Source organism: Streptomyces sp. NPDC001393 (assembly GCF_053597455.1).
The window spans coordinates 169,620-269,473 of sequence record NZ_JBSFIH010000005.1; the positions used below are offsets into that span (position 1 = coordinate 169,620).

At 71.0% G+C, this 99,854-nt stretch carries 93 protein-coding genes, 12 tRNA genes, 1 other RNA gene, 3 pseudogenes and 1 riboswitch (1 of these 110 only partly in view); of the genes and pseudogenes, 51 read left to right on the plus strand and 58 right to left on the minus strand.

What is annotated here, in order from left to right; genetic code table 11:
- Together ACWC2T_RS09010 and ACWC2T_RS09015 are read right to left on the minus strand one after the other, a co-directional pair.
- Positions 1-1,155 carry the 5' end (the start) of an MFS transporter gene (locus tag ACWC2T_RS09010; RefSeq protein ID WP_450669734.1) on the minus strand. Its footprint begins 1,386 nt before the window's first position, so only the first 1,155 of its 2,541 coding nucleotides appear in the window; its start codon is at positions 1,153-1,155; its stop codon lies beyond the left edge, outside the window.
- 13 nt (positions 1,156-1,168) lie between these two features.
- Positions 1,169-1,674: pseudogene (locus ACWC2T_RS09015) on the minus strand (MarR family winged helix-turn-helix transcriptional regulator).
- 206 nt (positions 1,675-1,880) lie between these two features.
- On the opposite strand from ACWC2T_RS09015, the gene ACWC2T_RS09020 reads away from it, so the two are divergent.
- On the plus strand, positions 1,881-2,078 hold the full coding sequence (locus tag ACWC2T_RS09020; RefSeq protein ID WP_450669735.1) for a hypothetical protein: 198 nt from the start codon (positions 1,881-1,883) through the stop codon (positions 2,076-2,078).
- 16 nt (positions 2,079-2,094) lie between these two features.
- Here the strand turns inward: ACWC2T_RS09020 and ACWC2T_RS09025 are convergent, their stop codons facing one another.
- The 9 genes from ACWC2T_RS09025 to ACWC2T_RS09065 all read right to left on the minus strand — a co-directional run bounded on the left by ACWC2T_RS09025 (position 2,095) and on the right by ACWC2T_RS09065 (position 7,540).
- Positions 2,095-2,862: a hypothetical protein gene (locus ACWC2T_RS09025; RefSeq protein ID WP_450669736.1), complete on the minus strand. Its 768-nt coding sequence runs from the start codon at positions 2,860-2,862 to the stop codon at positions 2,095-2,097.
- Positions 2,863-2,900: 38 nt separating this feature from the next.
- Positions 2,901-3,857, minus strand: a complete 957-nt coding sequence (locus ACWC2T_RS09030) for an RNA polymerase sigma factor SigF (RefSeq protein WP_450669737.1) — start codon at positions 3,855-3,857, stop codon at positions 2,901-2,903.
- Positions 3,858-4,183: 326 nt separating this feature from the next.
- Complete coding sequence (locus tag ACWC2T_RS09035) at positions 4,184-5,038, minus strand: RNA polymerase sigma factor SigF (RefSeq protein ID WP_450669803.1); 855 nt, start codon at positions 5,036-5,038, stop codon at positions 4,184-4,186.
- A gap of 174 nt (positions 5,039-5,212) precedes the next feature.
- Entirely contained in the window at positions 5,213-5,506 is a 294-nt protein-coding gene (locus ACWC2T_RS09040) for a Dabb family protein (RefSeq protein ID WP_450669738.1), read from the minus strand.
- Between the two features lie 10 nt (positions 5,507-5,516).
- A complete protein-coding gene (locus ACWC2T_RS09045) occupies positions 5,517-5,696 on the minus strand; it encodes a hypothetical protein (RefSeq protein ID WP_450669739.1) in 180 nt (59 codons plus the stop codon).
- Between the two features lie 187 nt (positions 5,697-5,883).
- Positions 5,884-5,968: transfer RNA gene (locus ACWC2T_RS09050), tRNA-Ser, on the minus strand.
- A 44-nt stretch (positions 5,969-6,012) separates the two neighbouring features.
- The gene (tadA, locus tag ACWC2T_RS09055; RefSeq protein ID WP_450669804.1) at positions 6,013-6,444 is read right to left on the minus strand and encodes a tRNA adenosine(34) deaminase TadA; all 432 of its coding nucleotides are present in this window, start codon (positions 6,442-6,444) and stop codon (positions 6,013-6,015) included.
- Between the two features lie 56 nt (positions 6,445-6,500).
- Entirely contained in the window at positions 6,501-7,037 is a 537-nt protein-coding gene (locus tag ACWC2T_RS09060) for a tRNA adenosine deaminase-associated protein (protein ID WP_450669805.1), read from the minus strand.
- A 290-nt stretch (positions 7,038-7,327) separates the two neighbouring features.
- Positions 7,328-7,540, minus strand: a complete 213-nt coding sequence (locus ACWC2T_RS09065; RefSeq protein WP_450669740.1) for a hypothetical protein — start codon at positions 7,538-7,540, stop codon at positions 7,328-7,330.
- A gap of 88 nt (positions 7,541-7,628) precedes the next feature.
- Between ACWC2T_RS09065 and upp the strand changes: the two genes are divergently transcribed.
- A complete protein-coding gene (gene upp / locus ACWC2T_RS09070; RefSeq protein WP_450669741.1) occupies positions 7,629-8,264 on the plus strand; it encodes a uracil phosphoribosyltransferase in 636 nt (211 codons plus the stop codon).
- 29 nt (positions 8,265-8,293) lie between these two features.
- On the opposite strand, the gene ACWC2T_RS09075 is transcribed toward upp, so the two are convergent.
- From ACWC2T_RS09075 to ACWC2T_RS09100, 6 genes are all read right to left on the minus strand, one after another.
- Positions 8,294-8,932: a LytR C-terminal domain-containing protein gene (locus tag ACWC2T_RS09075; protein ID WP_450669742.1), complete on the minus strand. Its 639-nt coding sequence runs from the start codon at positions 8,930-8,932 to the stop codon at positions 8,294-8,296.
- A 105-nt stretch (positions 8,933-9,037) separates the two neighbouring features.
- Entirely contained in the window at positions 9,038-9,334 is a 297-nt protein-coding gene (locus tag ACWC2T_RS09080; RefSeq protein WP_003999914.1) for a type II toxin-antitoxin system VapB family antitoxin, read from the minus strand.
- A 346-nt stretch (positions 9,335-9,680) separates the two neighbouring features.
- On the minus strand, positions 9,681-9,809 hold the full coding sequence (locus tag ACWC2T_RS09085; RefSeq protein WP_450669743.1) for a hypothetical protein: 129 nt from the start codon (positions 9,807-9,809) through the stop codon (positions 9,681-9,683).
- Positions 9,810-9,884: 75 nt separating this feature from the next.
- Positions 9,885-10,172, minus strand: a complete 288-nt coding sequence (locus ACWC2T_RS09090) for a hypothetical protein (protein ID WP_450669744.1) — start codon at positions 10,170-10,172, stop codon at positions 9,885-9,887.
- A gap of 232 nt (positions 10,173-10,404) precedes the next feature.
- Positions 10,405-11,073, minus strand: coding sequence for an HdeD family acid-resistance protein (locus tag ACWC2T_RS09095; protein ID WP_450669745.1), 669 nt, complete (start codon positions 11,071-11,073; stop codon positions 10,405-10,407).
- 113 nt (positions 11,074-11,186) lie between these two features.
- On the minus strand, positions 11,187-11,789 hold the full coding sequence (locus ACWC2T_RS09100) for an HhH-GPD-type base excision DNA repair protein (RefSeq protein WP_450669746.1): 603 nt from the start codon (positions 11,787-11,789) through the stop codon (positions 11,187-11,189).
- Positions 11,790-11,935: 146 nt separating this feature from the next.
- Between ACWC2T_RS09100 and ACWC2T_RS09105 the strand changes: the two are divergent.
- From ACWC2T_RS09105 to ACWC2T_RS09125, 5 genes and pseudogenes are all read left to right on the plus strand, one after another.
- Positions 11,936-12,709 (plus strand): annotated as a pseudogene (locus ACWC2T_RS09105) (RNA-guided endonuclease InsQ/TnpB family protein); the annotation flags it as partial.
- Positions 12,710-12,750: 41 nt separating this feature from the next.
- Positions 12,751-12,948: pseudogene (locus ACWC2T_RS09110) on the plus strand (GNAT family N-acetyltransferase); the annotation flags it as partial.
- A gap of 2 nt (positions 12,949-12,950) precedes the next feature.
- The gene (locus tag ACWC2T_RS09115) at positions 12,951-13,424 is read left to right on the plus strand and encodes a cupin domain-containing protein (RefSeq protein WP_450669806.1); all 474 of its coding nucleotides are present in this window, start codon (positions 12,951-12,953) and stop codon (positions 13,422-13,424) included.
- Positions 13,421-14,197 carry an SDR family NAD(P)-dependent oxidoreductase gene (locus ACWC2T_RS09120; RefSeq protein WP_450669747.1) on the plus strand — a complete coding sequence of 259 codons (777 nt, stop codon included), beginning with the start codon at positions 13,421-13,423 and terminating at the stop codon, positions 14,195-14,197. The genes ACWC2T_RS09115 and ACWC2T_RS09120 overlap by 4 nt, the downstream gene beginning before the upstream one ends.
- Positions 14,198-14,374: 177 nt before the next feature.
- Entirely contained in the window at positions 14,375-16,162 is a 1,788-nt protein-coding gene (locus tag ACWC2T_RS09125) for a copper resistance CopC/CopD family protein (protein ID WP_450669748.1), read from the plus strand.
- Positions 16,163-16,189: 27 nt separating this feature from the next.
- Here the strand turns inward: ACWC2T_RS09125 and ACWC2T_RS09130 are convergent, their stop codons facing one another.
- On the minus strand, positions 16,190-16,393 hold the full coding sequence (locus ACWC2T_RS09130) for a hypothetical protein (RefSeq protein ID WP_450669749.1): 204 nt from the start codon (positions 16,391-16,393) through the stop codon (positions 16,190-16,192).
- A 199-nt stretch (positions 16,394-16,592) separates the two neighbouring features.
- A tRNA-Ser gene (locus tag ACWC2T_RS09135) sits at positions 16,593-16,677 on the minus strand.
- 98 nt (positions 16,678-16,775) lie between these two features.
- Here ACWC2T_RS09135 and ffs point away from each other — a divergent pair.
- From ffs to ACWC2T_RS09165, 6 genes are all read left to right on the plus strand, one after another.
- Positions 16,776-16,870, plus strand: an RNA gene (gene ffs, locus ACWC2T_RS09140) — signal recognition particle sRNA small type.
- An 82-nt stretch (positions 16,871-16,952) separates the two neighbouring features.
- Positions 16,953-19,304: a DNA polymerase III subunit gamma and tau gene (locus ACWC2T_RS09145; RefSeq protein WP_450669750.1), complete on the plus strand. Its 2,352-nt coding sequence runs from the start codon at positions 16,953-16,955 to the stop codon at positions 19,302-19,304.
- Between the two features lie 121 nt (positions 19,305-19,425).
- A complete protein-coding gene (purD, locus tag ACWC2T_RS09150) occupies positions 19,426-20,688 on the plus strand; it encodes a phosphoribosylamine--glycine ligase (RefSeq protein ID WP_450669751.1) in 1,263 nt (420 codons plus the stop codon).
- 265 nt (positions 20,689-20,953) lie between these two features.
- Positions 20,954-22,873, plus strand: coding sequence for a hypothetical protein (locus ACWC2T_RS09155; protein WP_450669752.1), 1,920 nt, complete (start codon positions 20,954-20,956; stop codon positions 22,871-22,873).
- A 252-nt stretch (positions 22,874-23,125) separates the two neighbouring features.
- Positions 23,126-24,607 carry a N,N-dimethylformamidase beta subunit family domain-containing protein gene (locus tag ACWC2T_RS09160; RefSeq protein ID WP_450669753.1) on the plus strand — a complete coding sequence of 494 codons (1,482 nt, stop codon included), beginning with the start codon at positions 23,126-23,128 and terminating at the stop codon, positions 24,605-24,607.
- Positions 24,608-24,695: 88 nt separating this feature from the next.
- The gene (locus ACWC2T_RS09165; RefSeq protein WP_450669754.1) at positions 24,696-25,595 is read left to right on the plus strand and encodes a phosphoribosylaminoimidazolesuccinocarboxamide synthase; all 900 of its coding nucleotides are present in this window, start codon (positions 24,696-24,698) and stop codon (positions 25,593-25,595) included.
- Between the two features lie 113 nt (positions 25,596-25,708).
- Here the strand turns inward: ACWC2T_RS09165 and ACWC2T_RS09170 are convergent.
- The 8 genes from ACWC2T_RS09170 to ACWC2T_RS09205 all read right to left on the minus strand — a co-directional run bounded on the left by ACWC2T_RS09170 (position 25,709) and on the right by ACWC2T_RS09205 (position 30,437).
- Positions 25,709-25,781, minus strand: a tRNA-Gly gene (locus ACWC2T_RS09170).
- Positions 25,782-25,804: 23 nt separating this feature from the next.
- Entirely contained in the window at positions 25,805-26,419 is a 615-nt protein-coding gene (locus tag ACWC2T_RS09175) for a response regulator (protein ID WP_450669755.1), read from the minus strand.
- Positions 26,416-27,663 carry a sensor histidine kinase gene (locus ACWC2T_RS09180; RefSeq protein WP_450669756.1) on the minus strand — a complete coding sequence of 416 codons (1,248 nt, stop codon included), beginning with the start codon at positions 27,661-27,663 and terminating at the stop codon, positions 26,416-26,418. The genes ACWC2T_RS09175 and ACWC2T_RS09180 overlap by 4 nt, the downstream gene beginning before the upstream one ends.
- Positions 27,664-27,681: 18 nt before the next feature.
- Positions 27,682-28,605, minus strand: coding sequence for an ABC transporter permease (locus ACWC2T_RS09185; protein ID WP_450669757.1), 924 nt, complete (start codon positions 28,603-28,605; stop codon positions 27,682-27,684).
- Positions 28,602-29,549, minus strand: a complete 948-nt coding sequence (locus ACWC2T_RS09190) for an ABC transporter ATP-binding protein (protein WP_450669758.1) — start codon at positions 29,547-29,549, stop codon at positions 28,602-28,604. The genes ACWC2T_RS09185 and ACWC2T_RS09190 overlap by 4 nt, the downstream gene beginning before the upstream one ends.
- Positions 29,550-29,676: 127 nt before the next feature.
- A tRNA-Gly gene (locus ACWC2T_RS09195) sits at positions 29,677-29,749 on the minus strand.
- 82 nt (positions 29,750-29,831) lie between these two features.
- Positions 29,832-29,903, minus strand: a tRNA-Gly gene (locus tag ACWC2T_RS09200).
- Positions 29,904-30,119: 216 nt separating this feature from the next.
- Complete coding sequence (locus ACWC2T_RS09205) at positions 30,120-30,437, minus strand: histone-like nucleoid-structuring protein Lsr2 (protein WP_061921893.1); 318 nt, start codon at positions 30,435-30,437, stop codon at positions 30,120-30,122.
- A 322-nt stretch (positions 30,438-30,759) separates the two neighbouring features.
- Here ACWC2T_RS09205 and purS point away from each other — a divergent pair, with 322 nt between their 5' ends.
- The 3 genes from purS to purL are packed head-to-tail and all read left to right on the plus strand — an operon-like array spanning position 30,760 to position 33,955.
- The gene (gene purS / locus ACWC2T_RS09210; protein WP_279551917.1) at positions 30,760-31,023 is read left to right on the plus strand and encodes a phosphoribosylformylglycinamidine synthase subunit PurS; all 264 of its coding nucleotides are present in this window, start codon (positions 30,760-30,762) and stop codon (positions 31,021-31,023) included.
- Positions 31,020-31,700 carry a phosphoribosylformylglycinamidine synthase subunit PurQ gene (purQ, locus tag ACWC2T_RS09215; RefSeq protein ID WP_356301111.1) on the plus strand — a complete coding sequence of 227 codons (681 nt, stop codon included), beginning with the start codon at positions 31,020-31,022 and terminating at the stop codon, positions 31,698-31,700. The genes purS and purQ overlap by 4 nt, the downstream gene beginning before the upstream one ends.
- Positions 31,697-33,955, plus strand: coding sequence for a phosphoribosylformylglycinamidine synthase subunit PurL (gene purL / locus ACWC2T_RS09220; RefSeq protein WP_450669759.1), 2,259 nt, complete (start codon positions 31,697-31,699; stop codon positions 33,953-33,955). Before purQ ends, purL begins: the two co-directional genes overlap by 4 nt.
- Positions 33,956-34,015: 60 nt before the next feature.
- Here purL and ACWC2T_RS09225 read toward each other — a convergent pair whose 3' ends face one another.
- The gene (locus ACWC2T_RS09225) at positions 34,016-34,180 is read right to left on the minus strand and encodes a hypothetical protein (protein WP_450669760.1); all 165 of its coding nucleotides are present in this window, start codon (positions 34,178-34,180) and stop codon (positions 34,016-34,018) included.
- A gap of 204 nt (positions 34,181-34,384) precedes the next feature.
- Here ACWC2T_RS09225 and ACWC2T_RS09230 point away from each other — a divergent pair, with 204 nt between their 5' ends.
- The 4 genes from ACWC2T_RS09230 to purM all read left to right on the plus strand — a co-directional run bounded on the left by ACWC2T_RS09230 (position 34,385) and on the right by purM (position 38,548).
- A complete protein-coding gene (locus ACWC2T_RS09230) occupies positions 34,385-35,182 on the plus strand; it encodes a sterol carrier family protein (RefSeq protein ID WP_450669761.1) in 798 nt (265 codons plus the stop codon).
- 53 nt (positions 35,183-35,235) lie between these two features.
- The gene (locus tag ACWC2T_RS09235) at positions 35,236-35,706 is read left to right on the plus strand and encodes an META domain-containing protein (RefSeq protein ID WP_450669762.1); all 471 of its coding nucleotides are present in this window, start codon (positions 35,236-35,238) and stop codon (positions 35,704-35,706) included.
- A gap of 201 nt (positions 35,707-35,907) precedes the next feature.
- On the plus strand, positions 35,908-37,437 hold the full coding sequence (gene purF / locus ACWC2T_RS09240) for an amidophosphoribosyltransferase (RefSeq protein WP_450669763.1): 1,530 nt from the start codon (positions 35,908-35,910) through the stop codon (positions 37,435-37,437).
- A gap of 43 nt (positions 37,438-37,480) precedes the next feature.
- Positions 37,481-38,548, plus strand: a complete 1,068-nt coding sequence (gene purM, locus ACWC2T_RS09245; protein WP_450669764.1) for a phosphoribosylformylglycinamidine cyclo-ligase — start codon at positions 37,481-37,483, stop codon at positions 38,546-38,548.
- A gap of 93 nt (positions 38,549-38,641) precedes the next feature.
- Here purM and ACWC2T_RS09250 read toward each other — a convergent pair whose 3' ends face one another.
- Both ACWC2T_RS09250 and ACWC2T_RS09255 read right to left on the minus strand, forming a co-directional pair.
- Positions 38,642-38,890, minus strand: a complete 249-nt coding sequence (locus tag ACWC2T_RS09250; protein ID WP_055707141.1) for a DUF3073 domain-containing protein — start codon at positions 38,888-38,890, stop codon at positions 38,642-38,644.
- 290 nt (positions 38,891-39,180) lie between these two features.
- Entirely contained in the window at positions 39,181-40,287 is a 1,107-nt protein-coding gene (locus tag ACWC2T_RS09255; RefSeq protein WP_450669765.1) for a Leu/Phe/Val dehydrogenase, read from the minus strand.
- Positions 40,288-40,486: 199 nt separating this feature from the next.
- Between ACWC2T_RS09255 and ACWC2T_RS09260 the strand changes: the two genes are divergently transcribed.
- The gene (locus ACWC2T_RS09260) at positions 40,487-41,329 is read left to right on the plus strand and encodes a hypothetical protein (protein WP_450669766.1); all 843 of its coding nucleotides are present in this window, start codon (positions 40,487-40,489) and stop codon (positions 41,327-41,329) included.
- A gap of 547 nt (positions 41,330-41,876) precedes the next feature.
- The gene (bldC, locus tag ACWC2T_RS09265) at positions 41,877-42,083 is read left to right on the plus strand and encodes a developmental transcriptional regulator BldC (RefSeq protein ID WP_003949541.1); all 207 of its coding nucleotides are present in this window, start codon (positions 41,877-41,879) and stop codon (positions 42,081-42,083) included.
- Positions 42,084-42,543: 460 nt separating this feature from the next.
- Here bldC and ACWC2T_RS09270 read toward each other — a convergent pair whose 3' ends face one another.
- The 4 genes from ACWC2T_RS09270 to ACWC2T_RS09285 form a co-directional block, all read right to left on the minus strand.
- Positions 42,544-42,735: a DUF6274 family protein gene (locus ACWC2T_RS09270; RefSeq protein ID WP_450669767.1), complete on the minus strand. Its 192-nt coding sequence runs from the start codon at positions 42,733-42,735 to the stop codon at positions 42,544-42,546.
- Positions 42,736-43,055: 320 nt separating this feature from the next.
- Positions 43,056-43,130 (minus strand) — tRNA-Asp (locus ACWC2T_RS09275).
- A 96-nt stretch (positions 43,131-43,226) separates the two neighbouring features.
- Positions 43,227-47,207: an ATP-dependent RNA helicase HrpA gene (hrpA, locus tag ACWC2T_RS09280; RefSeq protein ID WP_450669768.1), complete on the minus strand. Its 3,981-nt coding sequence runs from the start codon at positions 47,205-47,207 to the stop codon at positions 43,227-43,229.
- Positions 47,208-47,322: 115 nt separating this feature from the next.
- Positions 47,323-47,520: a DivIVA domain-containing protein gene (locus tag ACWC2T_RS09285; RefSeq protein WP_450669769.1), complete on the minus strand. Its 198-nt coding sequence runs from the start codon at positions 47,518-47,520 to the stop codon at positions 47,323-47,325.
- A 144-nt stretch (positions 47,521-47,664) separates the two neighbouring features.
- Between ACWC2T_RS09285 and ACWC2T_RS09290 the strand changes: the two genes are divergently transcribed.
- Both ACWC2T_RS09290 and ACWC2T_RS09295 read left to right on the plus strand, forming a co-directional pair.
- Complete coding sequence (locus ACWC2T_RS09290) at positions 47,665-47,946, plus strand: PadR family transcriptional regulator (RefSeq protein ID WP_450669770.1); 282 nt, start codon at positions 47,665-47,667, stop codon at positions 47,944-47,946.
- Positions 47,943-48,737, plus strand: a complete 795-nt coding sequence (locus ACWC2T_RS09295; protein WP_450669771.1) for a hypothetical protein — start codon at positions 47,943-47,945, stop codon at positions 48,735-48,737. Before ACWC2T_RS09290 ends, ACWC2T_RS09295 begins: the two co-directional genes overlap by 4 nt.
- 89 nt (positions 48,738-48,826) lie before the next feature.
- Here the strand turns inward: ACWC2T_RS09295 and ACWC2T_RS09300 are convergent.
- From ACWC2T_RS09300 to ACWC2T_RS09315, 4 genes are all read right to left on the minus strand, one after another.
- A tRNA-Phe gene (locus ACWC2T_RS09300) sits at positions 48,827-48,900 on the minus strand.
- A 24-nt stretch (positions 48,901-48,924) separates the two neighbouring features.
- Positions 48,925-48,999 (minus strand) — tRNA-Asp (locus ACWC2T_RS09305).
- Between the two features lie 36 nt (positions 49,000-49,035).
- A tRNA-Glu gene (locus ACWC2T_RS09310) sits at positions 49,036-49,108 on the minus strand.
- Between the two features lie 80 nt (positions 49,109-49,188).
- Positions 49,189-50,721, minus strand: a complete 1,533-nt coding sequence (locus tag ACWC2T_RS09315) for a metallophosphoesterase family protein (protein ID WP_450669772.1) — start codon at positions 50,719-50,721, stop codon at positions 49,189-49,191.
- 115 nt (positions 50,722-50,836) lie between these two features.
- Here ACWC2T_RS09315 and ACWC2T_RS09320 point away from each other — a divergent pair, with 115 nt between their 5' ends.
- From ACWC2T_RS09320 to ACWC2T_RS09355, 8 genes are all read left to right on the plus strand, one after another.
- A complete protein-coding gene (locus ACWC2T_RS09320) occupies positions 50,837-51,187 on the plus strand; it encodes a metallopeptidase family protein (protein ID WP_450669773.1) in 351 nt (116 codons plus the stop codon).
- Between the two features lie 254 nt (positions 51,188-51,441).
- The gene (locus ACWC2T_RS09325) at positions 51,442-51,975 is read left to right on the plus strand and encodes a hypothetical protein (protein WP_450669774.1); all 534 of its coding nucleotides are present in this window, start codon (positions 51,442-51,444) and stop codon (positions 51,973-51,975) included.
- A gap of 341 nt (positions 51,976-52,316) precedes the next feature.
- Positions 52,317-54,506, plus strand: coding sequence for a DEAD/DEAH box helicase (locus ACWC2T_RS09330; protein WP_450669775.1), 2,190 nt, complete (start codon positions 52,317-52,319; stop codon positions 54,504-54,506).
- Positions 54,507-54,621: 115 nt separating this feature from the next.
- Positions 54,622-56,136, plus strand: a complete 1,515-nt coding sequence (locus ACWC2T_RS09335; RefSeq protein WP_450669776.1) for an amino acid permease — start codon at positions 54,622-54,624, stop codon at positions 56,134-56,136.
- An 88-nt stretch (positions 56,137-56,224) separates the two neighbouring features.
- Positions 56,225-56,297, plus strand: a tRNA-Lys gene (locus ACWC2T_RS09340).
- 491 nt (positions 56,298-56,788) lie between these two features.
- Positions 56,789-57,730 (plus strand): STAS domain-containing protein, encoded by a 942-nt coding sequence (locus ACWC2T_RS09345; RefSeq protein WP_376287794.1) that lies wholly within the window; start codon positions 56,789-56,791, stop codon positions 57,728-57,730.
- Between the two features lie 103 nt (positions 57,731-57,833).
- Complete coding sequence (locus ACWC2T_RS09350; protein WP_388765830.1) at positions 57,834-58,334, plus strand: DUF5994 family protein; 501 nt, start codon at positions 57,834-57,836, stop codon at positions 58,332-58,334.
- A 78-nt stretch (positions 58,335-58,412) separates the two neighbouring features.
- Positions 58,413-59,606: a PP2C family protein-serine/threonine phosphatase gene (locus ACWC2T_RS09355; RefSeq protein WP_388765832.1), complete on the plus strand. Its 1,194-nt coding sequence runs from the start codon at positions 58,413-58,415 to the stop codon at positions 59,604-59,606.
- 24 nt (positions 59,607-59,630) lie between these two features.
- Here ACWC2T_RS09355 and ACWC2T_RS09360 read toward each other — a convergent pair whose 3' ends face one another.
- Positions 59,631-60,113, minus strand: a complete 483-nt coding sequence (locus ACWC2T_RS09360; protein WP_388765834.1) for a DUF5994 family protein — start codon at positions 60,111-60,113, stop codon at positions 59,631-59,633.
- Positions 60,114-60,357: 244 nt separating this feature from the next.
- Between ACWC2T_RS09360 and ACWC2T_RS09365 the strand changes: the two genes are divergently transcribed.
- Positions 60,358-60,642: a hypothetical protein gene (locus ACWC2T_RS09365; protein WP_158922448.1), complete on the plus strand. Its 285-nt coding sequence runs from the start codon at positions 60,358-60,360 to the stop codon at positions 60,640-60,642.
- Positions 60,643-60,682: 40 nt separating this feature from the next.
- On the opposite strand, the gene ACWC2T_RS09370 is transcribed toward ACWC2T_RS09365, so the two are convergent.
- Together ACWC2T_RS09370 and ACWC2T_RS09375 are read right to left on the minus strand one after the other, a co-directional pair.
- The gene (locus ACWC2T_RS09370) at positions 60,683-62,266 is read right to left on the minus strand and encodes a site-specific integrase (RefSeq protein WP_450669777.1); all 1,584 of its coding nucleotides are present in this window, start codon (positions 62,264-62,266) and stop codon (positions 60,683-60,685) included.
- Positions 62,263-62,949, minus strand: a complete 687-nt coding sequence (locus ACWC2T_RS09375; protein WP_450669778.1) for a helix-turn-helix domain-containing protein — start codon at positions 62,947-62,949, stop codon at positions 62,263-62,265. The genes ACWC2T_RS09370 and ACWC2T_RS09375 overlap by 4 nt, the downstream gene beginning before the upstream one ends.
- A gap of 96 nt (positions 62,950-63,045) precedes the next feature.
- On the opposite strand from ACWC2T_RS09375, the gene ACWC2T_RS09380 reads away from it, so the two are divergent.
- From ACWC2T_RS09380 to ACWC2T_RS09400, 5 genes are all read left to right on the plus strand, one after another.
- Positions 63,046-63,285: a hypothetical protein gene (locus ACWC2T_RS09380; protein ID WP_388576004.1), complete on the plus strand. Its 240-nt coding sequence runs from the start codon at positions 63,046-63,048 to the stop codon at positions 63,283-63,285.
- Positions 63,286-63,548: 263 nt separating this feature from the next.
- Entirely contained in the window at positions 63,549-64,811 is a 1,263-nt protein-coding gene (locus tag ACWC2T_RS09385) for a DUF3631 domain-containing protein (protein ID WP_450669779.1), read from the plus strand.
- 489 nt (positions 64,812-65,300) lie between these two features.
- On the plus strand, positions 65,301-66,098 hold the full coding sequence (locus tag ACWC2T_RS09390) for a DUF2637 domain-containing protein (protein WP_388576008.1): 798 nt from the start codon (positions 65,301-65,303) through the stop codon (positions 66,096-66,098).
- Positions 66,099-66,444: 346 nt separating this feature from the next.
- Positions 66,445-67,005, plus strand: a complete 561-nt coding sequence (locus ACWC2T_RS09395) for a MobC family plasmid mobilization relaxosome protein (protein ID WP_388576010.1) — start codon at positions 66,445-66,447, stop codon at positions 67,003-67,005.
- A complete protein-coding gene (locus ACWC2T_RS09400; RefSeq protein ID WP_450669780.1) occupies positions 67,002-68,726 on the plus strand; it encodes a relaxase/mobilization nuclease domain-containing protein in 1,725 nt (574 codons plus the stop codon). The genes ACWC2T_RS09395 and ACWC2T_RS09400 overlap by 4 nt, the downstream gene beginning before the upstream one ends.
- 61 nt (positions 68,727-68,787) lie before the next feature.
- On the opposite strand, the gene ACWC2T_RS09405 is transcribed toward ACWC2T_RS09400, so the two are convergent.
- From ACWC2T_RS09405 to ACWC2T_RS09430, 6 genes are all read right to left on the minus strand, one after another.
- Complete coding sequence (locus ACWC2T_RS09405) at positions 68,788-69,153, minus strand: DNA glycosylase family protein (RefSeq protein ID WP_388576014.1); 366 nt, start codon at positions 69,151-69,153, stop codon at positions 68,788-68,790.
- A gap of 894 nt (positions 69,154-70,047) precedes the next feature.
- The gene (locus tag ACWC2T_RS09410; RefSeq protein ID WP_125499778.1) at positions 70,048-70,635 is read right to left on the minus strand and encodes a class IV adenylate cyclase; all 588 of its coding nucleotides are present in this window, start codon (positions 70,633-70,635) and stop codon (positions 70,048-70,050) included.
- 11 nt (positions 70,636-70,646) lie between these two features.
- Complete coding sequence (locus ACWC2T_RS09415) at positions 70,647-71,309, minus strand: methyltransferase domain-containing protein (protein WP_168132383.1); 663 nt, start codon at positions 71,307-71,309, stop codon at positions 70,647-70,649.
- Positions 71,227-71,799 (minus strand): hypothetical protein, encoded by a 573-nt coding sequence (locus ACWC2T_RS09420; RefSeq protein WP_125499776.1) that lies wholly within the window; start codon positions 71,797-71,799, stop codon positions 71,227-71,229. The genes ACWC2T_RS09415 and ACWC2T_RS09420 overlap by 83 nt, the downstream gene beginning before the upstream one ends.
- Before the next feature lie 61 nt (positions 71,800-71,860).
- Positions 71,861-72,763: a radical SAM protein gene (locus ACWC2T_RS09425; RefSeq protein ID WP_388576019.1), complete on the minus strand. Its 903-nt coding sequence runs from the start codon at positions 72,761-72,763 to the stop codon at positions 71,861-71,863.
- A gap of 105 nt (positions 72,764-72,868) precedes the next feature.
- Positions 72,869-73,561, minus strand: a complete 693-nt coding sequence (locus ACWC2T_RS09430) for an HAD family hydrolase (protein ID WP_125499774.1) — start codon at positions 73,559-73,561, stop codon at positions 72,869-72,871.
- 97 nt (positions 73,562-73,658) lie between these two features.
- On the opposite strand from ACWC2T_RS09430, the gene ACWC2T_RS09435 reads away from it, so the two are divergent.
- Both ACWC2T_RS09435 and ACWC2T_RS09440 read left to right on the plus strand, forming a co-directional pair.
- Positions 73,659-74,432, plus strand: a complete 774-nt coding sequence (locus ACWC2T_RS09435; RefSeq protein ID WP_185867937.1) for a helix-turn-helix domain-containing protein — start codon at positions 73,659-73,661, stop codon at positions 74,430-74,432.
- Positions 74,419-74,886: an NUDIX hydrolase gene (locus ACWC2T_RS09440; protein WP_125499773.1), complete on the plus strand. Its 468-nt coding sequence runs from the start codon at positions 74,419-74,421 to the stop codon at positions 74,884-74,886. The genes ACWC2T_RS09435 and ACWC2T_RS09440 overlap by 14 nt, the downstream gene beginning before the upstream one ends.
- Here ACWC2T_RS09440 and ACWC2T_RS09445 read toward each other — a convergent pair.
- On the minus strand, positions 74,874-75,437 hold the full coding sequence (locus ACWC2T_RS09445; RefSeq protein ID WP_450669781.1) for an HD domain-containing protein: 564 nt from the start codon (positions 75,435-75,437) through the stop codon (positions 74,874-74,876). The genes ACWC2T_RS09440 and ACWC2T_RS09445 overlap by 13 nt on opposite strands.
- A gap of 113 nt (positions 75,438-75,550) precedes the next feature.
- Here ACWC2T_RS09445 and ACWC2T_RS09450 point away from each other — a divergent pair, with 113 nt between their 5' ends.
- The 4 genes from ACWC2T_RS09450 to ACWC2T_RS09465 all read left to right on the plus strand — a co-directional run bounded on the left by ACWC2T_RS09450 (position 75,551) and on the right by ACWC2T_RS09465 (position 77,582).
- Positions 75,551-76,573, plus strand: coding sequence for a hypothetical protein (locus tag ACWC2T_RS09450; RefSeq protein WP_382077161.1), 1,023 nt, complete (start codon positions 75,551-75,553; stop codon positions 76,571-76,573).
- A 150-nt stretch (positions 76,574-76,723) separates the two neighbouring features.
- Positions 76,724-76,797: transfer RNA gene (locus tag ACWC2T_RS09455), tRNA-Lys, on the plus strand.
- A gap of 392 nt (positions 76,798-77,189) precedes the next feature.
- Positions 77,190-77,318 carry a hypothetical protein gene (locus ACWC2T_RS09460; protein WP_450669782.1) on the plus strand — a complete coding sequence of 43 codons (129 nt, stop codon included), beginning with the start codon at positions 77,190-77,192 and terminating at the stop codon, positions 77,316-77,318.
- A gap of 3 nt (positions 77,319-77,321) precedes the next feature.
- Positions 77,322-77,582, plus strand: a complete 261-nt coding sequence (locus ACWC2T_RS09465; RefSeq protein WP_450669783.1) for a hypothetical protein — start codon at positions 77,322-77,324, stop codon at positions 77,580-77,582.
- Positions 77,583-77,626: 44 nt separating this feature from the next.
- On the opposite strand, the gene ACWC2T_RS09470 is transcribed toward ACWC2T_RS09465, so the two are convergent.
- Both ACWC2T_RS09470 and ACWC2T_RS09475 read right to left on the minus strand, forming a co-directional pair.
- Complete coding sequence (locus ACWC2T_RS09470; protein WP_450669784.1) at positions 77,627-78,259, minus strand: GTP cyclohydrolase II; 633 nt, start codon at positions 78,257-78,259, stop codon at positions 77,627-77,629.
- 120 nt (positions 78,260-78,379) lie between these two features.
- Positions 78,380-78,889 carry a MarR family winged helix-turn-helix transcriptional regulator gene (locus tag ACWC2T_RS09475; protein ID WP_450669785.1) on the minus strand — a complete coding sequence of 170 codons (510 nt, stop codon included), beginning with the start codon at positions 78,887-78,889 and terminating at the stop codon, positions 78,380-78,382.
- A 61-nt stretch (positions 78,890-78,950) separates the two neighbouring features.
- Here ACWC2T_RS09475 and ACWC2T_RS09480 point away from each other — a divergent pair, with 61 nt between their 5' ends.
- Positions 78,951-80,084 carry a dihydrofolate reductase family protein gene (locus ACWC2T_RS09480; protein ID WP_450669786.1) on the plus strand — a complete coding sequence of 378 codons (1,134 nt, stop codon included), beginning with the start codon at positions 78,951-78,953 and terminating at the stop codon, positions 80,082-80,084.
- A 71-nt stretch (positions 80,085-80,155) separates the two neighbouring features.
- Here ACWC2T_RS09480 and ACWC2T_RS09485 read toward each other — a convergent pair.
- Positions 80,156-80,229: transfer RNA gene (locus ACWC2T_RS09485), tRNA-Met, on the minus strand.
- Positions 80,230-80,528: 299 nt separating this feature from the next.
- A riboswitch (cyclic di-AMP (ydaO/yuaA leader) is annotated at positions 80,529-80,675 on the plus strand.
- A 9-nt stretch (positions 80,676-80,684) separates the two neighbouring features.
- Here ACWC2T_RS09485 and ACWC2T_RS09490 point away from each other — a divergent pair.
- Positions 80,685-81,713 carry a M23 family metallopeptidase gene (locus ACWC2T_RS09490; protein WP_450669787.1) on the plus strand — a complete coding sequence of 343 codons (1,029 nt, stop codon included), beginning with the start codon at positions 80,685-80,687 and terminating at the stop codon, positions 81,711-81,713.
- Between the two features lie 76 nt (positions 81,714-81,789).
- A complete protein-coding gene (locus ACWC2T_RS09495) occupies positions 81,790-82,734 on the plus strand; it encodes an aldo/keto reductase (RefSeq protein ID WP_450669788.1) in 945 nt (314 codons plus the stop codon).
- Between the two features lie 73 nt (positions 82,735-82,807).
- Here the strand turns inward: ACWC2T_RS09495 and ACWC2T_RS09500 are convergent, their stop codons facing one another.
- The 4 genes from ACWC2T_RS09500 to ACWC2T_RS09515 all read right to left on the minus strand — a co-directional run bounded on the left by ACWC2T_RS09500 (position 82,808) and on the right by ACWC2T_RS09515 (position 87,817).
- Positions 82,808-84,175, minus strand: a complete 1,368-nt coding sequence (locus ACWC2T_RS09500) for a PrsW family intramembrane metalloprotease (RefSeq protein WP_450669789.1) — start codon at positions 84,173-84,175, stop codon at positions 82,808-82,810.
- A gap of 42 nt (positions 84,176-84,217) precedes the next feature.
- Positions 84,218-85,084 carry a tRNA (guanosine(46)-N7)-methyltransferase TrmB gene (trmB, locus tag ACWC2T_RS09505; RefSeq protein ID WP_450669790.1) on the minus strand — a complete coding sequence of 289 codons (867 nt, stop codon included), beginning with the start codon at positions 85,082-85,084 and terminating at the stop codon, positions 84,218-84,220.
- Positions 85,085-85,107: 23 nt separating this feature from the next.
- Entirely contained in the window at positions 85,108-86,331 is a 1,224-nt protein-coding gene (lhgO, locus tag ACWC2T_RS09510; protein WP_450669791.1) for an L-2-hydroxyglutarate oxidase, read from the minus strand.
- A gap of 61 nt (positions 86,332-86,392) precedes the next feature.
- Positions 86,393-87,817, minus strand: coding sequence for an MFS transporter (locus ACWC2T_RS09515; protein ID WP_351208724.1), 1,425 nt, complete (start codon positions 87,815-87,817; stop codon positions 86,393-86,395).
- A 668-nt stretch (positions 87,818-88,485) separates the two neighbouring features.
- Between ACWC2T_RS09515 and ACWC2T_RS09520 the strand changes: the two genes are divergently transcribed.
- A complete protein-coding gene (locus ACWC2T_RS09520; RefSeq protein ID WP_450669792.1) occupies positions 88,486-90,561 on the plus strand; it encodes an asparagine synthase-related protein in 2,076 nt (691 codons plus the stop codon).
- A gap of 85 nt (positions 90,562-90,646) precedes the next feature.
- Here the strand turns inward: ACWC2T_RS09520 and ACWC2T_RS09525 are convergent, their stop codons facing one another.
- Together ACWC2T_RS09525 and ACWC2T_RS09530 are read right to left on the minus strand one after the other, a co-directional pair.
- Positions 90,647-92,542 (minus strand): sigma-70 family RNA polymerase sigma factor, encoded by a 1,896-nt coding sequence (locus tag ACWC2T_RS09525; RefSeq protein WP_450669793.1) that lies wholly within the window; start codon positions 92,540-92,542, stop codon positions 90,647-90,649.
- 289 nt (positions 92,543-92,831) lie between these two features.
- The gene (locus ACWC2T_RS09530) at positions 92,832-93,602 is read right to left on the minus strand and encodes a TetR/AcrR family transcriptional regulator (RefSeq protein ID WP_450669794.1); all 771 of its coding nucleotides are present in this window, start codon (positions 93,600-93,602) and stop codon (positions 92,832-92,834) included.
- 375 nt (positions 93,603-93,977) lie between these two features.
- Between ACWC2T_RS09530 and ACWC2T_RS09535 the strand changes: the two genes are divergently transcribed.
- Positions 93,978-95,357: an NAD(P)/FAD-dependent oxidoreductase gene (locus ACWC2T_RS09535; protein ID WP_450669795.1), complete on the plus strand. Its 1,380-nt coding sequence runs from the start codon at positions 93,978-93,980 to the stop codon at positions 95,355-95,357.
- A gap of 133 nt (positions 95,358-95,490) precedes the next feature.
- Complete coding sequence (locus ACWC2T_RS09540) at positions 95,491-97,137, plus strand: ATP-binding SpoIIE family protein phosphatase (RefSeq protein ID WP_450669796.1); 1,647 nt, start codon at positions 95,491-95,493, stop codon at positions 97,135-97,137.
- A gap of 112 nt (positions 97,138-97,249) precedes the next feature.
- Here ACWC2T_RS09540 and ACWC2T_RS09545 read toward each other — a convergent pair whose 3' ends face one another.
- Complete coding sequence (locus ACWC2T_RS09545) at positions 97,250-98,539, minus strand: MFS transporter (RefSeq protein WP_450669797.1); 1,290 nt, start codon at positions 98,537-98,539, stop codon at positions 97,250-97,252.
- A 110-nt stretch (positions 98,540-98,649) separates the two neighbouring features.
- Between ACWC2T_RS09545 and ACWC2T_RS09550 the strand changes: the two genes are divergently transcribed.
- The gene (locus tag ACWC2T_RS09550) at positions 98,650-99,201 is read left to right on the plus strand and encodes a MarR family winged helix-turn-helix transcriptional regulator (RefSeq protein WP_351208732.1); all 552 of its coding nucleotides are present in this window, start codon (positions 98,650-98,652) and stop codon (positions 99,199-99,201) included.
- The last annotated feature ends 653 nt before the right edge of the window (positions 99,202-99,854 follow it).

Sequence of the window (99,854 nt, forward strand, 5' to 3'; positions counted from 1 at the left end):
CGCCATCTTCCAGTACGCGGTGTCGTACCGGATGGAGCCGAGCAGGCACAGGCCGGCCGTCACCAGGACGCCACCGCTGACCAGCCACGCCTTCCAGCGGCCGGTGCGGGTGATGAACTGACCGGAGACGGTGGAGGAGACGAACAGGCCACCGATCATGGGGATGGTCATGACGCCGGACATGGTCGGGGACTTGTCCCGGGCCAGCTGGAAGTACTGGCTGAAGAACACCGTGCCGGTGAACATCGCGATACCGACGAACAGGGAGGCGAGGGACGCCAGGGTGATGGTGCGGTTCCGGAACAGGCGCAGCGGGATGATCGGCTCACTCGCCTTGGACTCCACGAGCACGAACAGCGCGCCGAGGACGATCGAACCGCCGACCATCGCGTACGTCTGCCAGGAGATCCAGTCGTACTTGTCACCGGCGAAGGTGACCCAGATCAGCAGCAGCGAGACGGCGGCCGAGATGAAGAACGCGCCGCCCCAGTCGACCTTGACCTCCCGCTTGACCACGGGCAGGTGCAGGGTCTTCTGCAGCACGATCAGGGCGATGAAGGCGAACGGGACACCGACGTAGAAGCACCAGCGCCAGCCCAGCCAGGAGGTGTCGGTGATGACACCGCCGAGCAGCGGGCCGCCGACGGTGGCGACGGCGAAGGTGGCGCCGAGGTAGCCGGAGTAACGGCCGCGCTCGCGCGGGGAGATCATCGCGGCCATGACGATCTGGGCCAGGGCCGACAGACCGCCGACGCCGATGCCCTGGACGACACGGCAGGCGATCAGCATGCCGGCGTTCTGCGACAGACCGGCGGCCATCGAGCCGAGGACGTAGATGACCAGGGCTATCTGGACGAGCGCCTTCTTGCTGTACAGGTCGGCGAGCTTGCCCCACAGGGGAGTGGCCGCGGTCATCGACAGCAGGGCGGCGGTGACCACCCAGGTGTAGGCGGACTGACCGCCGCCGAGGTCACCGATGATGTGCGGCAGGGCGTTGGAGACGATCGTGGACGACAGGATCGCCACGAACATGCCGAGGAGCAGCCCGGACAGGGCCTCCATGATCTGCCGGTGCGTCATCGGGGCGTGGCCCGCCGAGGAGCCTCCCCCGTGCTTGGCGTGAGCCCGCACACCGGCTGGTGTGGTCGTTGCCATGGGCTTCCTTCTCTTACGTGCTTGCGGGTGTACGGGTGGTCTCTGCGACTACGGGGCGGCTGCGGCGGCCGGGAGCCGGACCGGGGCGGACCGGCAGTCGCCGAAGGACGCGCGCAGGCGGGTCATCAGCTGGATCAGCTGGGCCACCTCGTCGTCGGTCCAGTCGGCGAGCCGCTCGGCGAGCAGCTGCGTGGTCCGCCGGGACAGCTCCTCCAGTTCTTCCAGGCCCGTGGGGGTCAGGCGCAGGATGCGCGAGCGCTTGTCCGCCGGGTCCGGGTGCCGCTCGATCCAGCCGCGCGCGGCGACGTGCGCGACATGCCGGCTGGTGACCGACATGTCCACGGCGAGCAGCTCCGCGAGCTTGCTCATGCGCATGTCTCCGTGGCGGCCGAGCAGGGTCAGCACGGCCGCCGAGCCGGCCGGGCAGCCGGGCGGCAGGATCCGGCCCATGTCCCGTTTCACGGCTCCGACGGCGCTGAGCTGACGTGCCAGCTCTTCGAACTGCGCCTGCTCGGCCATCACACCTCCCGTATTCGTTGCTTGAGGCAACCTTAGCCCTGATTGGTTGCTGCAGGCAAATAAACAGGGGATCCAGCCGCGTAAAAACGTGGCAAAGGCAAGTATTGCAACCGTAAATGTGCAGGTCGGTGCGGGTGGGGTGCCCCCGTCTGTCCCGGTGGCCCCGCACTTGGGTCGGTCACGCGGATTCGCTAGTGTCTCGGGCCATGGCTAACACCCAGGGCCCCCAGGGCAATTACGACCCCGCCGGTAGCACTCAGATGTTCCGCGCGTTCGTCGACGAGGCCCCGCAGGGCCGCCAGCAGCAGGCCGCGGCCTCCTCCGGGCCCCGCGTCGGCGTGATCATCGGTGTCATCGTGGCTCTCGCCGTGGTGGCCGGCGTCGCCTGGCTGGCGCTGAAGTAGCACCCGCTCCCGGCGATCACTTCCACCGGACGGACACGTCCCGCGTCTCGATGTGCATGCCGAGCGGCACGCGCCAGGCGTCGACGCACACCGTCCAGGTGTGGTCCTCGTGCGCGCCCGGCCCGATCGGCACCGGGAGGTCCACCGCGGAGTCGACCGTCCCCCAGTCGATACCGAGCGCGCCGATGATGTGCGTCCCGAAGGTCACGGTGCCCGAACGCACCGCCGTGCCCCCGGAGTTGCTGAAGCCCACGGTCACCTTCTGGCACCAGCGCTGATCCGTCGGCCCGGTCGCCGGGGTGCCCCAGGAGAGCGCGGCGGGGGTGGGGGCCGTGCTGCCGCTGGGGGCCCGGGCCGGCGGGGCGGCGGGCGGTGTCGTACGACCGACCGGGCCGCCGCTTGCTCCTTCGCCGGCCGGGCTCGGGGTGCCGGGGGAGGCGTCGCCGCCGGGGTCGGTGGTGGTCTGCCCCGGGGTGCCCGAGGGGCCGGCGCTCTCCGGCTGCGCGGCCTTGCCGGGTGAGCCGGCGCCGCCGCTTCCGCTCTGCGCTCCCTGGAGCGGCACCAGCGTCACCGACCCTGTGGGCGCGGCGGCCGTCGGACCGTGCTGTCCCGAACCTACGGCCACATAGCCGCCGCCGGGGCCGTTCGCCGCGGCGCATGCGGCCAGGACCCCGCCCAGGACGACGACGGCCGCCGACGCTGCCGTAACGGCGCCTCGGCGGCCACATGTCCATGTCGTACGTGTCGATCCGACCGTCCCGCTCGCCCCTGTTGCCCGCAACATCGGGACAGTGTGACTGACGGCTCGTCAGAACTGAACCCTCAGTCCGAGATCAGCCCCTCCCGTAGCTGGGCCAGCGTCCGGGTCAGCAGCCGGGAGACGTGCATCTGGGAGATGCCGACCTCCTCGCCGATCTGGGACTGGGTCATGTTGGCGAAGAAGCGGAGCATGATGATCCGGCGCTCCCGGGGCGGGAGTTTGGCCAGCAGGGGCTTGAGGGACTCGCGGTACTCCACGCCCTCCAGGGCCGTGTCCTCGTAGCCGAGCCGGTCGGCGAGCGAGCCCTCGCCGCCGTCGTCCTCGGGGGCCGGGGAGTCCAGCGAGGAGGCGGTGTAGGCGTTGCCGACCGCGAGGCCGTCGACCACGTCCTCCTCGGAGACGCCGAGCACGGCGGCCAGCTCGGTCACCGTCGGGGAGCGGTCCAGCTTCTGGGACAGCTCGTCGCTGGCCTTGGTGAGGGCCAGACGGAGCTCCTGGAGGCGGCGCGGGACGCGCACCGACCAGGACGTGTCCCGGAAGAACCGCTTGATCTCGCCGACCACCGTCGGCATCGCGAACGTCGGGAACTCCACGCCCCGTTCGCAGTCGAAGCGGTCGATCGCCTTGATCAGGCCGATGGTGCCGACCTGGACGATGTCCTCCATCGGCTCGTTGCGGGAGCGGAAGCGCGCGGCCGCGTAGCGGACCAGCGGCAGGTTCAGCTCGATCAGGGTGTCCCGGACATAGGCCCGCTCGGGACTGTCCTCGTCGAGTGCGGCGAGCCGCAGGAAGAGGGAGCGGGACAGGGTGCGGGTGTCGATGTCCCCCGAGGCCGGCGGGGCCGGGAGATCGGCGGGCGCCGGGAGGTCGGCGGCCGCCGGGGCGGGCGGGGCCGGCACGGCGTCGAGGGCCGTGACGCCCTCGATGCCGTCGAGGACGTCGAGAGCGTCGAGCTCCTTGGGCGCTGCCTCGCTCGTCGCGGGCGCCAGCACCTTCGAGCTGCCCTGTTCTGCGGACATGCCACCCCCTTTGGGTCGCGGGACGGTCGTGGCGGCGCGGCCTTTCGGCCAACGCAGCCTTCACCTGAATACCGGCGCCGAAGGCCCGGCAAACGCGTCTCCCGCAGAATGTCACATGTCGGCAACACGCTGTAGTGACATGTCGACATGCGAGATGCGAATCGGCCCTGGAAAGAAGGGGTCTGACGCTTTTTCGGGTCCCAACTGTCGGCATCTGCGCTGGTGAGCGATTCGCCCGCCGTGGTGATGCATCGATCGGGTTTGCGATGCAGGCGGTGATCCCGGGCGTGCTTCCGTGCGCCCGCTGTGCTCCGCCTCGAGCGCTTCTAGGCGTCGATTCGATTCGCCGAGCGCAGCCGCTGGAAGCTGCGGGCGAGGAGCCGGGAGACGTGCATCTGGGAGACGCCGAGTTCCGCGCTGATCTGTGACTGGGTGAGATTGCTGTAGTAGCGCAGCAGAAGGATTCTCTGTTCGCGCTCGGGGAGTTGGACGAGCAGATGCCGGATCAGGTCGCGGTGTTCCACGCCGTCCAGGGCCGGGTCGTCGTAGCCGATCCGGTCCAGCAGGCCGGGCAGTCCGTCGCCCTCCTGCGCGGCCTCCAGCGAGGTGGCGTGGTACGAGCGTCCCGCCTCGATGCAGCTCAGTACCTCCTCCTCGGTGATCCTGAGCCGCTCGGCGATCTCGGCGGTGGAGGGGGAGCGGCCGTGGAGCGTGGTGAGGTCCTCGGTGGCGCTGTTGACCTGCACCCACAGCTCGTGCAGCCGGCGCGGCACGTGGACCGTGCGGACGTTGTCCCGGAAGTACCGCTTGATCTCGCCGACCACGGTCGGCATGGCGAAGGTCGGGAACTGCACGCCCCGGTCCGGGTCGAACCGGTCGATGGCGTTGATCAGGCCGATGGTGCCGACCTGGACCACGTCCTCCATCGGCTCGTTGCGGGAGCGGAAGCGGGCGGCCGCGTAGCGCACGAGCGGCAGGTTCGCCTCGATCAGCGCCCCGCGCACCCGGTGGTGCTCCGGCGTGCCGGGGGTGAGCTGCTTCAGCTCGGCGAAGAGCACCTGGGTGAGGGCTCGGGTGTCGGCACCGCGCCGCTTCTCGGGGGTCACGGGAGCGGGGGCGGGGGCGGGGGCGGGGGCGTCCGCCTCCTCCTGGGGCGGCGCAGTACTGGCCGACACGGTCAACGCCACCTCTTCGTCTCTCAATGATCGGTCAAAAGCGGTCATAGCATCACAAGACATGTGCACCGTGTGCAAGCACCCGATAACCCCGTGTTGTGTTCAAACATCGACAAGTTGGGGCTTGAGACGCAGGAAAGCCCCCCGCCGTTGCGGCGGGGGGCTTCCGGGCGGAAGTGGTCAGAATTCGTAGTCGGCGATCACCCACGTGGCGAACTCGCGCCACAGCGCGACGCCCGCCTGATGGGCCGGGTGCTCGAGATAGCGCCCCAGGGCGTCGGCGTCCTCGACCGCCGAGTTGATCGCGAAGTCGTAGGCGATCGGCCGGTCGCTGATGTTCCAGCCGCACTCCCAGAAGCGCAGCTCCTCGATCTGGCCGCCGAGGGCCTCGAAGGCCTGCACGCCCGCCACGACCCGCGGATCGTCGCGCTCGACGCCCTCGTTGAGCTTGAAGAGGACCAGGTGGCGGATCATGGGGTGTACCTCAGTTCTTTCCGCCGTTGGCGACCCACGTCATGAAGTTGCCCACGGCCTTGGCCGCGTCCGATATGCCCTCGAAGACTATCTGGACGTAGTGGGCCGCCTTGGGCGGGTCCGTGATGATCACGTACAGCGCGAAGACCACGAGCACGTATACGGCGATCTTCTTGGCGTTCACCGCCACCGCGGCCTCCCCTGTCCGTGCGCCCCTGCTGCCGGCCGCGAGTGTAACCTTCAGGCCCTTTTTGGGGACCAACGGCCCGCCGCCGGGGGTCATTTGCCCCGCCCTGTGGTCAAGGGTCCGTTACGGCATGCACAGGGGTCGCTTGCGACGAAAAGGGCCCCGTCTTTCGACGGGGCCCTTCTTCGAGCGGTAGCGGAGGGATTTGAACCCTCGGTGACTTGCGCCACACTCGCTTTCGAGGCGAGCTCCTTCGGCCGCTCGGACACGCTACCGAGGGAGACCTTACAGCAAGGTGGGTCGTGCTCTGAAATCGGTATTAGCGGTCCCGGAAAAACTCGGTGAGGAGGCGGGCGCACTCCGCCGCGAGAACGCCCTCGACGACCTCCGGACGGTGATTGAGGCGCCGGTCGCGGATCACGTCCCACAGCGAGCCCGCCGCGCCCGCCTTCTCGTCCCGGGCGCCGTAGACGACCCGGTCCAGGCGGGACTGGACGATCGCGCCCGCGCACATCGTGCACGGCTCCAGGGTGACCACGAGCGTGCAGCCGGCCAGCCGCCACTCCCCGAGCAGGGCGGCGGCCCGCCGGATCGCGAGGACCTCCGCGTGGGCCGTGGGATCGCCTGTGGCCTCGCGCTCGTTGTGCCCGACGGCGAGCACCGTCGTACCGTCCGGGGACAGCACGACGGCGCCGACGGGAACGTCCCCGCCCTGGACGGCCCGTTCGGCCTCGGCCAGGGCGAGTCGCATCGACGGCCGCCAGCGGTCGCGTACCGGGTCCGGTGCGGCGGCCGGCCTCTGCACGGTCAGCGGACGGTCTCCAGCACCTCCGAGGCGCCCAGGGCCTCGGCGATCGTGCCCAGCGCGTCCTCGGCGTCCAGCGAGCGCAGCTCCTTCTCGCTGATGCCCAGGTCGTCGAGGATCTGGCTGTCACCCACGGGGCTGTGCGGAACGGCGTCGGCGGCGATGACCTCCTCGTCGTCCTCGTCGGACTCGGACTCGCCGTCCTCCGTGCCGTCGAGGTCGAGGGAGTCCAGGTCGGGGCCGTCGTCGGCACCCGGCTCCCGGCCGAGCAGCTCGTCGGTGAGCAGCAGCTCGCCGTACGCGCTGCGCTGGGCGGCGGCCGCGTCCGAGACGTAGATGCGAGGGTCGTCCTCACCGTCCACGCGGACCACGCCGAACCACGCGTCCTCCTGCTCGATCAGCACGAGCACCGTGTCCTCTTCGGGAGAGGCTTCCCGGGCCAGGTCGGCAAGATCCGACAGGGTCTCCACATCGTCGAGCTCTGTGTCGCTCGCTTCCCACCCGTCTTCGGTGCGCGCGAGCAGTGCGGCGAAGTACACCGTGACTCTCCCACTGGTCATAGGCGTGCCGGTTGGGGGTCCCCCCGGCGGAGGTACTTGGGCGGAGGCGGCTTGGGCTCCGAGCCCCGCCCACTCGGAATCGTGGCAGAAACATGGCTGTCAGGGGACGTCTTCGGCTCCCTGTGTCTTGCGCGTTCGTTGCCGCCACCTGCGGATCGTACGCGGCTTTTCCGGGGACTCACGCACGCCCACCGCGCAAATTCGGGTCCGCGCGTGGATCTTCTTTACCCAGAACTTCCCTACAGTGCCGAGCTCATGGGGGTTCCTCCCTACCAGCGGAACGTCCGCATGCGCATCGCGTGGCGCAGTCGCGCGGCCTTGGCGCGTCGCGGCTGGACCCGGGCGCGCAGGGCGCGGGCCTCGGCGAGGTCGCGCAGGAACCGGGCGCGGCGGCGCCGCCGCTCGGCGTCCGTCTCCGGTGCCCCGGGTCCGGCATTCTCGGGACCGCCCGCGCCCGCGGGCAGGTCGGACAGGTCAGGCACGTCACACACCACCCCGGTCCCACTTTCCCTCGGACGGGCGGTTTGACGCCAGAGCGGGGCGGTACGGGGCGCAGGTACCGTTAGGGGCATGCGTCTCCACGTCGTCGACCACCCCCTGGTCGCTCACAAGCTCACCACGCTGCGCGACCAGCGCACCGACTCCGCGACCTTCCGCCGGCTCGCCGACGAGCTGGTCACCCTGCTGGCCTACGAGGCCACGCGGGACGTGCGCACCGAGGCCGTCGACATCCGGACGCCGGTCGCGCCGACGACCGGCGTCAAGCTGGCCCGGCCGCGGCCGCTGGTCGTGCCGATCCTGCGCGCCGGCCTCGGCATGCTGGACGGCATGGTGCGGCTGCTGCCGACCGCCGAGGTGGGCTTCCTGGGCATGATCCGCAACGAGGAGACGCTGCAGGCCTCCACGTACGCCTCGCGCATGCCGGAGGACCTCTCGGGCCGCCAGGTGTACGTCCTGGACCCGATGCTGGCCACGGGGGGCACGCTGGTCGCGGCGATCCAGGAGCTGATCAAGCGCGGCGCCGACGACGTGACCGCCGTCGTGCTGCTCGCCGCTCCCGAGGGCGTCGAGCTGATGGAGCGGGAGCTGGCGGGGACGCCGGTGACGGTGGTCACGGCGGCCGTGGACGACCACCTCAACGAGCACGGGTACATCGTGCCGGGGCTCGGTGACGCGGGGGACCGGCTCTACGGGGCGGCCGAGTAGGCGGGAGCGCTTCTCAGCAGCTCTTCTTCTCAGCAGCTCTTCTTCGTGGATGCCGTCGGTGCGGGTGCGGGTGCGGTCAGCTTGGTCAGCGCCTGCTCCGCGGCCGCCGGCTGCTCCAGGCCCTTGAAGGCGTCGCCGAGGACGAGGTCGACGTCGGTGCCTTTGCGGGCGTCGGCGCGCTCTTCGGCGCCGGTGAGCTGCGCCCCCAGTACGGCCAGTGAGGTGTTCTGGGCGGAGGGCGGTCCGAGGAGTATCCCGGCGCTCTTCACCTTCTTGTCGTACTCCCCGGGCGCGTTGCCCACGGAGCCGATGCGGAAGCCCCGCTTCTTCAGCTCGTCGGCGGTGGACTTGGCCAGCCCGGTGCGCGCGGTGGCGTTGTAGACGTTCACGGTGATCTGGCCCGGCTTCGGCAGGGACTTCACCTGTGCGGCCGTATCGGCCTTGGTGTGGCAGCCGGTCTTCGGGCCGGCCGTCGTGCTCTTCTTGGTGCCGCCGGTGAAGACGTCGATGAGCTGCAGGGTGCCCCAGCCGATCAGGCCGAGCACGGCGACGGATGCCACCACGGCGGCCACGAGCCTGGCGCGTCGGCGCGGCGGACGCATCCGGGGGTATTTGTCCCCCGTGATCCGGTACTGGCCGCCCATGCCAGGGGGAGTGAGCATGCTCATGGGCGCAGCGTAGTGCGCCCGAGCGGCGCTGCCTATTAGATGATCAGTCGATGCCGCTCAGCGGAACCCGAAAGGGTCAAGGGTCAACGGCCGTGTCGCGCCGGGTCAGTCGAGCTCGAGCACGCGCGCGTGCAGCACCTGGCGCTGCTGGAGGGCGGCGCGGACCGCGCGGTGCAGCCCGTCCTCCAGGTAGAGGTCGCCCTGCCACTTCACGACGTGCGCGAAGAGGTCGCCGTAGAACGTCGAGTCCTCGGCCAGGAGGGTCTCCAGGTCGAGCTGCCCCTTGGTCGTCACGAGCTGATCGAGGCGGACCGGGCGCGGCGCGACGTCCGCCCACTGCCGGGTGCTTTCCCGGCCGTGGTCGGGGTACGGCCGGCCGTTTCCGATGCGCTTGAAGATCACACGGAAAGCCTACCGGTCAAGACCTTCCGGGCGCAGCCATGGCGGCCGAGTGCGACCCCTGAAAAGATCCGGCAAATGGGTCACAAGTAGTGCTATCGGGTACGCCGCGCCACCGGCGCCGACCGGACCGGGACCCTCCGGTCGAACGACACGACGGATTTCCTCCGTACGGCCGAGGGCGGGACCTCCCGAGTCCCGTCCGGCACGCACGACACGCCCGGAACGCACTACGCGGCACCTACGGCACGGTCCGGAGCGCCCGGCATGCCACGCGGCCCGGCGCCTGGCACGGCACGCACGGCGCAGCCCGGCGGAGGCGGTGGCGCCCGCCTCCGCCGGTGCCGGTTCAGCGGTCGTCCCGGGCCTCGGGCGGCCGCTGCGGTTCTTCCTTCTTCCGTTCCGGCTGGGGTGCCGTCGCCCGCCGGGCCTCCGCGCGCAGCAGGGCGCGCAGGACGGCGTAGGGATCCATGGGCATGGCTGTGCTGCTCCTTGTGTCCGAGTGTCCGAGCTGTCTGACCTGTGACCGGCGTTTCGCGGGGGCGCGGGTCCGTCAGCAGCGCAGGACCACCGTGCGGAGCAGCAGGGGCAGGGCGTACGGCACCCCCGGCGTGCCGGGGCGGGGCCGTACCGCAGGCCGGGCGGGTGCGGGGTCGGGGAGGGGTGCGGGGCGCTCGGGCAGGTCGGCCCGGTGGACGGCGTGGGCGGGCGGGCGTAGGAGCGCGTCGAAGACATCGGTGCCGTCGTGCCCGAAGGCCTCGGCGGACGCGCTCAGCGCGGGAGCCGCCTGGGCCTGTGCATGGGCGCCGGGCACCCAGAAGGCGAGCAGCAGCACGAGCACCCGCAGCCAGGTACGGCTCCGGGGGACGACACGGGCTCGGGCGGTGGCACCCCCGTCGCGGCGGACGCGAGGCCCGCCGCGAAGGCCTCGGCGGACGGCGGTGGTTCGGCGACAGGGCCGAGCGGTCCTGCTCACGTCGGATCCGTCCCCGGGGCGTGCGGGGAGTGCAGCATGCCGGGCCGGAGATCCGCCCGCACGGCGTACGGGCGCCGGGCGCGGCCCACGCCGCCGCTCACACCGTGTGGGGGACGGCCTTGGCGCGGCCCCGGATGCCGAACGCGGTGACGATCTCCCCGATGCCCACCGCGACCAGCCAGATGCCGGCCACGAGGGTCAGCACGGCGACCGACCGGAACGGCGAGTCGATGAGCACGATCCCGGCGATGAAGGTGACGACCCCGAGGAAGATCTGCCAGCCCCGGGCGGGCATCCGGGGGTCGTGCAGGGCGGCCAGGGTCTGGGTGATCCCGCGGATCAGCCACCCGATGCCGATCCACAGGGCGAGCAGCAGGATCGACTGCATCGGCCCGCGGAAGCAGAACAGGCCCAGCACGATGGACAGGGCGCCGCTGATGAAGGCCAGCACGCGCAGCGAGGTCGCCCGGTGCGTGCCGAACGCGGCGACCAGCTGGAAGATGCCGCTGATCACCAGGTAGATCCCGAACAGGACACCGGCGGCGAGCAGGGAGGCGCCGGGCCAGACGAGCACCAGGACGCCGAGGACCAGCGAGGCGATCCCGGTGACCAGCACCACCTGCCAGGCGGCCCGGGACAGCGCGTGCAGGGGACCCTCGAACGGCGGCTCGGGTTCACGCCGGTCGCCGGGCGGCGCGCTCGCGTGCACGTTCCGGTCGTCGTACTCCCGGCCCCACTCCGGACCGCTGTTCGGTGCCTCGGTCATGGTCCATGCTGTGAACGACGGGGGCGGGCGGGCCATCGGGGAGGGCCGGTCGGGTGAAGCCCCCTACTTCCCGCCCCCTTACTTCCCGTTACTTCCCGCCCCCTTGCTTCCCGTTACTTCCCGCCCCCCTTCGCGGCCTTCGCCGCCGCCTTCATCTCCTGCTTGTGCGCCCGCACCTTCGCCAGCGACTCCGGCCCGGTGATGTCGGCGACCGACCGGAAGGACTCGCGCTCGCCGTACGCCCCCGCGGCCTCCCGCCAGCCCGTCGGCGTGACGCCGAGCCGCTTGCCGAGCAGCGCGAGGAAGATCTGGGCCTTCTGCTTGCCGAACCCGGGCAGGTCCTCGAGCCGTTTCAGCAGCTCGGAACCGGTCGGCACGCCCCGCCAGACCGCCTCCGCGTCCCCGTCGTAGTGCTCGACGAGGTACTGGCACAGCTGCTGGATGCGCTTGGCCATCGAGCCCGGGTAACGGTGCACGGCCGGCTTCTCGGCGAGCAGCGCGGCGAAGGCCTCGGGGTCCATCGCGGCGATGTCGTGCGCGTCGAGGTCTCCGGCGGCCGGGACGCCGAGCCGGTCGGCGATGGTCCGGGGCCCCTTGAACGCCCACTCCATCGGGACCTGCTGGTCGAGCAGCATGCCGGTGAGCGCGGCGAGCGCGGACCGCCCGAGCAGCGCGTCGGCGTCGGGGTCCTGGGCGAGGTGCAGGGTGACGTCCATGCGTCGATGGTCGCCCGGCGGCGCGCGCGGCGCAGCCGGGGTGGTCCGCAGCCCCTTCCCCGCCTCGCGTACGATCACGTTCCGAGAGAGTTAGGCGAGGCTAACCTAAAGAGAGTTGCCGGGTGACCACCGAGACCTACCGCGCCCTCGACACCGCGCCCGAGCCGCACACCGGCCCCGAGGTCGGCATCGACGCCGGAGTCAACATCCCGCTCACTCTGTCCGACGGCAACCGCCAGGACCACGGTCGCCCCGCCCGTCTCCCGGACGGCACGGCCGACCGGGACAAGTGGCTGAACCCCGACGAGAAGGCCGAGCTGCTCCGCCTGGAGCAGCGGGCCGCGCACCGCAAGAGCTTCCGCAAGCCGGGCCAGAAAACCTCCAACCGGCTGAAGCGGACCTACGACCAGATCGCAAGCCTCCGCGCGACAGCCAAGCGCAGGGCGAGTGACTGGCAGCACCAGATCACCACCCACCTCGCCCGCACGTACGGCGTGATCGTGGTGGAAAAACTGGACATTCCGAACATGGTCAAGAGTGCCAGAGGCACCGTCGAGAACCCGGTGAAGAACGTCGCCCAGAAGTTCGGCCTCAACCGCTCCATCAGCCAAGAGGCGTGGGGGCGCACTGTGACGATGCTGACGTACAAGACCGCCCGCCACGGCGGCACCCTGCACAAGGTTCCCGCCCCCGGCACCTCCCAACGCTGCTCGATGTGCGGCTTCACCACGCCGGGCAGCCGGGAGTCCCAGGCTGTGTTCGTGTGCAAGAACGAAGGCTGCGGCTGGTCCGACAACGCCGACCACAACGCCGCACGGAACGTCTTGCACCTGTACCGGATGGGCCACGCGCTCGTCCCGGCTGCCGGAAGGGCAGTCGTCAGGCGCCCCCGCAGCGTCAAGCCCGCCACCGCAAGGTAGGAGGGAATCTGCCGGCTTCAGCCGGGAGAGCACTTCAAGCGCTGCGCGTCCTGGACCGGCGCCGGCTCGTGGTCGACCCGGACGTCCGCAACACCAGGGCGATCGCCCGCTTCGAACGCCAGGGCTTCGTACCCGGCCCGGCGGTCGTCCTGCCCGAGGTGGACCTCCCCGACGTGTACCTGCCGGAGAAGCACGCCCAACTCGCCTTCCTGGAGCGGGAGGTAGCCTTCCGCAGGTGACGATGACGCCGGACGATCTGATCGCGCACTACGGCCTCGAACCCATCCCCCGCGAGGGGGGACTGTTCCGGCAGACCTGGGCGGGGCCGGAGCGGCCCGACGGCCGCCCGGAGGGCTCCGCCATCGTCGCCCTGCTCACCGCGGACGACTTCTGCGCCCTGCACCGCCTGCCCACCGACGAGATCTGGCACTTCTACCTCGGCGACCCGCTCGACCTCCTGCTGCTCTCCCCCGACGGCACCACCCGCACCGCCGTGCTCGGCCCCGCCCCGCTGTCCGGCCAGCATGTCCAGCTCACCGTGCCCGCCCGCACCTGGATGGGCGCGCGCGTGGCGCCGGGCGGCGCGTGGACGTTCTTCGGCTGCACGATGGCGCCCGGATTCACCTACGCGGACTACGAACACGGGAACGCGGCCGACCTGACGGCGCGTTATCCGACCGAGGCCGCCCGGATCGCGGAACTGTGCCGCCCATGAACCGCAGTTCGCTGAACCTGCTCGCCGGACAGACCGCCCTGGTGACCGGCGCGGGTGGCGGCATCGGCCGCGCCATCGCGCTGCGCTTCGCCGAGGAGGGCGCGGCGGTGGCCGTCCACTGCCGTACGGCGGTGGAGGCGGCCGGCGAAGTGGCGGCCAGGATCAGGGAGTCGGGCGGCGAGGCCGTCGTACTGCGGGCGGATCTGACCGACGAGGACGCCTGCCACCGTCTGGTCCGGGAGGCGACGGACTGGTCCGGCGGACGGCTCACCGCCCTCGTCAACAACGCGGCCGTCCAGCCAGTCCAGCCCCTGCCCGGCATGACGGCCGCCGAGTGGCGGACAGTCGTCGACACCGACGTCACCAGCGTCTTCGCCTGCACCCAGGCCGCCGCCGCCCATATGCGCGCCCACGGCGGCGGCACCATCACCCACATCGCCTCCATCGAGGCCGGCCACCCCGCGCCCGGCCACGCCCACTACAGCGCGGCCAAGGCGGCGGTGGTCATGCACGCCCGCGCGGCGGCCCTGGAGTACGGGCCCGACGGCATCCGGGTCAACAGCGTCTCGCCCGGCCTCATCCACCGGGAGGGCCTGGCGGAGGCCTGGCCGGACGGCGTACGCCGCTGGCTGGCCGCCGTCCCCACCGGCCGGCTGGGCCGCCCGGAGGACGTGGCCGACGCCTGCGTGTTCCTGGCCTCGCCCCTGGCGAGCTGGATCACCGGCCACGACCTGACCGTCGACGGCGGGATCTCGGCGCGGCCGACCTGGTGAGCGTCGGTGGTGGTTTGGCTCGGCCGGTCCGGTGACCGCGGACGGCGCTTCGGTTCGGCCGGCTTGGTGAGCACTCCGGCCGGTCTCCGCGTACTCATAGGGAGGGCGTGCGGCGAGGCGTGCCCGGCGTAGTCGTACGAGGGCACGCGGCGACGGAGCGGACGAGGTGGGGACGAGGTGCTGCTGCGCGAAGGACATCGGAGACGGCCACGACGGCTGACCCTGCTGTGCGCGGGGCTCCTGCTCCTCCTGCTCGGCACGGCGGCCCCCGCGTCGGCCCACGCGGCCCTGCGCACGACCGACCCCGCCGACGGAACCCTCCTGCGCACGGCCCCCCGGTACGTCACCCTGACCTTCACCGAATCGGTCGGCCTGCTCACCGACTCCTTCCGCGTCTACGACCCCACCAACCACCGGCTTCTCACGGGCCCCGCCGAGCACGCCCCGGGCCACTCCGACACGGCCCGTGTCCCGCTGCCGGCCAAGCTCACCGCCGGCACCTACACGGTCGCCTGGCGAGTGGTGTCCGCGGACAGCCACCCGGTGTCCGGAGCGCTCACCTTCTCGGTGGGCACCCGCACGGCGACGGCCGCGAGCCCGGCGCCCGACGACACGGAGAACCCCGTCACGGCGGGCCTGTACAACATCGCCCGCTACCTCGCCTACCTCTGTCTGGCCGTCCTCCTCGGCACAGCGGCGTTCGTGGCGTACTGCCGCCCGCCGACGGCGGCCCCGCTGCGCACCCCGGTACTGGCCGCCGCCTGGACCCTGCTCGCCGCCACGACGGCCCTCTACCTCCTCCGGGCGCCCTACGAGGAGGGCACCTCGCCCGCGCTCTCCGTGAGTTCCCTTGCCCACACGGCCACCACCCGCCCCGGCGCCCTCCTGCTCACCCGCCTGACGCTGCTGCTCCTGGCCGCCGCCGGCATGGCGTTCCTGCGGGCCCGCCGCCGAAGGCTCCCGCGCCGTACGACGCTCACCGTGGCCGCGGTCCTCTCCGTGCCGCTCGCCCTGACCTGGACGGCGGCCGAACACGCCTCCGCGGGCATCCAGGTCCCGCTGGCCATCACCGCCGCCACGCTCCACCTGCTCGCGATGGGAGCCTGGCTGGGTGGCCTGGCGGCCGTCCTGCGCACCCTGCGGCGCACCTGCATCGCCACCCTGGCCCGCTTCTCCCGCCTGGCCTTCGCCTCGGTGACGGTCCTGGTGGTGACCGGCGTCTACCAGTCCTGGCGCGGCCTCGGCTCCTGGCAGGCGCTCACGGACACGACGTACGGCCGCACCCTGCTGGCCAAACTCGCGGCGGTCACCGCGCTGCTCCTGGCGGCGGCCTGCTCCCGCGCCTGGACGACCCGCCTGACCCGGGAACCCCGTTCAGCAGCCGCCCCCCACCCCGAACCGGTCACGGTCCCCCCGCGCCCACAGCCTCCACCGCCCCCGCAGCCCCCGGAGCGCCCCATCCCGCCCTCACCCCCGCCCTTCCACACCCTGCGTCGCTCGGTGCTGGCGGAGGCGGCCGTCGGGGTGGTGGTGCTGGCCCTGACGACCCTGCTGACGAGCACGGTCCCCGGCCGCGCGGCCGCCGAGGCGGCGCGGACCGGAACACCGACGACCGGCATCCCGACGGCGTCCGTCACCACGATCCCCTTCGACGTCGGCACCCCCGGCGGCCACGGCAAGGTCCAGATCACCCTGGACCCCGGCCGCGTCGGCCGCACCTCCGTCCAGGCGGTGGTCTACGGCCCCGACGGCGGCCTGTCCACGGTCCCCGAACTCCGCGTCACCCTCACCCTGCCCGCCCAGCACCTCGGCCCCCTCGACACCCGCGTCACCGACCGCGGCGGCTACTGGTCCAGCGACACCTTCGACGTCCCCCTGCCGGGCACCTGGACGATGAAGGCGACGGTCCGCGTGTCCGCACTGGACCAGGTGACGGTGTCGGCACCGGTGCGGGTGACGCGGTAGGCCGGGCGGACGCGTCGGTGCGGCCCGTCAGGCCCACGGGGCAGCGGCGAAGCGGGGCCAGGTCAGCAGGCCGATTGGGCAGATGGCGTAGCCGATGCGGGTCGCCGGGGGCAGCACGATCGCCAGGATCAGACCAAGTGTCAGTCGGCCGACACCGGCCACGGCGCTCGACGGCGGGCGGATCAGGAGCGAGAGGCCCACACCCACGGCGCTCAGCGCGATGGGCGCCATCGCGACCGGTCGCCGTGCGGGACCAGTTCGCCCACTGCATCAACGGTCGTGCGACAGCGCCCGGCGCGAGAGTGTGCGGTGTGTCACGAAGACCCTCGGCGGCGCCCCGTGACACCTGTTGCCGTCCGCTCGCGGGACAACGACAAGGGCCCCGACCAGAATCTGATCGGGGCCCTCGCTTCGCCTCTTCAGGCGGCTGCGGAGGATACGAGATTCGAACTCGTGAGGGGTTGCCCCCAACACGCTTTCCAAGCGTGCGCCCTAGGCCTCTAGGCGAATCCTCCGCCGGAAACATTACATGACCGAGGGGAGTGCTCGCGAACCCGTTCCCGCAGGCCTCCGTCGGGTACAGCCCGCGGGCCGCGATCGGGTACTGTGGGGCGCAGCCCCTCACGCGGCGCTATCTGACTGAACTCCCCCAGGGCCGGAAGGCAGCAAGGGTAGGTCGGCTCTGGCGGGTGCGTGGGGGGCCCTTGCGTTCCGGGGCCGGCGTCCGAGGTCCGCGGTCCGGGTTCTGCGGCGGGACCGGTTGTCAGTGGGCGCCATTAACCTCGTATGCGTGTCGTCTCTCGCGCTGTACCGCCGCTATCGCCCGGAGACCTTTGCCGAGGTCATCGGGCAGGAGCATGTCACCGACCCGCTGCAGCAGGCGCTGCGGAACAACCGGGTCAATCACGCGTACCTGTTCAGCGGTCCGCGCGGCTGCGGCAAGACGACCAGCGCGCGGATCCTCGCCCGCTGTCTGAACTGTGAGCAAGGTCCCACTCCGACGCCGTGCGGCGAGTGCCAGTCGTGCCGGGACCTCGCCAGGAACGGCCCGGGTTCGATCGACGTCATCGAGATCGACGCGGCCTCTCACGGTGGTGTGGACGACGCCCGTGAGCTGCGCGAGAAGGCGTTCTTCGGCCCCGCGAGCAGCCGGTACAAGATCTACATCATCGACGAGGCCCACATGGTCACGTCGGCCGGCTTCAACGCGCTGCTGAAGGTCGTCGAGGAGCCGCCGGAGCATCTGAAGTTCATCTTCGCGACCACCGAGCCCGAGAAGGTCATCGGCACCATCCGGTCGCGCACCCATCACTACCCCTTCCGGCTCGTGCCGCCCGGCACCCTGCGGGACTACCTCGCCGAGGTGTGCCAGAAGGAGAAGATCCCGGTCGAGGACGGCGTGCTGCCCCTCGTCGTGCGCGCGGGCGCGGGCTCCGTGCGTGACTCCATGTCCGTCATGGACCAGCTCCTCGCCGGTGCCGGAGCGGACGGTGTGACGTATGCCATGGCCACCTCCCTCCTCGGCTACACCGACGGCTCTCTTCTCGACTCCGTCGTCGAGGCCTTCGTCACCGGAGACGGGTCCGCTGCCTTCGAGGTCGTCGACCGTGTCATCGAGGGCGGCAACGACCCCCGCCGCTTCGTCGCCGACCTGCTGGAGCGGCTCCGCGACCTGGTGATCCTCGCCGCCGTGCCGGACGCCGTGGAGAAGGGGCTGCTCGACGCCCCGGCCGACGTCCTGGAGCGTATGCAGGCCCAGGCCTCCTCCTTCGGCGCCGCCGAGCTGAGCCGCGCCGCCGACCTCGTCAACACGGGCCTGACGGAGATGCGCGGCGCCACCTCGCCCCGCCTCCAGCTGGAGCTGATCTGCGCCCGCGTGCTGCTCCCCGCCGCCTACGGCGACGAGCGGTCCGTGATGGCCCGCCTCGACCGTCTCGAGCGCGGCGTCCACTTCTCGGGCGGCGCCGGCGCGCCCGCCATGGGCTACGTCCCCGGGCCGGAGGCCCACGGCGGCGCACCCATGCCGCCTGCCGCCGCCTCCGTACCGCCCGGCAGCGGCCCGGCGGCGGCCCGCGCGGCCGTACGGGCCTCCAACGGTCCCGGTGCCGGTGGTCCTGCCGCCGGTGGCCCGGGTGCCGGTGGTCCCGGCGTCGGAGGTCCTGCCGCCCCCGCGCCCACGGCACCTGCCGCGCCCATGGCACCCGCGCCGACAGCCTCCGCACCGGCTCCGGCGGCCGCCGCCCCGGCCCCTCCGGCCACCCCCGCGCCCGCCGCCGCCCAGGCCCAGGTGCCGCCTTCCGGCGCCCCTGCCGCCACCGCCCCCGCCGGTCCTTCCCACCCGTCCCCCGGCGCCGCTCCCGGCGCCTGGCCCACCGCCGCTGCCGCCGGTAGCGGCCGACGCCCCGGTGGCTGGCCCACGACGGCGGCACCGGCGGGTGGCGCGCCCCAGGGGCAGGCCCCCGGTCGCGCCCCGGCCCAGCAGCAGCCGCCCGCATCCCCCGCGGCCGTGGCACCGCCCGCGGCCGCCCCCGCCGGTGGTCTCGATCCCCGCATGCTGTGGCCGAACATCCTGGAGGCCGTCAAGAACCGCCGCCGCTTCACCTGGATCCTGCTCAGCCAGAACGCGCAGGTCGCAGGCTTCGACGGCACCACCCTCCAGCTCGGCTTCGTCAACGCCGGCGCCCGTGACAACTTCGCCGGCAGCGGCAGCGAGGACGTGCTGCGGGCGGCGCTGGCCGAGCAGTTCAACGTGCAGTGGAAGATCGAGGCGGTCGTCGACCCGTCCGGCGGCGGTTCCGCGCCCTCGCCCGCCGGGGGCTCGGGCTTCGGCGGCGGAGGTGGTTACGGCGGCGCTCCCGCCGGAGGCGGCGGAGGGTACGGCGCCCCGGCCGCGCCCCGCCCCGCTGCTCCGCAACCCGCCCCGCAGGCGCCCGCACCCCCGCAGTCCGGTCCCGGCGCAGGGCCCGCCGCGCCCACCTCCGCGCCCCAGCCCGCCGCCGCGCCCGAGCCGCCCCCGGTCGCCCCTGAGGACGACATCCCCGAGGACGACGACCCCGACCTGGACGAGTCGGCCCTGTCCGGCCACGAACTGATCGTGCGGGAGCTGGGGGCGACGGTGGTGGAGGAGTTCTCGAACGAGTAGGGCGCCACAGCCACCAGGCGCCCCTGACTCCATGCCGGGCGCGCCCAGGAGCCCCCTTTGGAGGAAACCCCAACAAACCCGCCCCCCGGTCTTCGGCAACCTTGCCATTAGGCTGACCCCCGTGAAGGTCCTCGTCATCGGCAGCGGCGCCCGCGAACACGCCCTGTGCCGCTCCCTGTCCCTCGACCCCGACGTCACCGCGCTGCACTGCGCCCCCGGCAACGCCGGCATCGCCGAGGCCGCCGAGCTGCACCCGGTCGACGCGCTCGACGGCAAGGCGGTCGCCGAGCTGGCCGTCGGCCTCGGTGCCGACCTGGTCGTCGTCGGCCCGGAGGCCCCGCTGGTCGCCGGTGTGGCCGACGCCGTCCGCGCGGCGGGCATCCCGGTGTTCGGCCCGTCCAAGGAGGCCGCGCAGCTGGAGGGCTCCAAGGCCTTCGCCAAGGACGTCATGGCGGCGGCCGGGGTGCCGACCGCCCGCTCCTACGTGTGCACGACGGCCGAGGAGGTCGCCGAGGCCCTGGACGCCTTCGGCGCCCCCTACGTCGTCAAGGACGACGGCCTCGCCGCCGGCAAGGGCGTCGTCGTCACCGGCGACCTGGAGACCGCCAAGGCCCACGCCGCCGCGTGCGACCGCGTGGTCATCGAGGAGTTCCTCGACGGCCCCGAGGTGTCCCTCTTCGCGATCACCGACGGAGAGACCGTCGTACCGCTCCAGCCCGCCCAGGACTTCAAGCGCGCCCTGGACGGCGACGAGGGCCCGAACACCGGCGGCATGGGTGCGTACTCGCCGCTGCCGTGGGCCGAGCCGAAGCTGGTCGACGAGGTACTGCAGACGGTTCTCCAGCCGACCGTGGACGAGCTGCGCCGTCGCGGCACCCCCTTCTCCGGTCTGCTCTACGCCGGCCTGGCGATCACCAGCCGCGGCGTCCGGGTGATCGAGTTCAACGCCCGCTTCGGCGACCCCGAGACCCAGGTCGTGCTGGCCCGGCTGAAGACCCCGCTGGCCGGCCTCCTGATGGCCGCCGCCACCGGCAACCTCGCCGATCTGCCGCCCGCGCGCTGGAGCGAGGACGCGGCCGTCACGGTCGTCGTCGCCTCGCACAACTACCCCGCCACCCCCCGCACCGGCGACCCGATCACCGGTCTGGACGAGGTGGCCGCCGAGGACGCCCCGCACGCGTACGTGCTGCACGCCGGGACCAGGCGGGAGGGCGACGCCGTCGTCAGCGCCGGCGGCCGCGTGCTGTCCGTCACCGCCACCGGAAAGGACCTGACCGAGGCGCGCGAGCGGGCGTACCGGGCGGTGGGCCGGATCCGCCTGGACGGCTCCCAGCACCGCACCGACATCGCAGCGAAGGCGGCGGCCGAGGCGGCGCACGCCTGACCCGCCCACCTGCTGGCACAGGCCTCGGATCCCCTGATCCGGGGCCTGATCTTTGCTGTCTGTCACCCACCTCTGACCAAAGCCATTCCATCGAGTGAGCAATCGGCCATACGGCTGACGGGGGCCGGGGCCCCAACTAGGGTGCCGCGCAAGCGTTCCGGCACTTGGCCCACCGGCATTGCGATGTCAGTGGCGGGTGCCACAGTGGGGGAGTGAGCACCACCAGGACAGCACGGCATCGGCAGCGAGGGGGTGAGGGCGGGACGTGACCGGAATCGGTGCGGAGATGGGCGCGCAGGCCGCGCGCTCCCGGGCCCTGGCCGTACTGCGGGTCCGGGGCCGGGCGCTGGCCGTGGCCCTGCTCCCCGCGGCCGCCGAGGTGATCCTGCTGACCGGCGGCTCCACCGGCCACTTCGTCGGCCGGGGCTGGGACGTGACCCGCTGGGTCGTGGGCGTGCTCGCCGTGCTGGTGCTGCTGGCCGCCGCCGGCATCGCCCTGGTCGTGGCCCGGGCCCGCCCCGCCGTCAGCCCGACGGTGCCGGTCCCGGAGGAGTCCGCCCCGGACCTGTACCGGATGGTGCGCGACCTCGCCGACCGGCTGGACGTGCCGGCTCCCTCGGCCATAGCGCTCACCCCGGACTGCGACAGCTGGCTGGAGGACCGTACGCACTCGGCGCACGGCCCGCCCCCGCGCCCCGCCCCCGGAGAGGACGAGCTGGCGGGCCCGGGCCGCCGCCGCGCGCCCGCCGCGCCGGTGCTCGTCATCGGCTCCCCGTTCCTGTGGTGGATGCGGGTCGGCGAGCTGCGCGCGGTCCTCGCCCCGGTCATCGCCGGTACGGGCCCTTCGGCGCACCCGGACATAGCGGCCGCCCGGCGCTTTGTGCGCGGCCTGGACGCGGCGGTCGCGGTCGCCTCGACACCGGGCCGCTGCCCGCTCACCCGTGGCGTGTGCGCCGCCCTCGGCTGGGTGGCCCGGCTGCTGCTGCGCGGCTGCCGGGAGCACGCGACGCAGATGGAGCGCGGGGTCGCGGCTGCGGCGGCCGAGCGGGCGCAGGCCGTCGACTACGGCCTGCGGATCGTCGCCCAGGAGCAGGTGGGCCTCGCCTACGCGGGCTGGGACCGGCTGCTGACCAGGGTCGCGCTGCCCGCCTGGCGCATGGGCCGCTGGCCCTCGCGGCTGGACGCGGGCGTGGTGGCGGCGCTCACCGAGCTGTCCCGACGGGACCGCCTGGCCGAGGGCTTCACCTCCCGGCTCGGCGAGCGGCCCGCATGCGACCTGCTGGAGGAGCCGGGCGCCGTGGACGAGGCCGCGTCCCTCCTCGCCGCCCGCCTCTTCCACGGCGGCCCCGCGGAGTCCGGCCCGGACTGGGCGCCGGTGGACTGGCAGGCGTATCCGGAGGAGGTCGTGGACCGCACCTGGCGCGCCTCAGCCGCCCGCCTGCACAGAGTCCTGGACTCCCTGGGCGTCCGCCCCTCCCTCGACCCCACGACCCCCGACCCCGGCGGCCCCACCCTGGCCCGCGTCCTGGACCACCTCACCGAGCCAGGCACCCGAGCAGCGATACCGAGATCCCCCGCCTCCGCCCCAGCGTCCGACCCGCAGGCCGCCGACGGCGAGAACGCCCCACAGGGGCCACCCGCACCCGACGACGAAAGGGTCACGGGTGGTGCGGGTGGGAACGAAATCCCTGCCGAAGGCGAGGCCGAGGCGGACGCTTCCCGCGCCGAAGCGCCGCAGGCGACCCGCGAGGCCGAGGCGGAACCGGCCGACGACCCAGCCGGCACCGAGCGCAGCGCCACCCTCGCCGCCGGCCTGACCGCCGCCCTCGCCCGTGAGGAGGCCGACGCCCCGAGAACCGGCGCGACCGCCACCGGCGGCACCCCCGACCACGCGCTGTGGGACGACGGCGGCCTGCCCCTCTTCCCGCTGCAACCCCCACGCACCGCCCGCGACCTGCTCACCGATCACGTCACGGCGATGGTGTGCTGCGCGGCCGTCGACACCGCCGGCGCGGTCCCCGCCCTGGACTGGCTGGACGGCCCCTCCCTGCTCCTCGGCGGCGAGCGGGCCACCGACCTCGCGCCCAAGGTCCTCAGCCTGATCGAGGAGGGAGACCCGGGCCCCTTGCGCGACTGGCTGGCCGCGTCCGGAATACGGCCCGAGAAGCCCGTACGGCTCGTCTGAGGACCACCGGGAACGGGAGCTCTGTCTTCCACTTCAGGTCAATTCGCAACGACTAGTGACCGAGCCCGTGCGTTATGTGATGTGCTGGGAGCGACCACGCACCTGGCAAGGGCGTGCGACATACGACAGCACGGCCGAGGACGCCGAGGACCGCGCGCACCACGGAGCACGGCGAGCACGACCGAGTACCACCGAGCACGGCGAGCACCACCGAGTCAGGACCACACGGGGGCATGAGGGAGGGGAGCGACCATGGCCTCGGACCACATCCGCCGCTGGGAGTCCGGAGCGCTCGCGCACGCCGTCACGGACCCCTTCGGCCAGGGCCCGGTGCCCTGGCTGCGCGGCAGTGAGACCTACTTCGACGACACCGGTCATGTCGTGCCCTGGTACGTCGACCCGAGCCCGCAGCCGCTCAAGGGCGTCGGTTCCGCCCCGCGCGTGCCCGGACCCCGCTCGGCCGACGACGTGCACCGCCAGATCAAGGGCTTCACCGCGACCGGCGCGGTCAGGCCCGGCGAGGCGATCGACTTCCACATCACGGTCGACCCGCCCCAGGAGTTCAGCGTCGACATCTACCGGATCGGCCACTACGGCGGCGACGGCGCCGCGAAGATCACCACCAGCCCGCGCCTGTCCGGCATCGTCCAGCCCCCGCCGCTGGCCGCCGACCGCACCGTCTCCTGTCACCACTGGTGGCTCTCCTGGCGCCTCCAGGTGCCCGCCCAGTGGCCCATCGGCGCCTATGTGGCCGTCCTCACCACCGCCGACGGCCACCGCTCCCACGTGCCCTTCACGGTCCGCGACGACCACCCCGCCGACCTGCTCCTGCTGCTGCCGGACATCACCTGGCAGGCGTACAACCTCTACCCGGAGGACGGCCGCACCGGCGCCAGCCTCTACCACGCGTGGGACGACAAGGGCCGGCTGCTCGGCGAGGCCGACGCGGCGACCACGGTCTCCTTCGACCGGCCGTACGCCGGGGCGGGCCTGCCCCTGCACGTCGGTCACGCCTACGACTTCATCCGCTGGGCCGAGCGCTACGGCTACGACCTCGCCTACGCCGACGCCCGCGATCTGCACGCCGGCCGCGTCGACCCCGGGCGCTACCGGGGCCTGGTCTTCCCCGGGCACGACGAGTACTGGTCGGTGCCGATGCGCCGGGCCGTGGAGGACGCCCGCGACCGGGGCACCTCGCTGGTCTTCCTCTCCGCCAACACCATGTACTGGCAGGTGGAGCTGGGCCCGTCCCCGTCCGGCGTGCCGGACCGGCTGCTGACCTGCCGCAAACGCAAGGGGCCGGGGAAGCCGGTGCTGTGGCGGGAGATCGACCGGCCCGAGCAGCAGCTGGTCGGCATCCAGTACGCGGGCCGGGTGCCCGAGCCGCACCCGCTGGTCGTCCGCAACGCCGGGCACTGGCTGTGGGAGGCGACCGGCGCGCGCGAGGGCGACGAGATCGAGGGCCTGGTCGCCGGCGAGGCCGACCGGTACTTCCCGCGCACCCCGCTGCCCGCGCACGAGGAGCGCATCCTGCTCGCCCACTCCCCGTACACCGACAACGACGGCGTCCTGCGCCACCAGGAGACGTCTCTGTACCGCGCCCCCTCCGGCGCCTGGGTCTTCGCCTCCGGCACCTTCGCCTGGTCCCCGGCCCTGGACCGCCCCGGCCATGTGGACCCCCGCATCCAGCGCGCCACGGCGAACCTCCTGGACCGCATCTGCAAACGGCTCTGATCACCAGGAGCGACACGACCCCCTGGCCGAAACCCATCACCCCCATAAGGGAGAATCGAGGCATTGGACAGAACCACGGGGAGGAACCGTGTCCGGATTCGTAGAAAAGCCCGAGCCGATCCAGGTTCCGGGCCTGGTGCACCTGCACACCGGCAAGGTGCGCGAGCTGTACCAGAACGAGGCGGGCGACCTCGTGATGGTCGCCAGTGACCGCATGTCCGCCTACGACTGGGTGCTGCCCACCGAGATCCCCGACAAGGGCCGCGTCCTCACCCAGCTCTCCCTGTGGTGGTTCGACCAGCTGCGCGACCTGGCCCCCCACCATGTGATCAGCACCGAGCTGCCCGAGGGCGCCCCCGCCGACTGGGCGGGCCGCACCCTGGTCTGCAAGTCCCTGAAGATGGTCCCGGTCGAGTGCGTGGCCCGCGGCTACCTCACCGGCTCGGGCCTGCTCGAGTACGACGACTCCCGTACGGTCTGCGGCCTCGCCCTCCCCGAAGGCCTCGTCGACGGCTCGGAACTCCCCGCCCCGATCTTCACCCCGGCCACCAAGGCCGAGGTCGGCGAGCACGACGAGAACGTCTCCTACGAGGAGGTCGCCCGCCAGGTCGGTGCCGACACCGCCGCCCAGCTGCGCCAGGCCACCCTCGCCGTGTACTCCAGGGCCCGGGACATCGCCCGTGACCGGGGGATCATCCTGGCGGACACCAAGTTCGAGTTCGGCTTCGACGGCGACACGCTGGTCCTCGCCGACGAGGTCCTCACCCCCGACTCCTCCCGCTTCTGGCCGGCCGACCAGTGGCAGCCGGGCCGCGCCCAGCCGTCGTACGACAAGCAGTTCGTGCGGGACTGGCTGACCTCCGCCGAGTCCGGCTGGGACCGCAAGAGCGAGCAGCCCCCGCCGCCGCTGCCCCAGAAGGTGGTGGAGGCGACCCGGCAGAAGTACGTGGAGGCGTACGAGCGACTGACGGGCCTGCGCTGGGAGTAGGCACGAAGCAGCCCCGGCCCACCGGGCCGGGGTACGCCGGGTGCCAGGGGTACGCCGGGGGCGCCAAGGGGTACGAAAAGACCCCGGTCCAGTGGACCGGGGTCTTTCTCCCGAGCGGACGACGAGGCTCGAACTCGCGACCTCAACCTTGGCAAGGTTGCGCTCTACCAACTGAGCTACGTCCGCGTTGCGCCGTGGCGCGAGAGCAACTATACCCAACCTCGCCCGCGTGCGAGACGCACTGCCGCATGACGGTTTTCGGCACCGAGCTTCGTGACGGCCGAGGAGAGGTAGTTGCGCACGGTCCCCGGGGACAGCCCGGCCCGCTCGGCGATCTCCGCGACCGGCGCGCCGTCGGCGGCCAGCTCCAGCACCTCGGCCTCCCGCGCGGTCAGCGGGGAGTCCCCGGCGGCGATCGCGTCGGCGGCCAACTCCGGGTCCACATAACGGTTTCCGGCGTGCACGGTCCGAATGATCTCGGCGAGCCGCTGGGCGCTGACCGTCTTCGGGACGAACCCGCGCACACCGGCCGCGAGCGCCCGTTTCAGGTGGCCGGGCCGCCCGTGCCCGGTGACGATCAGTACCCGGCAGCCGGGTAGTTCGGTGCGCAGGGATGTGGCGACCTTCACACCGTCGGCGCCCGGCATCTGGAGATCCAGCACGGCGACATCGGGCGCGTGGGCCCGTGCCATCGCCAGCGCCTCGGGTCCGCTGGCCGCCTCCGCGACGACGAGGAGATCGTCCTCCAGCGACAGCAGCGCGGCCAGAGCGCCCCGGATCAGATGCTCGTCGTCCGCGAGCAACAGCCGTACCGGTGTGCTCATGACGTGACTTCACTCACTTCCTTGTTCAGCGGCACCTCTGCCACCACCCGGAACCGGCCCCCGTCGACCGCGCCGGCCTCCAGGGTGCCGCCGACGACCGCGAGCCGTTCCCGCAGCCCGGCGAGCCCGGAGCCCCCACCCCCGTCGGGGGTTCCGGCCAGCCCGTCGTTCTCCACCGTCAGCACCACGCACCCCTCCGACACCTCCAGGCACAGGGTGCAGCGTCCGGCGTCCCCGTGCCGGAGCACGTTGGTGGTCGCCTCGCGCACCACCCAGCCGAGCGCGGACTGGACGTCGCCGGGCAGCCCCGCCGGCTCCGCGCGGACCTCGCAGTCGATCCCGGCGGCCGTCAACACGCCCTGTGCGCCGGAGAGTTCAACCCCGAGGTCGGCCTTCCGGTAGCCGCGTACGACGGCTCGTACCTCCCGCTGGGAGTCCTGCGCGATGCGCTGCACCTCGATCATCTGTTCCACGGCCTCCGGCCGCCCCCGCCGGGCCAGTTGGACGGCCAGCTCGCTCTTGAGCGAGATCACCGACAGGTTCCGCCCCAGCACGTCGTGCAGATCCCGCCCGAACCGCAGCCGCTCCTCGGCGACGGCGAGCCGGGCCTCCGCCTCGCGGGCGCGCTCCGCCTCCCACAGGACGGCCAGCGTCCAGGCGCCGCACCGGCCGGCGAGCAGCGCGAAGATCGCCTGGAAGGCGGTGATCGCGGCGGTCGCCACCAGGCCGACGCCGTCGTGATCGGCGAGCCCGACGGCGGCCGTGAGCAGGACCGTGAACACCGCCGACCGGCGCAGGAACACCCCGACCGGGACTGTGAGTCCGTACAGCAGCCCGTACGGCAGCACGAAGCCGCCGATCGCGAACCGGACCGTCATCGCTTCGGCCGCGTCCAGTCCGGCGAGCGCCACGAGCAGGGCGCAGGCCAGCGCCAGCAGGACGGCCGGCGCGCGGTGCGTGCCGGCCGGCAGCTCGGTGCGGCCCAGGTAGTGGTCGAGCGCGGGCCTGGTGAGCCGGTTCGACAGCGCGCACTGCAGCACCGCCAGGAGGGCGAGCAGGGCGCCGAGGGCGAGCGCCGCGGGCCGGTGGGCGAGACCGCCGCCGATCAGCGGCAGCAGCACCCAGCAGCCCATGATGAACCAGACCGTGCAGTACCAGGTCACGACGCTGTACAGCTCGACCCGCTCGGCCTTGCTGCGCTCGCCCCAGTGCCGCTGCTGCCAGCGCCGTATGCGTCCCACCATCCGCGCGTCCCCCGTTCCTCAGCGCCGTGGTTCCCAGCGGAACCACCGTCGTACAGCAAACACCGCGAGGATCGTCCAGGCGAGCGCGGTCGCCAGGGCGCCGAGCGTGTCGTGCACGCTCAACTGCCCGGTCCAGCCGCCCCGTACGAGCCGGATCGCCGGGGACAGCGGCAGCAGTTCGCAGGCGGAGGCGAGCTGCCGGGGCATGACCTCGGTCGGGAACATGATCCCGGAACCGATCATCGACACGAACACCAGCGGCAGCGCGGTGACCTGGCCGCTCTCCACGGTCCGGGTGAAGGACGCGGTGAGCGCGGCGAGCCCGGCACTGACCAGGTAGCCGGCCACCAGCCCGGGCAGGATCAGATACGGCGCCCTGGGCGCGCCGGTGTGCAGCAGGACCGCGCACCCGGCGCACAGCACCAGTGCCTGGGCGAGGCCGATGCCGAGTACGGGCAGAGCGGTGCCGGTGAGGATCTCGGCGTCGGAGAGTTCACCGGTGCGCAGCCGTTTGAGGACGAGTTCCTCGCGACGGGCGACGTAGGTGTTGACCAGGGAGGTGTACACGGCGAACAGGAAGGAGAAGCCGATCGCGGCCGTCAGCAGGGTGGTGCCGAGGGTCAGCCCCTGCTTCTTCAGGTCCAGCTGGTCGATGGCCGGCCGAACACTGAACGGCAGCAGCAGCGGTACGGCCAGCGCGGTGAACACGACCCCCCGGTTACGCCCGAGCAGCGCGAGCTCCGCCCGCCCCAACGCCCTCAGCCGCCGCCCGACCACCACCCGGCCACTGTTTCCCCGGTCGCGCCCGCGCGTTTCCGTCTGGGCCTCGTGCGTGCCGCGCCCCCGTGTTCCCGTCTGGGCCTCGTGCGTGCCGCGCCCCCGCGTTCTCGTCTGGGCCTCGTGCGTGCCGCGCCCCCGCGCACCCGCTGTGAATCCGTTCATGCCGCCGCCTCCTGCTCCCGTGCGATTCCCAGAAACGCCTCCTCCAGCGAGGCCGAGCGCATGTCCAGGGCGCGCAGTTCGACCCCGGCGCGGTCGGCCCAGGTCAGTACGGCGGTCGCGGTCCGCTGGAGTTGGGTGGTGCGCAGCCGTACGACCCTGCCGTCGCTCTCGTGCCCGCAGACGCCGAGGTCGGCCAGCGGTGGCAGGTCCCCGAGGAAGTAGCCGTCGGGAAGCTCGAAGGAGAGGCGGGAGGGGCGGCCCGCGGTGACCTCGGCCGGGGTTCCGGCGGCGGCGATCCGGCCCGCGTGGAGGATGGCGAGCCGGTCGGCGAGCCCTTCGGCCTCCTCCAGGTAGTGCGTGGTGAGCAGCACGGTCGTGCCGGCGTCGCGCAGGGCCCGCACCAACTCCCAGGTGTCCCGGCGGCCTTCCGCGTCGAGCCCGGTCGTCGGCTCGTCGAGGAAGAGCACCTCGGGGTCGCCGAGCAGGGCGAGCGCCAGATCGAGCCGGCGCCGCTCCCCACCGGAGAGCTGCTTGACCCGGACGCCGGTCCGCCCGCTCAGCCCCACCAGGTCCAGCACCTCCGCCGTCCTGTGGCCCGGCCCGGCCCCGCTCGTGCACCCGGCCCACATCCGGGCGGTCTCGGCGACGGTCAGCTCGGCCGGGAAGCCGCCCTCCTGGAGCATCACGCCGGTGCGCGGCCGTACGGCGGCCCGCTCGCGGTAGGGGTCGTGGCCGAGGATCCGGATCCGGCCCCCGGCGGGCGCGGCGAGCCCTTCGAGCAGTTCGACCGTCGATGTCTTGCCCGCGCCATTGGTGCCGAGCAGGGCGAAGATCTCCCCGCGTGCCACGGAGAAGGTGATTCCGCGTACGGCCTCGAACCCGCCCCCGTAGACACGCCTGAGGTCGGTGACCTCAATCACGTGTTCGTGTTCGTCGTAGTGCATGAGGCCAGCGTCCCGGCGGCCGGGCCGGGTCGGCAGTGCGCGGTGTCATCGCTCGGCATGACAAATGTCAGAGCGGATCACGGGCAACGAAAAGACCCCGGTCCACTGGACCGGGGTCTTTCTCCCGAGCGGACGACGAGGCTCGAACTCGCGACCTCAACCTTGGCAAGGTTGCGCTCTACCAACTGAGCTACGTCCGCACTGCTCCCGACCGGCTCCCACCGATCGGTGCGAGCACCAGCCTACCTGATCCACAAGAGTGGTCGTGACAACCGGTGCCGGAGCGGGTGACAGGAATCGCACACTGCGCCTTCCCCCTGGAAGGGGGATGTTCTGCTACTGAACTACACCCGCACGCTCCTCGGGGTTTCGCCCTTTCGGCCTCGCCCCTCGGCGTGTCCCAGACATTAGCTGATCAACAGGGGGGTCGCGCAAGTCGGCTTCGCCCGGTGCCCGGTATGCCCAAGTGCACGGCCCTCAGGGTCCGCTGACGGACCCTGAGGGCTCGCCCCTTCGCGGGCTCCTGCGGGGCCGGGTCGCCCGGACGGGCTCCAGGGCTCCCGGCACGCCTCACTGCGCGGCGCTGAACGCCTCGTAGACCTTCTTGGGGATGCGTCCGCGGGCGGGGACGTCCATCTTGTTGGCCTGGGCCCAGGCGCGGACGGCCGCCGGGTCGGGGGCGACCTCCGTCTGCTTGTACGCCTTGCCGGACCGCGACCGCTTGCGGCCGGCCTCGACGTAGGGCGCGAGCGCCTTGCGCAGTTTCCTGGCGTTGGTTTCGTTCAGGTCGATCTCGTACGACTTGCCGTCGAGTCCGAAGGCGATCGTTTCCGCCGCTTCCGAGCCGTCGATGTCGTCAAAGAGCGTGACCACGACTTTTTGCGCCACGAATATCGGTCCCTTCGTGCGGCACGTCGATACAGCTCACCGGCGATGACGTGCCGAGTATCGGCTATTGCCAATTCATTTGTACAGTGCTCGGCAATGCAAAGTGAAGCCCGACTAAATCCGTCCGCGTGTCCGAAGACAATAGGCGAACGGGGCGGACTGTGGAACTTTCCCAGAACTTTTCACGGCGGTACGGCTTCGACACCCGATCGTGATGCGCCTCACGTAGTTTCCTACAACTCTACTCGCGTAGAAATTTTGTGCGGGTAGTCTGAAGACACACTGCAGGAACCTGCTCAGCACCACACCACCGGGAGTGCCAGTGGCACGCGTCGTAGTCGACGTCATGCTCAAGCCGGAGATCCTCGACCCCCAGGGCCAGGCGGTCCAGCGTGCGCTGCCGCGCCTGGGTTTCGAGGGGATCTCGGACGTCCGTCAGGGAAAGCGTTTCGAACTGGAAGTTGACGGGCCGGTCGACGAGGCCGCGCTCGCCCGCATCCACGAGCTTGCGGAATCCTTCCTCGCCAACACCGTGATCGAGGACTTCACCGTCAAGGTCGAAGAAGTGGCGGAGGCGGCCAAGTGACCGCTCGTATCGGCGTCGTCACTTTCCCGGGCAGCCTCGACGATCAGGATGCCCAGCGCGCGATCCGCCTCGCGGGCGCCGAACCGGTCGCCCTGTGGCACAAGGACAAGGACCTCAAGCAGGTCGACGCCGTGGTCCTGCCCGGCGGTTTCTCCTACGGCGACTATCTGCGCGCCGGTGCCATCTCCCGGTTCTCGCCGGTGATGGAGTCCGTGATCGAGCAGGCGAAGGCCGGCCTTCCGGTCCTCGGCATCTGCAACGGCTTCCAGATCCTCACCGAGGCCCACCTCCTCCCGGGCGGGATGCTCGGCAACGACCACCTCCACTTCATCTGCCGCGACCAGAAGCTGCGGGTGGAGAACGCGGAGACGGCCTGGACCAGCGACTACCGCGCCGGCCAGGAGATCCACATCCCGCTGAAGAACATGGACGGCCGGTACGTCGCCGACCGCTACACGCTGGACAAGCTGGAGGCCGAGGGCCGCGTGGCCTTCCGGTACCTCGACTTCAACCCGAACGGCTCGCTCAACGACATCGCCGGCATCACCAACGAGGCCGGCAATGTCGTAGGCCTCATGCCGCACCCCGAGCACGCCGTGGAGCCGCTGGTCGGTACGGGCCGTACCGACGGGCTCCCGTTCTTCACCTCGATCCTCAAGAAGCTGGTCAACGCATGAGCCGGACGCCTCTGGACACGGTCGAGCACGCGGCCGCGACCCCCGACGTCGAGCTGCCCTGGGCCGAACTCGGCCTGAAGAAGGACGAGTACGAGCGGGTGGTGGAGATCCTCGGCCGCCGCCCGACCGGCGCCGAGCTCGCCATGTACTCGGTCATGTGGTCCGAGCACTGCTCGTACAAGTCCTCCAAGGTCCACCTGCGCCAGTTCGGCGAGAAGGCGCCCCAGTCGGACGCCCTGCTCGTCGGCATCGGCGAGAACGCGGGCGTGGTGGACGTCGGCCAGGGTTACGCCGTGACCTTCAAGGTCGAGTCGCACAACCACCCCTCCTACGTCGAGCCCTACCAGGGCGCGGCCACGGGCGTCGGCGGCATCGTCCGCGACATCATCGCCATGGGCGCCCGCCCGGTCGCCGTGGTCGACCCCCTGCGCTTCGGCGCGGCGGACCACCCCGACACCAAGCGCGTCCTGCCGGGCGTGGTCGCGGGCATCGGCGGCTACGGCAACTGCCTGGGCCTGCCCAACATCGGCGGCGAGGTCGTCTTCGACTCCTGCTACCAGGGCAACCCGCTGGTCAACGCCGGTGCCATCGGTGTGATGCGGCACGAGGACATCCACCTCGCCAAGGCCTCCGGCGCGGGCAACAAGGTCATCCTGTACGGGGCTCGTACGGGTGGTGACGGCATCGGCGGTGCCTCGATCCTCGCCTCGGAGACCTTCGACGACGCCAAGCCGTCGAAGCGCCCGGCCGTCCAGGTCGGCGACCCCTTCCAGGAGAAGCTCCTCATCGAGTGCACCCTGGAGGCCTTCAAGGAGAAGCTGGTCGTCGGCATCCAGGACCTGGGCGCCGCCGGCCTCTCCTGCGCGACCAGCGAGCTGGCGTCGAACGGCTCCGGCGGCATGCGCGTGACCCTGGACGACGTCCCCCTGCGCGACTCGACCCTCTCTCCCGAGGAAATCCTCATGAGTGAGTCGCAGGAACGCATGTGCGCGGTCGTGGAGCCCGAGAAGGTCGAGCGGTTCCTGGAGATCTGCGAGAAGTGGGACGTCATCGCCACCGTCATCGGTGAGGTGACCGACGGCGACCGGCTGGAGATCTTCTGGCACGGCGAGAAGATCGTGGACGTCGACCCGCGCACGGTGGCCCACGAGGGCCCGACCTACGAGCGCCCGTACGCCCGCCCTGACTGGCAGGACGCCCTGCAGGCCGACGACGCGAACAAGCTCCCGCGCCCGGCGACCTCGCAGGAGCTGAAGGACCAGGTCCTGAAGCTGGTCGGCTCCCCCAACCAGGCCTCCAAGAGGTGGATCACCCAGCAGTACGACCACCTCGTGCAGGGCAACACCGTCCTCGCCCAGCCGGAGGACTCCGGCATGATCCGCGTGGACGAGGAGACCGGCCTCGGCGTCGCCATCGCGACGGACGGCAACGGCCGTTACGCCAAGCTCGACCCGTACACGGGCGCGCAGCTGGCCCTGGCGGAGGCGTACCGCAACGTCGCCACCACCGGTGCCAAGCCCCTCGCGGTCTCCGACTGCCTGAACTTCGGTTCGCCCGAGGACCCGGCCGTGATGTGGCAGTTCGCGGAGGCCGTGCGCGGCCTGGCGGACGCCTGTCAGCAGCTGGGCACCCCGGTGACCGGCGGCAATGTCTCGCTCTACAACCAGACGGGCGAGGCGGCGATCCACCCGACCCCGGTGGTCGCGGTCCTGGGCGTGATCGACGATGTCGCCCGCCGCACGCCGGTCGCCTTCCAGGAGGAGGGCCAGCTGATCTACCTCCTTGGCGACACCCGCGAGGAGTTCGGCGGCTCGGCCTGGTCCCAGGTGGTCCACGACCACCTCGGCGGCCTGCCCCCGAAGGTCGACCTGGAGCGTGAGCGCCTGCTGGCCGAGATCCTGATCTCCGCCTCCCGCGACGGGATGATCGACTCCGCGCACGACCTGTCCGACGGCGGCCTGATCCAGGCCGTGGTCGAGTCCGCGCTGCTCGGCGGCAAGGGCGCGCGGCTGGTCGTACCCGACGGCCTCGACGCCTTCACCTTCCTCCTCTCCGAGTCGGCCGGCCGCGCGATCGTCGCGGTGCCGCGCTCGGAGGAGGTCCGCTTCAACGACATGTGCGGTGCGCGGGGCCTGCCGGCGGTTCGCATCGGTGTCGTGGACGGTGACTCGGTGGAGATCCAGGGCGAGTTCGAGCTGTCCCTGGAGGAGCTGCGCAAGGCGCACGAGGAGACCATTCCGGCGCTGCTGGCGTAAGCGCATCCGCTGAGGGCCCCGTCCGGGATTCCGGGCGGGGCCCTCTGGGCTGGGGGCGGCTCAGCGGACGTAGTTCTTGAGGATCTCCGTGTCCAGTTCGATGTTCATCGGGTTGGGGACGGAGACCCTCTCACCGAAGTTCGCGGTGTGCATGTCGCGGTAGCCACCGATCTGCCGGTCCGCCCACTCCCCGTGGCCCGCGAAGTGGGCTTCGGGTGCGAGCACCGCGTCCGGTTCCGCCCTGCCCTCCCGATATGACCCCCTCGATCTGCTGTAGATGACGTACGGCCATGGGCCACCTGACCCGATCCACCTGAAGGGCGGCGGCGGTGGCGGTAAGGAACCGTACTCGGTGGGACCGAAGAGCGCGGCGCGGCCTGGTGGAAAACGGCCTGAAGGGTTACGCCGTGAAGGCATAGGCTCACCGCCATGCCACCGGCCAAGAAGCGCGCCCGCAGCTACGACCCCGCCAAGACCCGTGCCGCGGTCCTGGCCCAGTTCGGAAACGTCCGGGAGGCCGTGCGCGGCCTCAGCCAGGAGCAGCTCGCGCTGCCCACCCGGCTCGGCGAGTGGACCGTACGCGAGCTGGTCGTGCACATCGGCATGACGCTCACCGCGATCCACCGATCGCTCGCCCTGCCCGAGCCGCCGAAGGCGGACGCCGTGCTGCTCGACTGGCCCTTCGCCACCTCGGCCAACGCCGCCGCCATCGACGAGTTCACCCGGAACCTGTCCGCCGAGCACCCCGATCCCGGCGCCTACCTCACGGACATCGAGCGGTCCCTGCGCGCCCTGCTCGCGGAGCACTCCGGCGCCCGGATCCTGCAGACGAGCGCCGGTGCCATGCCCCTGGACGACTACCTGGTCACCCGCACCGCCGAACTCGTCGTCCACACCGACGACCTGAACGCGGCCGTACCGGGTCTGGACATCCCGTACGACCGCCAGGCCCTGGCCGCCGCCACCCGGCTGCTCGCCGACGCCCTCGCCGTGAAGGCGCCCGGCGGCTCCACCGAGGTGCGGGTGCCGCCGTACGCCGTGGTGCAGTGCGTCGAGGGGCCCCGGCACACCCGTGGCACCCCGCCCAACGTGGTGGAGACCGACCCGCTGACCTGGATCCGGCTCGCCACCGGCCGCTTGAGCTGGAAGGACGCCCTGGAGGAGGCCAAAGTGAGCGCGAGTGGGGAGCGGGCGGACATCGGGGAGCTGCTGCCGCTGATGTCGTAGCGGAACCTGACGTCGTAGCGGAACCGATGGGACCGGTCTGCCGTCGAATCGCCATGAACCGGTACAAGAAGCGCATGATCCTCGCGCCGGTGGCCGCCTCGCTCGCCGCGCTCATGGTGGCGTGCGGCAGCGGGCGGGCGGACAGTGGTGCGGTGACCGTCCAGCAACCGGGCCGGCAGCCCGTGACCGGCGTCGACTGGCGGGTCGACAGCCTCACCGTCGGCGGCACGACCCGGCACGCGCCCGCCTCCGCCCGCCTGCGCATCGACGCGGACGGCAAGGCGGCCGGCAACCTCGGCTGCAACCAGTTCAGCGCCCAGGTCACCGTGCACGGCGACCACCTCACCTTCGGCAACCTGCGCACGACCCGGATGGCCTGCGCCCCGGACCGGATGGACTTCGAGCGCGCGCTCGCCCGCGCGCTCACCACCGGCACGCTCGTCGCCAAGACGCAACACGCGAAACTGACGCTCACGGACGGCGACGGCGACCGCATCCTCCTCAGCCGCAACGCGCCCGGATGATGTGCGACACCTCACTCACGCCCCCCGCGAACCGGCCCGCGACCGACGCCCGCAGTGCCGCCGCCGACTCTCAGATCCTCGGGCGAACCTCATTGACCTGCGTAAACGCGGAAACCGACAAGGTGATCGGAAAGTCCTTGCGTGTTAACGGCACGTATCCCCAATTCGGACCAGTGGTCGACCTCGCCTACACTCGGTGGCGTGCCACGTGGTGACGGTCGACTCAATCACGATCTGCTTCCCGGCGAGAAGGGCCCCCAGGACGCTTGCGGCGTCTTCGGTGTCTGGGCTCCGGGTGAAGAGGTCGCAAAGCTCACGTACTTCGGGCTCTACGCCCTCCAGCACCGGGGTCAGGAATCCGCGGGAATCGCGGTCAGCAACGGCTCCCAGATCCTCGTCTTCAAGGACATGGGCCTGGTCTCCCAGGTCTTCGACGAGACCTCGCTCGGCTCGCTCCAGGGTCATATCGCGGTCGGACACGCCCGCTACTCGACCACCGGCGCCTCCGTGTGGGAGAACGCCCAGCCGACGTTCCGTGCCACCGCGCACGGCTCGATCGCGCTCGGCCACAACGGCAACCTGGTCAACACGGCGCAGCTCGCCGAGATGGTCGCCGAGCTGCCGAACGACAACAACAGCCGCTCCACCCGGGTCGCGGCCACCAACGACACCGACCTGCTGACGGCCCTGCTGGCCGCCCAGGTCGACGAGGACGGCAAGCCGCTGACCATCGAGGAGGCGGCCCACCAGGTCCTCCCGAAGGTGCGGGGCGCCTTCTCTCTCGTCTTCATGGACGAGGGCACCCTCTACGCCGCCCGTGACCCGCAGGGCATCCGCCCGCTGGTCCTCGGCCGGCTGGAGCGCGGCTGGGTGGTCGCCTCCGAGACCGCCGCCCTGGACATCTGCGGCGCGAGCTTCGTCCGCGAGATCGAGCCGGGCGAGTTCGTCGCCGTCGACGAGAACGGCCTGCGCTCCTCCCGATTCGCGGAAGCGAAGCCCAAGGGCTGTGTCTTCGAGTACGTGTACCTGGCCCGCCCGGACACCGACATCGCCGGCCGGAACGTGTACCTCTCCCGCGTGGAGATGGGCCGCCGGCTGGCCAAGGAAGCCCCCGTCGAGGCGGACCTGGTCATAGCGACCCCGGAGTCCGGCACCCCGGCCGCCATCGGCTACGCGGAGGCCTCCGGCATCCCCTTCGGCGCGGGTCTGGTGAAGAACGCGTACGTGGGCCGTACGTTCATCCAGCCCTCGCAGACCATCCGGCAGCTCGGCATCCGCCTGAAGCTGAATCCGCTGAAGGAAGTCATCAAGGGCAAGCGCCTGGTCGTCGTCGACGACTCGATCGTGCGCGGCAACACCCAGCGGGCCCTGGTCCGCATGCTCCGCGAGGCGGGCGCGGCCGAGGTCCACATCCGGATCTCCTCGCCGCCCGTGAAGTGGCCCTGCTTCTTCGGCATCGACTTCGCCACGCGCGCGGAGCTGATCGCCAACGGCATGACCATCGAGGAGATCGGCACCTCGCTCGGCGCCGACTCGCTCGCCTACATCTCCATCGGCGGCATGATCGAGGCGACCACCATCGCCAAGCCGAACCTGTGCCGTGCCTGCTTCGACGGCGAGTACCCGATGGAGCTGCCGGACCCCGAGCTGCTCGGCAAGCAGCTCCTGGAGACCGAGCTGGCCGCCGGCCCGGCCGCGACGGCCGCCGCCGACGCGATCCGCCGCCCGTAACACCCTGCACACCCCGCAGGACGACACGAAAGCTCTCACAGTCATGTCTGAGACAACTGGTGCCAGCTACGCAGCGGCGGGCGTCGACATCGAGGCGGGCGACCGCGCGGTCGAGCTGATGAAGGAGTGGGTGAAGAAGACGCAGCGCCCCGAGGTCCTCGGCGGCCTCGGCGGCTTCGCCGGCCTCTTCGACGCCTCCGCCCTCAAGCGCTACGAGCGTCCCCTGCTCGCCTCCGCCACGGACGGCGTCGGTACGAAGGTGGACGTCGCACGCCGCATGGGCGTCTACGACACCATCGGTCACGACCTGGTCGCCATGGTCATGGACGACATCGTGGTGTGCGGTGCCGAGCCGCTGTTCATGACCGACTACATCTGCGTCGGCAAGGTCCACCCCGAGCGCGTCGCGGCCATCGTGAAGGGCATCGCGGAGGGCTGTGTGCTCGCCGGATGCGCCCTGGTGGGCGGCGAGACGGCCGAACACCCGGGCCTGCTGGGCGCGGACGACTTCGACGTCGCCGGGGCCGGCACGGGCGTGGTGGAGGCCGACCGGCTGCTCGGCGCGGATCGCATCCGTACGGGTGACGCGGTGATCGCCATGGCGTCCTCCGGCCTTCACTCGAACGGGTACTCCCTGGTTCGCCACGTTCTGCTGAACACGGCCGGCCTGGCCCTGGAGTCGGAGGTCGCCGAGCTCGGCCGCACCCTCGGCGAGGAGCTGCTGGAGCCCACCAAGATCTACTCGCTGGACTGTCTGGCGCTGATGCGCACCACGGATGTGCACGCGTTCTCGCACATCACCGGCGGCGGACTCGCGGCCAACCTGGCCCGCGTGATCCCCGACGAGCTGCACGCGGTCGTCGACCGCTCCACCTGGACCCCGGGCGCGATCTTCGACCTGGTCGGGAAGACCGGGAACGTCGAGCGCCTGGAGCTGGAGAAGACCCTCAACATGGGCGTCGGCATGATGGCGATCGTCCCCGCGGAGTCCACCGAGGTGGCCCTCGCCACCCTGGCCGACCGCGGCGTCGACGCCTGGGTGGCCGGCGAGATCACCGACCGCGGCGACAAGGAGTCGGGCGCGGAGCTGGTGGGGGACTACGCCCGCTGAGCGGCGGCGGGTGACCGCACCCGCCCGGCCTGCGGGTAGCACAGAAGCCGGTCGGTGGCTGTGCCACCGACCGGACTGTTACTCAGTGCAAGGTCAAGCGCCGCGACGGTGTTGTGAGGGACCCTCGTCCTCGTCCTCGTCGTCCTCATAGAGGTCGGCGTAACGGGAGTACAGGTCGTCCTCGTCATGCTCATCGTCCTCGAACGGCTCGCCGTTCGGCGGCTGGCTCGAAGTCGATGCGCCCAGTTCACTGGCCAGACGTGACAGGTCAGTCCCACCGCTGTTGTACTTCAGCTGGCGGGCGACCTTTGTCTGCTTGGCCTTGGCCCGGCCGCGCCCCATGGCTCGACCCCCTCGGTGACGGGGCTCAACGGCCCCAGAGTCTGACACGCGTTCATGATCCGGAACGGACCCTCCGCAGAGAGGCCGGTCCGTAGGGCTTCCACGGTACCTGAGCCCGCGCCCATACGGTACGTCGCCCGCAGCACGCGCGTGTGCCCAAGACCTTTGAGGCGCCCCGTCCTCGCTGGTCAGTGGCGATTTTAACCACTTATCGGGGAACGACCCGCCGATGGAAGTGAGAGTTCTCTCGAAGTACCCACCGGCGGGTACCGCTCACCCGGGCGGCCGGGTCAGTGCGCGGCGTGTCCCGCGCGGGCCTCGGCCATCCGCTGCTCGGCGATCCGGTCGGCCGCTGCGGCCGGCGGAATCCCGTCTTCCTTCGCACGTGCGAATATGGCCAGCGTGGTGTCGAAGATCTTCGACGCCTTCGCCTTGCACCGGTCGAAGTCGAACCCGTGCAGCTCGTCGGCCACCTGGATGACCCCGCCCGCGTTCACCACGTAGTCCGGCGCGTAGAGGATGCCGCGGTCGGCGAGGTCCTTCTCCACACCCGGGTGGGCGAGCTGGTTGTTGGCGGCGCCGCACACCACCCTGGCGGTGAGCACCGGCACGCTGTCGTCGTTCAGGGCGCCGCCGAGCGCGCAGGGGGCGTAGATGTCGAGCCCCTCGACCCGGATCAGCGCCTCGGTGTCCGCGACCGCCGTCACGCCGGCCGGGTACTGCTCGAGGATCCGCTGGACGGCGTCCGTGCGCACGTCCGTGACGACGACCTCGGCACCCTCGTCCCGCAGGTGCTTCACCAGGTGGTGGCCGACCTTGCCGACCCCGGCGATGCCGACCTTGCGGCCGCGTAGCGAGGGGTCGCCCCACAGGTGCTGGGCGGAGGCGCGCATGCCCTGGTAGACGCCGAAGGCGGTGAGCACGGAGGAGTCACCGGCGCCGCCGTTCTCGGGGGAGCGGCCGGTGGTCCAGCGGCACTCCCGGGCCACGACGTCCATGTCGGCGACGTAGGTGCCGACGTCGCACGCGGTGACGTAGCGCCCGCCGAGCGAGGCGACCATGCGGCCGTAGGCGAGGAGCAGCTCCTCGGTCTTGTCGCGCTCCGGGTCGCCGATGATCACGGCCTTGCCGCCGCCGTGGTCGAGGCCGGCCATGGCGTTCTTGTACGACATTCCGCGCGCGAGGTTGAGGGCGTCGGCGACGGCCTCGGCCTCGTTCGCGTACGGGTAGAAGCGCGTACCGCCGAGGGCCGGACCCAGGGCGGTGGAGTGGATGGCGATCACGGCCTTGAGGCCGCTGGCGCGGTCCTGGCAGAGCACGACCTGCTCATGGCCCCCCTGGTCCGAGTGGAACAGGGTGTGCAGGACATCAGCAGGTGCGCCAATTACGTCGGTCACTGTGGTGACTCCTGTGTAAAGAGCGGCGAGTGGGGTGGAACCCCGTACGGGTGGCGGGGTGCCGTGGCATGAGCGTAGAGCCTTGGCACCACCACCATCCGTGCAGTGTTCAGGATCACCCTCGCGGGGCGTTCGCGCACGCATGACCGTGGCACGATTTGCAGTGTTTCGAGCGGGGTCCGCTGGGGAGGGAGCAGGCGTGCCGAAGGTGTCCTCCGTGGTCGTCCCCTATGCCGCGTACCTGCGCGTGTACGAGCCGCTGGGCGCCTTCCCGGAGCCGGAGCGCAGCCACTGGGCGCGCTACGCCCGCCGCCCCGACCGCCCCTCCTACCAGGATGAACTGCGCCGCTCCCTGGCCGACTTGCTGCCCACCCCGCCGGTCGTGGTGCCGGTGCACGAGAGCAGCGACGCCTTCGTGCTGGAGGTCGACGGCGTGGTCTGCGTGTGCCCCTGGCGGACCCGGCTGCGCGGCTGGCAGGCGCTCGGCGAGCTGGCCGAGGAGCTGCCCGCGCCGGTGCTGGACGCGGTGCTGCCGCCGGTCGTACGGCGCCAGGCCGCCCAGGACTACGAGCGCTGGCTGGCCCGCAACCCCGACGCCCGCCCATGGATCCGCACCTCGACCTGGCAGGTGCCGCTGAACTGGTTCGTGCTGGTCTCGGACGAGGAGCGGCGCTACGAGAAGGGCACCGCCGAGGTGCCGCCGCTGCTGCGCTACCGCACGCCGATGGTGCAGGCCCGGCGCCGGGTGGCGCGGGCGCTGCGCACGCTGAAGGACACGGTGGAGGAAGGCCCGCTGATCGACGGGCTGGTGGACGTCGGCCGCTGGCTGGAGGAGTTCCACCCGCGCTCGCTGGTCGAGCTGGACTACGGCGGCCTGGTGCATGTGCTGTCGGCCGGCGAGCTGGAGGGCGACCACTCGGCGGCGGACGTGGCCGAGGGCATCGAGGCGCTGCGGCGGGGCGACGGGGCGGCGGCCGGGGAGGCCTATGCGCGGCTCGTGGAGCGGTGGCGGGCGGTCCGGGACCGGCGCTCGGCGAACTGAGGTTCCACGAGGTAACAGGAGTGACGTACGTGACGTACGTCACGGCCCGAACGGCGTCGAACGACGTACGGTCTAGGCCACTTGACCATGTGACGGGACGTTGGTTCCGATCTGGACTTTTGCCCCAAGGGTGATGGACGGCACTTACACGGCCCTTGCGCCTCTTGCCACCCCTCATGCCAAAATAGGACAAGGAGTCCGGGGAGGGTTCCTTCCGTCCAACTGTGTTCCACTGCGGGCGGATTCTCGGCATTGCGCGCTTTGGGGGGTCTTGTGACTCCTGATCGTCCTGTGACTGATCGTCACAGTGGCGTGACTGTCCGCTATGGCATGGTCCATCGGCTTCCGTCGCTGATGAACACCTGGGAGGGCAATTCCATCGGTTTGGCCGACGCGGCTGGACAGATGGTGTAGTTGTAGTGCCGAGGACAAGCCGTTCGTCCTATAACCGACTCGACTCGCGTCCGCCATTTCGGGCAACGCGGGTCAAGGTGCAGAATTTAGAGGAAAGAACCGAGAAGGTTCGGTTCTCCCGAGGAGGCCGCTCATGACCGCTCGCACCCCTGATGCCGAGCCGCTGCTGACCCCGGCTGAGGTCGCCACGATGTTCCGCGTCGACCCGAAGACGGTCACGCGGTGGGCGAAGGCCGGCAAGCTCACGTCCATCCGCACGCTCGGCGGGCACCGCCGCTACCGCGAGGCCGAGGTCCGCGCACTGCTCGCGGGCATCCCGCAGCAGCGCAGCGAGGCCTGAACAACCGAATAACCGGGCAAACCGGCAGGTCCCCCAACCGGCCGAGGCGCCCGAAACCCTAGCTCCAAGCGACGCGGGACCTGCCCCAACAGGGCCCTCGCCCAAGCCGAAGAGAACGTTGTAGGCAGCGACACAGGGTGCGTCGTAGATCGCGCTGGACTCCGCCGGGTCCAGCGCGATCTTTTTTGTGCGCTGGTCGCAGGCGCGGTGGGCTGCTGTGAGCGGCCTTGTCGGAGTCTGGGCAGGGGTGTCGGAACGGCTGTGCGCGACCTCTGAGAGCGGTGCAATTGCACATATTAAATTGACCCGTTGTAGGTCGGGGGTAAGTACCGCCCTTTCAAAAACTCATGCGGTGACTCCCGTCACACGTCCTGGCGGTTGTTGCCGATGGGACGGGTGCGCTAGTGGAGCGGCCCGCCCCAGCGTCCCACATGGGCGGGGCTGTTGAGGCGGGTGCCGGTCACGCGCTGCAGGGGCGCCGGTCCTCGCCTTCCTCGTCGCTCGCTTCGGGGACCTGCGGGCCGGCGTCCATCGCCAGCCGCAGCAGGTGATGACAGATCGGGCAGTGGCGGGTGAGATGCCGGTAGGACGAGGCGGCCGCCAGATGGGCCCTCAGCAGCGCTCGCGTCTCGTGCCTGACCGATGCCGCCATACGCCACCTCCGCGGACCGCACAGGGGAACGGACCCTGTCTTCTGGGTACCGACGCGAAGAGACGCCGTCAAGGGCGCCGACGCCTGCCGGAGGAAGAGGGAGGGGTCCCTCCCTCGCGAGGCCGTACGGGGCTCACCGGGCCTGAACAGAAGAAGGGCCCCCAGAGGGGGCCCTTCTTGTTGCGGTCCTGACGGGATTTGCTGTGTCTGATTGCGGCTCCGCCGCGGGCGCGGCCTCTGGTTCGGCAGGGCGCACAGCAGGTTGGCATGGCATGCGGCAGGGCCCGCGTCCGTTGCCGGATGCGGGCCCTGCCTTGTTGCGGTCCTGACGGGATTTGAACCCGCGGCCTCCACCTTGACAGGGTGGCGAGCACTCCAAACTGCTCCACAGGACCAGGTTTCGCGGCGCTTGGCTGGTGCACTGCGCTGCGAGAAGAGACTGTACAGGAGGTGAGGCCGCCTGGTCGAACTCACCCCCTGTGCGCGAGCGGTTACGGAACGGCGGCGTCGATCGCCTTCACGATCCGCTTGTCGGAGACCGGGTACGCGGTGCCGAGGGCGTGGGCGAAGTAGCTGACCCGCAGCTCCTCGATCATCCAGCGGATGTCCAGCACCGAGGAGGGGACCGGGCGGCCCTGGGGAAGCTGCTCCAGGAGCCAGGCGTACTCGTCCTGCATCTCGTGGACCTTCTCCATGCGCGTCGTGTCCCGCTGGACGTTCGTCGGCATCTGCTGCAGGCGCCGGTCCGCGGCCACCAGGTAGCGCATCAGGTCGGGAAGACGCCGTATCCCCGCCCAGGTGACGAAGCCCGGCTTCACGAGGGCGTCCAGCTGCTTGCGTACGTCCGTCAGGTTTGCCAGCAGGGCAGGGCTGCTCACGGCCTTCAGCCGGCGTTCACAGGCCTGCCAGGCGGCCAGCACCTGCTGCACCTGGGCGACCGTACGGACCGTCGTGTCGACGATGTCCGCGCGCACCTTGTCGTACAGCTTCCGGTACGACTCCTCGTCCCAGGCCGGACCCCCGAAGTCGGCGATCAGCTTGTCGGCCGCCGCCATCGCGCAGTCGTCGAACAACGCCTGGACGGAGCCGTGCGGGTTCGCGGAGAGCGCCAGCTTCTGGGCGTTCGTCAGCTTCTCGGAAGCGAACTTCGCCGGGTTCACCGGGATGTTCCGCAGGATCAGCCGCCGGGTGCCCTTCCACATGGCCTCGGCCTGCTCGGCCTCCGTGTCGAAGAGCCGCACCGAGACCGTGTCGCCGTCGTCCACCAGCGCCGGGTACGCCTTCACCGGCTGGCCGGCCCGGCGGGTCTCGAAGACCCGGGTGAGGGTGCCGATCGTCCAGTCGGTCAGGCCCTTGCGCTCCAGGGACTCGCCGCCCTCGCGGGACGCGGTCGCCGCTGCCGCCTGGGACAGGGCCTGCCTCGCCTTCGGCTTCAGCCTGAGCTTCAGCGCCTGAAGGTCCTTGTCCTCGGCCAGCTTCCGGCGCCGCTCGTCGACGATACGGAACGTGATCTTGAGGTGGTCGGGCACCTTGGACCAGTCGAAGTCGTCCGCGTCGAAGGGGACGCCGACCATCCGCTTCAGCTCACGCGCCATCGTCACCGTCAGCGGCTCCTGCAGGGGCACCGCCTTCTCCAGGAACGCCTTCGCGTAGTTCGGCGCGGGCACGTAGTTGCGGCGGATCGGCTTCGGCAGCGAGCGGATCAGCTCCGTCACGACCTCCTCGCGCAGACCCGGGATCTGCCAGTCGAAGCCCTCGTCCGTGACCTGGTTGAGGACCTGCAGGGGGATGTGGACCGTGACGCCGTCGGCGTCGGCGCCCGGCTCGAACTGGTAGGTGACCCGGAACTTCAGCCGGCCCTGCCGCCAGGAGTCGGGGTAGTCGTCCTTGGTGACCGCCTCCGCCGACTCCCGGATGAGCATCTCCCGCTCGAAGTCCAGGAAGTCCGGCTGCTCGTGCCGCTTCCGCTTCCACCAGGAGTCGAAGTGCGCGCCGGACACCACGTGTTCGGGCACCCGCTGGTCGTAGAAGTCGAAGAGCGTCTCGTCGTCGACGACGATGTCCCGGCGCCGCGCCCGGTGCTCCAGCTCCTCGACCTCGCTCAGCAGCTTGCGGTTGTCGGCGAAGAACTTGTGGTGCGTGCGCCAGTCGCCCTCCACCAGCGCGTTGCGGATGAACAGCTCGCGACTCGTCTCCGGATCGATGCGGCCGTAGTTCACCTTGCGCTGGGCGACGATCGGGACGCCGTACAGGGTGACCTTCTCGTACGCCATCACGGCCGCCTGGTCCTTCTCCCAGTGCGGTTCGCTGTACGTCCGCTTCAGCAGGTGTCCGGCGAGCGGTTCGACCCACTCGGGCTCGATCTTGGCGTTGACCCGCGCCCACAGCCTGGACGTCTCCACCAGCTCGGCCGACATCACGAACTTCGGCTGCTTCTTGAACAGCGCCGAACCCGGGAAGATCGCGAACTTGGCGTTGCGGGCGCCCAGGTACTCGTTCTTGTTGCCGTCGCGTACGTCCTTCATCCCGACGTGGGAGAGGAGGCCGGCGAGGAGGGAGGTGTGGATGCGGTCGGCCGGGGCGTCAGTGCCCGCCGAAGGCTCCTCCAGGTGCATGCCCATCTGCTTGGCGACCGTACGCAGCTGGGTGTAGATGTCCTGCCACTCGCGGATGCGCAGGAAGTTCAGGTACTCCTGCTTGCACATCCGCCGGAAGGACGACGATCCCCGCTCCTTCTGCTGCTCGCGGATGTACCGCCACAGGTTGAGGTAGGCGAGGAAGTCGCTGGTCTCGTCCCTGAAGCGGGCGTGCTGCTGGTCGGCCTGGGCCTGCTTGTCGGCGGGGCGCTCGCGCGGGTCCTGGATGGACAGCGCGGCGGCGATGACCATGACCTCGCGGACACAGCCGTTCTTGTCGGCTTCCAGCACCATGCGGGCCAGCCGGGGGTCGACGGGCAGCTGTGCCAGCTTGCGGCCCGTGTCGGTGAGGCGCTTGCGCGGGTCCTTCTGCTCCGGGTCCAGCGCGTGCAGCTCCTGCAGCAACTGCACACCGTCGCGGATGTTGCGGTGGTCCGGCGGGTCGATGAAGGGGAACTTCTCGATGTCGCCGAGGCCGGCCGCGGTCATCTGGAGGATGACGGAGGCCAGGTTCGTACGGAGGATCTCCGCGTCCGTGAACTCCGGGCGGGCGACGAAGTCGTCCTCGGAGTACAGGCGGATGCAGATGCCGTCGCTGGTGCGGCCGCAGCGGCCCTTGCGCTGGTTGGCGCTGGCCTGGGAGATCGGCTCGATGGGCAGCCGCTGGACCTTGGTGCGGTGGCTGTAGCGGCTGATCCGGGCGAAGCCGGGGTCGATGACGTACTTGATGCCGGGGACGGTGAGGGAGGTCTCGGCGACGTTCGTGGCCAGAACGATCCTGCGCCCGGTGTGCGGCTGGAAGACCCGGTGCTGCTCGGCGTGCGAGAGCCGGGCGTAGAGGGGGAGGATCTCGGTGCCCTGCCAATCAGCGCCTCCGGCGCGGGGGTATTTCTTCTTCTCCAGCGCGTCGGCCGTGTCGCGGATCTCCCGCTCACCGGAAAGGAAGACGAGGATGTCGCCCTGGCCCTCGGCCTGAAGCTCCTCGACGGCCTCGCAGATCGCGGTGATCTGGTCCCGGTCGGCGTCCTCGGAGTCCTCTTCGAGAAGGGGGCGGTAGCGCACCTCGACCGGGTACGTCCGCCCGCTGACCTCGATGATCGGCGCGTCGCCGAAGTGCCGGGAGAAGCGCTCGGGGTCGATGGTGGCCGAGGTGATGACGACCTTGAGATCCGGCCGCTTCGGCAGCAGCTGAGCCAGGTAGCCGAGCAGGAAGTCGATGTTGAGGGACCGCTCGTGGGCCTCGTCGATGATGATGGTGTCGTAGGCGCGCAGCTCGCGGTCCGTCTGGATCTCGGCGAGCAGGATGCCGTCCGTCATCAGCTTGATGAAGGTGGCGTCCGGGTTCACCTGGTCGGTGAAGCGCACCTTCCAGCCGACGGCCTCGCCGAGCGGCGTCCGCATCTCCTCCGCCACGCGCTCGGCGACGGTGCGGGCGGCGATACGCCGGGGCTGCGTGTGCCCGATCATGCCGCGTACGCCGCGTCCCAGCTCCAGGCAGATCTTCGGGATCTGCGTGGTCTTTCCGGAACCGGTCTCACCGGCCACGATGACGACCTGGTGATCGCGGATGGCCGCCGCGATCTCGTCCTTCTTCTGGCTGACCGGCAGCTGCTCCGGGTAGCTGACGGAGGGCACACGGGAGCGCCGCTCGGCCATCCGGACCTCGGCCTTGCCGACCTCCGCCTCGATCTCGGCGAGGACGGCGGCGCGGGCCTCCGGCTTACGGATCTTGCGCGCGCCCTCGAGCCGCCGGCCGAGCCGATGCGCGTCGCGCAGCGACAAATCGGTCAGACGGGGGGCGAGGGTGCCGAGAGCGGGGGCGGGATGCGTAGACATACGCGATCCAGGATCTCACCCCGCCCGAAAAACACGCGAACGATTTGTCCCCGGCGCTCAGAGTGTGCGCTCGGCGGGGTGGCCGGTGCTCATGCTGCGGCGGCCTGGTCCTGGCTCATCTCCCCGTCCCTCCGTCCAGCAGCTGTGCGACCCGTGCGTCCACCTGGGCCCGGTCATACCCGCGCCGGACGATGTCGAACGCCGGCGGCGCCTCGGAGGCCGTGCCTGCGGCCAGCCGGGTCAGATAGGCGTCCACCTGGGCCCGGTCATAACCACGCCGGACGATCTCGAAACCCTGGAAGCCGTCTGCCATGAATGTCCCCCCTTCTCCGGCAACCTATCGCGAGCTCTGACGCGATGCGGCTCCCGGGGGGCGAATATCGTACTCGACATACGGTCGGTCCACTGCTTCACTCCTGATATGGCCTCAATTCGCTTGACCCGGCCCACACTTGAGGTGATCAAGGTGTTGCTGGCGTCGACCACTGACGACCCCGCCTGGGGGCTGAAGATCTGCGAGGAAGCCGATCTGGGCTCCGGGACGGTGTATCCCATCCTGGAGCGGCTGGTGGACGCAGGCTGGGTCACCCGGTCCGAGGAGAAGGGTGATCATCCGGGCCGACCCAAGCGGTTCTACTACGAACTGACTGCGGCTGGTCGACATGCTGCCCGCGAAGCCCAAGAGCGCAAGCCTCGCTTGTTCGGGCTGCGCACGGTAGCCGAAGGGGGGCGGCCGTGAATGTGGATGAGCAGCTCAATGAGGCGCGCCTCGCGTTCGCGTCGGCGATGGATGAGATTGCCGGGACCGCTCGTGCTCGAGCAGTCGCTGTCGCAGCGGTGCTCGCACCGACGCTGACCGGCACCTTCGCAGTGGTCCTTGTGCTCGGCGGCTACCTCCTGGACACGGTCTTCCCCGGGGCGCCCATCGCCCAGACGGTGATCACCAGCGGCTGGATGTCCGGAGCCGTGGCCGCGGTGACGTTCATGGTCGGGACCGGAGTGCTGCTGTTTGTCGCCAGGCGTCATCGCGCGTCGGCGGAGGGGGACCCTGAGGCGTCAGCGAGGTCGGCTCGCCCCCTTGGCGATGCGGCCCGCCGAACCCTGGGACTGGCTTACTTCATCGTCGGCGAACGCAGGGCGCACCTCAGGGAGGAGTGGGCCGCCGTCCTCACCGGTGACCCGGACAACGGCATCGTGCTTTCTCCGCGGCGCAGGATGCGGTACGCGGTCGGCTTTCTCTGGGCGGCGCTCCGCATGCGGCTTCGTGATCTTGCCGCTCCCGTGTGGATGCCCGTCGACTGGCTCCTGTCGGCCGAGTCGCGTACGCGTGGGGTCATCGCGCTTACCGTCGGTGCACAAGTGGTGTACGTCGAGTGCCAGGACGGATTCCATGCTCTTGTCACCGAAGGCTGGGGCTGGTGTGCCGGCTGTGGGGTGGCCCTGCGGCTGTTCGTCGGCTGGTTGCGGAAGATCCGGGGTATCGAACTTGCCTCGCCCCGCAGCGACTCCCATAGCCGTAGCACCGGCTGAGGGCTGTTGGCGTGCCGGTTGGGTAACCGACAAGAGAACACCCCCTCCGGATGATTCCGGAGGGGGTGTTTGCCCTGGCAGGGCCCTTGTGGCTGGGGCCGGGGTCGAACCGGCGACCTTCCGCTTTTCAGGCGGACGCTCGTACCAACTGAGCTACCCAGCCACGGTGTTTCACGTGAAACACCAGCGGTCCTGACGGGATTTGAACCCGCGGCCTCCACCTTGACAGGGTGGCGAGCACTCCAAACTGCTCCACAGGACCAAGCTTGCGTGCAACAGTGTCGCACACGGTATTGCGTGCCCCCAACGGGATTCGAACCCGTGCTACCGCCTTGAAAGGGCGGCGTCCTAGGCCGCTAGACGATGAGGGCTATCGGCCCGCCTGGGCGCTTCTCAGCGCGTCGGGGACGTGAGAAGCATATGGGATGGCGGGGAGTATCGCCAAAACGGTTTACGGCGAGGGGGTCGAAGGGGTGCGGGAAGAGGTGGACGAGGGGCCGGGGGAAGGCGTCCTTCTCGGCCGGTTCTCGTCCGCCAGATGGCGGCTGACCTCGGCCGTCGCCTCGCCCAGTCCGCCCAGTTTGATCGCGTCCCAGGCCTGGAGGCGGTGGCTGCCGCGGTCGAAGTAGAGGATCGAGGCCTCGATGGGTGCGGGGTACTGGCGCTCCAAGGCCCGCAGCCCGCTGCCGCCTGTGGAACCCTCCATGCGCAGCCGGGTGCCGTACGGCAGCATCTCGTCCCCCTCGTGGTGCAGGTGGCCGCACAGCACCAGCGGCACCTCGCCGTCCGTCTCACGGGCCGCCGAGGGTTCGTGGGCGATCGCGACGTCCACCGGGGTTCCGGCCGCCTTCTGGTCGCGCAGGGCGCTGGCCAGCCGGTCGCCCGCCAGCTGCTCGGCCGCGTTCCCGCCCGGCGCCACCGAGCGGTCGGGGGTGAACTGAGGGTCGCCGATGCCCGCGAAACGCAGTCCCGCGACCGTCTGCGCCCGCCCGTCGTCCAGGACGTGCACGTTCTTCATCCGCTCCAGATAGCGCTGGGTCGTCCGGGAGTCGTGGTTGCCCCGCACCCAGACGTACGGCGCGCCCAGGTCCCGGATCGGGTCCAGGAAGCCGCTCTCCGCCGCCGTACCGTGGTCCATCGTGTCGCCGGAGTCGACGATCACGTTCACCTTGTACTGCTCTACCAGCGAGGCGATGATCTTCCAGCTCGCCGGGTTGAGGTGGATGTCCGACACGTGCAGGACCCGGATGGTGGAGGGGTCCGGCTGGTAGGCCGGGAGGGTGGAGGTGACGTCGTAGAGCTTCGTCACGTTCGTCACCAGACGGGCCAGCTCCTGCTGGTAGACGTTGAATTCCGTGACGATGCTGCGCGCGTTGCCGACCACCGCCGGTGCCGAGGTGAGCAGCCCGGAGAACTTCGGTTCCAGGACCGACTTCGGGTTCCAGGTGGCGTACGCGCTCGCCCCGGACGCGGCCAGCAGGGTCAGGGCGAGGCCGCCGGCGGCCAGGGCGCGGCGGGGGCGGCGGTAGACGGCGAGGCCGAGGGCCGTGGCGCCGGCGACCACGGCGACACAGGAGCGCACGGCCAGATCCAGCGTGCCGTGCTCGACGTCCCGGGCGACCTCGTCCTGGAGGCCGGAGAAACGCTCGGGGTGGTCGACCAGGGCCTGGGCGCGCAGCGGGTCCAGCTGGTCCACATTGACGTCCAGGCGGACGGGGGCCACATGGCTGTCCAGGGTGAGCGCGCCCAGCGGCGAGACGTTGATCTTCGTGCCGCCGGTGAGTGACGGGCGCAGCGCCATCGTGGTGTTCATGGGGCCGACCGGCGTGCGTACGTTTCCGACGATCAGCAGGCCCAGCCAGGCGCCGACCAGCACGACGGCCGTCATACCGAGTGCGCGGAGCCAGGGGCGGGGGCGGGCGGCGAGTTCCGGGGCGGGCAGCCGGTGGGTGCCGCGGTGGGCGGGGTGTATGCGGTTCGTCATCGTGCGGAGAGCGGCGACGGGAACGCGGACCATTGGTGCCGTATGCCCACGTACAGGCGCGGATATGCGGTGCCGCACCGCTCTCGTAGGGGCCCTCGTACCGGACAATGACCATGTGCTGGAGATGACGCGCGAGGACTTCGAGGAACTGGTCGCCGAGGCGCTCGACCGGATCCCGCCGGAGCTGATGCGGCTCATGGACAACGTGGCGGTGTTCGTGGAGGACGAACCGCCCGCCGACGACCCCGAGCTGCTCGGCCTGTACGAGGGCACGCCGCTGACCGACCGGGGCGAGTGGTACGCGGGGGTGCTGCCAGACCGGATCACCATCTACCGCGGGCCGACGCTGCGGATGTGCGACTCCCGCGAGGACGTCGTCGCGGAGACCGAGGTGACCGTGGTGCACGAGATCGCCCACCACTTCGGTATCGACGATGCCCGACTGCACGCTCTGGGGTACGGGTGAGCGACGAGGGCGGTGCGGGTGGGGTTTCGGCCGGATGGGCAGAGGGGGCTGGGCTCGTTGCCGGGTGCGGGTGTGCGGGGGCTGATCGCGCAGTTCCCCGCGCCCCATCAGGGCGCCTGGTCTGCGGCCTTCCGCTCGGGGCGGCACGGGTGGGCATCGAGGTGGGCGCGGGTTGGCTACGGGGCGCGTGTCCTCTTGTGGGCGGCGGGAGTTGGGGAGGTTGACTTCTTTCCTTGCCTCCGGAGGTGGCCGCCGTGCGCCCCTTGTCCGTACCCGTCCGGCTCACCGTCACCGTGCTGGCCCTCGCCGCTGCCGCCGGCTGTGTGAACGTGGGTGATGCCGCGGGCCCGGCCAGGCCCTCGCACTCGGCGGGGCGGCACGGCGGCGCGGGACCCGACGGCGGCCCGGTGGACGGCGCCGGCGGCCTCGGCGGGCACGACGGCGCGGCGCGCGACGGCAAGCACCAGCACGGCGGCAAGGCGAAGCGGGGCGAGGAGTCGGCCTCCCCGTCGGCCACCGCACCGTCCGGCGAGGGCAGTTCGCCCGCGACACCGGCGAAGCCCGGCAAGCCCGGCAGGACCGTCGACCCCGGGGGCCCGGTGCCGACCAACACCCCGCCGCCACCACCGGTCACCTCCGCCCCGCCCGAGCCGCCCGCCTCCACCCCGCCACCGGCGACCTCCGCGGCCCCGTCGGCCGAGCCGTCCTCCTCGGCTCACGCGGCGACGGGAACCCAGCTCGTCCAGCGCGAACCGGCACCGGCACCCGGGACGGACGTCGGGGCGTGATCTCCGACGGCGCGCGTGATCTCCAGGACGGCGCGCTTGATCTGCGTGGTGGCGTGGGCGATCTCCGGGGCGGCGCACGTGATCTTTCCGCGGGCGGGGCGGCCGTGGCTTCAGGGTGCCGGAGGCGTGGCTCACCTGCGGAAATGGGGCCAGTTTGCCTTCAGGGGTGGTGAGTGCGTATGGTGGTAGATCGTTTGATCCCATTTGCCCGGCGCCATCGCAGAGCGCGCCGTGTGGCGCGTACTCTCCCTTGCCGTGGCGGACCGCATTGAGGCGGTCGTGAGCGAATCACGGAGTTGACGGGCGCGTGCCGAAGAGACTCCGGAAGGTTTCGCATTCGCATGTCCGTGTCCAGTACTGATCAGTTCGTCGTGTCCGAGAACGAGCTCGCCGAGTTCGAGGGCGACCTCGCCGACGCGACGACCGAGATCACCGAGGCCCCCGAGGCCGCTGACACCACCCAGACCCAGACCCCCCAGATCACCTTCGCCGACCTCGGTCTGCCCGAGGGCGTCGTGCGCAAGCTCGCGCAGAACGGCGTGACCACCCCCTTCCCGATCCAGGCCGCGACCATCCCGGACGCCCTGGCCGGCAAGGACATCCTCGGCCGCGGCCGCACCGGCTCCGGCAAGACCCTCTCCTTCGGTCTGCCGACCCTGGCCACGCTGGCCGGTGGCCGCACCCAGAAGCACAAGCCCCGCGCGGTCATCCTCACCCCGACCCGCGAGCTGGCCATGCAGGTCGCCGACGCGCTCCAGCCGTACGGCGACGTCCTCGGCCTGAAGATGAAGGTGGTCTGCGGCGGTACCTCCATGGGCAACCAGATCTACGCCCTGGAGCGCGGCGTCGACATCCTGGTCGCCACCCCGGGCCGGCTGCGCGACATCATCAACCGCGGCGCCTGCTCGCTCGAGGACGTGCAGATCGCCGTGCTGGACGAGGCCGACCAGATGTCCGACCTGGGCTTCCTGCCCGAGGTCACCGAGCTGCTCGACCAGGTCCCGGCCGGCGGCCAGCGCATGCTCTTCTCCGCCACGATGGAGAACGAGATCCAGACCCTCGTCGACCGCTACCTGAACAGCCCCGTCTCGCACGAGGTGGACGCGGCGCAGGGCGCGGTGACGACCATGTCGCACCACATCCTCATCGTGAAGCCCAAGGACAAGGCGCCGGTCACCGCCGCGATCGCCTCGCGCAAGGGCCGCACGATCATCTTCGTCCGCACCCAGCTGGGCGCCGACCGCGTCGCCGAGCAGCTGCGCGACGCCGGTGTGAAGGCCGACGCGCTGCACGGCGGCATGACCCAGGGCGCCCGCACCCGCACCCTGGCCGACTTCAAGGACGGTTACGTCAACGTCCTGGTCGCCACCGACGTCGCCGCCCGCGGCATCCACGTGGACGGCATCGACCTGGTGCTGAACGTGGACCCGGCCGGCGACCACAAGGACTACCTGCACCGCGCCGGCCGTACGGCGCGTGCGGGCCGTACCGGTACGGTCGTCTCCCTCTCCCTGCCGCACCAGCGCCGCCAGATCTTCCGTCTGATGGAGGACGCCGGCGTCGACGCGGCCCGTCACATCATCCAGGGCGGCGCCGCCTTCGACCCGGAGGTCGCCGAGATCACCGGCGCCCGCTCCATGACCGAGGTCCAGGCCGAGTCCGCCGGCAACGCCGCCCAGCAGGCCGAGCGCGAGGTCGCCCAGCTCACCAAGCAGCTGGAGCGCGCCCAGCGCCGCGCGGCCGAGCTGCGCGAGGAGGCCGACCGGCTGGTGGCCCGGGTCGCCCGCGAGCGCGGTGAGGACCCCGAGGCCGCGGTGGCCGAGGCCCAGGCGACGGCGGCGGAGGAGCTCGCGGCCGTGGCCGAGGAGCCGGCGGTGCGGGAGACCGAGCGCGAGGAGCGTCCGGCGGCTTCGGCGCCGTACGAGCGCCGGGAGCGGCGCGGCTTCGAGCGCCGCGAGGAGCGGGGTGACCGCCGTGACGACCGCGGTGGCCGCTCCTTCGAGCGCCGCGAGGAGCGCCGCCCGTTCGACCGCGACCGCGGTGAGCGTGGCTTCGAGCGCCGTGAGGAGCGCGGCGACCGTGGTGGCCGTGGCTTCGAGCGTCGTGACGACCGCCGTGACGACCGTCGCCCGTTCGACCGTGACCGTCGTGACGACCGCGGCGGCCGCTCCTTCGAGCGCCGCGACGAGCGGGGCGGCTTCGACCGCCGTGACGACCGTGGTGGCCGTGGCTTCGAGCGCCGCGAGGAGCGGGGTGACCGCCGTGACGACCGTCGCCCGTTCGACCGTGACCGTCGTGACGACCGCGGCGGCCGCACCTTCGACCGTCGTGACGACCGTGGCGGTTTCCGCCGGGACGAGCGCGGCGGGCACCGGGGCAGCGACCGTCCGTTCAACCGCGACCGCCGCGACGACCGTCCGGGCTTCCGGTCCGGCGGCCACGAGCGCCCCTTCGGCCGCCGTGACGACCACCGCGGCAACGGCTCCTTCGGCCGCCGCGAGGACAAGCCGCGCTGGAAGCGCAACGGCTGACACGCTGCGCCACCTGGCCTGACCTGAAGAGGGCCCGTACGACTCCGGTCGTACGGGCCCTTTTTGGCCATCTGGTGACGCATGTCACGCCCGCACCGAGGGAATTGCTGGGGGCATGACAGATGATGCGAGAGCGAACGGGACACACGGCCTCTCCGACGAGGAACGGCTGGCCCAGCTCGGTTACACCCAGGTCCTGGCCCGCCGGATGTCGGCGTTCTCGAACTACGCGGTCTCCTTCACGATCATCTCGGTGCTGTCCGGCTGCCTGACCCTCTACCTCTTCGGCATGACCACCGGCGGCCCCGCGGTGATCACCTGGGGCTGGGTGGCGGTGGGCCTGATGACCCTGTTCGTCGGCCTGTCGATGGCCGAGATCTGCTCGGCATACCCCACCTCGGCGGGCCTGTACTTCTGGGCGCACCGCCTGGCGCCCGCGCGTTCGGCGGCGGCCTGGGCCTGGTTCACCGGCTGGTTCAACGTGCTGGGCCAGGTCGCGGTGACCGCCGGCATCGACTTCGGCGCGGCCTCCTTCCTCGGCGCGTACCTGAACCTGCAGTTCGGCTTCGAGGTGACCCCGGGCCGCACGGTTCTCCTGTTCGCGGCGATCCTGATCCTCCACGGCCTGCTGAACACCTTCGGCGTCCGGGTCGTCGCGTTCCTGAACGACGTGAGCGTGTGGTGGCACGTGCTGGGCGTGGCGGTGATCGTCGGGGCGCTCGCCTTCGTCCCCGACCACCACCAGTCGGCGACGTTCGTGTTCACGAAGTTCGTCAACGAGACGGGCTGGGGCAGCGGCACGTACGTCGTCCTGCTCGGCCTCCTGATGGCCCAGTACACCTTCACCGGCTACGACGCCTCCGCCCACATGACCGAGGAGACCCACGACGCGGCCACGGCGGGCCCGAAGGGCATCGTGCGCTCGATCTGGACGTCGTGGATCGCCGGCTTCGTGCTCCTGCTCGGCTTCACGTTCGCGATCCAGTCGTACGACAAGGAACTGGCGTCCCCGACGGGCGCGCCGCCCGCCCAGATCCTCCTGGACGCACTGGGAGCGACGGCGGGCAAGCTGTTGCTGCTGGTCGTGATCGGCGCCCAGCTCTTCTGCGGCATGGCCTCGGTGACCGCCAACAGCCGTATGATCTACGCCTTTTCGCGCGACGGCGCGCTGCCCTTCTCGCGCGTCTGGCACACGGTCAGCCCGCGCACCCGCACCCCCGTGGCCGCGGTCTGGCTGGCCGCGCTCGGCGCCCTCGCCCTCGGCCTGCCCTACCTGATCAACTCGACGGCGTACGCCGCGGTGACCTCGATCGCCGTCATCGGCCTCTACATCGCGTACGTCATCCCGACCTTCCTGCGGGTCCGCAGGGGCGCCGCCTTCGAGCGCGGGCCCTGGCACCTGGGCCGCTGGTCGGGGGCGATCGGGATCGTCTCGGTGGTGTGGGTGGTCGCGATCACGATCCTCTTCATGCTCCCGCAGGTCTCCCCGGTCACCTCGAAGACCTTCAACTACGCCCCCGTCGCCGTCCTGGCCGTCCTGGGCTTCGCCGCGGCCTGGTGGCTGGCCTCGGCCCGCCACTGGTTCCTCACCGGGGACCGGACCCCCGCTGCGAACCTGGTCGAAAAGTGACACACCGTCCCCGTGACGCGGCCGGTCGGTCAATACCCGATCGGAGACCCGGCCGCGTCCGGCTATGCTCGGACAGGCAACATCGCCTGGGCCCTTAGCTCAATTGGCAGAGCAGTGGACTTTTAATCCATTGGTTGTGGGTTCGAGTCCCACAGGGCCTACGGCTGGTAGGCGGGGGATATGGCCTCTGACCTGCTACGCAGCGTCCGAGTCGGCGTCAGCTGGCTCGGACGCTGCTTCGTTTCCGGGCTCCTGCGTGAGCGATGCGTGAGCGGGAAGCGCGGCCACCTGCGGCGGTTTTGTGTGGGGCCGCCCTCAGCGGATACCCGGCGGGCGTGAGGTACGGCAGTGTGCCCCACGAGTGGGCCGTCTGCCCCGGATGTCTCCATGAGCCTCGGCAGGCGGTGCGCTCCTTACGGGCCTTACGGGTGAGCCCGTCCGGTGCTGCGGGTCGAGTCGGCCGGCGGCGTACGGTGGAGATACCGAGGACATCACGCACTCCGGCCGTCCTGCCGGGTCGTCCTCGGCGAGAGACGAACCCCGGGCCGTCCGAGCGGCGGTGCGGAGACGGGTCGGCAATCATGCCCGCCGCGATCACAACAACTCCGCACCCTTCCCTGGTCGTTGCGTTTCCCTGCCGAAGGGCGGGGTGATGGCCGTGCAGCGCCTGGACATCCACCGGCGTGACCGGGGGGAGCGGGCCCTCGTCACGCTCGTCGGCGACATCTGGCCGGCCTCGGCGCCCCTGCTGCGGGCCGCGCTGGAGCAGTGCCTGCGCGACGGCATGACAGCCATCGACGTCGATCTCACCACGGTCGGCTCCTGTGACGCCAAGGGCCTGGACGTCTTCCTGACGGCGTCACGGCATGCCGGCCGCGTGCACGCCTGCCTGCACCTGCACCATCCGTGCGCGCAGATCACCCGGCTCCTCGCCTTCACCGGCTCCGCGCCCCTGCTCCGCGATCTGCTGGACACGTCCGCGGCGGGTCCGTCGGCCGGCGGGACGCAGACGTCCGGCGACCGCGCCGGTGCGCCGGTCGTCAAGGACGGGATCCGCCTGCGCAGACTGACTCGCCGGCAGGTGGAGGGGATGAGCGAGGACATCGCCGACCTGGCCGTGGCCGGCCCCTTCATGCGGGACGACTTCCTGCGGCGGCTTGCCGTCAGCGCCCGACGGCCTGGCTTCGCGCTGCTGGTGGCCGAGACGACGGTGTTGGTGGGGTGCGTCTTCGGGTTTCCGGTGAGTCCCGTCAGCAGGTCCGAGCAGGGGTTGCAGGAGAGCGTCCAACGGCTCACCGGCTGTGCCCGGTTCCTGCTCCTCACTCAGGTCGTGGCGCACCAGCACCCACAGCGCCGCGACATCGGCCGCCGTCTGCAACAGCGTCTGCTGGCCGATGAGCGCACCGAGCTCGGAGTGGCCTTGCTGATTCCTGCCGACCGGGCCGGACAAGCCGCCTACGACTCGTGGGGCTGGCGGAACCACGGGGAGATGGTCGGGCTGCCCGGTCGGGGCGCTCCTTGCGTGCTGACCCTGTTCCGGGAGAGCGGATCTTCGCTGCCTGCGCCTCGGGCCGCCGTTCCAAGCCGGGCGTAGCCTTGAAGACACCGAGAGCATGTCGGGCGCATGATCAGGACAGCGCCGTTCCCGGCGAGTGGCGAACGAGGGCAGCTCCAGGCCGCCCGGACGGGATCGCGCGATGGACTCCCCCACACCGCCCGCAGGAGACCGGCCGCCGAGTGACGCGCACACGTACAGGATGCCGCTGGCCCGGCTGAGGCTCACGCCGGAGGCCAGCCACGGCCCGCTGGACGGAGCGTGGTGGCCGCGTTGCGACGCCCTGGAACTGGAGCTGCCCGCGCTCGTGGGCTCGCTCGACCCCGGCCGTGGCACGGTCACCCGCGTCACGGTCGGCGCTGCGGCCTGGCCTGACGCGCCACTGACCGTGTCGGCGCCGGACCACGTGATCGAGGTCGTCCTGAGCGACGCCACCGCCGAGGAGCATGCCATCACCCTGGACTGCGGCACCCTGGGGCGCTGGGAGCTGCTGGTCGTCCCGCCCGACGAGCCGGCCGGAACCGCCGAACGCCTGCTGACCGCCGCCGCCGATCCGTGGAATCCGCTGTCGGCTCAGCGCACCTTGGCACATGTCGAGGACGGCTTCGGCCGGGAGGGCGCAGGGGAACAGCACGGCCCATGATGGAGTGATGGGACGGGTAGTCCTTTCGCCGGTCGACCCCGCCGCCGGTGTCCGTGTGGATCACAGCGGGTGAGCGGGATGACGGCCGAACCGGGCACGGACCGCTCCGAGAGCTTCGGGGAAGCGCTTCTGGGGGCGGTTCTCGACCGGGCGCACGAGCTCCCGCCCCACCTCATCGGACCGCTGGTCGCCGACGTGGTGGAGCGGCTCGGCGGCCGCCGTCCGCAGGTGCTGCTCCAGGACTACGGTCAGTTGCTGCTCGTACCTCTGCGCGGTGAGGGCCTCACGGGCGGGGATCCGCAGGACATCGACGCTTCCGTCGCGGGCCGGTGCTTTCTCGACGCCCAGCCCGTCGAGGTGCCCGAGGCCGACGGCGTACGGGTCCACCTGCCGCTGCTGGACGGCGGCGACCAGGTGGGCGTCATGGCCGTGACGCTGGACCGGGTCGATGACGACGACCGGCGGCTGCTGGCCAGGCTCTCCGGCCTGGTTGCCGACCTGCTGGTGACCAAGCACGGCTACTCCGACCTGTTCTTCTCCACCCGCCGCGGTGAGCCGATGAGCGTCGCCGCCGAGATCCAGTGGTCCCTGCTGCCGCCTCTGGCCATGGTCATGCCGCGGGTCGCCGTGGCCGGGATCCTGGAGCCCGCCTACGACGTGGCGGGGGACAGCTTCGACTACGCGCTCAACGGTGACATCCTCCACGTGGCCATGATCGACGCGATGGGGCACGGCCTGGGAGCGGCCACCATGGCCACCGTGGCCATCGGCGCCTACCGTCACGCCCGCCGCCTCGGTACCGGCCTGTCGGAGATCTACGCCGCCATGGACGTCGCCGTGGTACACCAGTTCGGCCCGGACCACTTCGTCACCGCCCAGATGATGCGGCTGGACACGGCCACGGGGCGGATGCACTGGGTCAATGCGGGACACCCGCCACCGATACTCGTGCGCGATCACCGCGTCGCGCGTCGGCTGGTCGCCCCCACGACCCTCCCGGTCGGCCTGGGCGGGCCGGCGCCGGAGGTCAGTGAGCTGGACCTGGAGCGTGGAGACCGCGTCCTCTGCTTCACGGACGGACTGATCGAGGAACACGCCGTGGGTGAGGAGCAGTTCGGTGAGGACCAGCTGATCGACTGGGTGAACCGGCTGGAGAGGACCGGTCGCGGGGTCCGGGCGGTGGCGCGCTCCCTGTCGCACACCCTCAAGCGGGCGCGGGGCGGACACACGACGGACGACGCGACGCTGCTCCTGGTGGAGTGGCGCGGCTGACCGCACCACCGGCCACGACAGGGGTCAGCCGGACGGCCTCTGCCCGCTTCCCGTGTCGATGAGGATCTGCTCCGCCTCGCTGACGTTGCCGGCCAGGACGGCCTGTGCCATCGCCGCGCGGGCGGCCTCGGGCGGCGTGTCCGGTGGGACCACCAGCAGCGAGAAGAGGTCCCGGTCGCCCCGGGTGATCAGGACCGTGTCGTCACCCACCGGGAAGGAGTCCACGTGTACCACGTGGTCGCCGACGACGATCCGGGTCGGGAGCCCCTCCCAGGCCGTGGCATCCAGCCCGACGCGGGTCAGGGGGCCCAGGTGCTCGGTGAGGGCGCTCAGCAGCGCGGGCAGCTCGGCACCGATGTCGCGCGACCGTGGCCACCACGCCCCGTCGAGGACGCCTTCGCGCGATGCCGTCGTCTCCAGCCGGAGCAGTGCACTCCCTGGCCGCACGGCATTGTGTACACCGCTCGGCAGGTGCCTGGAACCAGGGGATGTGTCGGAGCCGGTCATGGAGGACCACCTGTCCGGGATCCGGTGCGAACACGGGATCCGCCTCGCTTCTGACCACGCTACTCCCCATCACCGCGAGCATCAGCGTCGCCGGGAATCGCCGGGACGCCCGCATACAGCGAGGGGAAGCCGCATGAGGGGCTGCGCGGCGGGGCACCCGGGCGGCGGAGGCTGTGAGCGAGGCCGCAAGGCCGACTGCCTGTCGGCATCAGCAGCCTCGGATACCAGCCTGAGAGCGCCAGCTATGACGACACTCCGTGAACGCAAGACCTACCGCAAGGCCGTCCTCCGGCAACTCTACGGAGCCATGGAACGCAACCGACCTGAGGTCAGCGGGGCGGCACTGCGCGAGGCGCTCCGGCTGCCCGACGACGACCTGTCCGCAGCCTGCGCCTACCTGGCCGACGAGGGCCTGATCACCGTCGAGTGGACGTCGCACAAGACGCCCGCCACCGTCTCACTGTCCCATGAGGGCATCCGTTACATGGAGGAGGAAGAGGAGTGGGGTGATCCCAGGCCGAGTGAGTGACGCGGCTCCACGCCCGGTCGCTGCTTTTCGGGCCGGGACTTCAATCCCCGTGTGATGCCTGGGCGGATGTGCCGGTGGCCTGCGGATCGAACGCTGCCGGGGCGGACGGTTCGGCGGCTGCCGGACGAGACCGCGGGATCAGCTTCGCTGCCTTCTCAGCGATTTCGCGGTCGAGCTCCGGGAGCAGGCTCGTGTACGTGTCCGAGGTCAGCGTGATGGTGGAGTGCCGGAGGGTCTCCTTCACCGTGTGGATGTCGCCGCCGCCTCCGTGCGTGAGCGTCGCGGCCACGTGGCGCAGGTCCCGCAGGGTGATGGGGGGCAGGTCGGTCGTGGCGAGGATACGGCGGAAGGTCTCCGACACCGTCTCGGGGTGGAGCCAGGAGCCGTCCTCCTTCGTGAAGACCTTGCCCGTGTCCTGCCAGGCGCCGCCCCAGTCCGCACGCTCCTTGTCCTGGCGGGCCTTGTGGTCGCGCAGCACGGCGATGTTCATGCTGTCGAGCGCGATCGTGTTCGCGCTGCCGTCTGTCTTCGGCTCGGACTCGTAGAGGTCCCAGCCGTCCACCACGATCTCCTTGGCCGGAGTGATGAGGCCGGCGCCGAGATCGATCTCGTGCCAGTCCTGGCCGACCGCCTCGCCGCGACGGAGGCCGCGGGTGCCCATCAGGTGGAAGATCGCGTACAGCCGGTCACCCTCGGCGGCGTCCAGGAAGGCGCCGAACTGCTGCGGGGTCCAGACCATGACCGCGCCGGGGATCTCGCCCGTCTCGCGCCAGCGTCGGACCCGCTCCTCGGTCCAGAGGAGGGGCTTGGGGCGCCTGCCGGACTCCAGCTCGACGTGGGAGGCCGGGTTGAAGATGATCAGCTGTTGGGCGATCGCGGAATTCAGCGCCGCGCGCAGGGTGCGGCGGATCGCCTGCCGGGTGGCCGGGCCGGCGATCTTTCGGAACGGCTTCATCTCCGCCAGCTTGGCCCGCTCGGCCGCGAGCAGCTTTCGCTCGGCCCCTACGGGTCGCCCGGGTTTGCTCGGCTTGCAGCGGGCGATCTGCTCGCGGCGGGCCTCGTTCTCGGCCGCGATCACCTCGTTCTCGTCGGCGATCGCGTCGAACATCTCCACCAGGTGGCCGACGTTGAGCCGGTCGAGGCGCACGTGGCCGATGCGCGGCTTCAGGTGGACGCGGATGTGGGAGGCGTAACCGTTCAGCGTGGTCTTGCGGCGCTTCTTCGCGGCGAACCACTGGTCGAGCCACTCGCCGACGGTGAGGCTGCCACGGAGGGCCAGGCCCGCACGCAGACGGCGTTGGGTCTCCTCGATGGCCGGCAGCGGGGCCTTCTCGGCCGCGACCTCCGCCAGCATGGCGGCGAGGCGCTGGAGGCTGTCGGGGTCGTCCTTGTCCGCGAGGGCCAGCAGGGAGCGGACGTGGTCGAGTTCCGACTGGGCGTCCTTGAGGGACTCGTAGCCGGCGCGGCTGAAGGAGCGACGGGTGCCGTCCTCGCGGGGCGGCAGTTCCTGGCGTATGGAGTAGTAACCGTGCTTGCGGCCCTTGCGCTTGGGGCACGAGGCGCCGAGTTCCTTGCCGGTCTTCGGGTCGCGGCAGGAGCAACGGCGGTAGGTGGAGCCCTTCAAAGGCGTTCCTCCGGGGTGGTTTCGGTATCGGGTTCGGGCGGGTCGACATCGCCCAGTGCGGGTGGCAGATCAGGTGGGGTGGCCCCCTCCTCGCGGAGGTCGCGGCGGAGATAGCGGAGCCTGTACTTGGCCGAGACGGCCTGATCGGCGTACTTGGCCTGCTGGCGCTCGGCTTCTTCCTTCTCGGCGCGGCTGGTGGCCGTCTTGGCCGCGAACCGGGCCTGTTCTTCCTCTTCGAGCGCGGCGAGAGCGGTGCGGACGAGACTGGCGTGAAGCTCGAAGTCGGGGACCAGGCCCGCGTCGTAGCCGGGTACGTCCTCTTCCCCGGTGAAGCGCCGTAGGGCGTCCCAGGTGGGCACGAGGTGCTGGAAGGGGAGTTCCTGGGTCTTTTCGACGTAGCCGACCGGGAAGATCAGGCAGACCGGGTACGTCTCCAGGGCGGCGGCCAGGACCATGACGTCCGCGAGGGGAAGGTTGGCCCGGCGGCCGGACTCCATGTTGGCGATCACGTTGCGCGGGATGGCATGTCCGAGCTGTTCGCACCGGTCCGCCAACTCCTGCGCACTCCACCCCATCTCCTTCCTTCTGCGCCGGACTTCGCCGGCGACGTTGGCCTTGATCCGGTCCGCCCACTCGGGGACGTCGTCCTCGGCACTTCCATCATCGAAGCCGGGTTGTGTCATGAAGACACATTAGCTTGGCCATCCTGGTTCGTAGACGCCTGGAGCCGGACGTGATGACCGCGTTCGCCGAGGGCTGCATGGAAAGGGGCGCACTGCATGTGCGACGACGCGACGGCCGGAGACTCGAAGGGCTCGAAGGGAATGAGCCGGGAGGAGGTACTCGCGCTTCCGGTGGCAGTTGACCTGGACACAAGCAATCGAGCGCTTGGGCTCGGCCGGAGCAAGGGCTATGAGCTGGCGAAGCGAGGCGCCTACCCGTGCAAGGTGCTGCGCCTGGGCAACGCCTACCGGGTGGTGACCGCGGACTTGTGGGAACTGCTGGGTCTGGCGGCGTGAAGGGGCGGCAGCGTAGCAGACGGTTCTGCGCTGAGCTGACACAGAATCGCTGGACTGTCGCCGGGGGTGGACGTACTGTCCGTGTTCCCTCGGGGCACCGAGCGAGTGTCCCGACTCGGGACACAGAGCGTGTTCAGTCTCTGAACGCAGCGAGCCTCTGGCGCGGCAACGCCGGAGGCTCGGGAATCCCCGTCGCCCGTCTCCAACGAACGATCCGCGCCGCTGGGCCTGCATGCCCGGCGGCGCAGAAGAGGAGCCACCTGGTGCAACCTGAGAACCCTGCGCCCTATTCCACCCCCGTGTCCCCTGCCACCGCATGGCCGTCGGTCGCGGTGCCGGGCAAGCCCGACCAGGGCGAACCCGAGCACGCTGCGTCGGTCGCGGCGGCCGAGACCCGGGCGCCGGATCCGGAGCCGACCGTCGGCTCGGCGCTGCTGGACGAACTGCGTGAGCAGATAGCGAAGTTCGTGATCCTGCCCTCGCCGGAGGCGCTGGATGCGGTGACGCTGTGGGTGGCGGCGACGCATCTGCAGCCGGCCTGGCAGCACGCGCCGCGTCTGGCGGTGGTGGGGCCGGCGAAGCGGTGCGGCAAGTCGCGGCTGCTGGACGTACTGACCGAGACGGTCCACGAGCCGATGCTCACCATCAACACCACACCGGCTGCGGTGTTCCGGTCGATCACCGAGGAGCCGCCCACGCTCCTGGTGGACGAGGCGGACACCATCTTCGGCACGCCGAAGATGGCGGAGAAGAACGAGGAGATGCGCGGCCTGCTCAACGCCGGCCACCAACGCAACCGCTACGTCACGCGGGTGGTCGGCAACGACCACACCCCGCACCGGTTCGCCACCTTTGCCATGGCGGCCCTCGCGGGGATCGGTGACCTGCCCGACACGATCATGGACCGGGCTGTGGTGATCCGTATGCGCCGCCGGGCGGAGGGCGAGCGCGTCAAGCCCTTCCGCTCCCGACGCGACATCCCCGCTCTGCACGACCTGCGCGACCGGATCGCTGCATGGGCAAGGCCGCTGCTGGATGAGGCAGCGGACCTGGAGCCGGACATGCCGGTGGAGGACCGGGCCGCCGACACCTGGGAGCCGTTGGTCATCATCGCGGACCTGGCCGCCGGATCCTGGCCCCGTCGCGCCCGAGAGGCGTGCGCACGGATGGTCGCCGCAGAGGTCGAGGCAGAGGAGGACCGGCCCGGCGGAGCCCGAATCCTCGCTCACATCCGCAGGGTGTTCGTAGCCCAGCGCGAGCCCGACAGCCTTACCACGGACGAACTACTCCACCAGCTCCGGCAGGATGCCGAGAGCCCCTGGGCGGAGTGGGGACGCAACGGGCTGAACGCCAAGGACCTGGCAGCGATGCTCCGGGAGTTCGACATCAGGCCCGGCAACGTTCGCCTCCCCGACGGAACCCAGCGCAAGGGCTACATGCGCAACAAGTTCCTCGACGCCTGGCGGCGCTACTGCCCCACTGTCCACTCAGCGGACACCGAGCCTGCCGCCCCCAGCGCAGACTGACCCCCGCATCCCCCGGTGGGCGTCCCTGCCGTCCCTGCCGTGATTCCGCAGGTCAAACGGCATGCAGGCAAGACGGCAGCCGGCGACAAGACGGCAAAGCGATCATGGTGAATCGCTGCCGCCGGGAGGACGCCGCCCGGATCCGTCTTGCGCCGTCCCACGCGTCCTCGCCGTATCACCGCAGGTCACAGCCCCGCCGAGTGGGACGGCACAACGTGGAAGTGCCGTCCCGCCCGGCCGGGGACACGACGAGACGCCGCCGGCAGGCCGCCCGCCGTCAGGCCGCGCCGCACACGCCGGACGACGCCCGAACGCCGCCGGTACGGCACATCCACGCCCTGCCGTACCGGCCCTGACCTGCGCTTGCAACGGCCAAGACGGCAAGACGGATCACACCGCCAAATCCCAGGAGCACCCCGCTTGACCCTCCCTACCCCCACACCCAGCCCCACCTACCGGGGGCACCGTCCCGACGAAGGACGGCTGTCGATGACCAAGAAGGACATCGAGCGGTACACGCTCGGTGCAGCCGGAGTCGTCATCGTCGCCCTCACCATCAGCGGATTCTGGCTGTCGTACGCACACCTCGCCGAGGTCGCCGGACAGCACGGGCTGCGCAGCTCTCCCACTCGCCGCTGGGCCTGGCCGGCGACCTTGGATGCGTTCATCGTCGCGGGCGAACTGCTCATGCTCCGTGCGGGCCTGCGCCGGGTGACCGACAGGTGGGCGATCGCCCTTACGGCCACCGGGTCGGTCGGCTCCATCGCGCTCAACGTGGCCGGGGTCAACGGCACGGGCAGCGCGGGCACTGTGCCGCTGCTCGACTACGTGGTCGCCGCGGTCCCCCCGACCGCAGCGCTGCTGGCCTTCGGCGTCCTGATGCGGCAGATCCATCAGCTCGTTGACCAGCCTGCGGGCCATCCGGAACCCGCGCCGGTCCAGGCGCCGGAACCACCGGTCACCGCCCCCGCCACGCTTGCCGAGGCACCGGCCGAGCCCGCCCAGCCCGTGCCGCCGACCGCCGTGTCGTGCCAGCCGTCGAACCCACCGTCCGAGATTGCGGAGAGCAGGCCGCGCGGTGGCCGCCCGCCCGGCGCCACGCTTGAGGAACTCGTGGAGATCGGCCGGATCGCCCTCGCCGAGCACGGCACGCTCACCCGGTCACTGCTCCGGAATGCCGTCAAGGCCAAGGGCCTGACGATCAGCAGCGAGCGGCAGACCGACGTGATGACCACCCTCCGGTCCGAAATCGAAGCCGCCGCCGAGACCGGTCCGGACAGCGGCTGACCGGAATCTCCACGGGGTGACCGGAACCCTTCCGGTCACCCCGGCCAGTCGGCCACCGGTCTCACTCGCCGCCCGCTTATCCACATCTGTGGACGAGGTGGTGACTGTCCCCACTCCGCCGCCCCCTCCTGCGGAACTGCCCGCCTTGCCCACCCCTCCTGGAGCACCGCCCGTGACGCACAACCCGCACCACCCTCAAGACACCCCAGACGAGCCGATACCGCTGACGAAGTCCTCTACGCTGATGAACCGTCTGCGGCGTGCGTTCGGACGGGGTGCCCCTGGCGGAGCCAGTAGTACCCCGAGTCCGACTCAAGGCCGGTCTTCGGGGGTCTCCGCCCCGGGGGTGGCGGAGACGGCCCAGCGTCAGGGGGCGCAGGACCAGGGGCTCGGGGCCGAGGGCAGCGCCGACCCGGAGACGCTCCACACCGTCCAGCGCCAGATCCTCCACCCCGCACCCGCCACCGTGCCAGCCGCCGAGGATCGAGCCGTGCAGAGCGTCCAGCCGGCGATCCGCCGTTTCACCGGCACCAAGCGGACCGTACGCGTCGGCCCCCTGCGCTTCACCGGCGACGAGCACGTCCTGCTCCAGGAGGCTGCCACCGAGCACGGCTACAAGGGCGAGTCCGGTTTCGCCGCCGACATCGTCCTCGCATTCATCAGCGGCCGGTTCACCGCCAACCTGCCCCTGTCCGAGGACCACCGCCGCACGCACATCTTCCGCGCCCAGGTCCTGCGCCAGCTCAACCGGATCGGCGTCAACGTCAACCAGATTGCCCGAGCCCTCAACAGCGACCTCACCCCACCCGAGATCCGTCGGCACCTTGCAGAACTCCAGGACCTGCTGGAGCTGATCGCCGAAGCCCTGCGCGAGCCCGCCGACCTGGAAACGGAGGCGCCCGCGTGATCGCCGCCATCAAACCGGCCGGGTCCAACACCCGCGGCCTGCTCGCCTACCTCTACGGCCCCGGCCGCCACGACGAACACCTCGACCCGCACATCGTGGCCGGATTCGCCATGCTCGGCATGCCCGACCCCGGCCGCGACGAGAACGCCACCCTCACCGACCTCGCCCGCCACCTCGACGCGCCCGTACGCCTGCGCAACAGCGAGTTCGGAAGGAAGGTCACCGACCACGTCTGGCACTGCCCCGTCCGCGCCGCGCCCGAGGACCGCTACCTCTCCGACGCCGAGTGGGCCGAGATAGCCCAGCGCATCGTCCAGGCCGCCGGCATCGCCCCCGCCGACGACGACCTGGCCTGCCGCTGGATCGCCGTACGTCACGCCGACGACCACATCCACATCCTCGCCACCACCGTCCGCGAAGACGGCCGCCGCCCCAAACTCCACGACAGCGGCCTGCGCATCGGCGACGCCTGCCGCGAGATCGAGAAGGACTACGGGCTTAGGCAGTTGAAGAAGGGCGACCGCACCGGCGCCCGTCGCCCCACCCAGGCCGAGATGCACAAGGCCGAACGCCTCGGCTGGGACAAGACCAGCCCCGAATGGCTCCAGAACCGCATCCGCGCCGCCATTCCCCACGTGACCAACGCCGAGGAATTCATCGCCTACCTCACAGCCGACGGCATCGAGGTCAAGGCCCGGCGGGGCCCGTCAGGAGACCTCCTCGGTTACGCCGTCGGCCGTCCCGGCGACCTCAACGAGAACGGCCAGCAGATCTTCCACTCCGGAGGCAAGATCGCTCCCGACCTCTCCCTGCCCAAGATCAAGGCCCGCCTCGAATCCAGCTGGCCCGAAGAGCACCCCACCGCCCGCCGCAACCGCCCCAGCACCCCCTGGCACCAGGCCACCGACGCACTCGACACCCTCCACACCGACCTGGTCGACGACACCCACGCCCAGGCCCACATCGCAGCCCTCGGCGAACTGATCGAAGCCACCGCCCAGAAAGCACCTGGCAACCTGCGCGCCGAACTCCAAGCCGCCTCCGCGGCGTTCGCCCGAGCCCAGCGCTCCCAGATTCGTGCCGAAGACCGCGCCGCCCACGCCGTGCGAAGCGCGGCGCGCGACATCGTCCACACGGCCACCGGCCCTGACGGCAGCGCGCTGGCTGCCCTGCTCGCTGCCCTCGTCTGGGCCGCCGTCGTCGCTGGGCGCTGGCACGAGGCGAAGGACCATGCTCACCAGGCCGATGCCGCCCGCCAGGCCGTCCAACACCTTCAGGCAGCCGCAGACCGTGCCCTCGCCCCGACGCTCGCCGAACTCACAGTCCGACCGCCCAGGAAGGAAGCCCGTCGCGTTGTCGCGAACGACGTGCGAGCTGCTGTCCCCGACCACGCGGAACGGATCCTCGCCGACCCGGCCTGGCCTGCGCTCGCCACCGTCCTCGCCGACGCCGAAGCCCGTGGCCACCGGCCCGAGCAGCTCCTAAAGGAGGCCGCCAGCCAGCGTGAGCTGACCACCGCTCGCCAGCCCGCCCGCGTGTTGATCACCCGCATCCAGCACACCGGACGAAACCCGGCACCCAACCGCCGCGCCGAGGCAGCCCGCCGCCGCACCACCATCGCCGACGCCTCGGTCGCCGGCCAGCAGATCGGACATCTGCCCGCAGGCACAGGGCCCAGCCAGTCCATGGGCGGCCAACAGGTGGTGCGATCGCGCCGCTAGCGAGGCCGAGGCGTCGAGCTTGCCAGGCAGCCCGAGGAACGGGCCTGCCTGGCAACCCGGGTCACACGCCCTGAGACTTGAATCGCCATACCGCGTGCTCCAGTCCCCCTGGTTCGTGCCCGAGAACGGCTGCTGCTTCCTCGTATGCGGCTCGGAGCTCGTTGTAACGAAGTTCCATGACACCGGCGTCCGCAGCGAAAGCCCGCAGATGTACGTCTACGGCGACCTGCGATCGGCCGACAAGGTTGCCGATGTAGTCGACGCTCTTCGGCCCCACTCCCTTCACCTTGCGCAGAGCGGCCCGATTGTCCTGGTGGTCAAGCCATGCACAAAGGTCGGCACGAGTATCGACACCACTGGAAGCCAGCAGGTCAGTGAGGTCGTGGGCCGTCGCGACCTTCCTGGGACTCTTGAAGTTCATCGCCACGGCAAGATCCTCCGTCGCGAGTCGTTCTCGGAAGCCGCGGACCGTGGAAGCGTCAGGCCACGCCGATTGGAGACGAAGAAGCCTCGGCCGAAGTGTCAGTTCATATTTACAGCGCGCGTGGAAGCTGGCGTCGCAGATGACAGCGCCCATGTGGGTCCACCCACCTGGCGGGTGGAACGGGCCGTCGCCGAGGACAGACCGAACGTGTGCAGCGAGCCGCTGAGCGGGGCTGAGCAGGGCCATGGGCCTATGTTGGCTCGTCGGTCCGAGAATCGGGGCGGGAACAAACACGAATGTTCCGGGGTAGGGCATGGCGGCGCTGGTGGCGAACGTCGCCTCCTTGGCACCATGCGTCGCGGATCGTAAGTTCGAGTCGGCTCCCAGGAGCCTCCCCGGTGGAGCTGGCCGCCGCTTACACGCTGGGGTACCACTGGAATCCCGCCCTGGCCACGGGGCTCGTGCCGCGGGGGAACGGCAGGCTCTTCCGAGACCAGGGCGGGGGCTCAACTGCGTCGCAGGAACCTGCTCTGGCCGCGGTGCCTGCCGGTACGTCGGGCCGAGGGCGGTCCCGCGACCGTGGCTGCGGGAGAGGGATCAGAGGAAGCCGGTTCGTCCCTGCTGAGCAGCGACTCCCAGACGCGCGCTTGGAGTTCGCGGATGCAGGGCCCGCACGCGTACATGGGAGCCTGAGCGCCGGCGACGCTCGCGGGGCCGATCCACAGCACGCGTGTCCAGCGTCGGCCGCAGTAGAGCCAGCAGAAACCGTCGACCCATTCGTTGCCGTCGTCCGTGGCTGCTGGGGCGGGTAGCCCGCCCCGGGCGAATTCCGCGATCCCGGGTATCACCCTGTGCTGTAAGGCGATTTCCGTCAGCATGGTTCGTCGGCTTCCTCGATCAGGATCCCTGGGTCACCGCGGAAGCACTCTCCTGCTTCTCGCCGTCGGAGAACAGCAGGGTGGGCTCGGCGAGGATGTCGCGGCCGGCCTCGCTCTTGTAGATCTCGTCGACGCTGCCGAACCGGGCCTGGGAGTAGTCGAGCCCCAGAAGATCGGCGGCCTGGCGAACGGACGCCTCGTCGGGCCCCTCGATCTCCAGGAACGTGGGGAGGTCGGGCCAGGTGTCGAAGTCGAAGGCGACCTCTCCCAGGCGCCACTCCTCGCGGTAGTTCTCCTGGTAGCGGACCTCGGTGAGGCCGACCCGACGGAGGATGTCGGCCATGGCGTGCAGGTCGGCGACCTCGGTCTCGATCTCCTTGGTGCCGTCGATCGTCGTGGCGTCGGTGACCTGCTTGAGCGTGAGCGTTGAGCGGGTGCCCTCGTCCCGCAGACGGAGCCACGCCCCGCCGTCGAGGGAGTCGTTCTCGAAGATCTTGCGGGTGAGGAGAGTGCGGGGAAGCGCCTGGACGGCGCCGAGGGCAGCCAGCTTGGCCTGCAGGCCGGCGACGTCGACGGCCAGGAACTTCGCCTCATACTCGTGCTTCATGGATCCTTCTCTCAGAGACGGTCGGTGAGGGTGGACGAACGGGCCGCCAGGAGCAGGCCCATGCGATGGATGTGGTCGTGTGGCTGGCCGATGTGAGGCCGCTCGGTGAACTCGTTCGTGCGCAAGGTGAGCAGCACGTCCCAGCCCCCGAGGAAGTGACGGTGCAGGCGCTCCGGAGAGGTGTAGTGCTCCACCAAGTGATGGCGCTTTTCCACGGGCATCATGAACTCCGCACCGAACACACCGCCCGGGCGGACCAGGCGCTGCATGCGATCGACGAACTCGGCGAGAGGGCGGTGGTGGTTGGCACTGTAGTGCCACGAGCAGCTCGTCCAGACCGCCTCGCACGGCACGTCCAAAGGTTTCCCCGAGAGGAAGTCCTCTTCGATCACCTGCACACGGTCGTGGAGTTCCTCCAGCTTGAGCCGGTCGATCAACCCCATGGCGTGCACCTGGCTGTCACCCGGGAGGCGTACCTCACCTCCATGCACGGCGAGCGCGTCGCGTTCGATGGCCACTACGCGGTACCCGGCGGCGGCCAGGGGCAGGACGAACTTGCCGTCGCTCGCACCGACGACGGCGACGGTGGAGTCAGGAGCAACACGTTCCCGCAGGGTCGCGAGGAACTGAGGGAAGAAGGTGAGGGTGTGCTCCCACAAGCTCTGTGTCTGCATGGGAGGGCGCTCCTTGCGTATCGGTGGCGGTGATCACGCGGAGGACTTGTTCGGGGGTGAGCCCCGTGGTGTCGATGCGTCGCATCGGGAACGAGGCGTAGGCATCCGCCACTTGGTCCGTGACGGTCTCCGCCAGCGCGTCCCATCGCGATATCGGCTTGTCCCGGGCTGCGAGGCGGCGCCGGCGTTCGTCGTCAGCGCAGACGAGGTAGTACGTGACGGGAGTCGGCAGCCAGGCCGGCAGAGTGACGCCGAGCCGGGCGCCCAAGGCTCGGTGGCTGGTTAGGCACCGGGCGAAATAGCTCTCCACGACAACCGGAACGCCGCTTCTGAGGAGCCGCTGGATCTCTTCGGCTGCTGTGAACAGTGCGGAGAGGTAGAGGCACATCCGAGCCTCGACGTTCGTCCGCCTGTCCACCTCGCGCCTGAGGGGCTGGTAGAAGGCTGGCACGGTGGGCACAAGGACGGCTTGACGGGCAACGGCGAGCATCGGAGCGATCGTCGACTTCCCAGTGCCCCGTAAGCCTTCCAGGCTCTCGAATCTCGGCTGGTCAGGCACGGGCGTACACCACGTCCGGTACGGAGAGCGTGAGCTCGTCGGTGGCGGAGGGCCTGTGAACGATGCGGTTCGCGGCCTTCTCGTACCAGAACGCGTGGGAGTCCTTGCCCACCGCCTTGCAGGACATGGTGAGCGCACCGCGCGGGTCGGCCTCGATCCGGTCGATCTCGCGAGGACCGCCGGGCGGAGCGCAGACCTCCGGAGCACCGTGCTCGGAGAGGTCCTCGTCGACGATCACCTCAAGCGGCAGCCTGGTCTGCGCGAGCTCTTCGCGGAGCCGGCCGTAGGCGGTCGTGTCAGTGACCAGCAGCTCGGGGTGGTCGGCGGCATTGCCTACCGGCCGCAGGTGGTGGAGCTTCAGTTGCCGGACTCCGAGCTGCCCGAGGATGCTGGCGAGGGGAAGGACCTCGCCGATGTTCTGAGAGGTCACGGTCATGGTCGCGCCCGTCGGGACACCGAGGTCCCGTGCCAGGCTGAGTGAGCTGAGGGCGCTCTGGTAGCTGCCGCGCTTGCGGATGCCGTCGTTGGTCGAGCCGACACCCTCAAGGGAGACCCGGAGCAGGTCCAGGTGCGGAGCGATCTCGGTCAGGCGGCGCTCGATCCGGTATCCGTTGGTGCAGATCTCGACGCGCTGGCCCAGTTCCTGCTTGGCGTGGCGGACGACCTGCGGGAGCTCCCGGTGGACGAACGGTTCCCCGCCAAGGAGGGTGACGGCCTCCGTGCCGTATTCGTCTCGCATCAGGGTGAGGAGTCTGACGGCTTCCTCGGCGGTGAAGGCGTCGGCGTACTGAAGTCGCTTGCCGTGGAAGCAGTGCAGGCACGTGAAGTTGCAGCGGTACAGAAGCTGCAGGTACAGCATCCGGATCTTCCTGATCCCGGTGACTTCCCCGATCACATGGGCTCCTTCGGCTGACTGCCTGGTGGGAACCCCGATGGTGGCGGTCTGCCAGGGGACCTCGTCACCGCGTTCGGGGACGGTCCGAGGACGTCCTGGGACGTTTTACGCGTCCGCGAAGGACTCCAGGATTCCGAGAACCCGCCTGGTGTCCGACAGGTCGGGGAGGATGTCGTAGGCGCCGGCAGCGGCCAGCTCCTCGGCACTGTGGACACCAGAGGCGACCGCAAGGATTGCGGAACCAGTGGCGAGGGCGGCTTCCACGTCGCGGGGGGTGTCTCCCACCAGGACGACGGGCACATCGGCCGCAACGCCACGGAGCTGCTGTATGCGTTCACGCGCGACCGCGACAAGTTGGGGACGGAGCTCGGCGTCTGCTCCGTAGGCGCCAGCAGGCAGATCCAACAGCGAGTCGAGGCCGAATGCGGAAAGCTTCACCTGAGCGTTGGCGGCGATGTTGCCGGTCAGGACAGAGGAGACCCAACCACTTCGTGCGGCAGCGGCCTTGAGTACCTCGTGAACCCCTGGCAAAGCCGTCCCGCGCAGGCGCAGATCATCAAGGCGGTCATGCCCAGCTTGCGCGAGGGTGGCCTCGATGACGGACCACTCGGGTACAGGTAGCCCGTCACGAAGGAACATGTCGCGCATGATGAGTCGATCCGTGCGCCCCTCGGTACGCGCCGGCTCCGACGGTTCGCGTCCCGCGAGTGATGAGAAAGCGGCAGCGTAGATCTCCTTGCTGACCCCCGCGTTCTCGATGAGGGTGTGGTCGATGTCCCACAGGACGATGAGCTCCATGGCGCCAGGGTAGGCAGTCCCTTCGGAGCTCTGCTTCCGTGACAACGTCCCATAACGTCCTTGCGCGATCATGCATGGGGCCGCTTCCATGGCTCCTGTGAACGACCGACTGCACTCTGTGCTCGCGCAGCGCGGCGTCTCGCCCGAATCGCTCGCGGAAGTCTGCGAGGTGGACCCCAAGACGGTGAGCCGGTGGCTGGGAGGGCGTGTTCCACACGCACGGCATCGCTTCCGCGTCGCCCGCCACCTGCGCGTGGAAGAGACCTTCCTTTGGCCGGCGTCGCCTCGACGGCCCGGCCGAGCGCGTGACGGGTTAGGCACCGAACTGGTCGGCACTTATCAGAACCGGGCCAGTGTGCCGCGGGACGTCTGGCTCTCGCTGCTGCGCGAAGCCCAGCACGAGATCGGTGTCCTCGTCTTCTCCGGCACGTTCTTCGCGCAGTCCAATCCGCACGTAGCCAAGATGCTCTCCGAGCGCGCGGCGGAGGGGGTCCGGGTGCGCCTGTGCTTCGGTGACCCGGACGGTCAGGCCGTCGCGATCCGAGGCCGCGAAGAGGGAATCGGCGACACTCTTGCTGCCAAGATCCGAGCATCACTGACGTACTACCGACCCCTGCTGGGCGAGGCAGGGTGTGCCGTACGCCTCCACGACACCACGCTCTACACGTCCATGTTCCGCTACGACGACAACCTCCTGGTCAACCCCCACATCTGGGGGCAACCGGCCAGCGCCAACCCCCTGCTCCACCTCAAGAGGACTGAAGGCACTGGGTGGTTCGACAGTTACGCTCAGAGCTTCGATGCCGTCTGGGCCGCCGCGCGGCCGTGGACGCCCGACCACGAGAGGACCACCGCCCATGGGCAGGACTGAGTACTACAACGACCCGGCCGCCCCGAAGGCAAACACCCTCATCCCTGCCAGCAACCTGCTCGTCGTCGACGAGGCCGGAGCCATTCTTCTCCAGCGCCGCCGTGACACCGGCCAGTGGGCGCTTCCCGGGGGCGCACAGGACATCGGCGAGACCGCGGCAGAGTGCGCGGTACGCGAGTGTCTGGAAGAGACCGGCATCATCGCCGAGATCACGGGCTTCCTCGGCGTCTACACCAACCCGAACCACATCGTCGCCTACAGCGATGGAGAGATCCGCCAGCAGTACGAGAACACGTACATCGGCCGTCCCATCGGCGGAGCTCCCACGATCAACGACGAGGCCGACGGGGTGCGCTTCGTCCAGCCGGCCGACCTCGACCAGTACGACATCCACCCGAGCATGCGCCAGCAGATCGGGGACTACCTGGCCGGCACCTATCCCTACCTCGGCTGAGCCGCCAGCGCCGCCTCCACCCTTTCCACAGAAGAGAGGATCTCAGGGGCCGCACGGCGGATGAACCGGCCGACCACACTGTCCGCGCCATACCGACTGTTGATCTCCGCGATCCGCTCCGGCGCACTGGTCCGGGCGCCGTCGGGCGTCGTCGTCATGTCGCAGTAGACGAGAGCGTCCACCAGTAACGGCTCCTCCAGCAACGGAAACTCCGACGCCAACTCGTCCCGCAGCCCGCGCTCCTCAGCCTCCAGCAGGGCAAAAGAGTGGTTCGCGACCAGCCGCACCAGCCGCTCGTCGGCCCCATGCTCGTCACGGAGGAACCTTGCCCCGTCCAGCGGGTGGAACCCGGTCACGGCCAGCCGAGGTGCGTACCCGATGTCGTGCAGGGTGGCGGCAGCGACGAGAAGAGCGCTGTGCTCCCCGAGAAGCCCCCGGACTTCGGTGGCGCGCTCGGCCACTCCTTGCGTATGGGCCCACCTCCGGGGAAGCTCAGCGGCGAGCTCGGATTCGGCTACCTCCATCGCCCACTTCGTGATCAGATCGGCCATGTCTGGCTTCATGCCCCCAAGGTCTCTCGAACACACCACGGCGCCCCCACCAAGCGGCACCAAACTAGGTCGAGTCGGCAGCGAGTGTCAGCGCTCCACGCCAGGATCCTCCTATGCACATCGACTTGGAGCGCATAGCCGCGATCCAGCGGTCGGTCATCGGAGCTGTGTTACTCGTTGCCATAGTGATGGTGACGTACCGATCGCTTGCCTGGGTCGCGCGTCGGATCCGCCGGATACAAGAGTGGTGGTCGGCCTGGAACGCGAGGGTTGCCGATCGGGACATAGCGCCGACAGCTCAGGCGCTCCAACGGCTTGGTTTGGCAGACCTGCCGATCCATGATCTCCGTGAGGCTGGCCGGAAGACCGCCGGATCCGTAAAACTCCGCTATCAACTGCTCACCTTCGCGGTCAGCATGGGGGCCTTCGACCTGTTGATCGCCGTGATCAAAACCATCGACACTCAGCGGGTGCAACCGGACCTGAGGCCACCGGCGCTGATGCTCGCTGGTGTGACGTTGCCCCTCCTGATGTGGGCCGCCCGGCGTGGCAAGGCCATCGTGGGTTACAGATTCCTGCTCTCGATCATGGCTGCCATCGAGGCGTGCGAGGCTGTGGCCAGCGCGGATACGAGCGCCAGGCATCAGGCGCTTCGGCATCTGGATGACACGTGCTCCATCGTTCGGCGGTCGCTTCTGCGGGTCCACCGGATCTCGAACAGCGTCAGGCGTGGATCTCCCCGGCAGCGCAGCACAAAGCGTCACGCCGCCCTCGTAGTGGCAAAACTGCAGCTTGCCGAGGCGCAGGTTGACACCAAGGGCATTGGTGGGCTCCGCAGTCTGGCCGCGCTGCTCGCCAAGATCGGCAACAGCTACGCTGCCGGAAACGCTGGCAGGCTTCTGCCAGAGCAGAGGCTTCGAGGCACGGTTCCGGTGGCCAACCGAGAAGGGCTTCGGCTGGTTGCCGTGGTCTCCGCTCCAGTAGCAGCGGTTTGCCTGGCCGTTCTGACGGGGCTTCCCTCAGGAGTCGAGACCGTCTTGGCGGCCGCTGTAGCTGTGGTGGCTGCTGCGGCCGCATACGGGCCGCGGGTCGCAATCGCCAAAGCGGCCGAGATCATGAGCATTTTGAAGCAGTAGTACTGCGCTCATTGGTACTGAACGCGCTGCTCAGCAGGTTCTTTTTGCGTGAGCGATGCGTGAGCGGACGATGCGGCACGAGCTGTCACGAGCCACACCGCCCGTCACGGCGCACATGCCCTGACCAGGTGGTTCCGGACCCCGAAGCACGGCCCGGAACCACCCGGCAAGCCTTGGCCAGGACTTTTAATCCATTGGTTGTGGGTTCGAGTCCCACAGGGCCTACAGGTGCGGGGGAGGGGTTATCCCCTCTGACCTGCTGTGCAGCGCCCGGGTCGGCTTCGGTCGGCCCGGGCGCTGCGTCGTTTCCGGGTCCGTGCGTGAGCGGACGAGCCCGCTTCTTGCGGACCCCCGAGCCCGGAAGGACTCCCGAGCCCGGAAGGACTCCCGAGCCCGGAAGGACTCCCGAGCCCGGAAGGCCCGGTGCCCGGCTGGATCTCCCCGGGCTGCTGATGCTGTCTCCCGGACTCGCCCTGCTGCTGTACGGCCTCGCCCGGGGCGGCGAGCGCGGTGACCTCAGCGGGCCCGGTGCCCTCGTGCCGGTGCTCGCCGGCGCGGCCCTCACCGCGGCCTTCGTCCGCTGGGCGCGCCGGTCGGTCTCGTCGTCGGTACGACCGTGCGGATCGCCGCGCGCCGGATCGACACGGTGGCACCAGGCCGGCTGGTCGGGACCGGGATCGCGGTGGCCGCCCTCGGGATGGCGCTGACGGCCTGGCAGGTGGGGGTGCCCGGCGTCGCGTCCTGACGGATGGTCGCGTCGGCGATGGTGGTGGGCGTCGGCACCGGCATGGTCCTGATGCCGACGATGACCGCCGCGAGCCGAGGCCTGCCCGCCGAGCGGCTCGCCGCGGCGAGCACCACGCTGAGCATCAACTCCCAGCTGAGCGCGTCCGTTGGCACGGCCGTGCTGTCGGTGATGCTCGGTACGGCGGGCCTGCACCCGGCCGGCTTTCGCACCGCGTACGCCGTACCGGCCCTCCTGTTCCCGGGCCGTCGGCAGGTGCGGTGACGTGACCGGCAGATCCGTTCCGTACCGAGACCGGCGCGGGCCTTTCAGCCCACGTTGAGTTCGGCCAGCGGCAGTGTGTGCCGGGTCTGGAGGACCTTCGCGCGCAGGTAACGGACGTTGTGGGCCGTGGTGAAGACACCGGTCGGCACCCGGTCCCGTACGACCACGCCCAGTGCGCGCAACTGCTCCGCCTTGTCGGGGTTGTTGGACAGCAGGTCCAGTTCCCCGATGCCGAGCGCGGCGAGCATCTGCGCGGCGGCCGTGTAGTCGCGGGCGTCCTCCGGCAGGCCGAGCGCGGCGTTCGCCTCGTAGGTGTCGAGGCCCTGGTCCTGGAGGGCGTAGGCGTCGAGCTTGTTGTAGAGGCCGATGCCCCGGCCCTCCTGGCGGAGGTAGAGCAGGACGCCACCGCGGTCGGCGATGCGTTCGACGGCCTCGCGCAGCTGGGGTCCGCAGTCGCAGCGGGCCGAACCGAAGACATCGCCGGTCAGGCACTCGGAGTGCAGGCGCACCAGCGGGACGGTGCCGGGGGCGGGGTCGCCGAGGACGACGGCGACGTGTTCCTGGCCGTCGGCCAGACTGTGGAACGTGACGAGTTCGGCGTCGACGCTGTAGCCGTCGTCGAAGCGCAGCGGTACCCGGACGCGGGCGCGCGGCGTGGCGGCGGGGGTGTCGGGCATGCGGGTCCCTCCGGGTGCGGGCATGTGCTTCAGATTTGAAGCAGCGGTACGCAGGGGACCCTACCTCATGCTTCAAAGTTAAAGCAACGGAATTCGGGGCATCGTCCGCATCCGCCGCGATCACGAACAGGAGGAACGGCGCCGCCAGGGCAGGTCCTCCGTTCCGGGCTCGGCGCCCTCGCCCTGCAGCCCGCGCGCGATCCCCGTGCAGATCTCCTCCAGCTGCCCCACCTGCTCCGGCGTGAGCCGGTCGAACAGGGTGGCGCGCACGGTCTCGACATGCCCGGGCGCCGTACGCTCCAGTACGGCCATCCCCTCGTCCGTCAGCACGGCGATGCTGCTGCGCTTGTCCCAGCGGCAGTCCTCCCGGCGCACCAGCCCGTCCCGCTCCAGCCGGGTCACCGCGTACGTCAGCCTGCTGCGCGTGATCTTCAGCTTCTCGGCGAGATCGGTCATCCGCAGCCGCCGGTCGGCCGCCTCGGACAGGTTGGCCAGCACGGAGTAGAACAGGTGCGGCATGCCGGCGTCCTGCTGGAGCTGTCGGTCGATCGCGTCCTCCAGGAGGTGCGTCGCGGCCATGTACGCGCGCCAGGCGCGCTGCTCCTCGGGGCTGAGCCAGCGGGTCGTCATGCCGCCAGTGTAAGTTTGTTTCAAACTTGAACCAAGACTCGCCTCCAGGGAGACCGCGCCGATGTCGTACCCGTACGTGCTGCTGTCCGCCGCCGTCTCTCTCGACGGCTACCTGGACGACACCGGCCCCGACCGGCTCCTGCTGTCCAGCCCGGCCGACTTCGACCGGGTCGACGCGGTACGGGCCTCGGTCGACGCCATCCTGATCGGCGCCGGCACGATCCGCGCCGACAACCCGCGGCTGCTGGTCAACTCCGTCGAGCGCCGCGCGGCGCGGGTGCGGGAGGGCCGGCCGGAGTACCCGCTGAAGGTCACCGTCACCGCCACCGGCGACCTCGACCCCGACGCCAACTTCTGGCGCACCGGCGGCGCGAAGCTCGTCTACACGACCGACGCGGGCGCCGAGCGCGCGCTCCGGCGCGTCGGTGACGCCGCCGACGTCGTCCCGCTCGGCCCCGGCCTCGACTGGCGGGCCCTGCTGGCCCACCTGCACGACGTGCGCGGCATCGGGCGGCTGATGGTCGAGGGCGGCGGCACGGTCCACACCCAGCTGCTGCAGCTGGGCCTCGCCGACGAGCTCCAGCTGGTCCTCGCGCCGCTGTTCGTCGGCGACCCGGCCGCGCCCCGACTGTTCGGTCCCGGCGGCTATCAGGCCGGCCGGCTGCGCCTGACCGAGACCCGACGTATCGAGGACGTGGTCCTCATGCGCTACGAGCCCACGGCCCCGGGCGCGGGCGCGGTCGCCACCGCCGCCGACCGGCACTGGCTGCGCACCGCCTGCGAGCTCGCCGCCCAGTGCCCGCCGTCCCGGACGGCGTTCAGCGTCGGCGCGGTGGTGGTCGCGGCCGACGGCACGGAGCTGGCCCGTGGCCACTCCCGGGAGGGCGGGGATCCCGTGGTCCACGCGGAGGAGGCCGCGCTGGCGAAGATCGACCCGGCCGAGCCCCGGCTGGGCGGCGCCACCGTCTACAGCAGCCTGGAGCCGTGTTCCCGGCGGGCCTCGCGGCCCGCGCCCTGTGCCGAGCTGATTCTCCGGGCGGGGGTGCGCAGGGTGGTCACGGCGTGGCAGGAGCCGGACACGTTCGTGGCGGCGGCCGACGGGACGGGCGTCCTGGTCAAGGGCGGTGCCGAGGTGGTCGTACTGCCTGAGCTGGCGGGACTCGCCAAGGCACCGAACGCCCACTTGCTGGGATGACGCGGAAAACGGGGGCAGGGAAAACACTCAGGGCCGGAAACCATCTCTGGCTTCCGGCCCTGAGTCTTCAGTAGCGGGGACAGGATTTGAACCTGCGACCTCTGGGTTATGAGCCCAGCGAGCTACCGAGCTGCTCCACCCCGCGTCGTTGTGACTCCAGAGTACCCCATGCTCAGGGCGGCATGCACACCGCTTTCCCGGCACGGGTGATCGACTTCACGGACGGTGACCGGACGACCGCCCTCCGCATAACATCTGAGACACCATCAAAAACTCCGACGCTCATGAACCGTGGCCAACTCGCCCGATTTGCAGCGCTCCTGGCCGATTGGTCCGCGGTCGAAAAGGTTAATGATCAAGCCGAACGGCTTGGAAAGTGACTCTCAGGTCTATTAACGTTCGATAACGCAGCGCGGTCGTCCCAGCCGTCACAAGAGGCGGCTCCGTGCGCACGCGCCGAATCCCGCGAGGGAACCGGGGAACCACCACCTTGGGGTGAATCGCACGAATGCCACAGTTGGTATACGCGCGTAGGAGACCTTCCTGCTCCGAACCCGTCAGCTAACCCGGTAGGCGGAGGAAGGAAAGGAGTACGCCCGAGTGGCGTCCAACCGGCCCGCCCCAGAAGCCCCGTTCGTGCCCTCGCAAGCCCAGCCGGAGACCTTCGGCTACGGCGCCTACCGCGCCGAGGAGGGGCCCTGGGAGGAGTGGAACCCCACCGAGGACTCCGTCGCCGCGGTCCGTGGCCGGCACCGCGTCGCCAAGCAGCGCGGCGGCTTCGCGCGCAGCTCCACCGTCCTCGGCGTCGGCGTGATGGCCGCGGTCGGCGCGGGCGGCATGGCCAGCGCCAACACCGGCAAGCCGCCGGTCTCCATATCCCTGCCGGACCTGGACTCCGTCGAGCACGTCTTCGGCGGCGGCTCCTCCGACGCGTCCCAGGCCACCGCCACCGGCCTCAGCAAGGTCGGCGTGAGCACCGACAGCGCCGAGGGCAGCAACGCCGGCGAGGCCCTGCGCAACCGGATCATGGCCCAGGCCGAGCAGCAGAAGGGCCAGGCGAGCAGCAAGGTCACCGCCGCCGCGATCGCCGCGGCCGACCAGCAGACCGCCGACGCGGCCGCCAAGGCGGAGAAGGAGGCCGCCGCCAAGGCCGCCGCCGCCAAGCAGCAGGCGGAGGCCGACGCCCAGCAGGCCGCCGAGGCGAAGCGGCTGGCCGAGCTGGCCAAGGAGTACACGCTGCCGGTCGTCTCGTACACGATCACCGGCACCTTCGGGCAGCCCGGCGCCATGTGGTCCTCCGGCTACCACACCGGCCTCGACTTCGCCGCCCCCACCGGCACCCTCATCAAGGCCGTCCACAGCGGCACGGTCACCCAGGCCGGCTGGGCCGGCGCCTACGGCTACCGCACCGTCATCACCCTCGACGACGGCACCGAGCTGTGGTTCTGCCACCAGTCCTCGATCAACGTCTCCGTCGGCCAGAAGGTCTCCACCGGCCAGGTCATCGGCCGGGTCGGCGCCACCGGCAACGTCACCGGCCCGCACCTGCACCTGGAGGTCCACCCGAACGGCCAGGCCACCGCCATCGACCCGGCGCCGTGGCTGCGCGACAAGGGCCTCAACCCCTGAGCCCCACTGCTCCATCCGCGGGATCCCGCCGCCGACGGTGGAATGCGATCATCCACCGTCGGCGTTGACTTGGAGCATGACTTCTCTGCGCACACTCGGTTCCTCCGACCTCGAGGTCTTCCCGCTCTGCCTCGGCGGCAACGTCTTCGGCTGGACCGCCGACGAGGAGACCTCCTTCGCCGTCCTCGACGCCTACACGGCGGCCGGCGGCAACTTCATCGACACCGCCGACTCCTACTCGGCGTGGATCGAGGGCCACAAGGGCGGCGAGTCCGAGACGATCATCGGCAAGTGGGTCAAGGCCCGCGGCAACCGCGACAACGTCGTCATCGCCACCAAGGTCAGCCAGCACCCCGAGTTCCAGGGCCTGTCCGCCGCCAACATCAAGGCCGCCGCCGACGCCTCCCTGCGCCGCCTGGACACCGACCACATCGACCTCTACTACACCCACTTCGACAAGCCCGAGATCCCGGTCGAGGAGATCATCGGCGCGCTGGACGAGCTGGTGAAGGCGGGCAAGGTCCGCCAGATCGGCGCCTCCAACATCAGCCCCGAGCGCCTGCAGGCCTCCCTGGACTTCTCCGACCGCGAGGGCCTGGCCCGCTATGTCGCCCTCCAGCCCCACTACAACCTCGTCTCCCGCGACACCTACGAGGGCCCGCTGCAGGACCTGGCCGCCAAGGAGGGGCTGTCCGCGGTGTCCTACTTCTCGCTGGCCTCGGGCTTCCTGACCGGCAAGTACCGCCCCGGCACCAAGGTCGACAGCGCCCGCGCGAGCCGGGCCCAGCAGTACGCGGAGTCCTTGCGCGGCCAGAAGGTGCTGGCGGCCCTGGACGAGATCGCCGCCGCCCATGACGCCCCCGTCGCCCGGGTCGCCCTCGCCTGGCTCCTGGCCCAGCCGACGATCACGGCCCCGATCGCCTCGGCCCGCACGGTGGACCAGCTCCCGGCCCTCCTGGACGCGGTGGGCCTGAAACTGACGGGGGAGGAAGTGCAGAAGCTGACGGACGCCTCCGCCTAGGTCACCCTCTCCCTCCGCCTGGGTCACCCTCTCGCGGATTCCGGCGGTGCCGGGCCCTCCGCAATCCGGCCGGCTAGGACCGGTACGGGTTGTACGCGGAGTACGGCGCCGCCGGATACCCGTACGCCGGCCCGGACGCCGCAGGCATCTGCACCGCCGGATACCCGGGACCCGGCCCCGGCCCCGGCGCCGCGGGCATCGCCGCCCAGCGGGCCGGGACCGGAAGCGACGCCCTCGCCGCGTACTCCAGGGCCGGCCGCGCCAGCTCCCGTCGCTTCCACAGCTCGTCCAGCAGCTCCCGCTCCCGTACGACGAAGTCGGCCCCGGCCTTCCCCTTGCGCCCCCGGTGCCGCAGAAAGGCGAGCGAGGTGGCGTAGGCCTCGTACTGCGCCACCGCCCGCGCTGCCGGCCGGCCGCCGTGGTGCCGGGCGTAGTCACGGGCCGTCCGCCGCGCCCGCATCGACCCGAGCGCGAACGGCTCGGCCGGCCCCAGCCACCCGGCCAGCACGTACGCCGGCAGCTCCTCCCGTACGGTCCGCAGTTCCCGCTGCCGCGTGAAGATCGCGAGCCAGGTCAGCAGCCCGAACACGGGCACCATGAAGCCGCCGTAGACGGCGAAGAACCCGAACTCGCCGAAGGTGGAGGAGCCGTTCCAGAAGGCGTGCATGCTCATCGCGAGCAGCAGACCGCAGACCGGCAGCAGCGCGCGCCGGGCGCGCTGCCGCTCGGCGGAGAGCGCGGCGATGCCGAAGCCGAGGCCGGTGAGAGTGGTGAACAGAGGGTGCGCGAACGGCGACATCACGATGCGCACGAAGAAGGTGGCGGCGGTGACGGAGGCGATGCCGCGGCCGCCGCTCATCTGGTCGGCGCCGAAGGCCGTACCCAGGTAGAGGATGTTCTCGGTGAACGCGAACCCGGTGGCGGTGATGCCCGCTATCACCACTCCGTCGACGATCCCCGTGAAGTCACGTCTGCGGAAGAGGAAGACGAGCAGGACGGCGGCGGCCTTGGCGGACTCCTCCACGATGGGCGCTATCACGGTGGCGCCGAGGGTGTCGGCGCCGGCCGGATCGGCGGTGGCGGTGGCTATCCACTTGGTGGCGAAGCTGTTGGCGACGATGGCGATCAGCGCCGCCGCGCACGCTCCCCAGGCGAAGGCGAAGACCAGGTTCCGCCAGGGGCCGGGCTCCACCCGGTCCAGCCACCGGAAGGCCGCTATCAGCCACGGCACGGGCAGCACGGCGAGAGCGAGCCCGACGAGGAACCCCTCGGTGCCGGTCTGCCTGCGCACCAGCGCGAGGATGACGAGCCCGGACAGCGCGAGCAGGGTGATCAGCGCTCCGTACCGCACCCACCTGCGCTGCCACCAGTGCGGATGGCGCAGCGGAAGGGGCCCGTGGGCGCCCGGGGGATACGTCGGAAACGGAGGACTGGTGGCCACGGCATCGACCCTAACGGTGGCGGGACGAGGGGCTGGAGCGGTTTATCGGTCCTGAAGCGGTTCGGGTGCTCGACCCGCTCGGTCTGCCCGGTCCTGGTGCGGTACGCGCCGGAAGAGCAGATCGTTCACCACATGTCCCTTGTCCAGTCCCTGGCCCTCGAAACGGGTCAGCGGCCGGAACTCGGGGCGCGTCGCGAAACCGCCGTCCGCCTGCGTGTTCTCGAAGTCGGGGTGCGCGGTGAGCACCTCGAGCATCTGCTCGGCGTACGGCTCCCAGTCGGTCGCGCAGTGCACGAGCGCGCCGGGTCTCAGCCGGGTCGCGGCGAGCGTCAGGAACTCGGGCTGGATCAGCCGCCGCTTGTGGTGCCGCTTCTTGGGCCAGGGGTCCGGGAAGTACACCCGCAGCCCGTCGAGGGCGTCGGGGGTGAGCATCTCCCGGAGCAGGATGATCGCGTCCCCGTTGCCCACCCGGACGTTGGACAGCCCGCCCCGGTCGGCGAGAGCCAGCAGATTGCCCTGGCCCGGAGTGTGCACGTCGACCGCGAGGATGTTGGTGTCCGGGTCGGCGGCGGCCATCTGCGCGGTGGCCTCGCCCATGCCGAACCCGATCTCCAGCACGACCGGCCGGTCGTTGCCGAACAGCTCACGCAGGTCGATGACCCGCTGTCCGTCGATGTCCAGCCCCCACGTGGGCCACAGCCGCTGCAGCGCGTCCGCCTGTCCCGCGGTCACCCTGCTCCGCCGCGGCTGGAAACTCCGGATCCGCCGCTCGAAGTGCGACCCGGCGGGATCGGCTTTGGGCCCGTCCGGGAACCGCGGCTCCCCCTTGGCCCGGGTGTGCCGGACGGACACGCCGGGGATGTGGGGGGTCGGCGAGGCGGTTTCGGGGACGTTCAGGAACTCAGACACAGTGCTTCCGATTTTACGGGGCCCTACGAGGTGGCCCTCTCGAGCATGTCCAGCACCCGGCGTCCGACCTCCCGCCCGATCGGCAGCGAAGCGGTGGCCGCGGGCGAGGGTGCGTTCAGCACATGCACGGCCCGCGCCCCTTCCCGGATGAGGAAGTCGTCCACCAGCGTCCCGTCCCGCAACACGGCCTGCGCCCGCACCCCGGCAGGGGCCCGCACCAGGTCGTCCGCCTGCACCCCGGGCAGCAGCCTGCGCACCGCCGTCAGGAACGCCCCCTTCGACAGCGAGCGGTGCAGTTCCCCCGCGCCGTGTCTCCAGTGCCGCCGGGCGATCGCCCACGACCCCGGCCAGGTCACGGTCCCGGCCAGCTCCCGGGGTCGTACAACCCGCCAGCCGTACCCCTCCCGGGCCAGCGCCGGCACCGCGTTGGGGCCGATGTGCACCCCTCCGTCGATGCCCCGGGTCAGATGGACCCCGAGGAACGGGAAGGCCGGATCCGGCACCGGATACACCAGCCCGCGCACCAGCTCCGGCCGCGCCAGCTCGTAGTACTCCCCGCGGAACGGCACGATCCGCACCTCGGGCTCGTCCCCGGTCAGCCGCGCGATCTCGTCGCAGTACAGCCCGGCGCAGTTCACCAGCACGCGCGCGCGTACGACGTCGCCGCCCGAGGTGAGCACGGCCACGCCCCGCTCGGGCCGCCGGTCGACCCGGACGACCCGGGCGCCGTACCGGATCTCGGCGCCGGAGGCCTGCGCCAGCTGCCGGGCCACGCCGACGAAGTCGCACACCCCTGTCGTACCGACGTGTATCGCCGCGAGCCCGCGCACCTCGGGTTCGTACTCACCGATCTGTGCGGAGCCCAGCTCCCGCACCGGTATGCCGTTCTCCCGGCCTCTCTGCACGAGTGCGTGCAGACGGGGCAGCTCCTCCCGCTCGGTGGCGACGATCAGCTTGCCGGTGACGGCGTGCGCGATGCCGTACTCCGCGCAGAACTTGACCATCTCGGCAGCGCCCCGCACCGCGTACCGCGCCTTGAGGGAGCCCGGCCGGTAGTAGATCCCGCTGTGGATGACCCCGCTGTTGCGGCCCGTCTGGTGCCGGGCCGGCCCCGGCTCCTTCTCCAGCACGGTGACCGCCGTGCCCGGCGCGGCCCGCGTGATCGCATACGCCGTGGACAGCCCGACGATCCCCCCACCGACCACGAGCACATCACAGTCGTACGCCCCGACCGGCACCTGCACCACCTCCCACCTCGATAGTGCACTGCGCCACTGACAACGCCTTCAAACGCCCGTGTGAGGGTTCTCAGGCCGGAGCCATCAGCAGCGGGCGGGCCCGCTCCCGCAGCTCCACCACCCTCGGCTCGTCCCCGTACGGCTCCAGCCGGTGCAGCAGGTCCTTCACGTACTCGGTCGTGCGCGCCGACGAGATCCGCCCGGCCACCTCCACGGCCCGCACCCCCTGCTCGCAGGCGGCGTCGAGGTTCCCGGACTCCAGCTCGGCGACGGCCGACACGACCAGCCGCAGGCCGTGCGACCGCACGAACTCCTCGGTCGGCTTGGACAGCGCCTGTTCCGTGAACCGCCGCACCTGCCGAGGTGCCTTCAGGTCCCGGTAGCACTCGGCCGCATCGGCGGCAAACCGGTCATATCCATAAAAACCAAGCCAAGAAGGATCGTTGTCGCCCTCCCGCGACCGCTCGAGCCATCCCTCGGCCGCCTTCAGCGCCGCACCGGCCGCCTGCGCGTCCCCGGCACGCGCGTGTGCCCGCGCCTCCACCAGCCGGAAGAAACTCATCGTCCGCGCGGTCGCCAGCCCGCGGTTGCGCTCCAGCGCGGCCTGCGCCAGATCGACCCCCTCGTCGCCGAAGCCGCGGTACGTCGCCTGCAGCGACATGGAGGCCAGCACGTAGCCGCCCAGCGGTACGTCCGCCGCCGCGCGCGCGAGGCGCAGCGCCTGGATGTAGTACCGCTGCGCCGCTTCCTGCTGGCCGGTGTCGAAGGCCATCCACCCCGCGAGCCGGGTGAGTTCGGCGGAGGCGCCGAAGAGCGCGCGGCCGACCTCGTCGGAGTAGGAGCCGAGCAGCAGGGGCGCCGCCTCCACCCGCAGGCACTCCGGGACCATCGATGAACGCCAGTCCCCGCCGCCGTACTTGGAGTCCCAGCGCCTCGCGTCCTCGGCGGCCTCCCGCAGCTTCTGCACATCGCTGTGGCCGACTTTGATCGGTGCGCCGGAGCCCTCGGCGGAGCCCGCCTCCCGCGCGACCGAGCTGTCGGCGGGGGTTATCAGCCAACGTGAGGCAGGCGTTGCGTATGCGCTCACTGCGAACGATCCCGCGAGCGACTGCCAGATGCCGCCGGAGCCGGCCCGGCGCCCGGCGAGGTCGAGACGGTACAGCTCCGTCGCCGACTTCACCGCCTGTCCTACGTCTCTGGGGAAGGCGAGGCCCACTTCGGGTGCGGGATCCGCGTCCGCCAGGCCGATCTCGTGGAGCGGCACCGGGCGGCCGAGCTTCTGGCCGATGGCGGCCGCGATGAGGTGCGGCGCCGCGCCCTGCGGCACCATCCCCTTCGACACCCAGCGCGCCACCGAGGTCTTGTCGTAGCGAAGAGTCAACCCGCGCTGCGCACCAAGGTCGTTGACGCGCCGTGCGAGTCCTGCGTTGCTGATTCCCGCGAGGGCGAGAACGGCGCCGAGCTTTTCGTTCGGCCCGCGTTGCTCCCTGGACATGCGCCACCCCTCGACACAGACGGCTGCCGCGCTGGCATAACCACGCGGCATTCGTAAACCCAGCGTAGTTCGCCGCATCCCAAGCGTTAAGGGGCATTGTTCCGGATGGCGGGATTGTGGTCCGTACGAAGGTGCGGTCCTGTACGCACCGTGCACGGCCTGTCGCCGCGTGCCCCCGCCCGTGTGGCCGTGCGCCCGTCCGTGCGCTCTTCTCCGGCCATCGGGGGAGCGGTTCCATGACTCTTGCGTGGGTCGGCCCGCTGTACTGGATCCAGTGGGCTGGGGGACACCGCCACCTTCATCCCCGCGGGTGGCGGACCGGTCCGGGAGGCGATGCCCGCCTCCCGGACTGTGCGCGTGTTCGCGCCGCCACGCGCTCCGCAGGCCTGTACGGAGCGTGCTCAAGTTCGCCATCGCTCAGCGAATTTGGCCGAAAATCGACCCCGCCCGTCGCGGCCGACATGTGCTCCGACCATGCAACTTGAGGGCGCGAAGGGTGTTTTGAGGGAGCGTACAGGGGGCGCATTCGAGTCGCACCGCCCGCATGCCCACCGGGCATTTCCCTCGATCGAAGCCGGTGCCGCCGCCCCTCCACAACGCGCCTCTCATGGCAGCATGGGGATCCGGTTCGTACGGTGCACTGTTGTCCACAGCCTGTGGAGGCGTCGATGCGGTGGTTGGTGGGTTGGAGCAGCACCGCCGCGGGCGTCGCCGGGATCGGCACCGCGGGCGCCACCGGTTACGACGGCGAGACCCTGCACCCGGTCGGCTCCCAGCTCCTGTGGGGCGACCCGGATCCGCTGTGGGCCGTCGGCGACTGGCGCCCGGACGAGGTGCGCCTGGTGAAGGCCGACGGGGACAACCGCCTCGCCGTCCTCGGCATCTGCGGCGCCTCCGACGAGGAGCTGCGGCGCGGCCTGTTCACCGCGCGCGGGGGCGCCCTGCGCCATCTGACGAGCTGGCCGGGCAGCTACACGGCCGTCGTCAAGGTCGGCCGCCGCATCACCGTCTGCGGCGATCTCGCGGGCGCCCGCCCGGTGTTCCACACCCCCTGGGCCGGCGGCACCGCCTACGCCACCGCCGCGCTGCCCCTCGCCGACCTCATCGAGGCCAATCTCGACTTCGCCCACCTGGCCGCCCTGCTCGCCGCCCCGGACGTACCGGCCGCGCTGCGCGACACCACCCCGTACGAGGGCGTACGGCGCATTCCGCCGGGGCACGCACTCGTGCTGCGTGCCGGGGCGCGCGAGATCGCCGGGTACGAGCCGGTCGCCTCCCTCGCGGTGGCCGCGCCCCCCGCCGAGCCCGACCGTGCCGTGGACGCCGTACGGGACGCTCTGGTGGAGGCGGTGCGCACCCGGCTGTCGGCGCCCCGGCACGTGCCCGACCTCGACCCCGGCCCGGTGCCCGGCATGGGACCGGCCGAGCGGCGGGCCCGGCGCGGGATGCCCGTGCCCGGCATCGGCGCCGACCTCTCCGGCGGCCCCGCCTCCGGCACCCTCGCGCTGCTGGCCGCCGGGCTGCCCGGCAGACCCGGCACGCTCCTCGGCCACGGCACGGGCGCGGGCGAACGGCTCCTCGCCGTCACCTTCAACGACCTGGCCGTCGGCGGCCGCGAGGCCGAACTGGAGCGCGCCGGCGCGCTCGCCGCCAACCCGCGCCTGCACCACGTCGTCGTGACCGGCGCCGAGGAGACCCTGCCGTACGCCGACCTCGACGGCCCCCTCACCGACGAACCCGGACCCTCGCTGGTGACCGCCGTCCGGCACCGCGCCCGGCTCGCCGCGGGCAGCGCCGACCACTTCACCGGCCACGGCGCCCGCCAGGTCCTGGACGCCCACCCCGCCCGCCTCGCCGACCTCCTGATGGACCGCCAACGGCGGCACCTGGTCCGCCCGGTCGCCGCGCTCGCCAAGGCCGACGGCTCGGTGATGGTCCCCGCGCGCGTGTACGGCGCCGCCCGCCGGCTCGCCCGCACGCCCTACCGGGCCGGCCTGGAGGCGCTGGCCGAGCGGCTGATGCGGCGCCGGTTCGACGAGCCCCAGGGAGCGGTCGGCGCGTCCCTCGCCGCGCTGGCCTGGGCGAGACCGGGGCCGGCGGCGCGCTGGCTGACGGGGGAGGCGCTGGCCGAAGTATCGGTTCTGCTGCAGGCGGAGGCGGACCGCTCGGCAACCGGCGTCCAGCGTCCCGGCGAGTACCGCGCGCGTGCCGCCCTCGCCCGCCACGCCGCCGACCTGCGCGTCCTGGAACAGGCCGCCGAGATCCGCTCCCAGCGCCTGCACGCGCCGTTCCTCGACAACCAGGTCGTGCGCGCCTGCCGCGCCCTCCCGGAGGCGCTGCGCGTCCAGCCGGGCGCCCGCTCCTCCATCCTCCGCAGGGTCCTGGAGGGCGCCGGTGTCACCGACCTCCCGCCCGGCTGGGGCGCCCCCTCCCACGCCTCCTCGGCGGCGGCCGCACGCACGGGCCTGCGCGTGGCCGCCGACCCCCTCCAGGACCTCTTCGCCACCCCCCTGCTGGCCGACGCCGGCCTGGTGGAGGCCCGCGTCGTCCGCAAGGCGCTCCGCGCGGCGGCCGACGGCGCAGCCCTCCCCCTGGACGGCCTGGCCGACCTGGTCTCCCTGGAACTCTGGCTCCACCGCCTCCTCGCCCGGCGAGGCACCTGCTGGACGGGAACACCGGCACGCGCCCGTGCGGTGCCCTCCGGGATCCAGCCACGGAGGGACGCGTTGGCCTCCGGCGCGTGAGGGCTCGGGGCGCTGTCCCCGCCTGCCTGGTAGCGCAGCACCTCTCAGCGAGCAGCGCCACACCTGCCTGCCCCGGCCTTCCGGGCTACCGGCAGGTGAGCCGCGACTCCGCCCAGTCCGCGAGTGCCGCCTGGTCGAAGACGTTGCTGTGCGGGCGTACGACGAGCCGTACGGTCCTGCGCCCGGTGAGGTCCACATGGACGGGCACGGCCCGGTCGTGTCCCTTGACCATCCCCGACTGCCACAGCCGGACCCCGTCGGCCCAGACGGAGAAGGACACCTTGCCGAGGCCGAGTGTCATGTCGTCCACGCCGGCCAGTGCGTCGTAGGCGGTGCACTGTCGGTTGAGGGCGATGGTGACGGAGGACTCGCCGTGCACGGTCACCCCGCGCGCGTACTGCTTGCCGCCGATCGACATGCCGTGGCGCTGCCACACCCAGCTGCTCTCGGCGATCTGGATCTCCGGCTTGGTGCCGTCGCCGTCGACGTCGTAGCTGAGGTCGCTCACCTCGTAGACGGTGGGGGCGGGCGGCGGAGTGGGCGTCGGGGTCGGCTTGGGTGTCGGTGTGGGGGTGGGCGTAGAGGTGGGTGTGGGAGTCGGCCTGGGCGTCGGTTTCGGCGTGGGCGTGGGCGTCGGGGTGGGGGCCGGCTCGGGCGCGAGCACCGCCGGCTCCGGCGCGGGGTTCTTCTTCGACGGGGTCGGCTGCGGCGCCGGAGGCCGCACGACCGGCGCGGACGGCGACGGCTTGGCGACCTCCTTCGCCGGCGGACGGCTGTCGTTCACCAGCGCGAGCGCCACCGCGGCCGCGGCCACCGCGACCACACCGGCCGCGATCCCCGCCTTCACCGGCGCCCCGAGCCCCTCCGAGGCCGCCGCACCGCCCGCCCCGCCCGCCCCGCCGGACGACGACCCGGGTGCCGCCGCGGCGGCACCCGCCGCCCCCGCCCCGGCGCTGCCCGCGATGATGCCGAGCGCCTTGGCGTACCCGGCGGCGCCGAACCAGCCGATGACCGCGACCGGCACGACACCGGGGATTTGGCCGGCGACCTCTTCGATCTGCGTGGCCGCCAACCGGCACCTGGCGCATTCCTCCAGGTGCTTGCGCAGGCCCCGTTCGGCGCGGACGCGCAGTTTGCGGCGGGCGTAGGTGCCGAGCTGGTCGGCGTAGCGGGCGCACTCCTCGTCACCGGCGAGGGAGGCGCTGACGTGGGCCTGGAGGTAGGCCTGCTTCAGCCCCTCGCGGGCGCGGCTCGCCAGCACCCGCGTTCCGTTGGCGTCCAGCCCGAACAGCACGGCGACTTCGCTCGGGGACTCGTCCTCCACCTCGGTGTGCCACAGCACGGCCTGCCAGCGTTCGGGCAGCGAGCGGAAGGCCCGCATGGCCATGGACTGCTCGGCCTCGTGCATCGCGCGCACATCGGCGCCGAGGTCCAACCCCGCTCCGAAGGACCCCAAGGACGCGGTGTCGTCGGACACGTCGGAGGCGCGCGAGGCCTGCTGGGCGAAGACGGCGAAGTCGTCCACGAGTTGCTCGCGCCGGGCGGACCTGGTCCAGTGCGCGGCGACGCGCCGCACGGAGGTCAGCAGATAGGCCCGAACGGCGTGTTCGGGACCCGATCCGCCGCGCACCGCCTGCAGCATCCGGGCGAAGACCTCCGCCGTCAGGTCGTCGGCGGTGTGCCCGTCCCGGCAGCAGGTGCGCGCATACCGCCGTACGGCCTCCGCATGCCGCCGGTAGAGCTCCGCGTACGCGGAGTCGTCACCGCCGCGCATCCGCTCGATCAGCTCGCCGTCGTCGGACGGCGGCTGCCGGCGCGGCGGCAGCGCGCTGCCCTCACGCTGGGCCGGCACGCTCTTCTCGCTCCGCCCGCCGGCGGAAGCCGGACGCCCGCCCTGGTTCGGCACCTGGGGCGGGGTCGGGCCGGCGGCCTCCGCGCCCACGTCGTCACCGCGTGACTCGTCCCACCCGTCAACGCCCATCGCGGAAAGCCCCCGAAACCGGCCCAGCCCAACCCGTCACCGGCTCAGGGTGCCACACCGACTTTCGGTCAAGGCCAGCGTGTTCACGGCATCCACTCATCCGAGGGTTCTGGTCAGTGCCCGACACCGCCCACCACTCGAACGAGGGGGACGGCAGTTCTCCCAGGGGAGCGGGAGCGACCAAGCCCCCACGCCCCCGCAGCCCGACGACCGCACGCCCCCACCCACCCCGGACCCCCACCCCGGACCCCCACCCCGGACCCCCACCCCGGACCGGCCCGACAACCCCCTACGCCGGCCGAGACCGAAGCCCCTCCAGCAGAATGTCCAGCAGCCGCGCAGAAGCCGCCGCCTGCTGCGCGGCATCCGGCAGGGACGGCGCCGCCGTGGCGATCACCAGCAGCACGTCCCCCACGGACACATCCGCCCGCAGCTCACCGGCCGCCCGGGCCCGCTCGACCAGTTGCCCGACCACATCGAGCAACGCCCCGACCCCGTTGTCATCGGCGCCCCCGGCGGACTCCCCGGCCACCAGCCGCAGCTCACCGGAGCCCGGCTGCACCCGCTGCTGAGGCACCCGAGCCTCTTCGACGGACTCGGCCGAACCGGCGGAGCCCTGCGCGGAGCCGACCCGCAGGACCTGCGGCGGCAGCAACCGCCCCGCCCCCGACGCCACCGACGTCCGCAGGAACCGGGACAGCGCCGACCACGGCTCGTCCTCCTGCCCGAGCGCGGCCCGCGCCTGCTCGGTCAGCCGCGCGGTCTCCTCCTCGGCTATCCGCCGGACCAGTACGTCCTTGCTGGGAAAGCGCCGGTACACCGTGCCGACCCCGACCCGCGCGCGCCGCGCCACGTCCTCCATCGGCGCGCCGTACCCCGACTCGCCGAACACCTCACGCGCCGCGCGCAGCACGTGCTCCAGATTGCGCTGTGCGTCCACGCGCAGCGGGGTCGTACGCGCCCCGTCCGCGCGTCCGTTGCCCACCGCCGCGCTCATCGTCGCCCCACCGGCCGGTGCGATAGCCGCTGCGGATGACCAAGGCGTGTCCTGAACATGCATGTTTTTCCCCCGGTAATGACGTCTCCCCCCGGAGACTCCCCGCCTGTGACCCGGAGCGCCTGGAACTGAGTCGGTCTCGACCGGGTCCGCCCGTCGCGGCACCCGCTCGACCACATTCCCTACACCCCGTCGACACACGAACATAGTTGAGAGGGGGTCAATTCAGAAGGGGCAGGTTCCGCACAGTGCGCCCCCCGATCGGAGTACGAGTCTCGTACGTCCCGTTTCCGTACCTTCGCGCACCCTCGGCCGACCCCGCTGACCTGCCCCCTTTCGTCCCCTCCCGGCACCGCGCCCGGCTGCGTCCACACCAGGCCGCCAGTCACACAAATTGCCGGGGCTGTGGACAAACAACAGCGCCGGGTGCGTCATGGGATGGTGAAGGAACGTGCGCGCATTCTGGTTGTCGGCGGCGGCTACGTCGGGATGTACACGGCACTGCGTCTGCAGCGGAAGCTGAAGGGCGAGCTCAGGCGGGGTGACGTCGACATCACCGTCGTCACTCCCGACCCCTACATGACGTACCAGCCGTTCCTTCCGGAGGCGGCCGCGGGTTCGATTTCCCCTCGTCATGTCGTCGTACCGCTGCGTCGCGTCCTGGACCGGTGCCATGTGGTCGTCGGCGAGGTCACCTCCATCGACCACGCGGTGCGCACCGCCGCCGTCCACACGCTCGCCACCGCCGAGGAGGGGAATCCGGCCGAACTGCTCGGCTACGACGAACTCGTCCTCGCCCCCGGCTCGGTCTCCCGCACGCTGCCCATCCCCGGCCTCGCCGAGTACGGCATCGGCTTCAAGACCGTCGAAGAGGCCATCGGACTGCGCAACCACGTCATCGAGCAGATGGACATCGCCTCCTCCACCCGCGACCCCGCGATCCGCGACGCCGCCCTCACCTTCGTCTTCGTCGGCGGCGGCTACGCGGGCGTGGAAGCGCTCGCCGAACTGGAGGACATGGCCCGCTACGCCGCGCGCTACTACCACAACGTGCGCCCCGAGGACATGAAGTGGATCCTCGTGGAGGCCTCCGACCGCATCCTCCCCGAGGTCGGCGCGGAGATGGGCCGCTACACCGTCACCCAGCTGCGCCGCCGCAACATCCAGGTCCTGCTCGAAACACGCCTGGAGTCCTGTGCCGACCGCGTCGCCGTACTCAGCGACGGCCAGCGCTTCCCGACCCGTACGGTCGTGTGGACGGCCGGCGTCAAGCCCAGCCCGCTGCTCGCCGCCACCGACCTGCCGCTGACCGGGCGCGGGCGGCTGAAATGCACCGCCCAGCTGACCGTCGACGGCACGGAGCACGCCTGGGCGGCCGGGGACGCGGCGGCCGTACCCGACGTCACCGCCGCCGAGCCCGGCACCGAGACCGCCCCCAACGCCCAGCACGCCGTCCGCCAGGCCAGGGTCCTCGGCGACAACATCGCCCACGCGCTGCGCGGCGAGCCCCTGGAGACGTACGCCCACAAGTACGTCGGCTCGGTCGCCTCCCTCGGCCTGCACAAGGGCGTCGCCCAGGTCTACGGACGCAGGCTGAAGGGCTACCCTGCCTGGTTCATGCACCGCGTCTACCACCTCAGCAGGGTGCCCACCTTCAACCGAAAAGCCCGGGTTCTGGCCGAATGGACCCTCGCGGGGCTCTTCAAGAGGGAGATCGTCTCGCTCGGTTCGCTCGAACATCCGCGAGCGGAGTTCGAACTCGCTGCCGGTGGAAAGCCTCCTCACAGCCCCTCGGACGACCCGAAGGGGTCGTCCTGACCGGACCCAGGAACTCCCCGGCCCGCCCAGGCGTCTGACGGATGTCGCCGCGGCGCCGCCACCTGCCAGACTGCCCCACGTCCTCGGACGGGCCACCGGCCCGCCCTTAAGCACCCACGAGGCTTCTTCCCAAGTGAACTTCACGCGCTGGAGCGCCCGGCTCCCCGGAACGCAGCGCCGCGCCGCCGCGCGGACCGAGACCCCGGTCTCCCTGGACCGGCGGGGGGAAGGCTCCGTGCCCGCGGCCCGCGCGGAACAGCAGGCCGACGGCACACCCCCCGTGCCCGCCGTCGACGAACTGCCCGCGCGCGACGTCCTCGACCGCGTCCCGGCCCTGGTCGCCCTGGTGCACGGCCCCGACCACCGCATCGCGTACGTCAACGACGCCTATGTGGCGGCCTTCGGCGTACGGCCCATGGGCACACCCGCCCGCGAGGCGCTGCCCGAACTCTCCGAACTGGGCCTGCTCCCGCTCCTCGACCAGGTGCTGCGCAGCGGCAAGCCCCGCACCCTGAAGTCCCGCAAGGCGGTCGACGGCCGCTCCTACACCTTCACCTGCACCCCGGTCGACGAGGGCGGCGACCGCGACGGCGGCGTGCTCGTCTTCGCCACCGACGTCACCGACCACGCCGAGGCCGCCGAACGGCTGCGCGCCAGCGAGCGCCGCCAGCGCGAGACGGCGGTGACCCTCCAGCGCTCCCTGCTCCCGCAGGAACTGGAACAGCCCGACGACCTCCGGATCGCCGCCACCTACCACCCCGGCGGCACCGAGGCCGCCGTCGGCGGCGACTGGTACGACGTGATCACCCTCGGCGGCGGCCGCACGGCGCTCGTGATCGGCGACGTGATGGGCCGCGGCGTACGCGCGGCGGCGGTCATGGGCCAGCTTCGTACGGCCGTCCGGGCCTACGCCCGCCTGGACCTGCCCCCGCACGAGGTGCTCCAGCTCCTCGACGGCCTCGCCACCGAGATCGACCCCAACCAGATCGCCACCTGCGTCTACGCCATCCACGACCCCAACGAGGGCCGCCTGGTGTACGCATCGGCCGGCCATCTCCCCATCCTGGTCCGCGATGAGAACGGCACCGTCTCCCGCGCCGACGAGCCCACCGGCCCGCCGCTCGGCACCGGCGGCTGGATCCACTCGTCGGGCTCCATCGCCCTCGGCCCGGGCTCCACGGCGGTCCTCTACACGGACGGCCTGGTCGAACGCCGCGACGAGGACCTGGACGAGGGCATCGCGGCTCTCGAAGGAGCCCTGGCGGGCGCCACGGGCACCCCCCAGGTGATCTGCGACCGCCTGGTCCGCTCGGCCGGCGTCACCGCCGACCACGACGACGACGTCGCCGTCCTCGTCCTCCAGCACCCCTCCCGTACGGGCCCCGACGGCGACCTCTTCCGCAACGCGGCCCTGGAACTCCTCGGCGGCGTCGAAGCGGCCCCCCGCGCCCGCGCGTTCGCCTCCGGCGTGCTGACGAGCTGGCGTTTCCCGGTCGAGCTGCACGATCTCGGCGTCCTCGCCGCGAGCGAGCTGGTCGCCAACTCCCTCCAGCACGGCACGCCCCCCATGCGCCTGCGCCTGCGCCGCACCGACCGCCGCCTGATCATCGAGGTGACGGACGGCGACGACCACCTCCCACGCCGCCGCCGCGCGGAACCGGCGGACGAGTCGGGCCGCGGCATCGCCATCGTGGCGACGATCGCGTCCAACTGGGGCTGCCGGCGGACACCGGGAGGCGGGAAGGCGGTGTGGTGCGAGTTCGTACTGCCGAAGGGATAGCGCCGTAGCGCCGTAGCTGCGGGCAGTCGTGCCGCTGGGGCGGCACGGGTGGGCGCAGCGGCACCTCCCAGCGAGCAGCGCCCCACACCTGCCCAGTTACAGCACCGGTGCCTCACGCCTCCGCGGCCACCGGCTCCGCAGACGCCCCACCCCGGGCAACCATCCGGCTCCCGCGCGCCAGCCACGGCCGGTCCTGGACGGGGGTGAGCCGCCGCCCAAGCCGCAACGCCAGCACGCTGATCCCCAACGAGAACAGCAGGAACGTCACGATGTACGGCCCGTGCAGCTCGGCACCCAGCGGCCCGCCCACCGCCGGCCCCAGGGCCAGCGCCAGCTGCTTGACCAGCGCGAACGCGGAGTTGTACTGCCCGGCCATCCCCTCCGGGGCAAGGTCGGCGACCAGCGGAGCGACCGTCGGCGACAGCATCGCCTCACCCAGCCCGAACAGCGCGTACGTCGACACGAACGCGGCCGTCGCCATCTCCTGGCTCCCGTGCCCCAGCCCCGCGTACCCGGCGGCCAGCCAGGCCACGGCCCAGATCAGACCGACACCGGCGATGACCCGCGACCGCCGGCGGCGCTCCACGAACCTCAGCACGGCGAACTGGGCGACCACGATCATCAGCGTGTTCGCGGCCAGGGCCGTCCCCAGCGCGGAGGTGGATATCCCGGCGGCCTCGACGCCGTACGCGCTCAACCCGGACTCGAACTGGCCGTAGCAGGCGAAGAACAGCACGAAACCCAGCACACACAGCTGCACCATCGCCCGGTTCCCGAGCAGCCGCCTCCAGCTGCCCTTCGCCGACCGTGCCGGAGCGTCCTCGATCCGCGGCGAGTGCGGCATCCGCACGGTCGCCATCACACCGACCAGCAGCAGGAACATCGCCGCCTCGATCGCGAACAGCAGCGTGAACGACGACACGCGGGTGGTGTCGACGAGATGACCGCCGATGAGGCCGCCTATACCGAGCCCCAGGTTCTGCAGGAAGAACTGCATGGCGAACGCCCGCGACCGCGTGTCGGCCGTGGAGCAGTCCACGATCATCGTCGCCAGCGCCGGCTGCATCACGGCCTGCCCGGCCCCGAGCGCCGCGGCCGACAGCAGTACGGCGGCGGCACTGCCCGCGAGACCGAGGCTCAGCGCACCGACGGCGGCCATGACCAGGGCGGCGAGCAGGACCGGCAGCGGGCCGCGCCGCACGATCGCCCGCCCGGCGAACGGCAGCACGATCAGCGCGGCCACAGCAAAGACAGCGAGCACGAGACCCGCCGTCATGGCCCCCAGCCCACGCACCTGCGCCACGTAGACGTACAGGTAGGGGACGGTGAAGCCGAGCCCGAACGCGCTGAGTGCGTTGCCCACGTGGATCCGGCGCATCGCTGCGCCCATCGCCCTGGTCACGTTCACCTCTCTCACTAGTTAGTCTCGAAGACTTCAAAGCTAAAGTTCGAAGCTAAAGACTACACATGGAAGGACTTCAACGCAAAGGCGCTACGTGCGATACTGCGGCCATGGCCGACACAGCCCCCGACCTCACAGAGCCGACGCTCGAAGAGCAGATCGCCGCCTACCAGCGCGAGTTCCGGGACCTGGACCCACAGGTCGAGAAGATCGTGTCGGCGCTGTCCCGGCTCAACCGGCGCATGAACGTCGCCTATGGCCGCCAGACCGCCGACCTCGGCATCAGCAACGCCGAGTGGGAGGTGCTCAAGGCGCTGGTCCTCTCCGGCGCCCCCTACCGCATGGGCCCCAGCGACCTCGCCAAGCGCCTGGGCCTCACCCCGGCCGCGATGACCCACCGGATCGACCGCATGGTCTCCGAAGGGCTGGTCACCCGTGAGCGGGACGAGTCCAACCGTGTGCGGGTCATCGTCGAGCTCACCCCGGAGGGCCGGGAGAAGTGGCTGGAGGCGATGCGCCTGGCGACCGTCTTCGAGGAGGACCTGCTGCAGGACCTCACTCCGGCGGAGCGCGCGGTGCTCGGCGAGGTCCTGACCAGGCTCCTGCGCCGGGTGGAGCACGCCCAGCCGGACGCAGGCGGCCGGCTCAGCGACCTCGACTGAGACGACCTGAGGGCGGCATAGCTGAGGCCGACATAAAAGATCTTGACAGAGGGGTGTTGACACGCCCCTGGCTGTTCCGTAAAGTTCTTCGAGTTGCCACGGAGCCGTAACGGTTCTTCGGCAGCACCTCAGCCGCCCCGAGCGGCACCTCTCACATCATCAGCACGATCTCCCGGACGGGTTGATTTCGGCGTGCCCGAATTCAATTCGAATGGAGGCGCGGCGGTCCGATTGGGAATCGCCGAGCGGATCCGCTAAGGTTTGAGACGTCGGAACGGCCCAACGGCCCGGATGACAAGCCCCCCTGACTGGGAGTCAGACGCCGAAAGGATCTGATAGAGTCAGAACCGCCGGAAAGGGAAACGCGAGAGCGGGAACCTGGAAAGCACCGAGGAAATCGGATCGAGAAAAGATCTGATAGAGTCGGAAACACCGAAGGGAAGCGCCCGGAGGAAAGCCCGAGAGGGTGAGTACGAAGGAAGTGACCGTTCCTTGAGAACTCAACAGCGTGCCAAAAGTCAACGCCAGATATGTTGATACCCCGTCTCCGGTCATCATGATCGGGGCGAGGTTCCTTTGAAATACACAGCGAGGACGCTGTGAACGGTCGGATCATTCCTCCGACTGTTCCGCTCCCGTGAAAAGCATTCACG

Excerpts from the sequence above, each read along its gene's own strand:
- ACWC2T_RS09020 (WP_450669735.1), top strand. The coding sequence starts at position 1,881 with ATGGCTAACACCCAGGGCCCCCAGGGCAATTACGACCCCGCCGGTAGC.
- ACWC2T_RS09025 (WP_450669736.1), bottom strand. The coding sequence starts at position 2,862 with ATGTTGCGGGCAACAGGGGCGAGCGGGACGGTCGGATCGACACGTACG.
- ACWC2T_RS09030 (WP_450669737.1), bottom strand. The coding sequence starts at position 3,857 with ATGTCCGCAGAACAGGGCAGCTCGAAGGTGCTGGCGCCCGCGACGAGC.
- ACWC2T_RS09040 (WP_450669738.1), bottom strand. The coding sequence starts at position 5,506 with ATGATCCGCCACCTGGTCCTCTTCAAGCTCAACGAGGGCGTCGAGCGC.
- tadA (WP_450669804.1), bottom strand. The coding sequence starts at position 6,444 with ATGCGACTCGCCCTGGCCGAGGCCGAACGGGCCGTCCAGGGCGGGGAC.
- upp (WP_450669741.1), top strand. The coding sequence starts at position 7,629 with ATGCGTCTCCACGTCGTCGACCACCCCCTGGTCGCTCACAAGCTCACC.
- ACWC2T_RS09075 (WP_450669742.1), bottom strand. The coding sequence starts at position 8,932 with ATGAGCATGCTCACTCCCCCTGGCATGGGCGGCCAGTACCGGATCACG.
- ACWC2T_RS09085 (WP_450669743.1), bottom strand. The coding sequence starts at position 9,809 with ATGCCCATGGATCCCTACGCCGTCCTGCGCGCCCTGCTGCGCGCGGAG.
- ACWC2T_RS09095 (WP_450669745.1), bottom strand. The coding sequence starts at position 11,073 with ATGACCGAGGCACCGAACAGCGGTCCGGAGTGGGGCCGGGAGTACGAC.
- ACWC2T_RS09100 (WP_450669746.1), bottom strand. The coding sequence starts at position 11,789 with ATGGACGTCACCCTGCACCTCGCCCAGGACCCCGACGCCGACGCGCTG.
- ACWC2T_RS09115 (WP_450669806.1), top strand. The coding sequence starts at position 12,951 with ATGACGCCGGACGATCTGATCGCGCACTACGGCCTCGAACCCATCCCC.
- ACWC2T_RS09120 (WP_450669747.1), top strand. The coding sequence starts at position 13,421 with ATGAACCGCAGTTCGCTGAACCTGCTCGCCGGACAGACCGCCCTGGTG.
- ACWC2T_RS09130 (WP_450669749.1), bottom strand. The coding sequence starts at position 16,393 with ATGGCGCCCATCGCGCTGAGCGCCGTGGGTGTGGGCCTCTCGCTCCTG.
- ACWC2T_RS09160 (WP_450669753.1), top strand. The coding sequence starts at position 23,126 with ATGGCCTCGGACCACATCCGCCGCTGGGAGTCCGGAGCGCTCGCGCAC.
- ACWC2T_RS09175 (WP_450669755.1), bottom strand. The coding sequence starts at position 26,419 with ATGAGCACACCGGTACGGCTGTTGCTCGCGGACGACGAGCATCTGATC.
- ACWC2T_RS09180 (WP_450669756.1), bottom strand. The coding sequence starts at position 27,663 with ATGGTGGGACGCATACGGCGCTGGCAGCAGCGGCACTGGGGCGAGCGC.
- ACWC2T_RS09185 (WP_450669757.1), bottom strand. The coding sequence starts at position 28,605 with ATGAACGGATTCACAGCGGGTGCGCGGGGGCGCGGCACGCACGAGGCC.
- ACWC2T_RS09190 (WP_450669758.1), bottom strand. The coding sequence starts at position 29,549 with ATGCACTACGACGAACACGAACACGTGATTGAGGTCACCGACCTCAGG.
- purL (WP_450669759.1), top strand. The coding sequence starts at position 31,697 with ATGAGCCGGACGCCTCTGGACACGGTCGAGCACGCGGCCGCGACCCCC.
- ACWC2T_RS09230 (WP_450669761.1), top strand. The coding sequence starts at position 34,385 with ATGCCACCGGCCAAGAAGCGCGCCCGCAGCTACGACCCCGCCAAGACC.
- ACWC2T_RS09235 (WP_450669762.1), top strand. The coding sequence starts at position 35,236 with ATGAACCGGTACAAGAAGCGCATGATCCTCGCGCCGGTGGCCGCCTCG.
- purM (WP_450669764.1), top strand. The coding sequence starts at position 37,481 with ATGTCTGAGACAACTGGTGCCAGCTACGCAGCGGCGGGCGTCGACATC.
- ACWC2T_RS09250 (WP_055707141.1), bottom strand. The coding sequence starts at position 38,890 with ATGGGGCGCGGCCGGGCCAAGGCCAAGCAGACAAAGGTCGCCCGCCAG.
- bldC (WP_003949541.1), top strand. The coding sequence starts at position 41,877 with ATGACCGCTCGCACCCCTGATGCCGAGCCGCTGCTGACCCCGGCTGAG.
- ACWC2T_RS09270 (WP_450669767.1), bottom strand. The coding sequence starts at position 42,735 with ATGGCGGCATCGGTCAGGCACGAGACGCGAGCGCTGCTGAGGGCCCAT.
- hrpA (WP_450669768.1), bottom strand. The coding sequence starts at position 47,207 with ATGTCTACGCATCCCGCCCCCGCTCTCGGCACCCTCGCCCCCCGTCTG.
- ACWC2T_RS09285 (WP_450669769.1), bottom strand. The coding sequence starts at position 47,520 with ATGGCAGACGGCTTCCAGGGTTTCGAGATCGTCCGGCGTGGTTATGAC.
- ACWC2T_RS09315 (WP_450669772.1), bottom strand. The coding sequence starts at position 50,721 with ATGACGAACCGCATACACCCCGCCCACCGCGGCACCCACCGGCTGCCC.
- ACWC2T_RS09330 (WP_450669775.1), top strand. The coding sequence starts at position 52,317 with ATGTCCGTGTCCAGTACTGATCAGTTCGTCGTGTCCGAGAACGAGCTC.
- ACWC2T_RS09335 (WP_450669776.1), top strand. The coding sequence starts at position 54,622 with ATGACAGATGATGCGAGAGCGAACGGGACACACGGCCTCTCCGACGAG.
- ACWC2T_RS09345 (WP_376287794.1), top strand. The coding sequence starts at position 56,789 with ATGGCCGTGCAGCGCCTGGACATCCACCGGCGTGACCGGGGGGAGCGG.
- ACWC2T_RS09350 (WP_388765830.1), top strand. The coding sequence starts at position 57,834 with ATGGACTCCCCCACACCGCCCGCAGGAGACCGGCCGCCGAGTGACGCG.
- ACWC2T_RS09355 (WP_388765832.1), top strand. The coding sequence starts at position 58,413 with ATGACGGCCGAACCGGGCACGGACCGCTCCGAGAGCTTCGGGGAAGCG.
- ACWC2T_RS09360 (WP_388765834.1), bottom strand. The coding sequence starts at position 60,113 with ATGACCGGCTCCGACACATCCCCTGGTTCCAGGCACCTGCCGAGCGGT.
- ACWC2T_RS09365 (WP_158922448.1), top strand. The coding sequence starts at position 60,358 with ATGACGACACTCCGTGAACGCAAGACCTACCGCAAGGCCGTCCTCCGG.
- ACWC2T_RS09375 (WP_450669778.1), bottom strand. The coding sequence starts at position 62,949 with ATGACACAACCCGGCTTCGATGATGGAAGTGCCGAGGACGACGTCCCC.
- ACWC2T_RS09380 (WP_388576004.1), top strand. The coding sequence starts at position 63,046 with ATGTGCGACGACGCGACGGCCGGAGACTCGAAGGGCTCGAAGGGAATG.
- ACWC2T_RS09390 (WP_388576008.1), top strand. The coding sequence starts at position 65,301 with ATGACCAAGAAGGACATCGAGCGGTACACGCTCGGTGCAGCCGGAGTC.
- ACWC2T_RS09410 (WP_125499778.1), bottom strand. The coding sequence starts at position 70,635 with ATGAAGCACGAGTATGAGGCGAAGTTCCTGGCCGTCGACGTCGCCGGC.
- ACWC2T_RS09415 (WP_168132383.1), bottom strand. The coding sequence starts at position 71,309 with ATGCAGACACAGAGCTTGTGGGAGCACACCCTCACCTTCTTCCCTCAG.
- ACWC2T_RS09420 (WP_125499776.1), bottom strand. The coding sequence starts at position 71,799 with ATGCTCGCCGTTGCCCGTCAAGCCGTCCTTGTGCCCACCGTGCCAGCC.
- ACWC2T_RS09430 (WP_125499774.1), bottom strand. The coding sequence starts at position 73,561 with ATGGAGCTCATCGTCCTGTGGGACATCGACCACACCCTCATCGAGAAC.
- ACWC2T_RS09440 (WP_125499773.1), top strand. The coding sequence starts at position 74,419 with ATGGGCAGGACTGAGTACTACAACGACCCGGCCGCCCCGAAGGCAAAC.
- ACWC2T_RS09445 (WP_450669781.1), bottom strand. The coding sequence starts at position 75,437 with ATGGCCGATCTGATCACGAAGTGGGCGATGGAGGTAGCCGAATCCGAG.
- ACWC2T_RS09450 (WP_382077161.1), top strand. The coding sequence starts at position 75,551 with ATGCACATCGACTTGGAGCGCATAGCCGCGATCCAGCGGTCGGTCATC.
- ACWC2T_RS09465 (WP_450669783.1), top strand. The coding sequence starts at position 77,322 with ATGGTCGCGTCGGCGATGGTGGTGGGCGTCGGCACCGGCATGGTCCTG.
- ACWC2T_RS09470 (WP_450669784.1), bottom strand. The coding sequence starts at position 78,259 with ATGCCCGACACCCCCGCCGCCACGCCGCGCGCCCGCGTCCGGGTACCG.
- ACWC2T_RS09475 (WP_450669785.1), bottom strand. The coding sequence starts at position 78,889 with ATGACGACCCGCTGGCTCAGCCCCGAGGAGCAGCGCGCCTGGCGCGCG.
- ACWC2T_RS09480 (WP_450669786.1), top strand. The coding sequence starts at position 78,951 with ATGTCGTACCCGTACGTGCTGCTGTCCGCCGCCGTCTCTCTCGACGGC.
- ACWC2T_RS09495 (WP_450669788.1), top strand. The coding sequence starts at position 81,790 with ATGACTTCTCTGCGCACACTCGGTTCCTCCGACCTCGAGGTCTTCCCG.
- ACWC2T_RS09515 (WP_351208724.1), bottom strand. The coding sequence starts at position 87,817 with ATGTCCAGGGAGCAACGCGGGCCGAACGAAAAGCTCGGCGCCGTTCTC.
- ACWC2T_RS09520 (WP_450669792.1), top strand. The coding sequence starts at position 88,486 with ATGCGGTGGTTGGTGGGTTGGAGCAGCACCGCCGCGGGCGTCGCCGGG.
- ACWC2T_RS09525 (WP_450669793.1), bottom strand. The coding sequence starts at position 92,542 with ATGGGCGTTGACGGGTGGGACGAGTCACGCGGTGACGACGTGGGCGCG.
- ACWC2T_RS09530 (WP_450669794.1), bottom strand. The coding sequence starts at position 93,602 with ATGCATGTTCAGGACACGCCTTGGTCATCCGCAGCGGCTATCGCACCG.
- ACWC2T_RS09535 (WP_450669795.1), top strand. The coding sequence starts at position 93,978 with ATGGTGAAGGAACGTGCGCGCATTCTGGTTGTCGGCGGCGGCTACGTC.
- ACWC2T_RS09550 (WP_351208732.1), top strand. The coding sequence starts at position 98,650 with ATGGCCGACACAGCCCCCGACCTCACAGAGCCGACGCTCGAAGAGCAG.